The 111900-nt window shown below is 60.6% G+C and carries 110 protein-coding genes and 2 pseudogenes (2 of these 112 cut by a window edge); 63 read left to right on the forward strand and 49 right to left on the reverse strand.

All coding sequences use genetic code 11. From position 1 onward, the window contains the following. A protein-coding gene (gene tsaD / locus U5L73_RS14245) for a tRNA (adenosine(37)-N6)-threonylcarbamoyltransferase complex transferase subunit TsaD (protein WP_322562960.1) crosses the window boundary here: on the reverse strand, positions 1-893 show its 5' portion. 163 nt of this gene lie to the left of the window's left edge; 893 of the gene's 1056 nt are visible here — the first part of the coding sequence; the start codon lies at positions 891-893; its stop codon lies beyond the left edge, outside the window. A gap of 105 nt (positions 894-998) precedes the next feature. Between tsaD and U5L73_RS14250 the strand changes: the two genes are divergently transcribed. The 6 genes from U5L73_RS14250 to U5L73_RS14275 all read left to right on the forward strand — a co-directional run bounded on the left by U5L73_RS14250 (position 999) and on the right by U5L73_RS14275 (position 6995). Beyond that, positions 999-1646, forward strand: coding sequence for an ANTAR domain-containing response regulator (locus U5L73_RS14250; RefSeq protein ID WP_322563519.1), 648 nt, complete (start codon positions 999-1001; stop codon positions 1644-1646). Between the two features lie 358 nt (positions 1647-2004). Further along, entirely contained in the window at positions 2005-3249 is a 1245-nt protein-coding gene (locus U5L73_RS14255) for a CmpA/NrtA family ABC transporter substrate-binding protein (RefSeq protein WP_322562961.1), read from the forward strand. A gap of 12 nt (positions 3250-3261) precedes the next feature. Further along, positions 3262-4194: a nitrate ABC transporter permease gene (ntrB, locus tag U5L73_RS14260; RefSeq protein WP_322562962.1), complete on the forward strand. Its 933-nt coding sequence runs from the start codon at positions 3262-3264 to the stop codon at positions 4192-4194. Between the two features lie 11 nt (positions 4195-4205). Then, positions 4206-5024, forward strand: a complete 819-nt coding sequence (locus U5L73_RS14265) for an ABC transporter ATP-binding protein (protein WP_322563520.1) — start codon at positions 4206-4208, stop codon at positions 5022-5024. A gap of 246 nt (positions 5025-5270) precedes the next feature. Beyond that, the gene (locus U5L73_RS14270) at positions 5271-6485 is read left to right on the forward strand and encodes an MFS transporter (protein ID WP_322562963.1); all 1215 of its coding nucleotides are present in this window, start codon (positions 5271-5273) and stop codon (positions 6483-6485) included. A gap of 225 nt (positions 6486-6710) precedes the next feature. Continuing rightward, positions 6711-6995 (forward strand): GIY-YIG nuclease family protein, encoded by a 285-nt coding sequence (locus tag U5L73_RS14275; RefSeq protein ID WP_322562964.1) that lies wholly within the window; start codon positions 6711-6713, stop codon positions 6993-6995. A 286-nt stretch (positions 6996-7281) separates the two neighbouring features. Here U5L73_RS14275 and U5L73_RS14280 read toward each other — a convergent pair whose 3' ends face one another. Beyond that, entirely contained in the window at positions 7282-9036 is a 1755-nt protein-coding gene (locus U5L73_RS14280) for a bifunctional protein-serine/threonine kinase/phosphatase (RefSeq protein WP_322562965.1), read from the reverse strand. Between the two features lie 80 nt (positions 9037-9116). Further along, on the reverse strand, positions 9117-10406 hold the full coding sequence (locus U5L73_RS14285) for a type IV pili methyl-accepting chemotaxis transducer N-terminal domain-containing protein (protein WP_322562966.1): 1290 nt from the start codon (positions 10404-10406) through the stop codon (positions 9117-9119). A gap of 322 nt (positions 10407-10728) precedes the next feature. On the opposite strand from U5L73_RS14285, the gene nirB reads away from it, so the two are divergent. The 10 genes from nirB (at position 10729) to U5L73_RS14335 (ending at position 22056) form a co-directional block, all read left to right on the forward strand. Then, positions 10729-13170: a nitrite reductase large subunit NirB gene (gene nirB, locus U5L73_RS14290; RefSeq protein WP_322562967.1), complete on the forward strand. Its 2442-nt coding sequence runs from the start codon at positions 10729-10731 to the stop codon at positions 13168-13170. Between the two features lie 17 nt (positions 13171-13187). Then, positions 13188-13985: a type IV pili methyl-accepting chemotaxis transducer N-terminal domain-containing protein gene (locus U5L73_RS14295; protein ID WP_322562968.1), complete on the forward strand. Its 798-nt coding sequence runs from the start codon at positions 13188-13190 to the stop codon at positions 13983-13985. 75 nt (positions 13986-14060) lie between these two features. Further along, the gene (nirD, locus tag U5L73_RS14300; RefSeq protein WP_322562969.1) at positions 14061-14510 is read left to right on the forward strand and encodes a nitrite reductase small subunit NirD; all 450 of its coding nucleotides are present in this window, start codon (positions 14061-14063) and stop codon (positions 14508-14510) included. A gap of 13 nt (positions 14511-14523) precedes the next feature. Next, positions 14524-17343 (forward strand): molybdopterin-dependent oxidoreductase, encoded by a 2820-nt coding sequence (locus U5L73_RS14305; RefSeq protein WP_322562970.1) that lies wholly within the window; start codon positions 14524-14526, stop codon positions 17341-17343. 42 nt (positions 17344-17385) lie between these two features. Continuing rightward, entirely contained in the window at positions 17386-18291 is a 906-nt protein-coding gene (gene ybiB, locus U5L73_RS14310; RefSeq protein WP_322562971.1) for a DNA-binding protein YbiB, read from the forward strand. Further along, a complete protein-coding gene (gene cobA, locus U5L73_RS14315; RefSeq protein ID WP_322562972.1) occupies positions 18288-19097 on the forward strand; it encodes a uroporphyrinogen-III C-methyltransferase in 810 nt (269 codons plus the stop codon). The genes ybiB and cobA overlap by 4 nt, the downstream gene beginning before the upstream one ends. A 54-nt stretch (positions 19098-19151) precedes the next feature. Next, complete coding sequence (locus tag U5L73_RS14320) at positions 19152-19832, forward strand: methyl-accepting chemotaxis protein (RefSeq protein ID WP_322562973.1); 681 nt, start codon at positions 19152-19154, stop codon at positions 19830-19832. 59 nt (positions 19833-19891) lie between these two features. Then, positions 19892-21136 (forward strand): NAD(P)/FAD-dependent oxidoreductase, encoded by a 1245-nt coding sequence (locus tag U5L73_RS14325; RefSeq protein ID WP_322562974.1) that lies wholly within the window; start codon positions 19892-19894, stop codon positions 21134-21136. Positions 21137-21275: 139 nt separating this feature from the next. Continuing rightward, positions 21276-21488 carry a 30S ribosomal protein S21 gene (rpsU, locus tag U5L73_RS14330; protein ID WP_094477962.1) on the forward strand — a complete coding sequence of 71 codons (213 nt, stop codon included), beginning with the start codon at positions 21276-21278 and terminating at the stop codon, positions 21486-21488. Between the two features lie 121 nt (positions 21489-21609). Continuing rightward, entirely contained in the window at positions 21610-22056 is a 447-nt protein-coding gene (locus U5L73_RS14335) for a GatB/YqeY domain-containing protein (protein WP_313873613.1), read from the forward strand. On the opposite strand, the gene U5L73_RS14340 is transcribed toward U5L73_RS14335, so the two are convergent. The 3 genes from U5L73_RS14340 to pmbA all read right to left on the reverse strand — a co-directional run bounded on the left by U5L73_RS14340 (position 22053) and on the right by pmbA (position 24272). Further along, complete coding sequence (locus U5L73_RS14340; protein WP_322563521.1) at positions 22053-22460, reverse strand: DUF4399 domain-containing protein; 408 nt, start codon at positions 22458-22460, stop codon at positions 22053-22055. The two genes, U5L73_RS14335 and U5L73_RS14340, sit on opposite strands and share 4 nt — an antisense overlap. Further along, positions 22406-22738 (reverse strand): DUF4399 domain-containing protein, encoded by a 333-nt coding sequence (locus U5L73_RS14345; RefSeq protein WP_322562975.1) that lies wholly within the window; start codon positions 22736-22738, stop codon positions 22406-22408. Before U5L73_RS14345 ends, U5L73_RS14340 begins: the two co-directional genes overlap by 55 nt. 121 nt (positions 22739-22859) lie before the next feature. Beyond that, complete coding sequence (gene pmbA, locus U5L73_RS14350) at positions 22860-24272, reverse strand: metalloprotease PmbA (protein WP_322562976.1); 1413 nt, start codon at positions 24270-24272, stop codon at positions 22860-22862. 23 nt (positions 24273-24295) lie between these two features. On the opposite strand from pmbA, the gene yjgA reads away from it, so the two are divergent. Next, positions 24296-24952: a ribosome biogenesis factor YjgA gene (gene yjgA / locus U5L73_RS14355; protein ID WP_322562977.1), complete on the forward strand. Its 657-nt coding sequence runs from the start codon at positions 24296-24298 to the stop codon at positions 24950-24952. An 11-nt stretch (positions 24953-24963) separates the two neighbouring features. Further along, positions 24964-25542 (forward strand): molybdopterin adenylyltransferase, encoded by a 579-nt coding sequence (gene mog, locus U5L73_RS14360; RefSeq protein WP_322563522.1) that lies wholly within the window; start codon positions 24964-24966, stop codon positions 25540-25542. 91 nt (positions 25543-25633) lie between these two features. On the opposite strand, the gene cysE is transcribed toward mog, so the two are convergent. Then, positions 25634-26407 carry a serine O-acetyltransferase gene (gene cysE, locus U5L73_RS14365; RefSeq protein WP_322562978.1) on the reverse strand — a complete coding sequence of 258 codons (774 nt, stop codon included), beginning with the start codon at positions 26405-26407 and terminating at the stop codon, positions 25634-25636. Positions 26408-26416: 9 nt separating this feature from the next. Then, the gene (locus tag U5L73_RS14370; RefSeq protein WP_322562979.1) at positions 26417-27256 is read right to left on the reverse strand and encodes an RNA methyltransferase; all 840 of its coding nucleotides are present in this window, start codon (positions 27254-27256) and stop codon (positions 26417-26419) included. A gap of 132 nt (positions 27257-27388) precedes the next feature. Between U5L73_RS14370 and U5L73_RS14375 the strand changes: the two genes are divergently transcribed. Next, complete coding sequence (locus tag U5L73_RS14375) at positions 27389-28303, forward strand: inositol monophosphatase family protein (protein ID WP_322562980.1); 915 nt, start codon at positions 27389-27391, stop codon at positions 28301-28303. Here U5L73_RS14375 and U5L73_RS14380 read toward each other — a convergent pair. Next, entirely contained in the window at positions 28300-31239 is a 2940-nt protein-coding gene (locus U5L73_RS14380; protein ID WP_322562981.1) for an EAL domain-containing protein, read from the reverse strand. The genes U5L73_RS14375 and U5L73_RS14380 overlap by 4 nt on opposite strands. Continuing rightward, the gene (locus tag U5L73_RS14385) at positions 31239-34166 is read right to left on the reverse strand and encodes an EAL and GGDEF domain-containing protein (RefSeq protein ID WP_322562982.1); all 2928 of its coding nucleotides are present in this window, start codon (positions 34164-34166) and stop codon (positions 31239-31241) included. The genes U5L73_RS14380 and U5L73_RS14385 overlap by 1 nt, the downstream gene beginning before the upstream one ends. 145 nt (positions 34167-34311) lie before the next feature. Between U5L73_RS14385 and mutS the strand changes: the two genes are divergently transcribed. The 5 genes from mutS (at position 34312) to U5L73_RS14410 (ending at position 42395) form a co-directional block, all read left to right on the forward strand. Then, complete coding sequence (mutS, locus tag U5L73_RS14390; RefSeq protein WP_322563523.1) at positions 34312-36897, forward strand: DNA mismatch repair protein MutS; 2586 nt, start codon at positions 34312-34314, stop codon at positions 36895-36897. Between the two features lie 334 nt (positions 36898-37231). Further along, a complete protein-coding gene (locus tag U5L73_RS14395) occupies positions 37232-38059 on the forward strand; it encodes a proteasome-type protease (RefSeq protein WP_322562983.1) in 828 nt (275 codons plus the stop codon). A 10-nt stretch (positions 38060-38069) separates the two neighbouring features. Continuing rightward, positions 38070-38873: an alpha/beta hydrolase gene (locus U5L73_RS14400; protein WP_322562984.1), complete on the forward strand. Its 804-nt coding sequence runs from the start codon at positions 38070-38072 to the stop codon at positions 38871-38873. A 4-nt stretch (positions 38874-38877) separates the two neighbouring features. Continuing rightward, positions 38878-40674 (forward strand): sensor histidine kinase, encoded by a 1797-nt coding sequence (locus tag U5L73_RS14405; protein ID WP_322562985.1) that lies wholly within the window; start codon positions 38878-38880, stop codon positions 40672-40674. Next, complete coding sequence (locus U5L73_RS14410) at positions 40674-42395, forward strand: putative bifunctional diguanylate cyclase/phosphodiesterase (RefSeq protein ID WP_322562986.1); 1722 nt, start codon at positions 40674-40676, stop codon at positions 42393-42395. The genes U5L73_RS14405 and U5L73_RS14410 overlap by 1 nt, the downstream gene beginning before the upstream one ends. A gap of 52 nt (positions 42396-42447) precedes the next feature. On the opposite strand, the gene U5L73_RS14415 is transcribed toward U5L73_RS14410, so the two are convergent. The 5 genes from U5L73_RS14415 to U5L73_RS14435 form a co-directional block, all read right to left on the reverse strand. After that, positions 42448-43281, reverse strand: coding sequence for an undecaprenyl-diphosphate phosphatase (locus U5L73_RS14415; protein ID WP_322562987.1), 834 nt, complete (start codon positions 43279-43281; stop codon positions 42448-42450). 81 nt (positions 43282-43362) lie between these two features. Next, positions 43363-44598 carry an ABC transporter permease gene (locus U5L73_RS14420; RefSeq protein ID WP_322562988.1) on the reverse strand — a complete coding sequence of 412 codons (1236 nt, stop codon included), beginning with the start codon at positions 44596-44598 and terminating at the stop codon, positions 43363-43365. Further along, positions 44595-45287 carry an ABC transporter ATP-binding protein gene (locus U5L73_RS14425; RefSeq protein ID WP_322562989.1) on the reverse strand — a complete coding sequence of 231 codons (693 nt, stop codon included), beginning with the start codon at positions 45285-45287 and terminating at the stop codon, positions 44595-44597. Before U5L73_RS14425 ends, U5L73_RS14420 begins: the two co-directional genes overlap by 4 nt. Positions 45288-45297: 10 nt before the next feature. Next, on the reverse strand, positions 45298-45492 hold the full coding sequence (locus tag U5L73_RS14430; protein ID WP_322562990.1) for a hypothetical protein: 195 nt from the start codon (positions 45490-45492) through the stop codon (positions 45298-45300). Next, complete coding sequence (locus U5L73_RS14435) at positions 45431-46576, reverse strand: efflux RND transporter periplasmic adaptor subunit (protein WP_322562991.1); 1146 nt, start codon at positions 46574-46576, stop codon at positions 45431-45433. The genes U5L73_RS14430 and U5L73_RS14435 overlap by 62 nt, the downstream gene beginning before the upstream one ends. A 221-nt stretch (positions 46577-46797) precedes the next feature. Here U5L73_RS14435 and U5L73_RS14440 point away from each other — a divergent pair, with 221 nt between their 5' ends. From U5L73_RS14440 to U5L73_RS14470, 7 genes are all read left to right on the forward strand, one after another. Further along, the gene (locus tag U5L73_RS14440) at positions 46798-47211 is read left to right on the forward strand and encodes a DUF2306 domain-containing protein (protein ID WP_322562992.1); all 414 of its coding nucleotides are present in this window, start codon (positions 46798-46800) and stop codon (positions 47209-47211) included. 25 nt (positions 47212-47236) lie between these two features. Continuing rightward, on the forward strand, positions 47237-47533 hold the full coding sequence (locus U5L73_RS14445; RefSeq protein WP_322562993.1) for a 2TM domain-containing protein: 297 nt from the start codon (positions 47237-47239) through the stop codon (positions 47531-47533). Positions 47534-47566: 33 nt separating this feature from the next. Further along, on the forward strand, positions 47567-48625 hold the full coding sequence (locus tag U5L73_RS14450) for a sensor histidine kinase (RefSeq protein WP_322562994.1): 1059 nt from the start codon (positions 47567-47569) through the stop codon (positions 48623-48625). A 7-nt stretch (positions 48626-48632) separates the two neighbouring features. Continuing rightward, positions 48633-49496 carry a LytTR family DNA-binding domain-containing protein gene (locus U5L73_RS14455; protein ID WP_322562995.1) on the forward strand — a complete coding sequence of 288 codons (864 nt, stop codon included), beginning with the start codon at positions 48633-48635 and terminating at the stop codon, positions 49494-49496. Positions 49497-49594: 98 nt separating this feature from the next. After that, entirely contained in the window at positions 49595-50755 is a 1161-nt protein-coding gene (locus tag U5L73_RS14460) for a branched-chain amino acid ABC transporter substrate-binding protein (RefSeq protein ID WP_322562996.1), read from the forward strand. Between the two features lie 32 nt (positions 50756-50787). After that, entirely contained in the window at positions 50788-51378 is a 591-nt protein-coding gene (locus U5L73_RS14465) for a hypothetical protein (RefSeq protein ID WP_322562997.1), read from the forward strand. Between the two features lie 268 nt (positions 51379-51646). Then, positions 51647-52783 (forward strand): branched-chain amino acid ABC transporter substrate-binding protein, encoded by a 1137-nt coding sequence (locus U5L73_RS14470; protein ID WP_313880054.1) that lies wholly within the window; start codon positions 51647-51649, stop codon positions 52781-52783. A gap of 105 nt (positions 52784-52888) precedes the next feature. Here U5L73_RS14470 and U5L73_RS14475 read toward each other — a convergent pair whose 3' ends face one another. Further along, positions 52889-53980: a DUF2157 domain-containing protein gene (locus U5L73_RS14475; protein ID WP_322562998.1), complete on the reverse strand. Its 1092-nt coding sequence runs from the start codon at positions 53978-53980 to the stop codon at positions 52889-52891. A gap of 61 nt (positions 53981-54041) precedes the next feature. On the opposite strand from U5L73_RS14475, the gene U5L73_RS14480 reads away from it, so the two are divergent. Then, positions 54042-54980: a glutaminase gene (locus tag U5L73_RS14480; RefSeq protein WP_322562999.1), complete on the forward strand. Its 939-nt coding sequence runs from the start codon at positions 54042-54044 to the stop codon at positions 54978-54980. A 6-nt stretch (positions 54981-54986) separates the two neighbouring features. Here the strand turns inward: U5L73_RS14480 and U5L73_RS14485 are convergent, their stop codons facing one another. Next, on the reverse strand, positions 54987-55913 hold the full coding sequence (locus tag U5L73_RS14485; protein WP_322563000.1) for a GGDEF domain-containing protein: 927 nt from the start codon (positions 55911-55913) through the stop codon (positions 54987-54989). A 116-nt stretch (positions 55914-56029) separates the two neighbouring features. Between U5L73_RS14485 and U5L73_RS14490 the strand changes: the two genes are divergently transcribed. From U5L73_RS14490 to U5L73_RS14500, 3 genes are read left to right on the forward strand one after another with little or no spacing between them, the layout of a single operon-like run. Next, entirely contained in the window at positions 56030-57853 is a 1824-nt protein-coding gene (locus tag U5L73_RS14490) for a glutamine--tRNA ligase/YqeY domain fusion protein (protein ID WP_322563001.1), read from the forward strand. A gap of 35 nt (positions 57854-57888) precedes the next feature. Continuing rightward, the gene (locus U5L73_RS14495) at positions 57889-58944 is read left to right on the forward strand and encodes a DUF262 domain-containing protein (protein WP_322563002.1); all 1056 of its coding nucleotides are present in this window, start codon (positions 57889-57891) and stop codon (positions 58942-58944) included. Then, positions 58941-59639, forward strand: coding sequence for an MAE_28990/MAE_18760 family HEPN-like nuclease (locus tag U5L73_RS14500; RefSeq protein WP_322563003.1), 699 nt, complete (start codon positions 58941-58943; stop codon positions 59637-59639). Before U5L73_RS14495 ends, U5L73_RS14500 begins: the two co-directional genes overlap by 4 nt. A 312-nt stretch (positions 59640-59951) precedes the next feature. On the opposite strand, the gene U5L73_RS14505 is transcribed toward U5L73_RS14500, so the two are convergent. Then, positions 59952-60845 carry a competence protein CoiA family protein gene (locus U5L73_RS14505; protein ID WP_322563004.1) on the reverse strand — a complete coding sequence of 298 codons (894 nt, stop codon included), beginning with the start codon at positions 60843-60845 and terminating at the stop codon, positions 59952-59954. A gap of 96 nt (positions 60846-60941) precedes the next feature. Here U5L73_RS14505 and U5L73_RS14510 point away from each other — a divergent pair, with 96 nt between their 5' ends. The 5 genes from U5L73_RS14510 to U5L73_RS14535 all read left to right on the forward strand — a co-directional run bounded on the left by U5L73_RS14510 (position 60942) and on the right by U5L73_RS14535 (position 64369). Then, the gene (locus U5L73_RS14510) at positions 60942-61904 is read left to right on the forward strand and encodes a hypothetical protein (RefSeq protein WP_322563005.1); all 963 of its coding nucleotides are present in this window, start codon (positions 60942-60944) and stop codon (positions 61902-61904) included. Between the two features lie 101 nt (positions 61905-62005). Next, on the forward strand, positions 62006-62545 hold the full coding sequence (locus U5L73_RS14515) for a DUF924 family protein (RefSeq protein ID WP_322563006.1): 540 nt from the start codon (positions 62006-62008) through the stop codon (positions 62543-62545). A gap of 107 nt (positions 62546-62652) precedes the next feature. Beyond that, positions 62653-62943, forward strand: a complete 291-nt coding sequence (locus U5L73_RS14520) for a nucleotidyltransferase family protein (protein WP_322563007.1) — start codon at positions 62653-62655, stop codon at positions 62941-62943. Next, positions 62940-63287, forward strand: a complete 348-nt coding sequence (locus U5L73_RS14525) for a DUF86 domain-containing protein (RefSeq protein ID WP_322563008.1) — start codon at positions 62940-62942, stop codon at positions 63285-63287. The genes U5L73_RS14520 and U5L73_RS14525 overlap by 4 nt, the downstream gene beginning before the upstream one ends. Positions 63288-63496: 209 nt before the next feature. Then, positions 63497-64369: a DMT family transporter gene (locus tag U5L73_RS14535; protein WP_322563009.1), complete on the forward strand. Its 873-nt coding sequence runs from the start codon at positions 63497-63499 to the stop codon at positions 64367-64369. Position 64370: 1 nt separating this feature from the next. Here the strand turns inward: U5L73_RS14535 and U5L73_RS14540 are convergent, their stop codons facing one another. Together U5L73_RS14540 and U5L73_RS14545 are read right to left on the reverse strand one after the other, a co-directional pair. Further along, positions 64371-65951: a HAMP domain-containing sensor histidine kinase gene (locus tag U5L73_RS14540; RefSeq protein WP_322563010.1), complete on the reverse strand. Its 1581-nt coding sequence runs from the start codon at positions 65949-65951 to the stop codon at positions 64371-64373. Then, entirely contained in the window at positions 65948-66676 is a 729-nt protein-coding gene (locus tag U5L73_RS14545; protein WP_322563011.1) for a response regulator transcription factor, read from the reverse strand. Before U5L73_RS14545 ends, U5L73_RS14540 begins: the two co-directional genes overlap by 4 nt. 144 nt (positions 66677-66820) lie before the next feature. Between U5L73_RS14545 and U5L73_RS14550 the strand changes: the two genes are divergently transcribed. Beyond that, positions 66821-67426 (forward strand): sigma-70 family RNA polymerase sigma factor, encoded by a 606-nt coding sequence (locus U5L73_RS14550; protein WP_322563012.1) that lies wholly within the window; start codon positions 66821-66823, stop codon positions 67424-67426. 37 nt (positions 67427-67463) lie between these two features. On the opposite strand, the gene U5L73_RS14555 is transcribed toward U5L73_RS14550, so the two are convergent. Then, a complete protein-coding gene (locus U5L73_RS14555) occupies positions 67464-67994 on the reverse strand; it encodes a peroxiredoxin-like family protein (RefSeq protein ID WP_322563013.1) in 531 nt (176 codons plus the stop codon). A gap of 107 nt (positions 67995-68101) precedes the next feature. Between U5L73_RS14555 and U5L73_RS14560 the strand changes: the two genes are divergently transcribed. Further along, complete coding sequence (locus tag U5L73_RS14560) at positions 68102-68866, forward strand: AraC family transcriptional regulator (protein WP_322563014.1); 765 nt, start codon at positions 68102-68104, stop codon at positions 68864-68866. 52 nt (positions 68867-68918) lie between these two features. Beyond that, entirely contained in the window at positions 68919-69395 is a 477-nt protein-coding gene (locus U5L73_RS14565) for a YHS domain-containing (seleno)protein (RefSeq protein WP_322563015.1), read from the forward strand. 33 nt (positions 69396-69428) lie between these two features. Here U5L73_RS14565 and U5L73_RS14570 read toward each other — a convergent pair whose 3' ends face one another. From U5L73_RS14570 to U5L73_RS14580, 3 genes are all read right to left on the reverse strand, one after another. Then, positions 69429-70430: an NADP-dependent oxidoreductase gene (locus U5L73_RS14570; RefSeq protein WP_322563016.1), complete on the reverse strand. Its 1002-nt coding sequence runs from the start codon at positions 70428-70430 to the stop codon at positions 69429-69431. 36 nt (positions 70431-70466) lie between these two features. Further along, the gene (locus U5L73_RS14575; RefSeq protein ID WP_322563017.1) at positions 70467-71279 is read right to left on the reverse strand and encodes an oxidoreductase; all 813 of its coding nucleotides are present in this window, start codon (positions 71277-71279) and stop codon (positions 70467-70469) included. 113 nt (positions 71280-71392) lie between these two features. After that, positions 71393-71998 carry a TetR/AcrR family transcriptional regulator gene (locus U5L73_RS14580; protein ID WP_322563018.1) on the reverse strand — a complete coding sequence of 202 codons (606 nt, stop codon included), beginning with the start codon at positions 71996-71998 and terminating at the stop codon, positions 71393-71395. Between the two features lie 199 nt (positions 71999-72197). Between U5L73_RS14580 and U5L73_RS14585 the strand changes: the two genes are divergently transcribed. Then, positions 72198-73133, forward strand: coding sequence for a DUF6929 family protein (locus tag U5L73_RS14585; RefSeq protein ID WP_322563019.1), 936 nt, complete (start codon positions 72198-72200; stop codon positions 73131-73133). A 52-nt stretch (positions 73134-73185) separates the two neighbouring features. After that, positions 73186-73365 (forward strand): hypothetical protein, encoded by a 180-nt coding sequence (locus tag U5L73_RS14590; protein WP_322563545.1) that lies wholly within the window; start codon positions 73186-73188, stop codon positions 73363-73365. 9 nt (positions 73366-73374) lie between these two features. On the opposite strand, the gene U5L73_RS14595 is transcribed toward U5L73_RS14590, so the two are convergent. Continuing rightward, positions 73375-74181: an NYN domain-containing protein gene (locus U5L73_RS14595; protein ID WP_322563020.1), complete on the reverse strand. Its 807-nt coding sequence runs from the start codon at positions 74179-74181 to the stop codon at positions 73375-73377. Between the two features lie 103 nt (positions 74182-74284). Between U5L73_RS14595 and U5L73_RS14600 the strand changes: the two genes are divergently transcribed. Together U5L73_RS14600 and U5L73_RS14605 are read left to right on the forward strand one after the other, a co-directional pair. Further along, positions 74285-74944 carry a class I SAM-dependent methyltransferase gene (locus tag U5L73_RS14600; protein ID WP_322563021.1) on the forward strand — a complete coding sequence of 220 codons (660 nt, stop codon included), beginning with the start codon at positions 74285-74287 and terminating at the stop codon, positions 74942-74944. 37 nt (positions 74945-74981) lie between these two features. After that, positions 74982-75284 carry a hypothetical protein gene (locus U5L73_RS14605; RefSeq protein WP_322563022.1) on the forward strand — a complete coding sequence of 101 codons (303 nt, stop codon included), beginning with the start codon at positions 74982-74984 and terminating at the stop codon, positions 75282-75284. 20 nt (positions 75285-75304) lie between these two features. Here U5L73_RS14605 and U5L73_RS14610 read toward each other — a convergent pair whose 3' ends face one another. Further along, on the reverse strand, positions 75305-76432 hold the full coding sequence (locus U5L73_RS14610) for a GGDEF domain-containing protein (protein ID WP_322563023.1): 1128 nt from the start codon (positions 76430-76432) through the stop codon (positions 75305-75307). 181 nt (positions 76433-76613) lie between these two features. Here U5L73_RS14610 and udk point away from each other — a divergent pair, with 181 nt between their 5' ends. Both udk and msrA read left to right on the forward strand, forming a co-directional pair. Further along, positions 76614-77258 (forward strand): uridine kinase, encoded by a 645-nt coding sequence (gene udk / locus U5L73_RS14615; RefSeq protein ID WP_313873657.1) that lies wholly within the window; start codon positions 76614-76616, stop codon positions 77256-77258. A 50-nt stretch (positions 77259-77308) separates the two neighbouring features. Further along, positions 77309-78055, forward strand: coding sequence for a peptide-methionine (S)-S-oxide reductase MsrA (gene msrA / locus U5L73_RS14620; protein ID WP_322563024.1), 747 nt, complete (start codon positions 77309-77311; stop codon positions 78053-78055). A 21-nt stretch (positions 78056-78076) separates the two neighbouring features. Here msrA and U5L73_RS14625 read toward each other — a convergent pair whose 3' ends face one another. Further along, complete coding sequence (locus tag U5L73_RS14625) at positions 78077-79012, reverse strand: M14 family metallocarboxypeptidase (RefSeq protein ID WP_322563025.1); 936 nt, start codon at positions 79010-79012, stop codon at positions 78077-78079. A 185-nt stretch (positions 79013-79197) separates the two neighbouring features. Here U5L73_RS14625 and U5L73_RS14630 point away from each other — a divergent pair, with 185 nt between their 5' ends. From U5L73_RS14630 to U5L73_RS14640, 3 genes are all read left to right on the forward strand, one after another. Next, entirely contained in the window at positions 79198-79821 is a 624-nt protein-coding gene (locus U5L73_RS14630; RefSeq protein WP_322563026.1) for a glutathione S-transferase, read from the forward strand. 7 nt (positions 79822-79828) lie between these two features. After that, positions 79829-80389, forward strand: a complete 561-nt coding sequence (locus U5L73_RS14635; protein ID WP_322563027.1) for a hypothetical protein — start codon at positions 79829-79831, stop codon at positions 80387-80389. A gap of 87 nt (positions 80390-80476) precedes the next feature. Next, complete coding sequence (locus U5L73_RS14640) at positions 80477-81532, forward strand: alkene reductase (RefSeq protein ID WP_322563028.1); 1056 nt, start codon at positions 80477-80479, stop codon at positions 81530-81532. A 60-nt stretch (positions 81533-81592) separates the two neighbouring features. On the opposite strand, the gene U5L73_RS14645 is transcribed toward U5L73_RS14640, so the two are convergent. Then, positions 81593-81856 carry a hypothetical protein gene (locus U5L73_RS14645; protein WP_322563029.1) on the reverse strand — a complete coding sequence of 88 codons (264 nt, stop codon included), beginning with the start codon at positions 81854-81856 and terminating at the stop codon, positions 81593-81595. Between the two features lie 166 nt (positions 81857-82022). Here U5L73_RS14645 and trxC point away from each other — a divergent pair. From trxC to U5L73_RS14665, 4 genes and pseudogenes are all read left to right on the forward strand, one after another. Further along, positions 82023-82468, forward strand: a pseudogene (trxC, locus tag U5L73_RS14650) (thioredoxin TrxC). Between the two features lie 87 nt (positions 82469-82555). Further along, positions 82556-83293, forward strand: coding sequence for a transporter substrate-binding domain-containing protein (locus tag U5L73_RS14655; RefSeq protein ID WP_322563030.1), 738 nt, complete (start codon positions 82556-82558; stop codon positions 83291-83293). A 293-nt stretch (positions 83294-83586) separates the two neighbouring features. Continuing rightward, positions 83587-83835 (forward strand): hypothetical protein, encoded by a 249-nt coding sequence (locus tag U5L73_RS14660; protein WP_313873666.1) that lies wholly within the window; start codon positions 83587-83589, stop codon positions 83833-83835. 11 nt (positions 83836-83846) lie between these two features. Next, complete coding sequence (locus U5L73_RS14665; protein WP_322563031.1) at positions 83847-84476, forward strand: DUF938 domain-containing protein; 630 nt, start codon at positions 83847-83849, stop codon at positions 84474-84476. Here U5L73_RS14665 and U5L73_RS14670 read toward each other — a convergent pair. Next, positions 84473-85078, reverse strand: coding sequence for a 3'-5' exonuclease (locus U5L73_RS14670; protein ID WP_322563032.1), 606 nt, complete (start codon positions 85076-85078; stop codon positions 84473-84475). The genes U5L73_RS14665 and U5L73_RS14670 overlap by 4 nt on opposite strands. 87 nt (positions 85079-85165) lie before the next feature. Here U5L73_RS14670 and U5L73_RS14675 point away from each other — a divergent pair, with 87 nt between their 5' ends. Next, positions 85166-85492, forward strand: coding sequence for a DUF6172 family protein (locus tag U5L73_RS14675; RefSeq protein ID WP_322563033.1), 327 nt, complete (start codon positions 85166-85168; stop codon positions 85490-85492). Positions 85493-85702: 210 nt separating this feature from the next. Here the strand turns inward: U5L73_RS14675 and U5L73_RS14680 are convergent, their stop codons facing one another. Continuing rightward, complete coding sequence (locus U5L73_RS14680) at positions 85703-87265, reverse strand: sensor domain-containing diguanylate cyclase (protein WP_322563034.1); 1563 nt, start codon at positions 87263-87265, stop codon at positions 85703-85705. Between the two features lie 471 nt (positions 87266-87736). Between U5L73_RS14680 and U5L73_RS14685 the strand changes: the two genes are divergently transcribed. Next, the gene (locus U5L73_RS14685; protein ID WP_322563035.1) at positions 87737-88381 is read left to right on the forward strand and encodes a DsbC family protein; all 645 of its coding nucleotides are present in this window, start codon (positions 87737-87739) and stop codon (positions 88379-88381) included. 3 nt (positions 88382-88384) lie between these two features. On the opposite strand, the gene U5L73_RS14690 is transcribed toward U5L73_RS14685, so the two are convergent. Both U5L73_RS14690 and U5L73_RS14695 read right to left on the reverse strand, forming a co-directional pair. Next, on the reverse strand, positions 88385-89059 hold the full coding sequence (locus U5L73_RS14690) for a YitT family protein (protein WP_322563036.1): 675 nt from the start codon (positions 89057-89059) through the stop codon (positions 88385-88387). A gap of 73 nt (positions 89060-89132) precedes the next feature. Further along, the gene (locus U5L73_RS14695; RefSeq protein WP_322563037.1) at positions 89133-89972 is read right to left on the reverse strand and encodes a M90 family metallopeptidase; all 840 of its coding nucleotides are present in this window, start codon (positions 89970-89972) and stop codon (positions 89133-89135) included. A gap of 239 nt (positions 89973-90211) precedes the next feature. On the opposite strand from U5L73_RS14695, the gene U5L73_RS14700 reads away from it, so the two are divergent. Beyond that, positions 90212-91030 carry a hypothetical protein gene (locus U5L73_RS14700; RefSeq protein WP_322563038.1) on the forward strand — a complete coding sequence of 273 codons (819 nt, stop codon included), beginning with the start codon at positions 90212-90214 and terminating at the stop codon, positions 91028-91030. 22 nt (positions 91031-91052) lie between these two features. On the opposite strand, the gene U5L73_RS14705 is transcribed toward U5L73_RS14700, so the two are convergent. Together U5L73_RS14705 and ylqF are read right to left on the reverse strand one after the other, a co-directional pair. After that, on the reverse strand, positions 91053-91784 hold the full coding sequence (locus tag U5L73_RS14705; RefSeq protein ID WP_322563039.1) for an SOS response-associated peptidase: 732 nt from the start codon (positions 91782-91784) through the stop codon (positions 91053-91055). A 68-nt stretch (positions 91785-91852) separates the two neighbouring features. Continuing rightward, positions 91853-92866 carry a ribosome biogenesis GTPase YlqF gene (gene ylqF / locus U5L73_RS14710; RefSeq protein ID WP_322563040.1) on the reverse strand — a complete coding sequence of 338 codons (1014 nt, stop codon included), beginning with the start codon at positions 92864-92866 and terminating at the stop codon, positions 91853-91855. A gap of 169 nt (positions 92867-93035) precedes the next feature. On the opposite strand from ylqF, the gene U5L73_RS14715 reads away from it, so the two are divergent. Beyond that, on the forward strand, positions 93036-93608 hold the full coding sequence (locus tag U5L73_RS14715) for a hypothetical protein (protein WP_322563041.1): 573 nt from the start codon (positions 93036-93038) through the stop codon (positions 93606-93608). Here U5L73_RS14715 and gshA read toward each other — a convergent pair. Next, positions 93605-95146 (reverse strand): glutamate--cysteine ligase, encoded by a 1542-nt coding sequence (gene gshA, locus U5L73_RS14720; RefSeq protein ID WP_322563042.1) that lies wholly within the window; start codon positions 95144-95146, stop codon positions 93605-93607. The two genes, U5L73_RS14715 and gshA, sit on opposite strands and share 4 nt — an antisense overlap. 156 nt (positions 95147-95302) lie before the next feature. On the opposite strand from gshA, the gene U5L73_RS14725 reads away from it, so the two are divergent. Further along, complete coding sequence (locus tag U5L73_RS14725; protein WP_322563043.1) at positions 95303-96535, forward strand: diguanylate cyclase domain-containing protein; 1233 nt, start codon at positions 95303-95305, stop codon at positions 96533-96535. Between the two features lie 21 nt (positions 96536-96556). Here the strand turns inward: U5L73_RS14725 and U5L73_RS14730 are convergent, their stop codons facing one another. Beyond that, positions 96557-97468, reverse strand: a complete 912-nt coding sequence (locus U5L73_RS14730) for an SDR family oxidoreductase (protein ID WP_322563044.1) — start codon at positions 97466-97468, stop codon at positions 96557-96559. A 119-nt stretch (positions 97469-97587) separates the two neighbouring features. Between U5L73_RS14730 and U5L73_RS14735 the strand changes: the two genes are divergently transcribed. After that, complete coding sequence (locus U5L73_RS14735) at positions 97588-98442, forward strand: NUDIX hydrolase (RefSeq protein ID WP_322563045.1); 855 nt, start codon at positions 97588-97590, stop codon at positions 98440-98442. Here U5L73_RS14735 and U5L73_RS14740 read toward each other — a convergent pair. Further along, positions 98422-99378 (reverse strand): tRNA dihydrouridine synthase, encoded by a 957-nt coding sequence (locus tag U5L73_RS14740; RefSeq protein WP_322563524.1) that lies wholly within the window; start codon positions 99376-99378, stop codon positions 98422-98424. The two genes, U5L73_RS14735 and U5L73_RS14740, sit on opposite strands and share 21 nt — an antisense overlap. Positions 99379-99757: 379 nt before the next feature. Then, entirely contained in the window at positions 99758-100132 is a 375-nt protein-coding gene (locus tag U5L73_RS14745; protein ID WP_322563046.1) for a hypothetical protein, read from the reverse strand. 269 nt (positions 100133-100401) lie between these two features. On the opposite strand from U5L73_RS14745, the pseudogene U5L73_RS14750 reads away from it, so the two are divergent. After that, positions 100402-100893: pseudogene (locus U5L73_RS14750) on the forward strand (phage integrase N-terminal SAM-like domain-containing protein); the annotation flags it as partial. 180 nt (positions 100894-101073) lie between these two features. Here the strand turns inward: U5L73_RS14750 and ahpF are convergent. From ahpF to U5L73_RS14805, 11 genes are all read right to left on the reverse strand, one after another. Beyond that, the gene (gene ahpF / locus U5L73_RS14755) at positions 101074-102630 is read right to left on the reverse strand and encodes an alkyl hydroperoxide reductase subunit F (protein WP_322563047.1); all 1557 of its coding nucleotides are present in this window, start codon (positions 102628-102630) and stop codon (positions 101074-101076) included. Between the two features lie 166 nt (positions 102631-102796). Further along, on the reverse strand, positions 102797-103360 hold the full coding sequence (gene ahpC, locus U5L73_RS14760; RefSeq protein ID WP_322563048.1) for an alkyl hydroperoxide reductase subunit C: 564 nt from the start codon (positions 103358-103360) through the stop codon (positions 102797-102799). A gap of 193 nt (positions 103361-103553) precedes the next feature. Continuing rightward, a complete protein-coding gene (locus U5L73_RS14765; RefSeq protein ID WP_322563049.1) occupies positions 103554-104006 on the reverse strand; it encodes a DUF4864 domain-containing protein in 453 nt (150 codons plus the stop codon). Positions 104007-104203: 197 nt separating this feature from the next. Then, positions 104204-105715, reverse strand: a complete 1512-nt coding sequence (locus tag U5L73_RS14770) for a tripartite tricarboxylate transporter permease (protein ID WP_322560840.1) — start codon at positions 105713-105715, stop codon at positions 104204-104206. Positions 105716-105751: 36 nt separating this feature from the next. Then, on the reverse strand, positions 105752-106240 hold the full coding sequence (locus tag U5L73_RS14775) for a tripartite tricarboxylate transporter TctB family protein (protein ID WP_322563050.1): 489 nt from the start codon (positions 106238-106240) through the stop codon (positions 105752-105754). Positions 106241-106293: 53 nt separating this feature from the next. Next, positions 106294-108084, reverse strand: coding sequence for a GspE/PulE family protein (locus U5L73_RS14780; protein WP_322563051.1), 1791 nt, complete (start codon positions 108082-108084; stop codon positions 106294-106296). Further along, positions 108081-108839: a spermidine synthase gene (locus U5L73_RS14785; protein WP_322563052.1), complete on the reverse strand. Its 759-nt coding sequence runs from the start codon at positions 108837-108839 to the stop codon at positions 108081-108083. The genes U5L73_RS14780 and U5L73_RS14785 overlap by 4 nt, the downstream gene beginning before the upstream one ends. 6 nt (positions 108840-108845) lie before the next feature. Beyond that, positions 108846-109691, reverse strand: coding sequence for a TatD family hydrolase (locus U5L73_RS14790; RefSeq protein WP_322563525.1), 846 nt, complete (start codon positions 109689-109691; stop codon positions 108846-108848). Between the two features lie 16 nt (positions 109692-109707). After that, a complete protein-coding gene (locus U5L73_RS14795) occupies positions 109708-110916 on the reverse strand; it encodes an ABC transporter substrate-binding protein (protein ID WP_322563053.1) in 1209 nt (402 codons plus the stop codon). Positions 110917-111034: 118 nt separating this feature from the next. Continuing rightward, positions 111035-111703, reverse strand: coding sequence for a lipoprotein-releasing ABC transporter ATP-binding protein LolD (gene lolD / locus U5L73_RS14800; RefSeq protein ID WP_322563526.1), 669 nt, complete (start codon positions 111701-111703; stop codon positions 111035-111037). Positions 111704-111800: 97 nt separating this feature from the next. After that, positions 111801-111900, reverse strand: the 3' end of a protein-coding gene (locus U5L73_RS14805) for a lipoprotein-releasing ABC transporter permease subunit (RefSeq protein ID WP_322563054.1). 1157 nt of this gene lie beyond the right edge of the window; only the last 100 of its 1257 coding nucleotides appear in the window; its start codon lies beyond the right edge, outside the window; its stop codon occupies positions 111801-111803.

Consider the following 111900-nt stretch of genomic DNA (forward strand, 5'->3'; position numbering starts at 1 on the left):
GCGCACTCGGCATTGAGCTGCTCCCGTAATTTGCGGTTGCCCCCCACGCCGCCAGCCACCACCAGGCGCTTGAGACCGGTTTGCTTCAAGGCCGTGACCGACTTCTTCAGCAAAACATCCACAATCGCGGCCTGTGTGGATGCCGCCAGATCCGCCTGTTGCTGCGCAGGCAAAGCCTGAAAACTGGTAACGCCGCCGGCAGCCAACATGCGCTGGCTCTGCACCAGCACCGCGGTTTTGAGGCCGGCAAATGAAAAATTGAGGTTGCCGCTGTGCAACAAAGGGCGCGGCAAGGCATACGCCTTCGGGTCGCCCGACTCGGCCAATTTGGACAGCAAAGGCCCGCCGGGATAGGCCAACCCCATCAGCTTGGCAGATTTGTCAAAGGCCTCGCCCGCCGCGTCGTCGATGGTCTCGCCCAGCAGCTCGTAGCGCCCGACGCCGTCCACCCGCATCAGCTGGGTGTGCCCGCCGGAGACCAGCAAGGCCACAAACGGAAATTCAGGTGGATCTTCGCTCAAAAACGGCGACAGCAAATGCCCTTCCAGGTGGTGCACCCCCAGCACTGGCTTGCCGAGTGCCGCGCCCAATGCACACGCCACACCCGCTCCCACCAGCAGCGCACCGGCCAAACCGGGGCCACGGGTGTAGGCCACCACATCCACGTCTTGCAAATTGCGGCCACTGTCTGCCAACACCTGCCGGGTCAGAGGCAGCACGCGGCGGATGTGGTCGCGGCTGGCCAGCTCAGGCACCACACCACCAAAGGCTTGGTGCATCTCGATCTGGCTGTGCAAGGCGTGCGCCAGCAGCGTGGGCACGGCATCACCCTGCGACCGCACCATGGCCACACCTGTTTCATCACATGACGACTCAATCCCCAACACCAGCATGCTTGATTCCTTTAGAGGCGCCGAGTGTAGAGGATGCCCCTCCAACCGGGCCTCACCCAGCGCGATTCACAGACGATTGGCGCGAATCTTGCGTCCCACCAGTCCATGACAGAACCCTTGCGCATCGTTGTGATTACCTCAGACTTGGCGGTGCAAGACCCCGAAGACACCCATGCGCAAAACCAGGCCGACCGCTCACGCAGCCTGCGCATCGGGCTGCTGGAAAATGGCTTCAACCTGATTGCCTCCCTGCCGGCCGATGTGTTTTTGACCGAGCGGCTGGCGCAACTCCAGCCCGACATGGTTATTGTGGATGCCGAGAGTGACGCCCGCGACGCCCTCGAGCACGTGGTCATGGCCACCCGGGACGAGCGCCGCCCGATCGTGATGTTCACCAACGACCACGACAGCCGCACCGCCCGCGAGGCGGTGGCAGCCGGGGTATCGGCCTACATCGTGGCCGGCTTGCAGCCGGAGCGGATCCGCCCCATCCTCGATGTCGCCATGGCCCGCTTTGAACAAGAGCAGGCCTTGCGCCGCGAACTGGCCGACACCCGCAACGAGCTCCACGAACTCTCCAGCGCCCTGCAAGACCGCAAGGTCATCGACCGGGCCAAGGCCCTGTTGATGCAGCGCCAGTCCCTTTCCGAGGAGGCCGCTTACGCCAAGCTGCGCAAAACCGCGATGGACAAGAACCTAAAGATCGTCGAAGTCGCCCAGCGCATGCTGGACGTAGCCGACCTGCTGGGCTAAACCAAGGCACAAGGCCTGAAATGGTGCACTGCACACAAGCAGTGCATGCACACGCCACGACCCCACCCACCCAGCGGTTATGAATAAAAAGCGCACCTAGCGCCTAAATATATTGCGCAAGTAGCTCTCTTTTTTATAGCAAACGAGCACTTGAAACAGTTGGCACAGACATTGCTTTAATCCTTTCAAGACCGGCAACGGTCATGCAAACGCCCCGTCCAACGGCGGGCGGGGTGAATGCAAAAGGACAAAGGCGTCCCCACGGGTTCGATTGCGCTCAGCGCGTCGAACCCCGTGTGGACGCCTTTTTTGTTTTCTGCCTTTGTTTTGTGTGTTTAAACCTTCTGGAGCTACTGACATGACGGATCTTCTGAAAGCCAAACTCAGCCGCCGCGCTGTTCTGCAAACTGCTGCTGTAGGCGCCGCGGGCATCAGCCCTGCGCTGCGCTCCGTGGTGTACGCCGCAGGGTCTGACGCTCCTGAGAAAACCGAGGTCAAGATCGGCTTCATCCCCTTGACCGACTGCGCCAGCGTCGTCATGGCCGCAGAGCTGGGCTTTGACAAGAAGTACGGGGTCAAAATCATCCCTACCAAAGAGGCCTCTTGGGCGGGCGTTCGGGACAAGTTGGTGAACAGCGAACTCGACATGGCGCACGTTCTGTACGGCTTGATCTATGGCGTTCACCTCGGCACTGCAGGCCCCAAAAAGGACATGGCGGTATTGATGGCTTTGAACAACAACGGTCAGGCCATCAGTCTGTCCAAAGCACTGGCAGACAAGGGCGCCGTAGATGGCCCCTCACTCGCCAAATACATGGCCGCCAATCCACGGGAATACACATTTGCAGGCACCTTCCCGACCGGCACGCACGCCATGTGGATGCACTACTGGTTGGCCGCGGCGGGTATTAACCCACTGAGCGGTGCCAAGCTCATCACCGTGCCCCCACCCCAAATGGTGGCCAACATGCGGGTGGGCAATATGGACGGCTTCTGCGTGGGTGAGCCCTGGAACCACCGGGCCATCATGGATGGCATCGGCATCACCGCCAACACCACCCAGGACATCTGGAAAGACCACCCCGAGAAAGTACTCGGCACCACCGCAGAGTTCACCAAGAAATATCCCAACACCACCCGTGCGGTCATGATGGCCGTACTTGAAGCCAGCAAGTGGATTGACGCCGGGCTGCAAAACAAAATGAAGATGGCCGAAGTGGTGGCGCAAAAGGCCTACATCAACACCGGTGTCGATGCCATCAACCAGCGCATTCTGGGGCGCTACCAGAACGGCATGGGTAAGACTTGGGATGACCCTAACCACATGAAATTCTTCAACGACGGCGCCGTCAATTTCCCTTACCTGTCTGACGGCATGTGGTTCCTGACCCAGCACAAGCGTTGGGGCTTGCTCAAAGACCACCCCGACTACCTCAAGGTCGCCAAAGAGGTGAATCAGATCGACCTCTACAAGTCGGTCGCGTCCGCCATGAAGATTTCGGTACCCAAAGATCCGTTGCGCACCAGCAAGCTTTTTGACGGCGTGGTGTGGGACGGCAAAGACCCCAAAAAATACGCCGACGGTTTCAAGATCAAAGCATAAGGAAGCCTCACCATGGTCAGCGCCGTTTTTCATTCGCCGATAGCCACTGCCGACGACGGTACTGCTATCAAAACAGAAGCTGCCAGCGCAGATTCAATGGGCCACAAAGCCCTAAAGCCTGCAAAGGAAAGCGCACCGCTGCAGCCAGCGGCACCGGGCTTCGACTGGAGTGGCCTGCTGCTCAAAGTGCTGCCACCGTTCTTCGGTCTGGCACTCTTGATCGGCATCTGGGCGATGGTGAGCATCGGTACTGCCAGCTCCATCCCCAGCCCACTGGAGACCTGGAAGCAGGCCGTGGTGATCTTCAGCGATCCCTTCTACAGCAATGGCCCCAACGACCAGGGTGTGGGCTGGAACATCTTGTTCTCGCTGCAGCGTGTGGCGGTAGGTTTTGGCCTGGCCGCAGTGGTGGGCATTCCGGTGGGTTTCATGATCGGGCGGTTTGAGTTTTTGAGCCGCATGTTCAACCCGCTCATCAGCCTGCTGCGTCCGGTGTCGCCCCTGGCGTGGTTGCCGATTGGCCTCTTGGTGTTCAAGGGCGCCAACCCTGCTGCCATCTGGACCATCTTCATCTGCTCCATCTGGCCCATGATCATCAACACTGCGGTAGGCGTGCAGCGCGTGCCGCAGGACTACATGAACGTGGCCCGTGTACTCAACCTCAGCGAGTGGAAGATCGTCACCAAGATCCTCTTCCCCTCGGTGCTGCCCTACATGCTGACCGGTGTGCGCCTCGCAGTAGGCACAGCATGGCTGGTGATCGTGGCGGCAGAGATGCTGACCGGCGGCGTGGGCATCGGCTTCTGGGTGTGGGACGAGTGGAACAACCTTAACGTCAAGAACATCATCATCGCCATCTTCGTGATCGGCATCGTGGGCTTGCTGCTGGAGTACGCCCTCATCAAATTGGCCACCGCCTTTACCTTTGAGGAAGTGAAGTCATGAGCATCGAATCCATGAACTCCAAGTACATCGAAATCCAGGGCGTGGACCAGACCTTCAAGACCAAGAAGGGCCTGTTCCCCGCGCTGCGCAACATCAACCTCAACGTGGCCAAGGGCGATTTTGTGGCCCTCATCGGGCACAGCGGGTGCGGCAAGTCCACCCTGCTCAACCTGATTGCCGGCCTGACCATGCCGACCCAAGGCTCGCTGATTTGCGCCGGCCGCGAAATTGCCGGCCCCGGCCCGGAGCGTGCGGTGGTGTTCCAGAACCATTCGCTGCTGCCCTGGCTCACCTGCTTTGAGAACATTTACCTAGGCGTGGAGCGCGTGTTCGGCACCCGCAACCCCGGCGCCCCAGCTGAGACCAAAGCCCAGCTCAAAGCCCGCACCGATGCCGCACTGGCCTTGGTGGGCCTGACCGCCGCCGCCCAGAAGCGGCCTGGTGAGATCAGCGGCGGCATGAAGCAGCGCGTGGGCATTGCCCGTGCACTGGCCATGGAACCCAAAGTGCTGCTAATGGACGAGCCCTTTGGTGCGCTCGATGCGCTCACCCGCGCCAAACTGCAAGACGAATTGCTGGAAATCGTGGCCAAAACCCAGGCCACCGTGGTCATGGTGACCCACGACGTGGACGAAGCCGTGCTGCTGTCCGACAAGATCGTGATGATGATCAACGGCCCGGCCGCCACCATCGGCGAGGTGCTCAGCGTCAACCTGCCCCGCCCCCGCAACCGTGTGGCCTTGGCCGACAGCCCCGAGTACCTGGGCTACCGCAAGGCAGTGATCGACTTCCTGTATACCCGCCAGGCCCACGTCGAAAAAGCCGCCTAGGCACACGCTTCTGCACGACACCCAAGGGCGCCCTGCAAGGCGCCCTTTTTTTGTGCGTTGCATGCACTCATAACAGGCACAGTTCCTGCTTCACTTCAGTACGACCAACGAAGGTCTAACAGCATTGCGGTTGAACGGTGCCCTGCCCCTGTGGTTGCGCGCACCGCATGCCTGGCTCCCACATGGAGTCAGACGGGCGCCGCACGTCCTTTCCATTCCCCTGCCCCACCTCCACGGAGCCCACTCATGGCCGGATTTCGCCAATTTTTGAAAAGCGGACACACACCGACGTTGTTCGCCGCGTTTTTTTACTTGATGTTTTCGTTCGTCATCTGGGTGATGAACGGCGCGATGGCCCCTTTCATCAGCGAGCAGTTTCAGCTAACGGCCTCGCAAAAGGGCCTGCTGCTGTCCATCCCCATCGTGGCCGGCGCCATCATGCGCTTCCCGCTGGGGCTGCTGGCGCAGTACGTGGGCCGCAAGACCGCCACGATGGTGGAACTGGCGCTGATCACGCTGACCATGTCATTCGGCTACTTTTTTGTGCACACCTATGACGACCTGCTGAAAATGGCACTGTTGTTGGGCGTGGCAGGTGCCAGTTTCGGCGTAGCCATGTCCTTGGGGTCGGGCTGGTACCCGCCCAAGTACAAAGGGCTGGCCATGGGATTGGTAGGCGCCGGCAATGCGGGCACTGCGCTGGCGGCACTGCTAGCGCCACCATTGGCGCAAGCCTACGGCTGGCAGGCGGTCTACGGCTTTGCGGCCTTGGCCTCGCTGGTGCCCATGGCCGTGGTGCTGTTCATGGCCAAGGAGCCACCTGACCGTGACGAGCACGCCAGCATGCGCGAGCACCTGGCCTGCCTGATGGAAAGCGACGGCTGGGTGTTCAGCCTGATTTACGTCGTTACATTCGGCGGCTTCATCGGTATCGTCACTTTTCTTCCCACCTATTACTACGACCAATTCGGCGTGAGCAAGGTACAAGCCGGGCAACTCACCATGCTGGCCGCGCTGATGGGCGCAGTAGTGCGCGTGGCAGGCGGCTGGATCTCTGACCACTGGGGCGGTGTGAATACCCTGACCGTGGTGTTGGTAGTGGTTGCACTGGCCTTGGTAGGCGTGGGGCTGTCCTCAGGCTCACTGGTGATGACGACCCTGCTGCTGATCCTGTGCTTTGCCGCTTTAGGCGCAGGCAACGGCGCATTGTTCCAGCTGGTGCCCTTACGCTGGCCCACTTCTACTGCTGTGGCAGGGTCCATGATCGGCGAAATCGGCGCCCTGGGCGGCGGCACGATTCCGGCCATCATGGGCCAGTCCAAGCAACACCTGGGCAGCTTCCTGCCCGGCTTTGTGGTGTTGGCCGTTTTCTCGCTTTTGATGCTGGTGGTGATGCGCAAACTGCAAGTCCGCTGGACTCGCACGTGGGCAGAGAAAGGTGGACGGGCGCGGGTGAACTGAAGAAGCGCTCAAACCCACCAACCGTGGCGGGGTCAGGGACGACCCGCCGCGCATGATGGCCACGCGGGTGCCAATTGTTTTAACTGGCTGTTGTTCAATGCTCAGCAAACGGGGATGGCAGGCTGCTTTACAGCAGAAGCAGATTCACGATATTGATGCCCCGATACTCGCAAGGGGCCAACTTCAGAGGCTAAGGAAAAACTGGTTTGGAGTAGGCTCATTAACATGCAAGTCGTATATCGCATAACCTATCCCAACGGAAAGATTTATGTTGGGCAAGATCGAACTAACAGCAACAACTATTTCGGAAGCGCGTCCGACGAGTTGATCGCCCGCGATTTCACGTGGGAGCAACGCCAGACTTTCTCTGTAACAAGGGATATTCTCTGGGCGTCAGTTAACGCAACACGTGCCGAAGTGAATCGCATCGAGGTGGAGATGATTCGCCACTACCGCTCCAATGATCCCGCAGTGGGCTACAACCAATGGCCAACCTACAGCGCCCAATGACATAAGCGAATCACCAAATTTCTCGACGGCAATGTAGTGACTGTCAACATCAGGCTGACCGTAACTTTGGGCCAATAGCAGGCACGCATCAATGTCCGTTTTCGAGTGGCGAAATTAATGACGCGAACTTCCGTATTGTTTCGAATGTGTGATGTAACCGATGGCGATTGATCTACAGGTGCCAGCTCATAGCCGCCCCTGCGAAGATGAATCAAACAACGAGAGACCGCACCACTACGCTATCAAATCAATAGCTACTCACGCACATTTCGCGAGCGCCAGCGCCCTATTTCGGCAAAAAAAGCAGCCAGTACACCAACAGCAGATTGATCAACCCCAGCGTGCCGGTAGCAAGCTTCCAGACGAAGCTGGGGTCGCGTTGCATCAGTGGAGTGCCATGCAATGCCGTCAAAGGGCGCGAGGCGCCGCGCTCCAGGGCGAGCAGGAATTCTTCAGCCGTCTCAAAACGCTGGCGCTGGTCCAGCGCCACGGCTTTGAGCACCACGTGGTTCAGCCACATGGGCACCTCCGGGTTGTGACGGCTGGGCGAGGTGGGGTCGCGGTGGTAGCGGCCCACCTGATAGGGCAGCACCTCGCCGTAGGGCAGCTTGCCGGTGAGCAGCTGGTACAGCGTCACACCCAGCGCAAACAAGTCGCTTTGTGCAGTGGGTAGCTGTTCGTCGGCGGGGTCGCCAGACGCTTCTTGGCCCGCACCACGAAAGCCCCACTGCTCGGGGTTCACGTAGCTGGGGGTGCCTGCGTGCAGGGCGCGCATGGCAGCGGGTTCGCGCCCGCTCAGGGCCACGCCGAGGTCGAGCACCCGCAGCACACCGTCGTCGCCCAGGTGCAGGTTGGCGGGTTTGATGTCCCGGTGCACCACGCCCTGGCGGTGCAGGCGCGCCAGGGCCTTGAGCGCTTGCATGGTGTAGCCCAAGGCCTGCTCGGTACCCATTCGCGATTGGCGGTCCAGCAGTTGTTGCAATGTTTCCCCGCTGTGCCAGTCGTAGAGCACATAAAACGCCGAGCGCTCCCGCCCGTTGGGTAGCCGCGCGTGCACCGTCACCAGGTGGTCGGCCCCGCGCGACGACTGCATGCGCTCGGCCAACCACGCTTCGTGGGCCAGCATGACGCGTTCTTCCTGGTCATGGGCGCGTGCAGGGCTCAGGGTTTTGAAGGCATACAGGGTTTGCGTGGCCGGGTCGCGCATTTGGTAAAGCACGTTGATGCCACTGTCAGCCACCAAGTGGGTCATCACCAGCCCATCGAGCGTGTCGCCCACCTTCAGGCGCGCAGGGATCGGCAGGCTGTGCGCCACGCGGCTGGCGTCTGAAAGCGTAGGCTCCAGCAGGCCGCGCACCCGCACCACGATGGCGGATACGTTGTCATGACTCCCTTTGGCCAGCGCCTGCGCAACAAGCTTCTGGCTGGCTTCATGGGCGTCCGACATGGCGGCGTACTCGGGCAGGCGCTTGGTCGGCACCTCACCGTGCACCCCATCGGTAAGGAGGATGAACACATCGCCCACCTGCACATCGCCCTGCACATAGTCCACCACCAGATGGTCTTGCGCGCCCACGGAGCGCAGCAGTTGGTGTTTGAAGTCGGGGTGGTTGACCACGTGGTCTTGCGTCAACTGCGTGGCACGCCCGTCACGCACCAGGTAGCAACGGGTGTCGCCCACATGGGCCAGCGTGTAAGTGTGGCCGCGCAAGACCAGCGCGGTCAGGGTGGTCAGGCCCATGGCGGGCTGGCGGCGGCGGTTGATGCCGCACAGCCAGGCGTTCTGAGCGGCGATGATGCGGTCCAGCGCCACCGTGGTGTCCCAGGTTTCAGGCGTACCAAAGTAGTCCCGCACCAGGCTGGTGGCGGTGGTCTGCGCGGCTTCGCGCCCCATGCCGCCCGCGCTCACACCATCAGCAATCGCCACGATGGAGCCCATCTCCTCCTGCCCCGCCGAGGGCAGCAGGGCTGCGCAAAAGTCTTCATTCAGGGGTTTTCGGCCTGCTTGGGACGCAAAGCCGATGTCAATATCAAATGCCATGCACCACCTTAAGCAATATCAGTGCCCAAAACCGGCGCATCGCACCAAATACGTGCAAATTAGCCCACACCCCGCAGGGCTCAGCCCATCAACATTTGCATGCTGTGCTCATAGTGGACCGAGAGGCGGTCAAACAAGGCCTGCAAGGTATCACTGCCCTCGGCCAGGGCGGTGCGGTGCGCTGCCCGCCGCGCAAGGGTTTTGCGCTGGCATTCGCGCGCCGCGTCCAACATCTGCAACCACGCCACACCGGCGGCACCTAAGTCATCGTGGATAGCGGGGGTGCTGAGGGGAATGCTGTTGAGGTAGGTCAGTGCGGCTTCAAACTCCTGCTGGACAGCGCGCATCCCTTCGGTTGCCTTGCGACTGGCTTCCGTTTCGCCAGCCTCCAGCGAGGCCAGCAAAGCGAACTTGGCATAGCGCTGTGCCAACATGCGCTGGCGTCCGGCAAGGTTCAACACCTGCAGGGGCGCCCCCGTCCCCGCAGTCTCCAGGCTGCCCGTCAGGCGCTCGGCGCCCAGCAACAGGGCCTCGGTACCGTCTTCCACCGCGGCGGTATCTCCCTGTGCCAGGGCTGCTTTGAGATGGAGCCAGGTTTTGGCTACGTGCTCCAACAGATCGCCATAGGTGGGCGCAGAGAGGTTTTTGCGCAAGAGCGCAAAGTTACTGTCGACCCACTGCACCGAGGCCTCTAACAACGCAGCATGCGCGGCATCGGGCACACCGGCGGACTGCAACAGATGCAACTTGGCCAAGCGCTGCGACAGCATCCGGAGTTGGCCCGCGCGGTTCACGCTTTCGGCCGTCTGCGCAGACTGGATGATGTGCTGCGAGAGCTGCCCCATGCGTTGGTTGGTACTCATGGCGGCCGTGCGCAAGGTGCGGAAAGCATCGTCATCTGACAGGCTTTGCGTGCGCATCAAAATGCCCTTGGCCCGGTCTACGGCCTTGCGCTCTTCATATCGGATGGCCATGTCTTCCAACGCGCGCCGTTGCGCCTGGGCTTTGGTATGGCGTGCCTGAGCCAGATGAATCAGGGGGCGTAGGCGTGCGGCACCATAACCCTGCACTACGTACACATCCACCCCACTGTCAGTGGCCCGGGCGATGGCCGTGGCGTCGGCGTCCTGTGTGAAAAACACGGTTGGCACCGGCTGGGTTTTGTCCAGCATCTGGATGGTCTCAAACCACTCCGCAGTCGGGCGGGATACATCCAGTAGCACCACATCTGGTGCATGACGCACCACGGCTTGCACCAACTTGCCGCATGCATCGACCGCCGCGACCAGCGTGATCCCCGCCGCTGCCACGTCTTCAGCAAGGGTGGGAACAGTGGGCAGACGGCTGGTGCACAACAAGGCGGTGGTCATAGATACGGGGTAACAGCAAGAGAAAGCGAGTATTTCACCACGTTGCCATCCGCCGTATCGCTCCAGGCCCCATGCCTTCGAAAAAAGGCGCAAGCGATTGGCACATCTTTTGCATAAGCAGATGCGAGGCGCAACGACGCGTCCCATAGAGATGGCAACCCGCACCTTTTCTGCGCACAACGACGTCGCGCAGTGTCCTGTTGCCCACACCAGTGCGTTCTGGTGCGCTGCTGCTTGCAGCGCGGATCTCTCCTACCCCCATATTCGGTATGCAGCGTAGCTGCAACCCCCACCCAGTTCTTGTGTTCCAGGAGTCGTCACGATGAAAAAACTGAAATTGGCAATGATCGGCAACGGCATGGCCGGTGTGCGCACCATTGAAGAGCTGCTCAAGGTCGCACCGGACCTGTACGACATCACGGTCTTCGGGGCCGAGCCGCACCCCAACTACAACCGTATTTTGCTGAGCCCCGTGCTCGCCGGTGAGCAGACGCTGGACGAGATCGTGCTGAACTCGTTTGAGTGGTACACAGAAAACGGCATTACCCTGCATGCCGGTAAAAAGGTCACCGAGGTGGACCGCGTCAAGCGCGTGGTCAAGGCGTCGGACGGCACCGAGGCCGAATACGACCGCCTGCTGATCTGCACCGGCTCCAACCCTTTCATCCTGCCCGTGCCCGGCAAAGACCTGCAAGGTGTGATCGCCTACCGCGATATTGCTGACACCAACGCCATGATTGAGGCGGCCACCAAATACCAACACGCCGTCGTCATTGGCGGCGGATTGCTGGGCCTGGAAGCTGCCAACGGCCTGATGCTGCGTGGCATGCAAGTCACCGTGGTGCATGTGCAGACCACGCTAATGGAGCGCCAGCTCGACACCGTGGCCGGTGGCCTGCTGCAGAAGTCGCTCGAAGAGCGTGGCCTTAAGTTCCTGATGGGTGCCCAAACCCAGGAGCTGGTCGGTGGTGAAGATGGCCGCGTCAAGAGCATCAAGTTCAAAGACGGCACCGAGGAACCCGCCGACCTCGTGGTCATGGCCGTGGGCATTCGCCCCAACACCGAGCTGGCGCAAAGCATGCGCCTGCATGTGGACCGTGGCATTGTGGTCACCGACACTATGCAGACCGTGACCGACGCCCGCATCTACAGCGTGGGTGAATGCGCTGCCCACCGCGGCATTGCTTACGGCCTGGTCGCGCCCCTGTTTGAGCAGGCCAAAGTGGCGGCCAACCATCTGGCCGAATACGGCATCGGCCGCTACCAGGGCTCGCTGACCTCCACCAAACTCAAGGTCACCGGCATTGACCTGTTCTCTGCCGGCAACTTCACCGGTGGTGAAGGGTTTGAAGAGATCGTGATGAGCGACCCCTTTGGTGGCGTGTACAAAAAGTTGGTCATCAAGAACGACCAGCTGGTGGGCGCCTGCATGTACGGCGACACGGTGGACGGCAGCTGGTACTTCAAGCTGCTGCGCGAAGGCCGCAATGTAGCTGACATCCGCGACAAGCTGATGTTCGGTGAAGGCGGCGCCAACATTGGCGATGTGGGCCACCAGGGCCAGAACAAGGCTGCAGCCATGGCCGACAGCGACGAGGTCTGCGGCTGCAATGGTGTGACCAAAGGCACGATCTGCAAGGCCATCAAGGAGAAAGGCCTGTTCACCCTGGACGAGGTAAAAAAGCACACCAAAGCCAGCGCATCATGCGGCTCCTGCACGGGCCTGGTCGAGCAGATCATCATGTTCACCGCCGGTGGCGACTATTCGGCCACCCCCAAAAAGAAGGCCATGTGCAGCTGCACCGACCACAGCCACCAGGAAGTGCGCGACGCCATCTTCCAAGAAAAATACCTCACCATTGCCGCCGTGCAAAAAGGCATGGGCTGGAAGACACCCAACGGCTGCTCCAGCTGCCGCCCGGCGCTGAACTACTACCTGATCAGCAGCTGGCCCAAGCTGGCCAAGGACGATCCGCAAAGCCGCTTCATCAACGAGCGTAGCCACGCCAACATCCAGAAGGACGGCACCTACTCCGTGATCCCCCGCATGTGGGGTGGCGAGACCACGGCCGACGAGCTGCGCCGCATTGCCAACGCGGTAGACAAATACAACATCCCTACCGTAAAGGTCACCGGTGGCCAGCGTATCGATCTGCTGGGCGTGAAGAAGGAAGACCTGCAGGCCGTGTGGAATGACATCGGCATGCCCAGCGGCCACGCCTATGCCAAGGCCCTGCGCACCGTGAAGACCTGCGTCGGGTCAGAGTGGTGCCGTATGGGCACCCAGGACAGCACCCAGATGGGCAAAGACCTGGAACGCGCCCACTGGCGCATGTATGCCCCGCACAAGGTGAAGTACGCCGTCTCCGGCTGCCCGCGCAACTGTGCAGAGGCCGGTATCAAGGATGTGGGAATCATCGGCGTGGACAGCGGCTGGGAGATGTACATCGCCGGCAACGGCGGCATCAAGACCGAAGTGGCGCACTTCTTCGTCAAGCTCAAAACCGCAGAAGAAGTGCTGGAGTACACCGGCGCCTTCATGCAGCTCTACCGCAAAGAGGGCTGGTACCTGGAGCGCACGGTGCATTACGTGAGCCGTGTGGGCCTGGACTATGTGAAGAAACGCATCCTGGAAGATGCCGAGGGCCGCAAAGCCCTGAACGAAGAGCTGCTGTTCGCACTGGATGGTGAGCCCGACCCGTGGTTCGATTTCCAGGACGCACAGGTCGACACTCGCCAGTTCGCGCCGGTGGCTGTCGCCTGAGCATGGGAGTAACCGACATGCAACGCCGAAGCCTGATCACAGCCGCCGCTGCGAGTGCCCTGGCACTCACCCTGCCCGCCGCCAACGCGCAGGTGGCGGACCTGAGCGACGCCATCAACAAAGCCGGCCGGCAACGCATGCTGAGCCAGCGCATGGGCAAGGCCTGGCTGGCCATGCTGCTGAGCGTGGAAAAAACCAGCGCCCAGCTAGTGCTGGACAAGTCGATCACCCTGTTCGACCGGCAGCTGCTAGAGCTCAAAGCCTTTGCGCCCAACCCCGAGGTGCTGGCCACTTACACCAAGCTCGATAGCGCCTGGAGCGACTACAAAGCCCTGTTGATTGGCAAAGCACCAACCCGCGAGGCTGCGGCCGCCCTGCTGCAGCAAGACGCCAAGGTGCTCGCACTCGCCCACCAGGGCACCCAGCAGTACGAGGCGGCGCTGGCCAAGCCGGTGGGGAAACTGGTGAACGTGGCCGGGCGCCAGCGCATGTTGAGCCAGCGCATGGCCAAGTACTACCTGGCCACCACCTTGCCGGTGGATGCCGCGACCGCAGGCATGGAGCTCAACAGAGCGCGCAGCGAATTCACCGCTGCGATGCAGCTGCTCAAAAGCGCACCGGAAGCTACCTCGCGCATCAAAGATGAGCTGGCCCTCGGAGACGCCCAGTGGGTGTTTTTTGACAACGCCCTGCAGAACCTGCAACAGGGCGCGCAACGCCCACGCCCGATGGCCGATGTGTACCTGGCCAGCGAAAACCTGCTCACCGTGATGGACCGGGTGACCGGCCTGTATGCGGCTATCAAAACCTCATAAACACCAAATCAGCCTCTGGCGCACACAAAACGTGCGCCTATAGCTATCAAAACAATAGCATTCAGGAGAAACCGCATGACCGAATGGACCCGCATCTGCACCCTTGAAGACATCCCCGTGCTGGGCTCCCGCCGCGTGGAACGCAGCACCGGGCTCGATGTCGCCGTGTTTCGAAATAGCCAGGACGAAGTGTTTGCCCTGCTGGACCGCTGCCCGCACAAGGGCGGCCCGCTCTCCCAAGGCATTGTGTTCGGCACCAGCGTGGCCTGCCCGCTGCACAACTGGACCATCGGCCTTTGCGACGGCCAGGCCAGCGCGCCTGATGAAGGCTGCACACCCAAATTCAGCGTGAAGCTGGAAGAGGGCGTGGTGTACCTCAATGCAGCCGAGCTCCAGAATCACGGCACCGATTTGGTGCGCCCCATCGCGGGGCCGAAAAAAGGCCCCCACGCTCCGCCGCTGCGCGGGTCGCTGCCCCCCGAAGGGGCGCAGCCTTGCTTGGGGCGGCCCGGCGCGGCGGCTTGACGCTCGCATGACCATGGTCAAAGAAACCCGCTCCACCTGCCCCTACTGCGGTGTGGGCTGTGGCGTCATCATCCAGAGCTCGGGCAACCAGATCACCGGAGTCAAAGGCGATCCGCAGCACCCGGCCAACTTCGGGCGGCTGTGCTCCAAGGGCAGCACCCTGCACCTGACCGCCACCGCCGAAGCCACCCTGCAAACCCGCCTGCTGCAGCCCCTGCAGCGTATGCAACGAGGTGCCACGCCGGAGCCAGTGACGTGGGACAGCGCGCTGCACACCGCCACCACAAAATTTGCCCAAGTGATCCGCGACCATGGGCCGGACGCGGTGGGGTTTTACGTAAGTGGCCAGCTGCTGACCGAGGACTACTACGTCTTCAACAAACTGGCCAAGGGCCTGATTGGCACCAACAACATCGACACCAACTCCCGCCTGTGCATGAGCAGCGCGGTGGCGGGCTACAAAAAAACACTGGGCGCCGACTCCCCGCCCGCCAGCTACGAAGACCTCGGGCTCGCCAGCACCCTGTTCATCGCGGGCTCGAATGCAGCCTACGCCCACCCCATCCTGTTCCGCCGGATTGAAGACGCCAAGGCCGCCAACCCCGCGCTGAAAATCGTGGTGGTGGATGTGCGCCGCACCGACACCGCCGAGGCTGCAGACCTGTTCCTGCAGATCCAACCCGGCACCGATGTGATGCTGTTCAACGGCATGCTGCACCTCATGCTGTGGGAGGGCTGGACGAATGCGACCTATATTGCCGCCCACACCGAGGGCTTTGACGCCCTCAAGGCGCTGGTGCGCGACTGCACACCTGATGCGGTAGCCGCCGTCTGCGGCATCCGCAAGGCAGAGCTGTTGGAGGCCACGCGCCTGTTTGCGCAGTCCAGCGCCACCCTCAGCCTGTATTGCATGGGGCTGAACCAGTCCAGCGCGGGCACCGCTAAAAACACCGCCCTGATCAACCTGCACCTGGCCACCGGCCAGATCGGCAAGCCGGGCGCCGGCCCTTTCAGCCTGACCGGCCAACCCAACGCCATGGGCGGCCGCGAAGTGGGTGGCTTGGCCAATCTGCTCTCTGGTCATCGCGACTTGGCCAACCCCGCCCACCGCGCCGAAGTCGCCGCGCTCTGGGGTGTGCCCGCCGTGCCCGAGAAGCCCGGCAAAACCGCGATCGAAATGTTTCAGGCCGCGGCCGATGGCGAGATCAAGGCGCTGTGGATTGCCTGCACCAACCCGGCCCAGAGCCTGCCCGACCAGGCCACCGTGCGCCGCGCCTTGGAACGCGCCGAGTTCGTGGTCCTGCAAGAAGCCTTTGCCACCACCGCCACGGCCCGCTACGCCGACCTGCTGCTGCCCGCCACCACCTGGGGCGAAAAGGAAGGCACGGTCACCAACAGCGAGCGCCGCATCTCCCGAGTGCGCGCCGCAGTCGCGGCACCCGGGCCGCAAGATAACGGCCCGCGCCACGACTGGGCCATTGCGGTGAACTTTGCGCAGCGCTTGGAATCTGCACTGGGCCGCACGCCCGCCGTGCCCACCCTTTTCCCCTACCCCACACCCGAGTCGGTCTGGAACGAGCACCGCGAAAGCACCCACGGGCGCGACCTCGACATCAGCGGCATGAGCTACGCGCAACTGGAGGTGACTCCGCTGCAGTGGCCCATGCCCGAAGGCGCAGCCAGCGGCAAAGTGCGCTTGTATGAAGACGGCGTCTTTCCCACACCCACCGGACGCGCCCGCTTTGTAGCTGCACCCTACGCCCCGGTGGCAGAGCAACGCGAAGCGCGCTACCCCTTCGCCCTGACCACCGGCCGCCTGCGTGACCAGTGGCACGGCATGAGCCGCACCGGCACACTGGGCCGCTTGTTCGGCCACGTACGCGAGCCTGCCTTGCACATGCACCCGCAAGACATGGCGCGACGCTTGATTGCCGAGGGCGATCTGGTGCACATCACCAGCAAGCGCGGCTCCATCCTCGCGCCGGTGCAGGCCAGCACCGAAGTGGGCCTGAGCCAGGTGTTTCTGCCCATGCACTGGGGCGACGAATTCTTGAGCGGTCAGAGCAGCACCGGCGAGCGTTTGGGCGGCGTGAACGCGCTGACCAGCCCCGTGTTCTGCCCCGATTCCAAACAACCCGAGCTCAAACACGCTGCAGTCAAGGTGCTCAAAGCCGACATGCCCTGGAGCCTGGCAGCCCTGGCCTGGTTGCCCGCCGACCAAGTGCTGGCCCGCCGCACCGAGCTGCAAGCCTTGATGGCGCGCTTTGAGTTCGCCAGCTGCGTCCTCTTCGGCGACGATGCCGCTCTAAGTCAAGCCGGGCGCACCGGCGTCATGTTTCGGGCGGCAGGCAGTGCCCCGCCGGATGAGGCGCTGCTGGTGCAGATCGAAGCCCTCTTGGACCTGCAAGGGCCTGACGCCGTGCGCTACGCCGACCCCAAGCGCGGCCAGCGCCGTGTGGTGCGACTGCAGCGCAGCACGGTCAACGCCACACTGGAAGGCTTTTTGCTCAGCGGCGACACCCAAGCCCGTGACTGGATGGCGGCCCTGCTCCGCGAAGAGCAACCCGCCCAGAACTACGGCCGCGCCCTATTGGCTGGCGGCGCCCACCCCCCACTTCCGGTGCTCAGCAAAGGCAAAACCGTGTGCACCTGCTTGCAAGTGAGTGATATCGCCATCACCGACACACTGTCGCGCTGCACCGGCAGCGACGCCGAGCGCCTAGGCCAATTGCAAAAAACCCTGCAATGCGGCACCAATTGCGGCTCCTGCATTCCGCAGTTGCAGCGCATGGTCAAGGCGACGCCGATGGCGGCAGTGCCGGCAGGCGCATAAGGACATAGCTGAAAGTTATCAGGCTTCACCGACAATCGCGGCATGGCTATTGGCAACTACATCAAAGAAATCGGTCGCGGCAAAGACGGCGCACGTGCGCTCAACCGCGCGCAGGCAGCTGACCTGCTCGGCCAGGTGCTCGACGGCACCGTCACCGACCTGGAGGTGGGCGCCTTTTGCCTGGCCATGCGCATCAAGGGCGAAACCGCGGAAGAAATGGCCGGTTTTCTGGACGCCGTGCGCAACCGCATGGCCCTGCTCCCCGCCGGCGAAATGCCGGTGGTGGTCATTCCCAGCTACAACGGTGCACGCAAGCTGCCCCTGTTGACGCCGCTGCTGGCCCTGCTGCTGGCACGCGAAGGGCTGCCGGTGCTAATCCACGGCGCTCCTACCGAAGACAAGCGGGTTTTTGTATCAAAAGTGCTTACAGCGCTCGGTTTGTCTGCGCAAGCAGCTCCTAAAAGCATAGCAAACGGGAGTGTGACATTTGTGCCCACCGGGGCCCTGCTGCCTGGACTGCAGCGCCTGCTGGATGTTCGCCGCGTGGTAAACCTGCGCAACCCGGCCCACAGCCTGGTCAAGCTCATGAACCCGGTGGACGGCCCCGCCCTGCTGGTGAGCAGCTATACCCACCCCGAGTACGCGGTGTCGATGGCGGACACCTTCGCCCTGGTGCAAGCCAACGCCCTGCTGATCCGCGGCACCGAGGGCGAAGCCGTGGCCGATGCCCGCCGCACCCCCAAGATGCAAGCTTTTGTGGCCGGTAAGGCAACCGACCTGCAGGCCTACCAAGCCGGCTCGCTGACCGCGTTGCCGGAGTTGCCCACCGCGATCGATGCAGCCAGCACCGCAGCCTACATACAATCGGTGCTGAGCGGAGAGCGCCCGGTTCCTACCCCGATTGCAGAGCAAGTGGCGCACATCTTGCAGTTGCACCAAGCACTATGACAAACACCTTGAACTCGCCGGCCGCAGGCCATGTCACCCTTGTCGGCGCAGGCCCCGGCGACCCGGAGTTGCTCACCATCAAGGCCCTGAAAGCCATCCAGCAAGCCACCGTGCTACTGGTGGACGACCTGGTCAACGACGCCATCGTGGCCCATGCCAACCCGGCAGCCCGCATCGTCCATGTGGGCAAGCGCGGAGGCTGCAAGTCGACCCCCCAGTCATTCATCGAACGCCTGATGATCACCGCAGCCCTTGAGGGCGAAAACGTAGTCCGGCTCAAAGGTGGCGACCCCTTCATCTTTGGCCGCGGCGGCGAAGAGGTGGAACACCTTGAAGAAGCCGGCATACGCGTATCGGTGGTCAATGGGGTGACCGCCGGACTGGCGGCTGTGACCTCCCTCAATGTGCCGCTCACCCACCGCGAACATGCCCATGGCGTGGTGTTTGTCACCGGCCACGCCAAACCTGGCGACAGCGGCACCGACTGGCCCGCACTGGCCACGGCCGCCCGCCAGGCCAAACTGACGCTGGTGATCTACATGGGCGTGAGCGGTGCTGCCGATATCCAGGCCGGACTGCTTCGAGGCTTGGCAGCCAGCACGCCGGTAGCCGTCATTCAAAACGCCAGCCTGCCGCACCAGCGCCACGCAGTTGGCACATTGGGCGAGCTGCAGGACACCATCATTCGCGAACATTTGGCCAGCCCGAGCGTGATCGTGGTGGGCGATGTGATGAGCGGCTTATTGGCTGCTGCGCAAGCCGAGACCACTACCGGCGTCGCTGCCGGTGCACAACGCGCCCGCTGAAATCGGCACGCAACTTGCGGCGTTGTGGGCACCCTCACCACGCACCAGTTGCCCATGTCGCACCCCGCTACCACGCTTGCTCCTGCCGCTGCCCCCGCCCTGGGTGCCAACGCCCCTTTATCGGACCTCAACCTGGCAGCGCGCCAGCGCATGCTGTCACAGCGGGTCATCATGCAAGCCTTATTGGCATCCCACGGCGACACCACCCAACTGCAAGCCGCCCAAAAAACATTTCAGCTGTTTTGTGATAGCGAGGCCCAACTGCTGGCCACCCTCACCCACTACGAGCCGCTCAGTGCCCGCCAGTTGCGCGCGGTGTACGAAGGGCCGCAAGGCATCGGAGTCACGATAGAAACCTTCATCGACCGGATGCGCCGCACCCTCGACACCATCAGCCGCAAGGGTGATGCGCGCGCCCTCTTGGCCGACATGGTGACCGACAACGACACGGTGCTGAATGCGCTCAACAAAGCCACCAGCACCTTTGACGCGATTGCACAGGCCCAATCGGACAACCTGTTCAAAGAACTCACCGGAATCGTGTCGGACATCCACACCATCGCCCGGGAAGCCAAGATCGTGAGTTTCAATGCCCAAGTCATTGCAGCGCGTGCCGGCGACAAGGGGCGTGAGTTTGCGGTGGTGGCCAATGTGCTCTCCGGCATCAGCACCGAGGTCGACCGATTGACCCAAAAGGCCATCCATCTGGCAGATCGCAAGTCGCAGCACGCCTAGTGCAAAGGTCGTATCTCCGACCCCCCATAGACCCTTGCCGTCGCCTACACTGCGCGCCTATGCATAGTTTTGACGTGGTGATCGTGGGTGCCGGAGCTGCCGGTTTGTTTTGCGCCGGTGTGGCGGGCCAGCTCGGGCTGAAGGTTCTGGTGCTCGACCATAGCGAGAAAGTGGCCGAGAAAATTCGCATCTCCGGGGGCGGGCGCAGCAACTTCACCAACGTGGACGTGAGTGCGGCCAATTTCATCAGCGAGAACCCGCGCTTTGCCAAATCTGCCCTTTCACGCTACACACCCGCTGACTTTGTGGCGCTCGTCAAAAAACACGGCATCGCCTTCCACGAGAAACACAAGGGCCAGCTCTTTTGCGACCGCTCTGCCGAAGACCTGATTGCCATGCTGCTGGCCGAGTGCGCCGCAGGTGGTGTAGAGCGCTGGCAACCCTGCAGCGTCAAAAACATACGCTTCTCGGCCTCCAGCCCCCATGGAAAAAGCGCGAGTAGCTATGAAATTGATAGTGACCGTGGCACCATCCACTGCGCAGCGTTGGTGATTGCCACCGGCGGCTTGTCGATCCCCAAGATCGGCGCCACCGATTTCGGCTACCGGGTCGCCAAACAGTTCAACCTGCCGCTGATCACCCCGCGCCCGGCGCTGGTCCCACTCACTTTCGACGAAACCTCGTGGGCCCCGTTCGCTGAGTTGTCAGGCTTGTCGCTGCCGGTCGACATTGCCACCGGCAGCAAGAAAAGCAGTATGTCGTTCCGCGAAGATTTGCTCTTCACCCACCGCGGCCTGTCCGGCCCCGGGGTGCTGCAAATCTCCAGTTACTGGGCCGAGGGCACGCCGATCCGCCTCAACCTGGCGCCCACTGTGGACTTGGCACAACACCTCTCGCAGGCCAAAAGCAGCTCGCGCAAACGGGTGGCCAATGAGCTGGCAGGCTTGGTGCCGAGCCGCCTTGCCGATACTTGGGTAAACCAGGGCCCCGCTTGGGGGCAGGATTGGCAGCGCCCTGTGAATGAAGCCAGCGACAAGGCTTTGAACGCACTGGCCGAGCGGCTGTCCCGCTGGGAAATCACGCCCACCGGCACTGAGGGCTATCGCAAAGCCGAGGTCACCGCGGGCGGTGTAGACACCAAAGTGTTGTCCAGCCAGACCTTGGAGAGTCAACAGCCGGGCCTGTTTTTCATCGGAGAAGTGACCGATGTCACCGGCTGGTTAGGCGGATACAACTTCCAATGGGCGTGGGCCAGTGGTTTTGCGTGCGCGCACGGTTTGGCAGCGCGCCTGAAAGCGCTATAATCGCAGGCTCTTCTGGCAGAACCCCCATCGGCCAATACTAGTTAAGCAATAACAGATGGGGACATTTCGCTGATTCAGACGTGCAGGGCCCGATCTTCCCTCACGCCAACGAACAGCATATTTTGGAATTCATTACGTAATGACAACGATCCGTGTAAAAGAAAACGAGCCCTTTGACGTAGCACTGCGTCGCTTCAAGCGCACCATCGAAAAATTGGGTTTGCTGACAGACCTGCGCGCCCGCGAGTTCTACGAGAAGCCCACTGCCGAGCGTAAGCGCAAGAAGGCAGCTGCCGTGAAGCGTAACTACAAGCGCATCCGCAGCATGCAACTGCCCAAGAAGATGTACTAATCTTCGCGGCTTAGTCGCTCTCACGAGTCACACAGCCCACAAAAGCTCGCCTGGGGACGCTCCGGCGGGCTTTTTTCATTTTGAACTCTCCACTTTTGTTTCAACCTCAGGAAGCACCGCTATGTCCCTCAAAGACCAGATCACCGAAGACATGAAAACCGCCATGCGCGCCAAAGACAGCGAGCGCTTGGGCACCATCCGCCTGCTGCTGGCCGCCTTGAAACAAAAGGAAGTCGATGAGCGCGTGGAGCTGGACGACGCCATGGTGGTCGCCATCGTCGACAAACTGATCAAGCAACGCAAGGACTCGATTGAAGCCTTCGTGAAAGCGGAACGCCAAGAGCTGGCTGACAAAGAAGCGGCGGAAATGAAAGTGTTGCAAGCCTATTTGCCACAGCGCATGAGCGCTGACGAGGTGCTGGCGGAAGTCAAGGCCATCGTGGCAGAGCTGGGTGCCTCGGGCCCCGGCGACATGGGCAAGGTCATGGGTGCGGTCAAAACCAAATTGGCCGGCAAGGCCGAAATGGGCACCGTGTCCGCAGCCGTCAAGGCCGCACTGGCGGGCTAAGGCTTCACTTTGACAGTGGCCGTGACCGACCCTGTCAACACTTGCTGGGGGTTCAGGTTGTCGACGAAGTCCAGCTTGAGGGTGTAATCCCCGGCGGGCGGGGCCAACCATGCTTCGGTTTGCCCTTCCACAAAGTCCATTTCAGCCACCGCACCCGTCCTGCTGGTCATGGTGAGCTTGAAATGGCCCGTGTCTTTTTCCTGCTGTGCGGCATGGCCGACATTCAGCCCGAAAGCATGGAACTGCACCCGAAATGGCGGCTTCTGCTCGCCCTCAGACAGCATCAATGCCAACCCGGGCTTGACCAAAGACTTAGAGTCTACGGCGTTTTTCTTGGTGATCGTGACCTTCAACGGCTTGCTGTACACGAAATGGGGTAAGTGCTTGTCATCGGCCAACAGCATCCGCAAGGTGTAGGTCCTGGGGCCAGCGTGAGCACGGTTTCCATTTGGCCTTTGCCAAAGTGAATGTACTGCTCGTTAAAGGGGAGCGCCGCCTTGAAATCCAGTGGCAAATCGCGATTCACCAGCAAATGGTGGTTGCCGCTTTTGCCGCCAGTAGGCTTGGAGATCGGCGCCAGACCCCAGCCACCGGACAAGCCGAACTTCAAGACATAAGGCGTTTCAATCCTATCCCCGGATTTGAGGTTGGTGAAATACGCTTCTGCGTTCCCGGCAGGCATGGGCGCTTGCCACGGGTGGAGGGTGCGGGTGGTATTTGCTGGAATTTAGGACCATGCCAGCTGCCCGGCAAATACCGCGAGAGCCCCCACTCCGACTGCAAATCGCCGCATAAATTCTCTTTCAGCTACCCGCCACCTTCATGCGATTGAGCAGCACAGAACCCACTGTTTTGGCTCCGTAGTTGTAAGCGTCGGCGCCGACTGCCTCAATGCCTTTGAGCATGTCTTTCATGTTGCCGGCGATGGTGATTTCATGGACCGGATAAGCAATGCGACCATTCTCGACCCAGAAGCCACTAGCGCCGCGGCTGTAATCGCCCGTGACGTAGTTCACGCCTTGCCCCATCAACTCGGTGACAAACAGGCCGGTACCGAGCTTTTGCAGCATGGCATCGAGATCATCGCCCGCCTTGGTCAAGCGCGAGGTAAAGGTCAAATTGTGGGAGCCACCGGAGTTGCCAGTGGTGCGCATTCCCAGTTTGCGGGCGGAGTAGCTGCTTAAAAAGTAGCCCTGCACCCGGCCGGCTTCCACCACTTTACGGGGCTGCACACGCACACCCTCGTCGTCGAATGGGGAGCTGCCCTTGCCGCGCAACACAAACGGGTCTTCCTGAATGTCGATGTGCTTAGGCAGCACTTGCTTGCCCAAAGAGTCGAGCAAAAAGGTGCTCTTGCGGTAGAGGGCTCCACCGCTGACTGCTTGGACAAAAGCGCCCAACAAACCTGCTGCCAAAGGCGATTCAAACAGCACCGGGCACTCTACGGTGGCGATCTTGCGGGCCTTCAAGCGGCTCAATGCGCGCTCTGCCGCATAGCGCCCCACCGCTTGGGGCGATGCCAATTCGTCCGCAGAGCGCATGGAGCTAAACCACGCGTCGCGCTGCATGTCCTTGCCCTTGCCGGCAATTGGCGAGACGGAATACGAATGACGCGAGGAAGCATAGCCACCCCGGAATCCGCGGGTGTGGGCACTGAAAAAGTGCGACTGCTGCGCAGATACCGCCGCGCCTTCGCTATTGGTGATGCGCTTGCTCACACCCAGTGCGGCGGCTTCGCATTCCAGCGCGAGGGCAGCAGCCTGCTCACTGGTGACAGCCCATGGGAAAAACAAATCCAACTCGCGCTCGCGCTCGGAAACCGGCACGATATCGTCCGCATCGGGCAGGCTGGCAAACGGGTCTTCTGCCGTAAAACGGGCGATGTCGTAGGCGGCACGCACCGTCTGCTCAATCGCCGCATCCGAAAAATCAGAGGTGCTCGCGTTGCCCCGGCGGTTACCGAGGTAGACCGTGACGCCCAAAGACTTGTCCCGGTTGCGCTCCACATTTTCGAGTTCGCCATTGCGAACGGAAACGCTCAGGCCACAACCTTCCGACACCTCGGCCCCGGCATCGCTGGCACCCAGCTTTTTGGCGTGGGCCAACGCGGCATCCACGCGGGTTTCGAAAAAAGCGCGGGTGTAGGCGAAACCGCTATCAGCGGGTTTTACGGAGGGTGTGGAGGACTGGGGACGGGCGGAGGTGGGTTTCTTCATGGCGACGGATATGATACTTGGCTATGTCACGCAAACTAAAAAAGGGCTATTACGTCCGGGGCTTGTTCGTTGCCGAAGGCAGCGCACTCGATCTGGAGTACAAGCGCGAACTCAAGGGCACGGATGAACCGACCCGCACCGACCTCAAAAAAGAAAGCGACGCATTGCAAAAGCTGGGTGAAGACCTGCTGGACATGCGCGCCGAATTGATGATCAAACTAGAACTGCCCGACCGTTTGGTGGAAGGCGTGGCGGAAGCCAAACGCATCACCAACTTTGAGGGCAAACGCCGCCAGATGCAGTTCATCGGCAAGCTGATGCGCAAACTCGACCCGGCCAAATGGGACCAGATCCGCGCAGCGCTCGAAGAACAGCATATGCCGTCGGTTCAGGAAACCATAGTGCTCCATCAAGCCGAACAATGGCGCGACCGGTTGATTGCCGATGACGATGCCGTCGGCCAGTGGCTCAACCTGAGCCCCGACACCGACAGCCAGCAACTGCGGGCTCTGGTCCGCCAGGCTCGCAAAGACGCCAAACCCGAAAAACCCGGCGAAGCCATCCGCCACGGCCGCTCGCACCGCGAAATTTTCCAACTCGTGCGCGAGTCCTTGCTGGCCCACCAGGAAGCATCAAAGCAAGATGCGGCTGCCAAGGATGACCGGGGAGACGAGGATTGAACGGTAGCGCGATGGATGAGGTGCGCATCGGCTTGGTATCTATCAGCGACAGGGCCTCTGCTGGCGTCTATGAAGACAAGGGCATACCGGCGCTGCAAGACTGGATCAGCCGTGCAGTGCAGAACCCGGTGGTGTTTGAAACCCGCTTGATTGCCGACGACCAGCACACGATCGAGGACACCTTGATCGCACTGGTCGACGCACGCTGCGCCCTGGTGCTGACCACCGGCGGCACCGGCCCGGCCCTGCGGGACGTGACACCCGAAGCCACACTGGCAGTCGCACACAAGCAGATGCCGGGATTTGGCGAGCAAATGCGGGCTATCAGCCTGAACTTTGTGCCCACGGCCATTTTGTCGCGCCAGGTCGCCGTCATCCGCGACCAAACGCTCATCATCAACCTGCCCGGCCAACCCAAGGCGATTGCAGAAACCCTGGAAGGCGTGAAGGACGCCGAGGACAAGCAAGTGGTACCCGGCATCTTTGCGGCTGTGCCCTACTGCGTGGACTTGATCGGTGGCCCCTACATTGAAACCCTAGACACCGTCTGCAAGGCCTTCCGCCCCAAAAGCGCCATCCGGCGCGCGTGACCCCGCCAGAGACACCGCAGGTCTGGCTCCGCCAGCCTGCAGGTGTTGCCCCCTGCAAGGGGGAAGTGGCAAAGCCGCTCGGGGGTGTTTCTTATTTGCCGATTAGCTCGTTGATTTTCGCGGCCTCAAAGCACTCTTTACGGGCCGCGTCTTTGGGCACGCAGTCACTGTCAGCCAAGCGTGCAGAGAGTTGTTCCACGGCTTTCCACAGCATGGCAATCTGGTGGTCTTGGCCGGAGGCACTGTCCACCAGGCCGCGTAGGGCCTGGCTGACCGGATCGTCTTCCTGGGTGATGCCGTACGCCGTGAACTTGCGGTCAGGGGTGGTGACATCCGCACTCATGCCTTCTTTGCTGGGGATGATGCGGGCTGGAATGCCCACCGCCGTGGCCCCTGCTGGTACCGGCTTGATCACGACGGCATTGCTCCCGATCTTGGCGCCGTCCCCCACTTCAAAGCCGCCCAACACTTTGGCACCCGCGCTGACCACTACGTCCTTACCTAACGTCGGATGACGCTTGGCGCCTTTGTACAGACTGGTGCCTCCCAGGGTCACGCCTTGGTAAATCGTGCAGCCGTCTCCAATCTCGGCCGTCTCTCCGACTACTGTTCCCATAGCATGGTCAAAAAACACGCGTTCGCCGATCTTGGCGCCCGGGTGAATCTCAATACCTGTCAGGAAACGAGCGACGTGGGAGGTAAAGCGACCTAGCCATTTGAGACCATGGTTCCAGAACCAGTGCGCAGGGCGGTGTAACACCACAGCGTGCAGACCGGGGTAGCAGGTGACCACCTCCCAGGTGCTGCGGGCAGCGGGATCACGGTCGAGGATGCACTGGATGTCGGAGCGGATACGGGCAAACATAACGTCAGTCTATCCCTTCGAATCCAGCTCACCGACCAAGGCCTGCAAATCCGCGTTGTGAAGAGGCGATTGCGGGTTCTGCTGCAGGATCGCTTTGGAGATGCCGCGCAAAATATGAATTTCTTCCTGTGTAACCTGCGCCCGGTTGAACAGGGCATTGAGCCTAGGCATGAGCTTTTTGGGCGCAGCGGGATCCAGAAAACCCAGCTGCACCAGCGACTGCTCCAGATGCGTCAGCATGCCCGCCACCTGCGCTGCATCGGCCAAGTGTGACGGAGCGGCAGGAGACTGAACTCCAAAACCACCGAGGGCCAAGCGCCACTCATAGGCAATGACCTGCAGGGCCGCGCCGATATTGAGCGAGCCGAAGCTCGGATTGCTGGGAATGGACAAGCAGACATGGCAGCGGTAGACGTCTTCATTGCGCATGCCAAAGCGCTCAGAGCCGAACAGAAATCCAATGCCCTGCTGCCCCTGCCCTGCAGGTTCAGATGCCAAATCACTGCCTAGCGCAGGCGGAGTTTGCGCGAGTAGCTCCCTTTTTGATAGCAACTCGAAGTGCTCTCGCGGCGTTGTAGTGGGCGGTCCGAAGTCCCGCGGGGTCATGGCTGTGGCGCACAAATGGGTGATGCCATCCAGGGCCTCGTCCAGCGTTTCAACGATGCGGCACTTATCGAGCACATCCAAGGCGCCACTGGCGCGCTGAATGGTTTCTTCCCGGCGCAACACATTGGGCCACCGGGGCGCGACCAACACAAGATCGTCGAAACCCATCGTTTTGATGGCGCGGGCAGCGGCGCCCACATTGCCAGCGTGGCTGGTATTGATGAGGATAAATCGGGTATGCATGCAGACTGAATGAGGCCAAATTGCTGCAACCGCACAAAGATAGGGTGCGCAACCAAAGCCGAACCGTTAAAATGCGCTTATTGTCGCCGCCTGCATCGCCAAGCGGTCCTTCCAGTTCTTCCCCCACAATTTATGACGCTCAATCTGCACCCCATGGCCAACGTGGCCATCAAGGCCGCCCGCACCGCCGGTTCCATCATCAACCGCGCTGCGCTGGACATCGAATCCGTTCGCGTGTCCCAGAAAAAGGCCAACGACTTTGTGACCGAAGTGGACAAAGCTGCAGAGCAAGCGATCATAGAGACCCTGCTGACGGCCTACCCGGGCCACGGCATCTTGGCAGAAGAATCGGGCAGCGAGTTCGGCGCCCGCGACTCTGAATACGTCTGGATCATCGATCCGCTGGACGGCACCACCAACTTCATCCACGGCCTGCCGGTGTATTGCGTGAGCATTGCCCTAGCGGTGCGCGGCAAGGTCGAGCAAGCCGTGGTCTACGACCCTACCCGTAACGACCTGTTTACCGCCACCAAAGGCCGTGGCGCTTACCTGAACGACCGCCGCATCCGCGTCTCCAAGCGCACCCAGCTCAAAGAGTCTCTTGTTTCTACTGGCTTCCCCTTCCGCCAGGGCGACAACTTCAACCAGTACCTGCAAATGATGGGCGACGTGATGCAGCGTACTGCCGGCCTGCGCCGTCCCGGCGCTGCTGCGCTGGATCTGGCCTATGTGGCGGCCGGCTACACCGAAGGCTTCTTTGAGCTCGGCCTGCAACCTTGGGATGTGGCAGCCGGCTCTTTGCTGGTCACCGAAGCCGGTGGGCTGGTGGGCAACTTCACCGGTGAAGCCGATTTCTTGGAGCAGCACGAATGCCTGGCCGGCAACCCGCGCGTCTACGGTCAGCTGGTCAGCCTTTTGGGCAAGTACAGCAAGTTCGCCCCTGCCGGGGAAAAGGCGGCTCTGCGTCAGGCAGCCATTGAAGCCGACAACCCGGTCACCCCTGAGCCAGCAGCACCCGCAGGCGGCAGCGAAGACGCCCCCTTTTAATTGAACCGAAATTCGGCCACCGGCACCGGTCGGCCGAATAGGTAGCCCTGAAACAGGGTGCAGCCTTGGTCCAGCAGGAACTGGCGCTGTCCCTCGGTCTCCACGCCTTCGGCGACCACATCGAAACCGAGGCTTCGCCCCAAGGCGAGCACCGTACTGGCGATAGCGGCATCATTCACGTCAGTGAGCACATCCCGCACAAATGACTGGTCGATTTTGAGCTGCTGCAAGGGCAGCATCTTTAGATACGACAGCGACGAATAGCCGGTTCCAAAATCATCCAACGCAAAACGCACACCCAAGCTGCGCAGAGCGGCCATTTTCATGATGGCGTCTTGGGTGTCTGTGAGTAACAGGCTTTCAGTTAGCTCCAGTTTGAGTAATTTGGGGTCCGCTGCGTTTTTCAGGAGAGCCCCCTGCACCTGAGACACAAATTCAGCTTGGCGGAATTGGCGAGCGCTCACATTGACCGCTACGGTCAAGTGGGCGGTAACCGGGCTGCGTGACCACGCAGCCAACTGAGCGCATGCAGTTTGCAGCACCCATTCGCCCAAGGGAATGATGAGTCCAGTTTGCTCAGCCAAAGGCACAAACTGCATCGGGGACACCATGCCACGTACCGGATGCTGCCAACGTAGCAACGCTTCCGCACCCACCACCTTGCGATCTGTATTCACCACCGGTTGGTAATACAGCATCAGCTCGCCACGTTGGAGGCCCGCCCGCAGATCGGACTCCAGCTCAGTCCGCTCGGCCACCATCGACTGCATGGCGGGGTCAAAAAAGCGCAAAGTATTGCGCCCGGCGGATTTGGCTTCATACATGGCCAAGTCGGCCTGTTTCAGTAATTCGTCTACCGACTGCCGCAAGCCATGCACCAACACTACTCCGATACTGGGCGTGCTATGGTGAGCGCCACCCGCCAAGTCATAGGGGATATTGAGCTGCTGAAGGATTTTCCTGGCGACTAACTCGGCTTGGACCCCTGCATCGGCCAGCGAGCCCTCGAGGTCTTGCAAGAGCACCACAAACTCGTCTCCACCGAAACGGGCAACGGTGTCGGACTCCCGAACGCAGGCCTTCAACCGCTGTGACACAAGGCGCAATAGTCCATCGCCCACATCGTGACCCCGGGTGTCATTCAGGTCTTTGAAGTTATCCAGATCAATGAAAAGCAGCGCACCATACAAACGCCCCCGCGCACATGCGGCCACTGCATACTGCAAATGGTCCATCAGCAAGCGGCGGTTGGGTAAATCGGTGAGTACGTCATAGAACGCCAAGCGTTCGATTTTTTCTTCTGCTTCTTTGCGCTCGGAAATGTTGCGACCGATCCCGCGGTAGCCCTTGAACACCCCGTGAGAGTCAAAAATAGGGGCTCCGCTGGTGGATATCCAATAGGTGCGCCCCTGTTCGTCCTTGTCGCGCAACTCCAACTCACGAAATTCTTGCCGCCCATCCAGCACGGCCCGGTGCGCCGACCAATCGGCTTCACTCATATTCAGGGCACCGATTTCCCAACGGGTTTTTCCCAAGCTTTGGACGCCACTCTTGCCACCGCGTTCGCGCAGGGGTCCGACAAATCGGGTAAAGCGGTACTCGGTATCTTGCTCCCAGTACCAGTCGGAGGACAGCTCTGTCAGCGCACGGAAACGGGCTTCGCTCTCTTGCAGAATAGCCAAAGACGCTTTGTGTTCGGTGATGTCGGTAACCGAGCCATAGGCGTTGTACTTGCCATCAGACTCCTTATAGGTCGTGGCTTTGCCGAACAAAGTTCTTACCTGTCCGTCCATGCCGATGATGCGGAACTCCTGCGCCCACGTCATGCCATCCTTCGCCGCAGCATTCATCGACTTCAGTGTCTGCACGATGTCATCGGGATGGATCAGCCTGAACACACTCTGCGGCTCCGCACGGGCCTCTGCCGGTGTGACACCAAATATGGCGGTACAGGCATCACTCATGAACAAAAAGCGGCCGCTGTCGCGGGTGAACATCTCAAACTGAAAAACCACTTCCGGCAAACGACTGGTCAAACGCTGAATCACATCCAAACGCTGCTGCAACACCTGCTCGGCCAGCGCCTCTTCGGTGAAGTCCTGGACCACACCGAAGTCCACATAGCTTCCATCCTGACGGTGGTAGCGGTGCATGCGGCTGCGCCACCAGCGCACGTCTCCGTCGCGGCATGTCCAGCGAAACTCCGCCAACCTGCCATCCATGGCTTCGCGCGCTGCAAGGTAGCGCGCCCGGTCGTCCTTGTGCAGGCCGGCCTCCCACACCTCGGGGCTTATCCTTTCAGTCCATGGGATGCGTGCCATCTGAAACAACCCCCGGGACCAGCGCGGAATAGACTGGCCTTGGAGCACGATCCAATGGCCCGCTTGGGCCAGTTTTTCGGTTTCTTCGTACAGCTCCACCTGTCCGCGCAAATCGTCGTTAGCCTCCTGCAACGCGTGCTCGCCCTCGACCACCGCCTCTTGGGCCACACGTTGGGCAGTGATATCAATCAAATACGCCAGCAAAAACGACTCGCCTGCAATCTGCATGACCGAGCCACGCCACTCGAGCAACATGTCTTCGCCGCGGGCGTTGGTGAAATTGATTTCCACGCCCGAAAGAGCGGGGTCCTCCTCCAGTTCAGCCAGTGCGCGGTTTCTGGACTCGATATCCGGCCAGAACCCCAAGCTCAGTGAAGTACTTGAGGTCGCTTGCTCCCACGAGTAGCCCGTCAACCGCTGCCATTGGATATTGACATCCACAAACCGGCCATCTTCGACACTTTGCAAAGAAATGGCTGCAGGGCTTTGCAAAAACAGTGCCTGCAACATATCAAACTGGCGACGGTTTACCCGCTCAAGGGACGCATTGGCAGTGCGCAAGCTTTCCAGCTCGGCCAAAGAAGCAGGCTCGCTTCCGCTTGTGTTTTCAGGCATCACAACGGTCTCAGCTGCAATTGCTCAACCGGCACCGGGCGGCCGAATAAGAAACCCTGAAAAGCTTGGCACCCTGCAGCAAGCAGGAAGTCTCGCTGGCCTTCGGTTTCCACGCCTTCGGCCACCACCCCGAGGTCCATGCTTTTGGCGAGGCTCAAAATCGTACGCGCTATGGCGGCATCGTTCGGGTCGGTCAACACATCGCGAACAAATGACTGATCGATTTTCAATTGATCCAATGGAAGGCGCTTCAAATACGCAAGGGATGAATAGCCCGTGCCAAAGTCATCGAGTGAAAAGCTCACCCCGATCGACCGGAGTTCGCTCATCTTCAAAACCGCTTCTTCAAAATCAGTCAAGAGCAGGCTTTCAGTGAGTTCCAGCTTCAGGCGATACGGGTTCGCCCCGCTGGTCCGCAACAAATCAAGAATATGGGTCGAAAAATCGGGATGCCGGAACTGACGGGCGCTCACATTCACGGCCACGCTCAAACGCTGCGTGTGCGGAGCCGCACTCCACGCCACCAGCTGGGCACAGGCTGCCTCCAGCACCCATTGCCCCAGGGGGAGTATGAGCCCTGTCTGCTCTGCCAGTGGAATAAATTCACCCGGCGACACCATGCCCTTCGCGGGGTGCATCCACCGCACCAAGGCTTCGACGCCGGTGATCGCCCCGTTCGCAGTCACCACCGGTTGGTAGTACAGCACCAACTGCTCCTCCTGCAAAGCCTTGCGCAGGTCAACTTCCATCTCTGCACGGGCGGAGGCTGCCAGCTGCATGGCCGGATCGAAAAACCGCACGGTGTTGCGACCTGCATTTTTGGCCTGGTACATGGCCAAATCAGCCCGCTTGAGCAATTCCTCAATCCCTTCAGCATGTCCGCAAAACATGGCCACCCCAATGCTGGGCGAGCTGTGCATGTTGTGGTTGCCCAGCGCAAACTGCTTGTTCAGGGTGTGGAGCACTTTCTTGGCGACCGCTTCTGCCTCAGTAGCCGCAATCCCGGCATCGGTGTGCAGTTCTTCCAGCATGACTACGAACTCATCGCCACCGAGGCGAGCCACGGTATCCACACTGCGCACACACTCCTGCAAACGCTGGGCCACCTGCTTGAGCAACAAATCGCCCATGTGGTGGCCAAGGGTGTCGTTGAGTACCTTGAAATTGTCGAGGTCGATAAACAGCAACCCTCCGTGCTGGCCGCTGCGATGGCTGGACAACAAGGCCTGCCCGAGCCGGTCCAAGAGCATCCGACGGTTCGGCAAGCCTGTGAGCGCATCAAAAAAAGCGAGGCGCTCGATTTCAGACTCTGCGGCTTTTCTCGATGAAATGTCCCGCCCTGTGCCGCGATAGCCGCAAAACCGGCCCTGGCTGTCAAACACAGGGGCTCCGCTGATCGATATCCACATCAGCTGCCCGTTCGACAGCACACGTTGCATCTCGAAATCTTGAAAGGTTTGGCGGGCTTCCAGCGCTTTCATGTGGGCCCGCCACTGCGAAGGGGTGACCCCTTGCCCGCCGGAGTCCCATCGGGTGCGACCGATGGACGACTGCGGTGCCAAACGATCCGTATTTGCGCCGTTGCCATCAATGCGGGTGAAGCGCAACTCGGCGTCCTGCTCCCAGTACCAGTCGGAAGACAGACTGGAAAGGCTGCGAAACCGCTCTTCGCTCTCCTGGAGCTTTTCGAGGGCCAGTTTTTGCGACGTGATGTCGGTAATAGACCCGGTAAACAACACCGTGCCGTCTGCCAGTTTTTCAGGGATCGAGGTCCCCAACAACCAGCGCAGCGGCGCGCCGGGCACCTGCGCCCTGAACTCGCATTGCCAAGGCCGCATCGTCTGTGTCGCGTGCAGGGTGGTGTCAAGGACCTGATTCACATCCTGCGGGTGGATGCGCGACATCAAGCGCCGGGAATCCGTACGGGCTTGCTCCGCTGTAACACCGAAGAATTGCCGCACCGCATCGCTGACGAACGGAAAGCTGAACCGCCCATTCGGCAAACGCTGAAACTCAAACAACATGCCGGGCGCGCGGCTGGTGATTTTGTGAATGAAATCGAACTGCTTCTGGAGGCTGTCCCGTGCTTCTCGCTCATGGGTGAACTCTTGAACCACCCCGAAGTCAGCCAACACCCGTCCGTCCACCACTTGGCGGTGCATGCGTGAACGGGCCCACAGCGTCCGCCCTCCGGGGCCGGAAGATCGGAACTCCACCACTTCGCCGTCCATCCGATGGCGCGCTTGGTGCAACGCGGCCAAGTCTTCCGGGAAGACTCGGCTCCACAACATATCCATGGTGACAACCGCCTCCTGCTCCAAGCCCGCAATCTGGGCCAGACCGGGGGAGAGGTAGACCGTTTTGTCTCCGGGGTAGTTCACCCAATGACCCACTTGCGCCACCGACTCGGTGAGCTCATGCAGCTTGACCTGCCGGTTCATCGCTGTGTTGGCGTGGGCCAACGCCAGTTCACCTGACCTCAGCGCCTCACGGGCCAACAAGTCAGCGGTGACATCGCGCAGGTAAATCAGGATGTACGCATCACCCGCTTCCATTAGCATGGTCGCATTCAGGCGCACTACGCGTGGAGAGCCGTCTTTCATGACCAGGGACACGTCTACGTCCATCACCCGGCCGCCGGGCTTGAGATCGCCAAAAATGGATGTGCGCTGCTCAGGGTGCAGCCAATGCCCCAATGCCAGCGCGGTGCGCCCCACCACCTCCTCGCGCCGGTACCCGGTCATGGACTCCCATTCGCGATTCACCTGGACGATGGCACCATCGCGGACCCGTGTCAGCGCAATGGCCTCCGAGCTGGACTCAAAGATGATGTGAAACACACCCGCCCCCACACCGGCTGGCGGTGGATGGTCGGCAGCAGCCGAAGCATCGGGATCAAACGCTGAAGATTCCGGAGGAGGTTGCACTGTAGGCGATATCTTTGAGGTGTGACCTCCTTATGATAGGGCCTGAAGCGGGCTCGCGCCAAGCGCAGCACGCCCTCGCCTGACAACCTTTCCCCCTACTGTGACACGTCCCCCAGCCTCCGCTCCACTCGACCAGCACACCCCCATGATGCAGCAGTATCTGGGGCTCAAAGCCGACCATCCCGACACCCTGCTCTTTTACCGTATGGGTGACTTTTATGAGATGTTCTTCGACGATGCCGAAAAGGCCGCCCGGATTCTGGACATCACCGTCACCACCCGCGGCCAGTCCGCCGGGCAGCCGGTGGTCATGGCAGGCGTGCCCTTTCACTCGATGGAAGGGTACCTGGCCAAACTGATACGCCACGGCGAATCAGTCGCGATCTGCGAGCAAACCGGCGAGGTGGGTGCCACTAAAGGCCCGGTAGAGCGCAAGGTCGTACGCGTAGTCACGCCCGGCACGCTCACCGACGCCGAGCTGCTGTCCGAGAAAACCGAGTCCATGCTGATGGCCGTGCACCAAGGCCCGCGTAACCGCTGCGGCCTAGCGTGGTTGTCTGTGACCCAAGGCGTGGTGTTTCTGGCCGAATGCGCACCTGACGAAGTGCCCGACTGGGTGAGCCGCATCGCCCCCAGCGAGCTGGCCTATAGCGCGGGCTGCACCACCACCTTTGAAGACCGCATTAAGCGCCTGCGCCATGGCACGGCCGTCTACCTGACTGCCCGCCCTGAATGGCAATTCGACAGCGCCTTGGGCCAGCGCAAACTGCTGGACGCGCTGCAAGCTGCGAGCCTGACCAGCTGGAACGCGCAAGAGCTGGCCCTGGCCCATGCCGCAGCAGGGGCCTTGATTGGCTACGCCGAGCACACCCAAGGCCGTGCGCTCACCCACATTCACAGCGTGCAGGTGCAGCGCGACGACGCACTCATCGACCTGCCCGCCACCACCCGCCGCAACTTGGAGCTGGTGCAGACCCTGCGCGGCGAAGACAGCCCTACCCTGTTCAGCCTGCTCGACACCTGCATGACCGGCATGGGCAGCCGCCTGCTCAAACGCTGGCTGCTGGAGCCCCTGCGCGACCGTACCGAGGCGCAACACCGCCTGCTGGCGCTTGCCACCTTGCGGTCTAACTTATGGCAAACCCTGCGCAGCCAACTCAAAGGTTGTGCGGACGTAGAGCGCATCACCGCCCGCATCGCGCTGCGCCAAGTGCGCCCACGCGAGCTGGTGGCGCTGGTACAAACGCTACAAAAAACAGAGCTGCTCGCGCAACATTTACGGGCGCTAGAGGGCTATTTGGCACATATTTGCAGCCACCTGCAGCCACCGGCCGAGGCCATTGCCTTGCTGGGGCGTGCCATCGCACCAGAGCCCGCAGCGCTGGTGCGCGACGGTGGTGTGATCGCTGACGGTTTTGATACCGAGCTGGACGAGCTGCGAGCCATTCAGACCAACTGCGATGCCTTTTTGCTGGACCTCGAAGTCCGCGAAAAAGCCCGTACCGGCATTGCCAACTTGCGAGTGCAGTTCAACAAGGTGCACGGCTTCTACATCGAAGTCACCACCGCCCAAGTGGACAAAGTGCCCGAAGACTACCGCCGCCGCCAGACCCTCAAAAACGCAGAGCGCTTCATCACCCCTGAGCTCAAGGCCTTTGAAGACAAAGCCCTGAGCGCCCAAGAGCGCGCCCTGGCCCGCGAGAAGTGGTTGTTTGAACAGGTGCTGGACCAGTTGCAGGCCCACATCCCCGCACTCACCGCAGTAGCCCAGGCGCTTGCTGCGCTGGACACCTTGTGTGCCTTGACCGAACGTTCGCTCACGTTGGACTGGAACGCCCCGCAGTTTGTGACCGAGCCCTGCATCGACATCACCCAGGGCCGCCACCCCGTGGTCCAGGCGCGCTTGGCCGAACTGAGTGGACAGTCAGGGCCCTCCGGTAGCCGCAACTTCATTGCCAACGACACACGACTGGGCGTGAAGCAGCGCATGCAGATCATCACCGGTCCCAATATGGGCGGTAAATCGACCTACATGCGCCAGGTCGCGCTGATCGTGCTGCTTGCCAGCATCGGCAGCTACGTGCCCGCACAAACCTGTCGCCTGGGGCCCATCGACGCCATCCACACCCGCATCGGCGCGGCCGACGACTTGGCCAACGCCCAGTCCACCTTCATGCTGGAAATGACCGAGGCTGCGCAAATTTTGCACAGCGCCACGCCGCATAGCCTGGTGCTGATGGACGAAATCGGCCGGGGCACCAGCACTTTTGACGGCCTGGCCTTGGCCAGTGCAATTGCCGCCCAGCTGCACGACAAGACGCAGGCCTTCACCCTGTTTGCGACCCACTACTTCGAACTCACCGAGTTTCCGGCCACGCACCACGCGGCGCTGAACGTGCACGTGAGCGCTGCGGAGGCGGGGAGGGACATCGTGTTCTTGCACGCCATCGAACCCGGCCCGGCCAGCAAAAGCTACGGCGTACAAGTGGCGCGCCTGGCGGGCATGCCCGCCGCAGTGCTTAACCACGCCCGCCACACCCTGGACGCGCTGGAGGCCCAAGCCAGTGAATCGCAAGCCCAAGTGGATTTATTCGCAGCGCCCCCTGCTACAGAAATAGTAGCTGCCAGCGCAGTAGAGACGGCGCTCTCCGCCATAAATCCTGATGCAATGAGCCCCAGAGAAGCAATGGACGCGCTGTATCAGCTGAAAGCACTCGCTAACAAGGCTTAGCTCTTTCGCTCCCTTGGGGCGGGTATGGGGCATTCGGCTAGCGCTCATACGCCTTGCTTTTTGAAATCGCGCTAGCCGAATGCCCCATACCCGCTTTGGCGGCGTGACACGTCTAGCCGGAGAGGCAAAGCGTTTGCGCAGCGCCGCAGGCACGTCCCGCAAACCCATGTCCTTACCGGGCGGGGAAGCGGTGTGCGGGTTGGGGGCGATTTGGGAACCGAAGGTTCATGAGCCCCCGGCCCGTACACCGCCTCCCCTCCCGGCAAGGACTGCCCCGCAAAGTCCAACCGCCCCACCCCGATACACTCTAGGTTTTGCCCCAACCACCAGAAAAATGACCTACTGCGTCGCCATCAAACTCAACGCCGGCCTGGTGTTCCTCTCCGACTCCCGCACCAACGCCGGACTCGACCAAATCAGCACCTTCCGCAAAATGATCGTGTACGAGAAGCCCAATGACCGCTTCATGGTCTTGCTCTCGGCCGGCAACCTCAGCATCTCCCAGTCGGTGCGCGAGATTTTGCAGATCGAAAAGCTCAAGGACCACGAGGACGACGAAGGCATCACTATCTGGAACGCCAAGAGCATGTTCGATGCTGCCCGCGTGCTGGGTTCGGCTATCCGAAAAGTACAAGAGCGCGACGGCGCAGCCCTCAAGAATGCGGGCGTGGATTTCAACGTGTCGCTGATCTTCGGTGGTCAGATCCAGGGCGAAGCCATGCGCTTGTTCCAGGTCTACTCAGCCGGCAACTTCATCGAAGCCACGCCTGAGACGCCTTACTTTCAGGTGGGCGAATCCAAGTACGGTAAGCCGGTGCTGGACCGCGTGATCACCCCCGACACCCCGCTGGACGAAGCCGCCAAGTGCGCGCTGGTGTCCATGGACTCCACCCTCAAGTCCAACCTGTCCGTAGGCCTGCCGCTGGACATGGTGGTGTACGAGGCGAACACCTTTGCCACCGACAAAGTGGTGTGCATCGACGAAAACAACCCCTATTTCAAGATGCTGCACAACAACTGGGGCCAGAAGCTGCGCGAAGTGTTCGACAGCATTGAAGACCCGATGTGGAACGGCGGCCAGACCGATGTGCCCTTGCTGATACCCAGCACCCGCAGCCTGCCATTGAAGAAAATCACCACTCCTGACGAGAAATTGATTTAGTCTCACCCGCATGTCGACCATCGTTTTCTCTCACGCCAACAGTTTTCCCGCCACCACCTACAAAGTGCTTTTCAAAAGCCTGCGTGCCCGGGGCTACAGCGTCAAAGCCGTTGATAAATACGGCCATGATCCACGCTATCCGGTCAGCAACAATTGGCCAAATGTGGTGCAACAGTTGGTGGACTTTACAACCCCCATCGTCGAAAAAGCCGGCGAGCCGGTTTGGCTCGTAGGCCACTCCTTGGGGGGCTTCTTGAGTGTGATGGCAGCAGCGCGTCAACCCGGTCTGGCCAAAGGTGTAGTGCTGATCGACTCCCCCTTGGTGGGCGGCTGGCGCTCACGCGTGGTGGGTCTGGCCAAGACCGCCCAACTTGTGGGGTCGATATCTCCCGGCGCAGTGAGCCGCAAACGGCGCAACAGCTGGCCTGACCTCGATGCAGCCCTTGCGCATTTCCAGCACAAAAAGGCTTTTGCCCGCTGGGACCCGCAAGTCTTGATGGATTACGTACACGATTTCCCTGAAGACAGCGAAGGCAAACGCGTGCTAGCCTTCGACCGTGATGTAGAAACTGCTTTCTACAACACCTTGCCCGACAACCTGGATCGCTTGTTGGCCCGTCATCCGCTGAAATGCCCTGTGGCTTTCATCGGGGGAGACCAGTCCGCAGAGATGAAGCAAGTCGGCATGGATCTGACCAACAAAATCACCAAGGGACGGAACATGATGCTCGATGGCACCCATCTTTTCCCCATGGAAAAGCCTTTAGCGACTGCCGCGGCGCTAGAAGCTGCCCTGCGCAACCTCGGGGGCTAAGCAGATGACCATTCCGGCCTCCAAATTACTGGAATCGCTGGAAGCACAAATTGCCGCGCTGCGTGCGGAAAACGAATCCTTGCAACAGCAAGTGGTTGCCCAGCTCAGCGGGGCACGCCAGTGGATGATTCGACGCACCACAGAGATGCAGCAGGACAACGAAGAGCAAAAGCGGGCCGAGACCATGCAACGCGTGTTCTACCGGATTGCAGAGCGTGCAACCGCCGGCCTCTCGTTTCACGATTTCCTGCAAGTGGTGCACCAGCTGCTGCGCGAATTGATGTTTGCCGACAACTTCTATGTGGCCCTGCACAACCACGACCTTGGGGTGGTGGACTTTCCCTACTATGTCGACGAGCGGGATGGCGACGAAATGCAGCGCTACGGCGTGCCCTACAGAAAAGGCATGACCGAGTACCTGCTGGAACTTCAACAGCCCTTGCTGCTGGATGCAGCACGCTTTGCAGCGCTGCGGGAGGCGGGCCACATGGCAGACTCCAGCGGAGACTTGACCTTCGCTTCTTGGCTTGGCGTACCGATGCAGATTCACGGCCGGACCTCCGGTGTATTGGTCGTGCAGGCTTACAGCGACGACGTCATCTACAACGACGAGAATGTGAAAATTCTCGGGTTTTTCGCCAACCACGTGAGTGCTGCCATCGAGCGCTACCAGACGATTGAAGAGCTCCGCAAATCAGAAGCGCGCTACCGCTCTGTGATTGAAAACGTCGGGGTGGGTGTGGTCGTCGTGCAAAACGGTCACATGGTGTTTGTCAACCCGAGCATGGAGCGGATCGTGGGTCACACCACCGAGGCCCTGATGGCCATGCCCTTCACCGGCAGCATCCACCCGGACGACGTACCCGCCGTCGTCGAGCGGCATCAGCGACGCCTGCGGGGCGAGCCAGTGGAAGAGAGCTACAGCTTCCGCGTCATTACCGCCCGGGGCGAAGTGCGCACGCTGGACCTCTCTGCGGTATTGATTCAATGGGGCCAGCGGGATGCCACCTTGCTTTTTGTGGTTGATGTCACCGCACGGGTGCGCGCGGAGGCGGATCAACAACGGGCTTTGCAGCAGCAAATTGAACTGAACGACCTCAAGAGCCGGTTCATTTCAGTAGCGTCGCACGAATTCCGCACACCGTTGGCCACCATCCACGGCTCGGTGGAGTTGCTCAGCCACTACGAAGCCCGCATGAGCACGGAGCAAAAGCGACTCACCCTGCAGAAAATTGATGACGCGGTGGCGCGTATGGCGCACATGCTCGAAAACGTGTTGGTCATCGGCCAGTCGGAGGCCGGGCGTTTGCAATTCAAACCACAGGCCTCCGCGATTGCCAGCTTTTGCAGGAGCCTGGTGGACGAATTCCGCAGCACCATGCCGGATGCCTTTCAGAACATCCAGATGACACTGGACCTTCCAGACGAGGGCCTGCGGTTTGAGCTGGACGAAAGCCTGGTCCGCAATATTGTGGGAAACTTGCTGTCTAACGCGGTCAAGTACTCGCCCGAGGGTGGCGCAGTCACCCTGCGGGTAAAGCCGGTGCAAGCCACCCGGCTGCTGATCGAGGTGTCCGACCAGGGGATCGGCATACCACTGGCTGACCAGCCCAATTTGTTTGAGAGCTTTCACCGCGCCAGCAACGTCGGCAACATCGCCGGAACCGGCCTCGGTCTCTCGATTGTCCGGGACGCGGTGGAATGTCACCGCGGCACGATCAGTCTGCACAGCGCGGCGGGACAAGGCAGTTGCTTCACCGTGATGCTCGAAGCCCCACCAGCGGACACCGGGAATACGTGATGCACATCTTGATCGCGGAAGACGAACCCTCCCTGCGGGAAAACCTGCAGTGGATGCTCGAACTGGAAGGCTATGAGGTCACCGCCGCTGCGGACGGCCGGGAGGCTCTTGCTGCCGCCCTCACCCACCGCCCCGACCTGGTGCTGACCGACGTCATGATGCCTGAGCTCGACGGTTTCGGGCTCATCAAAGCCCTGCGCAGCCACCCCGCCACTGCCACCCTGCCGGTGATCATGCTCACCGCCCGTGCCGATCGCAGCGACACCCGCACCGGCATGAACCTCGGCGCGGACGACTACCTGACCAAACCCTGCCGTCGCGAAGAGCTACTGGCCGCCATCAGTGCCCGGCTGGAGCGCAGCCGAATTCAGCAACTGGCTGCGCAACGCCTGCAAACCGAGGCACAGAAGGCCATGCAAATCGACACCCTGACCGGACTCCCCGGCCGGGACTTGTTTGAAGAGCAACTCGACACTGCGGTGGGCACCTGCGAAACGGTGGCCTTAATCTGCTTCGGGCTGGATGGTTTTTCGAAGATCAACGAATCCCTGGGCACCGGCGTGGGGGATCTGGTCTTGCGCGAGGTCGGCAAACGGCTGCAGCAGTGCATCCGCGGTTCGGTGGCCAGCCACCCGCATGATGGGGTCGGCCGGCTGGGCGGAGATCAGTTCGCTGTGTGCGTTACCGGCTTGCCGGACGCCTGCTCCTTGGCGGGCTTTGCCACTGTGGCCTTAAGCGCTTTGGCGCAGCCCTACCGGGTATCAGGACACACCCTGTTCCTGACCGCCAGCGCCGGTGGCAGCACCTACCCGGCACAGGCTGATAGCGTGCACGCGCTGCTGCTCAATGCAGAGTCCGCACTCCACCACGCCAAACCGGACGGCCCGGGCATGTACGCCTACTTTGACAGCGCCATGAACCGGCGGGTCGCCCGCACTTTGCTGATTCACAACGAGCTCCACAGCGCCTTGCAGGCCGGCGACCTGGAGCTGTATTACCAGCCCCAGATCCGCATTGCGACCGGCAAGGTCGTGGGGTTCGAGGCGCTACTGCGCTGGAACCACGCAAGCCTGGGCGCGATACCGCCCAGCGAGTTCATCCCGATTGCAGAGCAAAGCGGCATCATCGTGCAGGTGGGCGAATGGGTGCTGCGCACCGCCGCAAAACAAGTTGCCGCCTGGCTCGCCCGGGGCCACCACGACTTCCGGATTGCAGTCAACATTTCTGCTCGGCAGTTTGTCGGCCAGAACCTACCGGAACTGGTAGGCCGGGTCCTGAACGAAACCGGCATTCCCCCCGCCTCGCTGGAACTGGAGGTGACCGAGAGCCTCGCTCTGCGCAATGTCGCGAATACGCTGGCCACGCTGCACGAGTGCAAAGCCCTGGGCGTACATCTGGCAATGGACGACTTCGGCACTGGTTACTCCAGCCTGTCGTACCTCAAGCGCTACCCGCTCGATACCCTCAAAATCGACCAGTCTTTTGTGCGCAACATCCCCCACGACTTGGGCGATGTGGCGATCACCCGGGCCATTGTGGCAATGGCACAGAGCTTCGAGTTGTCACTGGTGGCGGAAGGGGTGGAGACCCCCGAGCAATTCGCTTATCTGCGCGAGCTGGGGTGCGATGACGCCCAAGGCTATTTATTCAGCCCCGCGGTGCCGGCCGAGGCGGCCGAGCGCTTTTTTACCGAGCCGCAAAACACGGCGCTACCGACGTAAAAAAGGCCACTGCAGTGGCCTCTGGCAAACCTGGGGCTCAAGGCCCCAACCGTTACTCGGCCCAGACCACCAGCCCGCTCCAGGAGGTGAGCAGCACCACAATGCCGAACACAATCCGGTAATAGGCAAAGCCGACAAAGCTGTGGGTGGAGATGAATTTGAGCAACCAGCGCACGCACAACCACGCGCTGATGAATGAAAACACCAGCCCGACGCCGAACATCGGCACATCCGCCATCGACAACAGGCCACGCTCTTTGTAGAGGCTGTAGGCACCCGCGCCAATCAGGGTCGGAATCGCGAGGAAGAACGAAAAATCGGTAGCCGCCTTGCGCGACAAGCCCAGCAACATGCCGCCAATGATGGTGGCGCCGCTGCGGCTGGTGCCGGGCACCATGGCCAGGCACTGCACCAAGCCCACTTTCAGGGCGTCCAGCGGGCTCATGTCGTCCACGTTGTGCACCCGCACTGCGGTGCCGCCTGCGCTTTGGCGACGTTCCGCCCACAGAATGATGAAGCCGCCCACAATAAATGTGGTGGCCACCACCGCCGGCGTGAACAAATTCGCCTTGATGGCCTTGCCGAACAGCAAGCCCAGAATGACGGCAGGGAAGAAACCGATGAAAACATTCAGCGCAAAACGCTGGGCAGAGCGCTCTGCTGGCAGGGCGACGATGGTGTCGCGGATCTTTTGCCAGTACACCAGAATCACGGCAAAAATCGCACCGGTCTGGATCGCAATGTCAAACACCTTGGCTTTGGCATCCACAAAACCCAAGAGCGAGCCCGCAAGAATCAGGTGCCCGGTGCTCGAAATCGGCAAAAACTCGGTCAGCCCTTCCACCACGCCCATGATGGCGGCCTTGATCAACAACGTAATATCCAAAAAATCTCTCCCTGAAATACAAGCCAAATCGGCCTCTGGCGCTCATTTTATATGCGCGAGTAGCTCACATTTTTATAGCAACTACTCGTAGCGCAAGGCCTGGATTGGCAGCAGCTTGGCCGCACGGCGCGCCGGGTAGTAGCCAAAAAACACACCCACCATCGCCGAGAACCCCACTGCCAGCAAGACCGAGCCAGCACTCAAAGCCACCTGCCACCCTGCAAAGTGTCCCACACCCCAGGTGGCCAGTGCCCCGAACGCGACCCCGATAGCACCACCCAACAGGCTCAGCGTGACTGCCTCAATCAAGAACTGCGCCAGGATATCGCGCCCTCGCGCACCAACCGCCATGCGCAGCCCGATCTCACGGGTGCGCTCGGTCACACTGACCAGCATGATGTTCATGATGCCAATGCCGCCAATCAGCAAACTGATGCCCGCCACCGCGGCCAACAGCAGGGTCATGACGCGGCTGCTTTCTTCTTGGGCTTGCAAAATCTCGGTCAGGTTGCGCACCACAAACGGGTCTTCATTGCCTTCTTGCACCTTGAAGCGCTGGCGCAGCAGGTCTTTGATGCTGGCTTCTACCGCCTGCATGTCCTGCCCTTCACGCACCTTGACGCTGATAGCCCCGACCCGCTTGAGGCGGCTGGTTGCATCGCCACCCCAGATGCGATTGCGCAAGGTACCCAGCGGCACCATCACGATGTCGTCCTGATCCTGGCCCATGGAGTTTTGGCCCTTTGAGGCCAGCACCCCCACCACGGTCATCGGAATATTGCGCACCCGCACCACCTGATCAATCGGGTCTTGATCGCCAAAAAGCTCTCGGGCGACGGTGCTGCCGATCCAGGCCACTTTGGCCGAACCGGAGATTTCGCCGGGGTCAAACATGCGGCCTGCCGCGAGAGGCCAGTCGCGGGCCTCCAGGTATTCGTTGTTCACTCCCAGGATGCCAGAGCTCCAGTTGGTGTTGCCAAACACCAACTGCCCGCTGGTGCGCGAGGTAGGGGCAGCCACCTGCACCTCAGGGATTTCGAGGCCGATGGCTGCAGCGTCCTCCTCGGTCAAGCGCTGGCGCGTCTGCGCTCCCAGGCGCACTCCGGCCTGTGAAACTCCGCCGGGAAGCACCAGCATGATGTTGGAGCCCAGCCCCTTCATTTGCTCTTGCACCCGGTCGGTGGCGCCCCGGCCGACTGCAATCATGGTGATCACTGCCGCTACCCCGATGATGATGCCCAGCATGGTCAAAATGCTGCGCAAGGTATTGGCCGCGAGCGACCGCCATGCGCTGCGCAATGCCGCAAAGAAATTCATAGCGCGGCCCCCGCTTGCACCGTGTCTTCCACCATGCGGCCGTCCTTGAAGACCAACTTGCGGCGGGCCCAGGCGGCGATGTCGGGCTCGTGGGTTACCAGCACCACGGTCATGCCCTGGCGGTTGAGGTCGGTCAGCAGGCGCATGATGTCCTCGCTTGTTTCTGAGTCCAGCGCGCCGGTGGGTTCGTCGGCCAAGATGAGTTGCGGCCGGTTGACCAGCGCGCGCGCAATCGCCACCCGCTGCTGCTGCCCGCCCGACAACTCAGCCGGCGTGTGGTGGGCGCGCTCGCCCAAGCCCACGCGTTGCAAAGCCTGGAGGGCGCGGGCATGGCGCTCCGGTGCTTTGACGCCGGCGTACACCATCGGCAGCTCCACGTTTTCCAGCGCACTGGTGCGGGCCAGCAAGTTGAACTGCTGAAACACAAAGCCAATCCGCCGGTTGCGGATCGAGGCCAACGCATCCGGCGCCATGTCTTGCACGGCCTCGCCGGCCAGCAGGTAGCTACCGCTGCCCGGCTGGTCCAGGCAGCCCAAAATATTCATCAAGGTAGACTTGCCCGAGCCCGAGGTGCCCATGATGGCCACCATCTCACCCTCAGCAATGTCGAGCGACACCCCGCGCAGGGCGTGCACGGTCTGGTCGCCCATGGCGTAGGTCTTGGTCAGTTCGCGGGCCGCTATCAGCATGAGGCGGTCCTCAAAACGGCGAACGCGGACCGCTATTACCGGCCTTGGCAGAGGATGTGTTTTTGAGACCCGTGATCACCTCAGCACCCTCTGCCAGACCGGCAGAACCCTCGCCGCCTTCAAGCACCTCGGTAGTGCTGCCGTCACTCACGCCGATACGCACTGCCACCGCCTGCGGCTTGCCGTCGGCTGCGAGGGTGTACACACGGCCCCGACCCTGCCCGCGCCCGCCCGCCGGGCGCGTCCACGCCCTCGATACGCATGCGCAGTGCGGCGTTCGGCACCTTGAGCGCTTTGTCACGCTGGTCGGTGATGATGCGCACATTGGCCGTCATGCCGGGCAGCAATTTGCCGCCCTCGTTTTTGAAACCGACGATGGCCACATAGGTCACCACATTGGCCACATTGGTGGCTGCTTTGCGCACTTGGCGGATGCTGCCCTCGAAGGCCTGGCCGGGAAAGGCATCGACCGTAAAGCTGGCCTTCTGGCCGGTTTTGAGGCGGCCCACATCGCTTTCGTCAATCGCGGCTTCGACCTGCATGTCCGACAAGTTTTGGGCAATCACAAACAGCTCGGGCGCCTGCAGACTGCTGGCCACCGTTTGGCCCCGCTCAATGGTGCGCTTGATCACAATGCCGTTTACCGGCGAGGTAATGCGGGTGCGGGCCAAATCGATACGCGCCTGCGCCAAAGCCGATTCCCGCTGGGCCACATTGGCCTGCGCGGTCTTGACCTGCGCCTGGGCCACGCCCACCTGGGCTTGTACGCTCTTCATGGCTTCTAGGCTGGTATTCACCAGGGCGCGGGCCTTGTCGGCCTCGCTAGCGGCGATGAACTGCTGGTCTGCGAGGCTCTTTTTGCGGTCGGAGTCGCGGCGGGCCTCGTCCAGGTCGACCTGTGCGCGCGACACCTGGGTTTGCGCAGCGAGGGCATTGGCCTGCGCGGTGAGCACGGAGGCGCGGGCGGCATCCACATCAGCCTGGGCGCTGCGCACCCGGTATTCAAACGTCTCGGGGTCAATCTGGGCGATCAGCTGGCCGGCTTTGACTTCACTGTTGAAGTCCACCAGCACATCACGGATCTGGCCACTCACCTGGGTGCCCACACTCACCTGCGCCACAGGGCTGACGGCACCACTGGCTGCTACGGTGGCTTGCAGATTGCCACGACTCACTGTCGCTGTGCGGTACTCGACTTTGCCGCCATTTTGTTGCTGCACCCACCACCAGCCACCCGCTCCCAAGGCAGCCACCAGCGCCACGGTGGCGCCTATACGTTTTGTGTTCATGCCCTGATTCTAGAAAGCCGACATGGCAAGGCCATGTCAACCACCCAAAGGCCCTTGGCCGCCCCAGGCCGCCCCCCTTTGCAACTGGCCACTTTCCGTTTACCACTGACTCCGTGCCGCTGCATCTGGCGCCACCGGGGCTGCATTCCGTCGCAAAGCGGTAGGCAAGTGATGGCGCACGCGGCACAGTCACGCCATCGCCAGCTCACAACCCCGCCGCCATGCCACTTACACCCGTCATTGCTGTTCATTTGACCGCTGCACTCGCCGCACTGGTGATCGGGCCGCTGGCCATCTGGGCCCGACGGGGCGGCACACAGCGCACCCGTGTACACCGCGCAGCCGGCTACGCTTGGGTCACGATGATGCTGGCTACCGCCATCAGCGCCCTGTTTATCCGCGACTACCAGCTGCCCAACTGGGCCGGCTACACCTGGATCCACTTATTTGTGCCGGTCACGCTGGCGGGCCTGTTCGGTGCGTTCCGCGCACTGGTGCTTCACGATATTGCCCGCCACCGCAAGATCATGCAGGGCCTGTATGTCGGTGCCTGCCTGGGTGCGGGCGCCTTCACGTTGCTGCCCGAACGCTACCTCGGCCAGCTGGTCTGGGGCCAATGGTTCGGCCTTTTGTAGTTCACGCTACCTGGAGCCCATCCCCATGAACGCACTCACCGCCCTCTCCCCCGCCGACCTCGAGCGCCTGGCCCGCAAACGCGCGGGCGCCAAAATGGGGTGGTACATCCATGCCACGGTGTTTATCTTGGTCAATGCCGGGCTGACGCTGCTGGCAGCCCTGCAAGGTCTGCACTGGGCCGTGTTTCCTGCTGCGGGCTGGGCATTGAGCCTGGCGATTCACGGAGCGGTGGTGTTTGCACGCCCACAAGGGGCGAGCCTCTTTCAAAAGCTGTTAGTGCGTGAGCGCCAGGCACTCCAAGCACAGCGGGACCCTTGGTAAGTGCACTGCACTTGGCGGCATACTCACAGGACTATGCGTCCCCTGCTCTCTCTGGCTTTAGCCCTACGCGGCGTCAAGGTGTTGGCCCTCAACACCGTGATTGCGCTGGGCATCACGCTGTTTGACAACCACTCGTTCGGCCTCAATCTGGTGTATTCGCATTGCATCGGGATTTGCATCTGGTGCTACATCGAGGGGGCTAACTTCTTCTTGGTGGACAACTGGCAAAAGCATGTGTCCCGGCTGATCTTCATCGTGCCGGTGTCGGTGGTGCTGGGCTATGTGAGTGGTCACCTGCTGACGGATCTGATTTTGGGCACCACCTCGTTTCAATACTGGAAACAGACTCCCCGCATGGCGTGGGGCATGTTGTTTGTGAGCTTGGTGGCCGGCAGCACGATTTGCTGGGTGTTTGTGAGTCGGGAGCAACTCGCAGCCGAGCGGCAAAACCTCGAGATTGCCCGGCGCCAAGCCAGTGAGGCGCAGCTCAAGTTGCTCGAATCGCAGCTGGAGCCGCACATGCTGTTTAACACCCTGGCCAACCTGCGGGCGCTGATCAGCCTCGACCCGGCCCGGGCCCAGACCATGCTGGATCACATGATTGCTTACCTGCGGGCCACCCTCTCCGCCTCGCGCGCGCCTGCTGGGGGCGGCAGCCACACCCTGGCCGACGAGTTTGCCCGCTTGCACGACTACCTGGAGCTCATGGCCATCCGCATGGGACCCCGGCTGCAATTCAGCCTGGATTTGCCCGATGCATTGCGCGACCAGCCGGTGCCACCCCTGCTGCTGCAGCCGCTTGTGGAAAACAGCATCCAGCATGGCCTGGAGCCCAAGGTGGAGGGCGGCAGCATCCGCATTGCCGCCACCGCTGACCACGGGCGCCTGATCTTGCTGGTACAAGACACCGGCTTGGGCGCAGACCCGGCCCGCCTGCAGGGCCAGGCCGAGCCCTCACCCGGCCACGGCTTTGGCTTGCAACAGGTGCGCGAGCGGCTGGCCACCACCTTCGGCAGCGAAGGCGCTATGCTTTTGGTAGCAGCACCCGGAGGTGGAATCAGCGCTAGTGTCACTTTTCCCCTCAAATCCTGAGCCCCCCATGACCGTTGTGACCGCACTGATAGCTGAAGACGAACCCCTGCTGGCCATGGCCCTGCAGGCCGAGTTGGCCCGCGCCTGGCCCGCATTGCAGGTGCTGCGCACCGTGGGCGATGGAGCATCCGCAGTGCAGGCTGCGCTGGAGCTCGCACCACAGCTGCTGTTTTTTGACATCCGCATGCCCGGCCTGAGCGGGCTGGACGCCGCCCTCGAGCTGGCCGAACTCTGGCCCCCGACCCATGCGCCGCACCAGCCCTTCCCGGCGCTGGTGTTTGTGACCGCCTACGACCAATATGCGGTGCAGGCCTTTGAGGCCCAGGCGGTGGACTACCTGCTCAAGCCGGTGCAAGCCGCGCGCTTGCAAAAAACTGTGTCAAAACTGCAGCAGGCACTCATAAAACCTGCGCATACCGCTCCTGGAACAATAGCAAATCCAGTGATTGACGCCACCCTGGAAGCCACACTGCACCAACTACGCGGCCTGCTGGAGCACAGCGGCCGGGTCACCGGAAGCGGCCTGGGCACCGCGCCGGCCCTGCCCCGCCTGCAGGTGCTGCAGATTAGCGTGGGGCCGCAGATTCACATGGTCACGGTGAGCGAGGTGCTGGTGTTCGAGGCGGCCGACAAGTACCTGCGGGTCCTGACTGCTGACCGCGAATACTTGCTGCGCACCCCCCTTAAAGACCTGCTCCCCCAGCTCGACCCGGACGAGTTTTGGCAGATCCACCGCGGCACCGTGGTGCGCGCCAGCGCGATCGCCGTCGTGCACCGCGACGAGGCGGGCAAACTCGCGCTCACCCTGCGCGAGCGCCATGACAAACTACTGGTCAGCCGCCTCTACGCCCACCGCTTCAAAGCCATGTAGTGGGCAGCTTCTACTTGGGGTAAACGAGCCCTCTGTGGCATGGGTGTTGCTGGGTATAGCTCCCTACAATGCCCCATCGATTCCCCAGGACCCCTTCCATGCCATTGAAACTCTCGCGTCGCAGCACACTGCGCCTGCTTTCCGCGTCCGCTGTAGCCTCATCCGGGCTGTTGGCGGGCTGCGATTCCACGCCCGCGGTTATCAAAATCGGGGTGGCCCAACCCTTGAGCGGCAACCTCGCAGCACTCGGCCAAGATTTGCTCAACGGTGTGAACCTCGCGGCAGAAGAAATCAACAAGGAAGGCTACAAGGTCAATGGCAAGACCGTGACCTTTGAGATCGTGGCTGTCGACGACAAGGCCAACGCCGAAACCGGCAAGGCCGTTGCTCAGCAACTCGTAGACGCCGGTGTGGTCGCAGTGATCGGCCACTTGAACTCGGGCGTGAGCATCGCCGCAGCGCCCATTTATGCAGGCCGCAACATTGCCCAGTTGGCCATCTCCACCAATCCCAAATTCACCCAGCTCGGCTTGAACACCACCTTCCGCCTGGTGGCTAACGACACGCTGCAGGCCAAGGCCATTGGCAGCTACTCGGCGTCGCAAATTGCCGGTACCCGCTACGCCTTGCAAGACGACAGCACCACCTACGGCAAAGAGCTGGCCGAGGGAGCCGAGGTTCAGCTCAAACTCGCTAAAAAAGAAATCGTGCTCAAACAAAGCTTTGACGACAAGACGGTCGATTTCGACGCCTTCGCCGCCAAGCTCAAGGCAGAAAACGTGCAGGTGCTGGTCACCACCGTGAGCGACTTCCAGGTCGTGGCCCTGATTGAAGCCCTGAAGAAAATCGATTACACCGGCATCACCATCCTAGGTGCAGACACTGCAAAAACGCCCGACATGCTCAAGGGCGGCGGCGGCATGAAGGGCTTGTTTGTGACCTCGCCCATTTTGGAAGCCCGCGAATTCACCGCCGGGGCCGCCTTCCTCGACAAGTACCGCGCCAAGTTCAAAAAAGACCCGGCCTACGCAGGTCACTACACCTACGACGCAATGCATGTGCTGGCCGCAGCCATCCGCCGTGCCGAATCCAGCAAAGCTGCCGACATTACCGCGATGCTCAAAAAGCTCGATGGCTATGCCCCGGTAACCGGCTCCATGAAATGGGATGACAAAGGCGAGCAGCGCTACGGCGTGATCGGGGTTTACAGTGGCAAAGGCGGGCTCTGGGAATCCCAGATGCGCTCTGACAACTGGTAAGCCCCACCGCAAAGAACACTGAGGAGAACACCATGACTTTGCGCTACACCACCGTTCCCAACAGCTTGCCCGAGAGCAAGATGCGCATGTACCCCACCAAGGTCATCAACATCATCGGGGGGCCGGGTAGCGACAAGTCGCTGTTCTCCGCAGCCATCATTCTGTTTCTCAACCTCCACCACAAAACGGTGGAGACCATTCCCGACTACGCCAAGTCACTGGTCTGGCAACAAAACTTTGAGGTGCTGAAAAACCAGTACTTCATTGCCCAGCGCCAATTCGAAATGCTCAACCTGCTCGACGGGCAGGTGCAGTTCCTAATCACCGAGTGCTCACTCCCCCAAGTGCTGTATTACAACGAGCACTACCCAGAAAACATTTGCGACGTGGGCAAGACCCGCGCACAAATTCTGGAGTGGTACCACCAGCACAACAACATCAACATCCTGGTGGAGCGCGGCGACAAAAAATACGTGCACACCGGTCGCTTCCAAGATGAAGACCAGGCCCGCGAGGTGGACCGCGGGCTGCGCACCACGCTGCTGACCGAAGGCATTCACTTCACCGCACTGCCGGCCGATGTGGACGCCATCAACGCCTTTGCCAAAACGCTACTGGACTAAACCTGCTTAGGGTTCCCACCCTAAAGATGACAGGCCGGCCACTCATCTCAAACACGCACCAAAACCGTGCCTTTGTACAGCGCAAGCACCAAAGCCAACCTCGCCTCAGAGGGGAAATCCCTGTTTTGGGAGCAAATCAATTCATGCTCCATTAGAGATTTAAATACTAGTACCATATCAGTACAAGCCTGATGCTCACCTTTCAAGACTTGCGCTAATGTTCGCCCCGGTGAGAAATTTATTCACACTTTTTTAATTTGGAGTTTTTATGAAGTTGAAAATTGTTGCAGCCGCAGCCATCGCCTTGACCACTGGTATGGCTTTCGCACAAAACGCGGTTGTCACTATCGCTCACGTTGGCCCTACAAGCGGCGCGATCGCCCACTTGGGTAAGGACAACGAAAACGGCGCCAAGTTGGCCGTTGAAGAACTCAACGCAGCTGGCGTGACCATCGGCGGTAAAAAAGTAACTCTGCGTTTGATGACTGAAGACGACGCAGCGGATCCGAAGCAAGGTACCGCAGTTGCCCAGAAGCTGGCTGATGCCAAGGTTTCCGGCGTGGTCGGTCACTTGAACTCCGGCACCACCATCCCTGCTTCCAGCATCTACTCTGACGCTGGCATCCCCCAAGTTTCTCCTTCTGCTACCAACCCCAAGTACACACGCCAAGGCTTCAAGACAGCTTTCCGTTTGGTGGCTGACGACGCACAACTGGGCGGCACACTGGGCCGTTACGCTGTGAAAGAACTGAAGGGCAAGTCCATCGCCGTGATCGACGACCGTACTGCTTACGGCCAAGGCGTTGCACAAGAGTTCAGCAAGGCTGTTGAAGCTGCTGGCGGCACCGTGGTTGCTAAAGAATTCACGACCGACAAGGCCACTGACTTCTCCGCTATCCTGACCACCATCAAGGGCAAGAAAGCTGACGTCGTGTTCTTCGGCGGTATGGACGCTGTTGCAGGCCCCATGCTGCGTCAAATGAAGTCCTTGGGCATCAACGCCAAGTTCATGGGCGGCGACGGCATCTGCTCCACCGAATTGGTGAAGTTGGGTGGCGACGCGATTGCTGACAACCAAGTCTACTGCGCGGAAGCCGGTGGCGTGGAAGGCCAGCAAAAGGTTGGCATGGACGCATTCAAGACCAAGTTCAAGGCCAAGTTCGGTACAGACGTTCAGGTGTACGCACCCTACGTGTACGACGGCGTGAACCTGATGGTTGCCGCCATGGTCAAGGCCGGTTCTTCCGACCCAGCCAAGTACCTGCCCGTGTTGGCAGCTACTAAGGACTACAAGGGCGTGACAGGCAACATCTCCTTTGACAACAAAGGCGACATCTTGAATGGCGCTTTGACACTGAAGACCGTCAAGGGCGGCAAGCTGTCTGAAATCGCTGTGATCCGCTAATCACGGACCTGTTTCATGGCAACGCGAGTTGCCATGCACAGCAAAAAGCGCACTGCATGCAGTGCGCTTTTTTTATGTGCGCCACATTCATGTGGCATTTAACTCTCAGGTGCGGGGTTGCAACCCTTGCGGTACAAAGCGGCTTAAACGTGCAGCGATGGTGCTTTCATGGCGCTGCCACCACACACCCAGCGCCACCAGGCCCAAGCCCAACACAGTGAGTGCAAACGGAAACATGAAACTATCCCGAAACACCTCGTGCGAGAGGTGGCCCAAGTACAGCATCACCCCGAGGGCGCCATACACCGTGAAAACACGCCGCCCGATGGCCGCCCCCACCAGCACCATGGCTACATTCAGCGCGCAGTAACCCAGCTTGGCCAGCTCGGAGCCCGAGTCGTTGAGGCTCAGGCCGCACCAGAACATGGTGGTGCCAAAAATATAGAGCCAAAACGCAAAATCCTGCCGCCACTCGGCCGTTTGGGACAAACGGGTCCGCACATCCACCCACAGGGCCACCGCCACTGTGCCGATGCCAAACACCAGCGACATATCGCGCATGAACTCCCACTCCCAGCGATGGTCCAAGAGCAGCATGTTGGCCACATCCATGCTCAGGTACCACAGCGTGAGTGCCAGCGGCATCACCATAAAAGGCAACCGGTAACGCCACAACATCACCACACCGGCTGCCAGGGTGGCCATCTCCAGGGTGATCCAACGCCAGTCAATCCGCGTGTGATAGCTGGCCAACGAGTCCGGCCCGCCCGGCGGCCACCAGCCCATCAAGTGCTGTGCCCCCCAAACAATCAGCGGCACCAAAAACACCGCCAAGGTAGCCATCAACCCGGCCGGCACCGGCAGGCTGCGCGCCTTGAAATAATCTGCCACCTCCAGCGCAGCAAACAGGTACAGGGCACCCAGCACCATCAGCGCGGTCGGGCCCATTTGCTGGAAGCCCAGGGTCATGAACAGCGTCATGGCGCCGATGGCCAGCAAACCGCCAAAGTAATACAGCACATTCACAAAGCTGAACCCCGGCCCCGCAGCCACCGGCTGCACGCCATGGCGCCAGCGCTGCCACAAGGCTTGGGCCTGCGTCTCGGTGATCACGCCGTCGCGGGCAGCCTCGGTCAAATCTTGCAAGCGCAGCGCAACCGGCAAATCAGCCGTGTCTGTGTCGTCTTTGATGTGCATTGCGCATCCCCCCTGTGGTTGGCCTGCATATGTACCACAAGGCCACTCCTAGAATGAAACCATGCACACCCTCACCACCGCCCTGGCCCAAATCAACACCGAAGCCCGCGCCCTGTTCGGCCAAGGCAAGGTGGCCGACTACATTCCCGCGCTGGCCCAAGTGCCGCCCCGGCAGTTTGGTATGGCGGTGGCGCTGGTAGACGGCAGCACCTGCTCGGTAGGCGATGCGCACACCCCGTTCTCGCTGCAAAGCATTACCAAGCTGTTTACTTTTGTGCTGGCGCTCAAGGCCATTGGCGAAGACCTGTGGAGGCGCGTGGGCCGCGAGCCCTCGGGCGCGGCATTTAACTCGATGGTGCAGCTCGAAACCGAACACGGCATTCCGCGCAACCCGTTTATCAATGCCGGTGCGCTAGTCATTACCGACATCCTCACCACCCGCTACGCCCACCTCGACTACGCACTCTTGGGCGCCCTGCGCCGCCTGACCGACGACCCCGACCTGAGCTGGAACGCGGCTGTAGCCAAGAGCGAGCGCGACACGGCCCACCGCAACATGGCCATGGCCTACTTTATGAAAAGCTATGGCAACTTTGCCAACCCGCCCGAGCTGGTGCTGGACAACTACTGCCGCCAATGCGCCACCGAGATGAACTGCACCCAGCTCGCCCAGGCCACCATGTTTCTGGCCAACGCCGGCCGCGACCTCGGCCGCGATGGCCGGCCGGACGAACAGTTTTTAAGCGCCGACGAAGCCCGCCGCGTCAACGCCCTGCTGCTCACCTGCGGCGCCTACGACGCCGCTGGCGACTTTGCCTACCGCATCGGCCTGCCAGTCAAAACCGGGGTGGGCGGCGGCATTGTAGCCATTGCCCCCGGCGTGGGCACCGTGGCGGTGTGGGCGCCCGAGCTGGACGCCAAAGGCAACTCGGTGCTGGGCGCCTTTGCGCTGGAGCGACTGGTGCAGCTCACCGGCTGGAACCAGCGGGCCACGGCCTAAAGGCCCTCAGGCCCACATCAGCCGGTCGCGGCCAGCGCCCTTGGCGGCGTATAGGGCGCGGTCGGCGTTGCGCATGTTTTCGATACTGCTCAGGGCCGGGTCCAGCATAGTCAGGCCCGCAGAGCACGTGTGGTGAAAGCGCGGCACCTCCGGCAGCGGCGACGACTCACGCACAACCCCCAAAATAGCTTGCACCTTGGCTACGGTATCAGAGGGTGTGGCTTGCGGGAAGAGCAGCAAAAACTCCTCACCCCCGATGCGGCCAAACCCATCATTGCGCCCCAGCGAACGCACTACCAAGCGGGCAAACCGCTGCAACACCTCGTCCCCCGCGTTGTGGCCATAGGTGTCGTTGATCTTTTTGAAGTAGTCCAGGTCCAGCAGCACCAAGCCACAGGCCTGCTGGTTGCTGCGCAACTGGCTCAAGCGCAAATCAAGCTGCTCCAGCACATGGGCGCGGCTGCTCACGCCGGTCAGCGCATCGACCTGGGCTGCGCGCAAGGCACCGCCGCGCGCTTGGCGCAACGAGCGGTCGTTAGCGCGCAGGGCGGTTATGTCAAAGCCCACACTCAGCATCCAACCCCGGTCGTCCATGGTCTCGGTGATGTACATCCAGCGGCCGCTGTACAAATCGGCCTCAAAGGTGCGAAACGGTAGCTTGCCCCGCCGCGCCTTGGCAGACATGAGCCACGCCTCGATGTCGTCGGTCTGAATTGCCGCGCCCACCTTTGTGGCAAAGCTTTGGCGCATCATGTCGGGCCACGAAATGGGCACATCCCGCGCCATGGCAAAGTCAATGCAATGCGAGGGGTTCGCATAGCGCACCACGTCTTGCGGGTCATACAACACCACATGCAAGGGCGACTGCTCGTACAGGCGCGCCAAGTCTTCGGCGAAATAAGCGCTCACAGCAATTCCGGTGGAATCAGTCATCAAATTCTGAAAATTGTAAAAAATGCAACAAATACATAGTACCGGAGTCTTCTGACACAAGCCCGTCAGGCGCCCTCGCAGGGCGAGACGCAAGATGCGGCGTCTAAAATCTGCGAATGAGCACCCCCACCCCCGCGAACACAGCGACAGACACCGTCAAGCCCAGCAACTTTTTGCGCCAGATCATCGAATCTGACCTCGAAAAAGGCACCTACGCCCAACGCCGCTGGGCCGGCACCCCCGGCGACGCCGCGCACCACGCCAAAGGCGAGCCCGACCCCGCCAAAATCCGCACCCGCTTTCCGCCCGAGCCCAATGGCTACCTGCACGTAGGCCACGCCAAGAGCATCTGCATCAACTTCGGCTTGGCGCGCGACTACGGTGGCGTGTGCCACCTGCGCTTTGACGACACCAACCCCGAAAAAGAAGACACCGAATACGTCAACAGCATCATCGATGCGGTGAAGTGGCTGGGCTTTGACTGGAACGGCAGCCAGGGCGACTACAGCGTGGCCCCCTACCAGGCCAGCGACTACTTTGACTTTATGTACCGCGCCGCCGAGGCGCTGATTGAAGCCGGCCACGCCTATGTGGACGAGCAAACGCCCGAGCAAATGCGCGTGAACCGTGGCGACTTCGGCAAGCCCGGTGTGGACAGCCCTTTCCGCAGCCGCACGCTTGCCGAGAACCTGGCCCGCTTTCGCGAAATGCGCGATGGCAAGCATGAAGATGGCAGCATGGTGCTGCGCGCCAAGATCGACATGGCCAGCCCCAACATCAACATGCGCGACCCGGCCATCTACCGCATCCGCCGTGCCACGCACCACAACACGGGTGACACCTGGTGCATTTACCCGATGTACACCTTTGCGCACCCGATTGAGGACGCACTGGAGCAAATCACCCACAGCATCTGCACGCTGGAGTTTGAAGACCAGCGCCCGTTTTACGACTGGCTGATGGACCGCCTGTGCGAGAGCGGCCTGCTGGCCGCCCCCGCGCCCAAGCAATATGAATTTGCCCGCCTGAACCTCACCTACGTGATTACCAGCAAACGCAAGCTGGCCGCGCTGGTGAATGAAGGCAAAGTCAGCGGCTGGGACGACCCGCGCATGCCCACCATCGTCGGCCTGCGCCGCCGTGGCTACACGCCCGCCGCCATCCAACTGTTTGCCGAACGCATTGGCGTGACCAAGAGCGACAGCTGGATCGACTACAGCACCTTGGAAGGCTGCCTGCGCGAAGACCTGGAAAACACCGCCCACCGCGGCATGGCCGTGCTGAACCCCGTGAAGCTGGTGCTGACCAACTGGGGCGAGGTGTTTGCCGCACAAGGTGGCGACGCCTATCTGGACGCATGCAGCATGCCCGCCCTGCCCCACCCGCCCGAAGGCACCGAATCACCGGTACGCCACTTCACCATCGGCAAAGAGGTGTGGATCGAGCGCGAAGACTTTGAAGAAGTGCCCCCCAAGGGCTACAAGCGCCTCTTCCCCGGCAACAAAGTGCGCCTGAAGGGCGGCCATGTGATTGAGTGCACCGGCTGCACCAAAGACGCCAATGGCGTCATCACCGAAGTGCTGGCCACCGTGGTGCCCGACACCAAGAGCGGCACCCCCGGCGCCGACCTGGTGAAGGTGAAAGCCGCCATCACCTGGGTGGGCGTGGCTGACGGCGTGCGCGCCGAAGTGCGCATGTACGACCGCCTGTTCAGCGACGCCCAGCCCGACGCGGGCGGCAAAGACTTCCTGGAGAGCCTGAACCCCAACAGCCTGAAGGTGGTCACGGCCATCGTGGAGCCATCACTGGCCAACGCGCAGCCCGACCAGAAGTTCCAGTTTGAACGGCATGGGTACTTTGTGGCGGATCGCGTGGACCACAAGGCGGACAAGCCGGTGTTTAACTTGGCTGTGGGGTTGAAGGATTCTTGGGGAAAGTAACCCTTACTTAGTCGATTCACAAAGAGAACAATTCGATGATCAATTTTGCTGAATTCCAGGACCAGCTACAAGCTGAAAGACGAACAGTTTCCTTTGATAGCTATGACATAACGGTTCGGCAACTTGTGGACATGTTCTCTGATGCTGAATTAGATATCTATCCCGACTATCAACGCCAATTTCTTTGGGAAGAAGAACGTCAGTCGCAATTAATTGAATCTGTATTCCTGGGGATACCAATTCCAAGCATCTACATGGCGACCAATGCTGATGCAACTTGGGACGTAGTGGATGGAGTTCAGAGGCTTTGCACTTTGATCAATTACTGTGGCCAAGACAAGGATCGCGAAAGAATTAGAAAAATAGTGCCGCTAAAACTTGTCGGCTTGGAAAAGCTGAGCGAGTTGAATGAATCTTCATTTAGTGAACTACCCAAATCTATTCAACTACATTTTCTAACGCGCCCAATCAAAGTAACAGTTTTAAACGACAAGAGCGACAATGATGTTCGCTTTGATTTGTTTGAGCGCCTAAATACCGGTGGGGTATCACTTACTCAACAAGAGATCAGGAATTGCATTTTTCAAGGCAAGTTCAATGAATTCCTCAAGCAGCAAGCAAACAAACCACTAGTTAAGGCAGTTGTCAAACTTAAAACAAGTGACGAATCCAATGGGACAGCAGAAGAATTCATCCTTCGCTTCTTTGCTTTTCTCGATAACTATTCTGATTTCGACCACAGCGTAAAACACTTCCTAAATGACTACATGAAGAGCCTGATAGATACAGGACCAAGCAAGAATGCGCGCTCGCTGTTTATGGACACATTTACTCTACTAAAAGAATGTTTACCAACTGGTATCGTCAGAGGTAATAGGTCCATCACCCCTGTTAACCTATACGAGGCTATCGCAGTTGGCACCGCTTTGGCTATCCGCGAACTAGGCGGTACCGACGAGTTGAGGAAGGAAATCTTTCCAACGTTATTAGAAGACAAAAAACTTCGAAGATTTACCACTGGCGCTACGAACAGTAGGAAAATGGTAGTTGGAAGAATTGAATACGTTCGCAATGCCTTGCTAGAAACATGAGCCATGGTTCTGTAAGTAGTTCGATTGACGAACGCTTTCAACAAGTAAGAGATTTTCTCTCCCTAATTAAAGCTAGGGAAGGAACAGAGCAGCCCAGTACCTCTAGCGATACAAAAACGCTTCGAGGGTTGTTTTATGTTCACCTTTACTCTGCTTTCGAATTTTCGATAAACCATTCAATTCAGAATACGCTGCAACTAGCGGCCCAGAAAAAAGTTAAGTTGAATGAACTAGAGTCTCGATTTTTAACAGTCGGTTTAAATCATTTATTTCAAGCATACCCAACGATTAAATCCGACAAAAGATGGAAAAAGCGAATCGAAATTTTCGACTCGATAAGCTCAGATAAGACATCCGAAATAAATAACACCTTATTCGGTGAATATTTGCAAAACATCTGGACCAATACGCTTATTGACGTGTGTACTTGTATTTGCCTTCCAGCATCCGTTCTACCCAGCCCGCGAGAACGTCAATATATTGATGAATTGGTCGATACAAGAAACAAAGTTGCGCACGGACGCGAAAGTGCACACAATGTAGGCGAAAGAACCAATGGTATCGAACTTGAAACTCGATTTAACATCATCAAGGATGTGACCGATCGTGTTGTTAATGCTCAAGTTGATTTGATAGAAAATTCAGAATTCGTTATACCCGAATCAAGATCAAGTTATCAAACCACACACATATAAACAAATTAATTTAAATCTATTTTGCCTTAAATTGCATTCGAATTTTTGAATATCAATCCTTTAGCCATCCTCCACTTCTAGTTCGAAGAGCTAGCCCTTAAGCAGCACTTCGCCAAAGATGCTGCCTTGTGGACGAAGCCATAGGCGCCCGCTTCGGCGCCATTCTGGAGGCTCCGGCGCAGTGTGAGCTATTTGGATGGCGCACCACGTCAGAGGGGGGCTGGAGGAGGTGTTGGTGCTGGACCAGTTCTCGCGCAATGTCTCCCGCAACACCACCCGAGCCCCTGTAGATTGCGGGTGACAAGGCTCGATTCAGCTGGACTTAGGCCCCATAGTTATCTGCATCGTCCGCGCCTTTTGCTCTAAGTCACGCCTCACGATATTTGCTGCCCAGCGCGGCACATTCCAAGTTTTGTATTGCATGTTGTAGCGGGCCCCATGTGGCTTGCAGACCGACTTGATGAGTGAAACCAAGTCCGGGTCGAATTTGACGCATTTGACGGCGATATCTCCACTTTTGAATTGACGGATAGACACCCATCGTCCAGAGAAGAATATTTTCTCTTCGGGTAAGTATTGTTTTGGTGCTGGCTGTATGGGCAAATTACTATCTGCTAACTCAACTGGCAGCTCCACCGGCCAGATCCATTTTTTCCTATCCACTGCGCCAATAATCATCTCTTTGACCAGCACTGGATCGAACTCTTCGGGAGTGAATGCGCTCAAGTCTATTTCCAGTGTCGGTAGTTTCAGTTGTGCCAGTTCTGCAGCTTTCAATATGTCGCAGAATGATGAATAGGCAATCTCCACAGCGACCTGCAAACCATCTGTAGTCACCAACAATATGTCAGGACGTAGATTGCCGATGGCATATTCCTCAACCACAGGCCCCAGTGCTTGCAATATGGCCTTATCAGCCTCGACGCTCCAGCCAAAATATTGGGCTACAGGTGGCGTAACCGGCGCAACGAGCCCACGCGCTTCCACGATTAGCTGTTTGGCATAGCGGTGTAGAAGCGATTCGTGATTTGATTCACATGGCTCTGAGTTTGATGCGTGGGAGAAGTGGTGTTGCCTCACTTCGCCCTGCCTAGCCACAAGTGGTTCATTGCACACTACGCAGCGGCACTGGCAGGCGCTGCCGCGAGCAACCTCCCTCACGTGCACTAGTTGATTAAACTCGTTAAAAGCAAATTGATTTGACATGAGAGCGCTCCAGTAAAAAAGTTGGGGAGGTCTTTCCGGGTGGCAGGCGGCGCAACCAGCCACAAACCACCTTCATACCGGTTCAGGGAGGGTTGAATGAGAGAGTTGGTGCAATGTTTTATTGCTTGGTTGACGGAAGAACCCGTTGCGAGCAATGCCTGGAGGATTTTGGATGCCTTGGCTCAAGAGACCTTGAAACGGGCAGACAGCCCCAACGCTGAGCAGCGCGAATTTGATGTGGCCGAATTAGCAGAGATTTGTCGTCCCGGGGAATATTTGGATTACGAAGATGCAAAGAAATGGTTTACGAGAGCCAAGCCCCAACAGTTTCTTCAGGTACGAAAAAAATACATTCAAGAGTACTTCTTAAAGCAAGGTCATTCCTATTTTTTGATGCTCGAATGTCGGGCATCCACTGGCAGACATAAGACCATGTGGTATCTAAAGCCATATGTAATTGAAAACTCAAAAGAACTCGAAGTCGTCACCGCCAGCGACGAGTCTCATCAGATTGAATATTCGGTGACTGCTCCCGGAGAAATCAAACTAAGTTGGTTCGGGAAAATAATTATGGGATCAGGTGCATTTAAATCTCGGTCATGGCGTGGAGGTTTATGGGCACTTGGCTTGGTAACTTCGGTCATCGCACTAATATCCTGCGGCCTTCTCATCTTTCAGATGCAGAAAGTAAATCGCCCACTTCAAACTAATGACCTTGCAGTTTTCTTTCTCTTAACATTCTTAATTTTGGTTATTTGGCGACACCAAATCAGACCACTTCTGTGGCTTGTTGAGGACAGAGTCGGTTTCGCCAGTGATACGCTGATTAAGCTGAGTGAAGACCCAGCTCACCTCGACTTGGTAAAGGACGGCGACCACCGTTACTTCCGTTTAGTCAGATATTCAGCCGTCTGCCCGATTTGCGCTGCCGCAATCGAGCTAAGGTTTGGGCAAGGTAGCCAACACCGTCGCATATTTGGCTGCTGTACTGAAGTGCCGCAGGAGCACGTTTTTACGTTTGACCGCGTGACGAAAGTCGGCCAAAGATACATCCGATAGATCATGTGTTGTTGCTACACATTTCGTAGCTTCTTGCGCACGTTTCACGGGCGCTAGGAACCGATTTGTCACACAAACAGAGCCTTCATATACTGATGACCATGCAACCCCAATCCATCCTCCACTTCTGGTTCACGGAACTAACCCCCAAGCAACACTTCGCCAAAGACGCTGCCTTGGACGAAGCCATTCGCACCCGTTTCGGCGCCATGCTGGAGGCTGCGGCGCGGTGTGAGCTGTTTGCCTGGCGCGCCACGCCCGAGGGGCGGCTGGCGGAGGTGTTGGTGCTGGACCAGTTCTCGCGCAATGTGTACCGCGACACCCCCCGCGCCTTTGCGCAGGATGCGCTGGCCCTGGTGCTTGCGCAAGAGCTGGTGGCCAGTGGGCAGGACCGCAGCCTGCCCCTGGCGCAGCGCAGCTTTGCCTACATGCCCTACATGCACAGCGAGTCCGCGCTGGTGCACGCGCAAGCGGCGCTGCTGTTTGACCAGCCGGGCATGGAAGACACCCTGCGCTTTGAGCTGCGCCACAAAGCCATCATCGACCGCTTCGGCCGTTACCCCCACCGCAACGGCATCCTGGGCCGCACCTCCACGCCCGAGGAGCTGGCTTTCTTGAGCGAACCGGGGTCTTCGTTCTAGGTTTGCGGCAGGCGACTTGCTACGCTTTTGGTAGCTGCTTACGCATATTCCACGTGGGCTAGATGTCAATTTGACACATAAATAGCCTGCTCCGGTAAACTGCCCCCATGCGCCCCTCTCAAGCCCTTAGCCAACACCGCGATGCCGTCTGCCTTGCCGCAGCACGCTATCGCGTGGCGAACCCCAGGGTGTTTGGCTCTGCCATGCGCGGGGATGACCGCGATGGCAGCGACCTGGATCTGTTGGTAGACACCTTGCCTGGAACCACGCTGTTCGATCTGGGCGGCCTGCAAGACGAGTTGCAAGAGTTGCTTGGCGTGTCTGTCGATGTACTCACCCTCCAAGACCTGCCTGCCAAGTTCCGCGACATAGTCGCCCAGGAGGCCCGGCCTGTATGACAGTGAACCGTCTGGCTGACTATGTGGACCATATGCGGCAAGCGATTGCCGATGCGCAATCGTTCACGGAGGGCATGGCTCAGGCCGACTTCATGCAAGACAAGCGCACACAGCAAGCGGTGGTGATGAGCCTGATCGTTCTCGGTGAAGCGGCGACCAAGGTGATGGATCAGCATCCTGCTTTTGTAGAGCAGCACAAGCAAATCCCTTGGCGCAGCATGCGGGGCATGCGCAACCGCATTGCCCATGGCTACTTAGACATCAACCTTGAAGTGGTGTGGGACACGGTTCAGACTGCTCTTCCTGAGTTGAAGCGTCAACTTGAAGCATTGCCCCCGGCTTAATCACTGCCCGACCGCAACGCCATCCTGGGCCGCACCTCCACCCTCGAGGAGCTGGCTTATCTGAGCGAACCGGGGTCTTCGTTCTAAGTTTGCAGCAGTAGGTTTGGGGCAATGGGCTTGCTACGCTTTTAGTAGCTACTTGCGCATATTCCACGAGGGCTAGAGGCCAATGTCATACATAAATCGCCCCACGCGTACACTGCTTGGCAATGAGTTCTCTTTTCAACCTATCTCTACTCGCGCTGGCCATGCTGGCCTTTGCGGGCAACTCGCTGTTGTGCCGCGTGGCGCTCAAGGGTGGCGCTATCGATGCGGCCAGCTTCACCACGGTGCGGCTGGTGTCTGGTGCCATCACGCTGGCGGTTTTGGTGTGGCTGCAGCGCAAGCCTGGCCCACAGGCAGAGCGCACGAGGCGGCTGCCGGGCGATGGCTGGTCGGCACTGGCGCTGTTTGTGTATGCGGCGGGGTTTTCGTGGGCCTACCTCAGCATGTCGGCGGCCACGGGGGCGCTGCTGCTGTTTGGGGCGGTGCAGGCCACGATGATTGCCTGGGGCCTCGCCCGCGGTGAGCGCTTGAGCCTGCAGCAGCTGGCGGGTTTTGCGTTGGCAGTGGCGGGCTTGGTGGTGCTGATGCTGCCGGGTGTGGCAGCGCCGGGCCTGGCGGGCTCGGCGGCCATGTTGGGTGCCGGTGTGGCGTGGGGCGCTTATTCGCTCTTGGGGCGCCGCCACGCGGCCAAGGGTGGCACAGACCCTACGGCGGTTACGGCGGGCAACTTCATCCGCACGGTGCCGATGGCGCTGGCGCTCAGTGCGGTGGCGCTGCCGCAGTTGCACATCACCACCAGCGGCCTGCTGTATGCGGTGGCCTCGGGCGCGCTGACATCGGGTGTGGGCTACGCGGTGTGGTACCGGGTGCTGCCCACACTGCAAGCCACCCACGCCGCCACAGTGCAGCTCAGTGTGCCGGTGATTGCAGCGGTGGGCGGGGTGCTGCTGTTGGGCGAGGCGGCTACCGTGCCCATGGCGCTGTCGGGCGCCGCTATCTTGGGTGGCATTGGCCTGGTGCTTTGGAAAAAAGCCTAGGCTAAACCTGCGCCCCTGCGGCATGCAGGTCGCTACAAACCGGCAACACCAGCGAAACAGTGGTACCCCCGGGCTGGCTGCTGTGGACTTCAGCGCGGCCGGCGTGAAGCTCGGTAATGCGTTTCACAATGGCTAGCCCCAAGCCTTTGCCGCCCTCACCGGTTGCAGGCGCCACGTTGGCTTTGTTTTGGTAGTAGCGCTCAAACAGTTGGGGCAGATCGGCCTGGGCTATGCCGGGTCCGGTGTCGCGCACTTGCAGCGCGACCCACTCAGCGCCCTGACGCTGTGCGGCCAAGGTGATGGTGTCGCCGGTGCGGCAAAACTTGAGCGCGTTGTCCAGCAAGTTAGACAACGCACGCTCGATCAACTCCACATCCACCGCAGCGCAAGGCGGGTCGGCCAGGTCGGTGGGCAACACGGCAAGCACCATGCCTTGCTGCTGGGCACGTGGCCCGAAGCGAAGTGCGATGTCGTCCAGCAGCTCGCCCAAGTCCATGACTTGGGGCTTGAGTTGAAACGCGGGCTCGTCGAGATGCGCCAAGTCGCCCATGGACTGCACCAGGCGCGCCGCGTTGCGGGTGTTGCGCAGGGCGGTTTGCACTAAGGGCAGGTCTGCGCTGTGCTGGGCTTGCTGCGCCCAGCGGGTTTCCAGGGTCTCCAGGCAGGCCGCGGTGGCGGTGAGCGGTGAGCGCAGGTCGTGCGACAGGTTGCTCACGGCCTCGCGGCGGAAGTGGTCCAGCCGGGCCAACAGGCTCCACTGCGCGCGCAGTGCGAGCAGCATGGCGCGAATGCCGTTGTGCAATTGACCCAGCTCGTCTTTGCTGGTGGCAGCGGCGCCCCACAGGTCGTCGGGCAGTGGCGGGGGCGCGTTGGGCTGGCCCTCTTGGGCAGTAGCGGGCGGCATGATGGGCAAGCCATGTTGGGTGACATGGGCGAGCGCAGTGGTAATGCGGGCCAACGGGCGCGTTACATGGCTGATAACCCACACCGCCATCAGCGTGCCCAGCCCCACCACCATGAAGATGAGCACCACAGTAGGCAGTGCAAACGTGCTTTGCAGCGCCATCCAGTTGCTGGGCGTGAGCAAAGGCTTGTCGCACACGACATACAAATAGCCATCGGGGGCAGCGTGCTGCCCAATAGAGTTGCGATACAGGGCGCGAGCCGCCACGATGGTGGCTGCGGCGCCGCTCTCGGGGTTGTCGCCCATGACATAGGGCATGGGCTTGGTGCCAGCCGCCTCTTGCACCGGACCTAACGCGACTTTCACCCCATGGGTGGAGGCGTCTTCTGTGGACGATGCCTTGACGGTGCCTTGGCTGTCGAGCAGGTAAATCTGGGTGCCCGGCTCAAAAAGAACCAGGTTGCCTAAAAAGCCGTCAAAGTTTTCTTGATACCGGTCTTGCATGGCGAACATGTCGCTGTGCTTGGCCACGACCCGATCCAGAAAAACACTGGCGCGGTAGTAGGCGCTTTCGTGCTCAAACTGCTTGAACGCCAAGCCCACCACCACCAGCACCCCCAGCACCGTAAAGAGGCCCGTGAGCAGGATGGTGAGCGCAATCTTGAAGCGAACGGTCATGCCGTGTGGTGCAACGGGATGTCGCGCATTTTGTAGCCCGCGCCACGCACCGTCAGGATGTATTCGGGGCGCAGCGGGTCGTGCTCTAGCTTGGCGCGCAGGCGGTTGATGTGGGTGGTGACGGTGTGTTCGTAGCCGTCATGGCTGTAGCCCCACACGGCGTTGAGCAACTCCGAGCGGGAAAACACCCGCCCCGGGTGCTGGGTGAAATACAGCAGCAAGTCAAACTCCAGCGCGGTGAAGTTGAGCCCCTGCCCGCGCAGCACGGCTTGGCGTTTGCTGGGCACGATATGCAACGCGCCATTGCGCAGGGTTTCGCCGCCATGGGTCTGCGCGCCTTGTGCCTGGCGCATCAGGTCAGAGCGCCGCAACAGCGCTTTGACTCGGGCCAGCAACTCGGCCAGCGAGAAGGGCTTGGTCAGGTAGTCATCAGCGCCCAGCTCCAGCCCTAGCACGCGGTCCAGCTCAGTGGATTTGGCGGTGAGCATGAGGATGGGGGTGCTGTTGCCGCGTGCGCGCAGGGTTTTGCACAGCTCTAGCCCGTCGAGCCCGGGCATCATCCAATCCAAGATCAAGAGGTCGTGCGCTTGATCGGTTTCTGCGTGCAGCGCGGCGCGCCCGTCAGCCACGCTGGATACAGCGTAGCCCGCGCTTTGCAGGTTCATGACCAGCACATCGCGAATATCGGTTTGGTCCTCGGCCACGAGGATTCTTTTGCTGTCCATAGCGCCTATGGTCGCGTGAGCGGGCAGATTCTTACGCATTTGTTATCTGGCTGTGATATTTCGGGAGCGAGGTGTGAGCTTGGGCACGCACAATCTATCCATGGCCTGAGCATCCCCCGACAGGCCCACCAGGAGCCCGCCATGATGACCGCACCCTTATTGCCCACCGGATCACACCCTTCCATTGCCACGTTTGCCGCCGCTTCGCTGGCTGTGCAACCTATCTTGGGCCAGGAAGACGTGTCTTTGGGCTGGGCCGACTTGGTGCCGCACCGCGAGTACCTGGTGCGCTACGCCCGACGCCAGTTGCGCGACGCCACCCAGGCCGAAGACGTGGTGCACGACGTGTTTGAGGCCGTCATGTCGGGCCATGCGCGCTTTGCCGGTCGCAGTGCCCTGCGCAGTTGGCTCACCGCCGTGCTGAAACACAAGGTGGTGGATTTGATTCGCACCAGTGCCCGCTGCGACACCACGCTGGACGCAGAGACCGACGGCGAAGGCGATAGCGAAGCGGGCCACAGCACCCACCTGGAGTGCCCGCGCCCCCGCCCTGACGAAGTCGCCGAGCAACGCGAACGCCTGCGCCACACGCTTGGCCGCATTGCTACCCTGCCGCGCACACTGCAAGACATTGTGCAGCTGCGTTTGCTGGGAGACGCCAGCTCTGAAGAAGTGTGCGAACGCCTGCAAATATCTGCCAACTGCCTGTTTGTGGGCTTGCACCGCGCGCGCAAGCAGCTGATGTGCTAAGCGACCTGGCGTGGTGGACACGCCGGGTCTTTGGGGCTCACACCGGGCCGGTGAACTCCCCGCGCGCGGGGTAGTCTTTCGCCAGCGCGAAGTCGATGGCACCGATCAGGTCTTGGAACTGCGGGCGCGCAAACGGCATGGTTTGCACCGCGCCGTAGTACAGCGTGCCGTCAGGGCGCACCATAAAAACCCCGGGTTCCGAGAACAGGGCGGGCTCTTCAATGCCGATGGATGTTTTGCCACGCGAGGTGCTGATGTAGAGGCCCCACTCGCGCGCGGCCTTGAGGCTCAAGCCGTAGCCAAACTTGACGCTCTGGGCGTTGACCTTGGTGGCCATTTGCTGAGCGCGGTCTGCGTCGTCGCTGCTGATCGCCACGACCTGCACACCCCGGCTCGCAAATTCAGGCATGAGGCGCTCGAGTTCCAGCAAATATTTGGCGCACACGGGGCAGTGCAGCCCACGGTAAAACACCAGCAGGTCAAAGTTGTCGCCCGGGTTGGCACCCAGTACAAAACGGCCGCCAGTGGTCAGCGCCACGTTCAGGGCGGGTACGGGAAAACGGGGCATGAGGGACTGTGATCGCATGGGGCTTCTTTCTAATCGGTCGAGTAAAGCAGGCATTCTGTAGTACCCAAGCAAACAAAGGTTCACTACTGATTGCATTTCGTTCAGACATGCCCACCACCTGCTTGCCCACTAACACCCAGCTGGACCGACTCAGTGCCCTGTTGCAGGCTGCCGCACCACGCGTAGAGCTGGGGGCACCCCATGCGCAACGCCAAGGGCAGCCCAACTGTTTGTCGATTGGTCTGTTGGCATCGGAAGACTCCCACACGCCCCACAGCTTAGTGGTTGCACAGGCTGACGGTCGCGAAGCCGTGGACACGCCGAGTGCTAGCTTGCGAATTCATTTGGACGGCCCCGGCGCCCCCATGTTGTTGCGCGAGTTTGCACAGGCGATCGTGATTCCACTGCGCGGGGCAGACGACGCCCTAGCTTTGGCGGTGCAACTGCTGTATGACGAACTGGTAGCACCGCGCTGCGGGCAGTCCGCCATGGTGGCGAGTGCAGGCAACATGCTGTTTATTGGGCTGTTGCGCCACTTGGTGGCCCAACCGCACACACGCCAAGGTTTGTTTGCGGGCTTGAGCGATCCGCGCATTGCACTTGCGCTGGTAGCCATGCATGAGCAGCCCAGCACCGGCTGGGTGCTGGAGTCATTAGCTGAGCGGGCGGGCATGTCGCGCACCGCTTTTGCCACCCGATTCAAAGACGCCATGGGCACCACGCCGGACAAATACCTGACGCAGCTCCGCTTGCTGATCGCCCAGCGAGCGGTGCAGTCAGGCAGTGGGCTGAAAGGTGCAGCCCGCGCATCGGGCTACAAAGATGCGTCTGCACTCTCGCGGGCGCTAGGGCGGGTGCGCAGCGGTTTGTAAGATTTTGGCGGCTCGCCAGACCAAGAGGCATTACCTCTACAGCCAAATGACGATGCCCAATCTATTTATCCGCTGCGCCGCCCTGCTGCTGGCCGCTTTCTCCACCTTGAGCCATGCCACCGAGCCAGTGAGCACTGGCTGGATGAGTGGGGCCGCTATCGGCGGCAAAGACACCGTGTCGTATTACTCGCCCGAGGCCAAAGCCAGCCACCAAGTGGCCGAGGGCAGCAGCACCTTTACTGTGCAGTACTTGGGGGTGCCGTGGCGCTTTGCCTCCAAGGCCAGCGCCGACAAGTTTGCCGCCAACCCAGCGGCCTATGCGCCGCAGTACAACGGGCACTGCTCCAACGGCTTGTCGTTGGGCGAGGGCTTGATACCCACCAGCGGCGCAGTGTGGGAGTTTTTTGACAACAAACTGCACTTGTTTTACGCCGAGCGCGGCCGCCAGCGCTGGCTCAATGGCGACTGGAAAGCCTATCGCCAGCAGGCTGACAAAGCGTGGCAAGAGATCGTCGCAGCCAAGCGCTAGGGGTGCGGGCATCGGGGCTTTGCGCGCGCACCATCATTGAACGCCGACAACCAGCTTGCCCTTGGCGCGCCCTGACTCCACATAGGCCATGGCCTCGTTGGTGGCCTCGAACGGAAACACCTTGTCCACCACAGGCAGGATGGTGCCCGCTTCAATCAAGCGCGTGATCTCGGCCAACTGGCTGCCGCTGGCGCGCATGAAGAGGAAGGAGAAGTCGACACCCAGTGCTCGCGCCCTGCGGCGCACACCGGCGCTGAGCATGCGGATGACCAGCTTGACCAGCGCAGGCGCTTTGATCTGCTGGCCAAACGCAGGGTCGGCGGGCCCGGAGATGGAGACGAGCTTGCCGCCCCGCTTAAGCACGTGCATGGATTTTTCCAGGGCCTTGCTGTCCTGGCTGTGCAAGACCACGTCGTAGTCGCGCAGCACGTCTTCAAAATCATGTGTCTTGTAGTCAATGACCACATCCGCGCCCAGGCGCTTCACCAAGGGCACGTTGGTCGTGCTGGTGGTGGTGGCGACGGTGGCGCCCAGGTGCTTGGCCAGCTGGATGGCGAAGGTGCCCACGCCGCCCGAGCCGGCCTGGATGAAGACCTTTTGCCCTTTCTTGAGCTGGGCCACTTCGACCAGCGCCTGCCATGCGGTCAGGCCCACCAACGGAATGGAGGCGGCCTCTTGCATCGACAGGCCCTCGGGCTTGTGAGCCAGCGAGGCCTCTTTGACAGGGACAAACTCGGCAAAGGTGCCGATGCGGAAATCATCGACCCGCGCATAGACGGCGTCGCCCGCCTTGAACTGCCGCACGCGGGGGCCCACCTTCACCACCACACCCGCCACATCGTGCCCCAGCACCAGCGGCATGCGGTACGGCAGGATGAGCTTGAACTCACCGTCGCGGATCTTGGAGTCCAGCAGGTTGACGCCCGCAGCGTGGACCTGCACCAATACCTCGTCGTCGCGCAGCTCCGGGGTTGGCATGTCGGTCAGGCGCAGGGCGCTCTTTTTTCCATAGCCGTTAAGTACAAATGCTTTCATGGTGAATCCGTGTGTGACTGAGCGTGCGGTGTTTGCTTAGGCGTGAAGGCGCAGGTCTTTGCGCACACCGGCGTCGAGCACGCTGGCGGGGGCAAAGCGGCGCAGCAGTTGCATGCGCTTGGCCAGGCCGGGGGTGTAGTGCAGCTTGGGGGTGGTGGCTTGGGCTGCTTTCACAATCGTCTCGGCCACCACCTCGGGGCCATCAGCGGTGACCAGCACTTCCTTCACCCGCTTTTCGATGCCGATGCAAATGGCGCGGTACGCGTCCAGAGGTGCGTCGGCTTGCAGCAGGTTCGCGTCAAACGGTGTGTTGATATAGGCCGGCTCCACCACCGACACGCGGATGCCCAGCGTGCGCAGCTCATGGTCCAGCGCCTCGGAGTAGCCGGCCACAGCGTGCTTGGTGGCGGAGTACAGCGCCATGTAGGGCATGGGCAAAAAGCCCAGCACCGAGCCGAGGTTGATGATGCGGCCGCTGCCCTGCGCACGCATGTGCGGCACCACGGCGCGCGTCATGCGCACGATGCCGAAGAAGTTGGTGTCAAAAATGGCGCGTGCCTGGTCCAGCGAGCTCTCTTCGGCCACCGCAGGCGCAACGCCAAAGCCCGCGTTGTTGACCAGCAGGTCGATGCGGCCTTCGAGCTTCATCAGTTGCTGCACGGCGGCGTCCACCGAATCGTCGCTGGTGACATCGAGGGGCAGTATCGCAAACGCCCCGCCTTTGGCTTTGCCGCCACGGCGGCTGGTGCCATACACCTGATAGCCGGCCTGCGCGAGCTGCTGCGCGGTGGCTTCGCCAATGCCGGAGGAGGCGCCGGTAACCAGCGCGATTTTTTTCTTGAGAGCCATGGTGTTCTTCCTTGAGTGTGTAGGTGTGGTGAGTGGGTTGAATTTGATTTCACATGACGATCGTCATATGTATTGGCGAAAAAAAAGGTGTTCATGGCGGTGCCGTGTATCTATCAGACGGTTGTGGAGAGCAGGTGCTGGAGCGCGGCCTCGCGCAGGCTGTCGGACAGCGCGGGCTCGTCCACCGCGCGGGCCAGCAGCAAGGCGCCGACCATGGTGGCTACGGTTACCAATGCGCGTTCGTGCGCTGCGGGTTGGCCCCAGTTGGGCGACTGCCGGGCGGCAAGGTCCACCATGGCCTTGATGTGCCGGGTGATCACCCGGCGCACGTCAGCCGCCTGGCGCGATGTCTCGGACCCCAGCGCGGCCAAGGGGCAGCCTACCTCGGTGTTGCCCATGTGCTCTTTGGACAAATAGGCGCGCAGCATGGCCTCTAACGATTGGTCTGCGGGCACGCCGCTCACCACCTCAACCACGGCCGCTGCTGATTCGGCGCAGGCCTGGCCCGCGGCTTCGGCCAGCATGGCCTCGCGGGATTCAAAGTGGGCATAAAACGCGCCGTGCGTGAGGCCCGCTTCTTTCATGATGTCTGCCACGCCAGTGCCGTCGTAGCCACTGCGGCGGATGGCCCGCGCCGCTACCGACACGATGCGGGCGTGGGTTTCTTCCTTGGCGGCAGCTCTGGCGTTGAGTTTTTCATTTCGCATGACGCGCATCATATTACTTTTGAAGTATCTCGTCCAGGAGCGTGTCATTCCGCACGGATCACCAGCACGCGGCGGGGCCTGGGTGCCGAGGAAGCTTTGGAGCTCTAGCGCACCGAATTTGCTATATTTTTCATAGCTAGTTACACATATTGCACCAGCGCCAACGCCATATTTGTCATCAATTTAGCAGGTGGGCAATCTATACTGCCGCATGGCCCAAGCCCACCCTACCCTTACCCCCCAGCTGCTGCGCCAGCTGACGTTAAACCCCGCAGACCACCCGCGTGGTGTGGCGCACTTGAGTGCGGCCAGCGGCTTGGTGCAACTGGGCGACCAGCTGTATGTGGTGGCAGACGACGAGGTGCACCTGGGCGTGTATGACCGCCGCGCCATGGACGCACCCGGCACACTGCTGCGCTTGCTGGGTGGCGACCTGCCAGAGGACAAGGGCGCGCGCAAAAAAACCAAGCCCGACCTCGAAAGCCTGACCCACCTGCCGCCCCTGCCCGGCTACCCGCACGGGGCATTGCTGGCCTTGGGCTCGGGCTCCAAGCGGCGGCGCGAAACCGGTGTGCTACTGGCGCTGAGCGCACACGGCGCACCCACAGGGGCACCACGCACCGTCGACTTGGCACCGCTGTACGCGCCCTTGCATGCTCGCTTTGCCGACCTGAACATTGAAGGCGCTTTCTTGCTGGGCAACGAGCTGCTCTTGCTGCAGCGGGGCAACAAGGGCAACGCCCTGAGCGCCTGCATTCGCTACGAGTGGAACCAAATGGCCCCATGGCTGCTAGGCGAACAAACCACACCACCCAGCCCTCACGCCGTGCAAGCTATGGACTTGGGCGAAGTGGATGGTGTACCCCTGAGCCTGACCGATGGCACGCCCCTGCAAGGCGGCGCCTGGGCCTTTTGCGCCGTCGCCGAAAGCACCGATGACAGTTACCACGACGGCGCCTGCATGGGCTCCGCCATTGGCATCGTCGCGCCCGATGGGCAAGTGAAGCTGCAACTGCTGGCAGGCGCCCCCAAGGTGGAGGGCATTGCCGCCCAAGCCACTGATGGTGGCTGGTTGATCACCCTGGTGACCGACCCCGACGAGCCCAGCACCCCCGCGCAGATGCTGCAAACGCAACTGGCGCTGTAAACATCCACCAGTCACTCGCCCCACGGCCCGACGCAAACACTACGGTGAGTATGTGATTGGGCCGCACAAAGCCGGCATCCAGGCCAACCGCTTCGCCCAGCAATACGGCCTGCGCCTGCTGCCCGACCTGTTTGAAGGCTTCAACCCCATGAGCTGCGACGACGCGGTGGACAAAGAAATAGAAGTCGCCATAGACCTGCAATCCGCCGGGTTCGGGGTTTGGCAGGCTTAGGGGGCTGCCTCAGTTTTCAGCGACTTTGGCGCTTACATACCTGCGGCGAACATGCAGATGCACGTTTGTCGAGCCCTCGCCCATTGGGACTTCTTTGATTTCTAAATATTCCTGCTTACGCATGAGCTTGCCAAGCTGAGCAAATCCATAGTTTCTAGGATCAAAAGACGGGTTGTTTTTGCCCATCTGACTACCCACTGGACCCAAAGGAGCCCATCCGTCATCCCGAGCGACTGCATCAATCGCCGTCAAAATCATTGGGCGCAATTCAGGCAACTGCGCTACTTCTGCTACCAGCTTCGCAGGCACTCCGGCAGGAGCTGCTTCGACCTTCGGCTCGTCAGGTTTAACGCGCAAAATTTCTGTGTAGATGAACTTGTCGCACGCAGCCACAAAGGGTTCAGGCGTCTTGCGTTCGCCAAAGCCATAAACCACTTTGCCCTCCTCGCGAATACGGGTAGCCAAGCGCGTGAAGTCGCTTTCGCTGCTGACCAAGCAAAAGCCGTCCACGGTGTCGTCGTGCAGCACGTCCATGGCGTCGATGATCAAAGATGCGTCAGTTGAGTTTTTGCCGCTGGTGTAGCTGAACTGCTGTATCGGCTGGATGGCCATTTTGTGCAACACCTCTTTCCAGCCCTTAAGGTTGGTGGTTGTCCAGTCGCCATAGGCGCGCTTAATTGTGGCGGTACCGTAGCGCGACACTTCAGCCAACAGCTCCTGGATGACGGACGCCTGCGCGTTGTCCGCATCAATGAGCACGGCAAGTTTTTGATTGGTGTTGGTAGCCATCGTCTTTCTCCCTATGTTTTGCGCCATCGTACTACGTGGTCCAATGCAGAATCTCGAGCTATTAACGAGGTATTTGCTACGCTTTTAGCGGCTGCTAGCGCATATTCCATGGGCGCCAGGTGTCTATTTCATGCCTAACTACGCCCTCCTCGCTACACTGCAAGCCATGCAACCCAACTGGTATGAGCGGCACATTTTGCCCACGGCGCTGGACATGGCTTGTGGCATGCCCATGATCGGGCGCATGCGCCAGCAGGTGGTGCCGCGTGCGCAGGGGCGCGTGCTGGAGGTGGGCATTGGCACAGGGCTGAACATGCGCTACTACGACAAGGCCCGCGTCACCCGAATCACCGGCCTGGACCCTGCCCTGCAGATGCACCCGCTGGCGCAGGAGCGCATTGCGAATGCGGGCTTGCAGGTGGATTTGATCGGGCTCTCCGCAGAGCAGATTCCGTTGCCCGATGCCAGCTTTGACACGGTGCTCATCACCTACACGCTGTGCACCATTCCCGACCCGCACGCCGCCCTGCTGGAGATGCGCCGCGTGTTGGCACCCACAGGAAAGCTGCTGTATTGCGAGCACGGGCGCGCGCCCGAAGCCTCGGTGCAGCGCTGGCAAGCGCGCTTGCAACCGCTGTGGGGCAAGGTGGCAGGTGGCTGCCATTTGGGGCGCGATGTACCCGCCTTGCTGCAGGCTGCCGGCTTTGCGCTGCCCGACCTGCAAACCCGCTACGTCACTGGCCCACGGCCCTTCACGTTTCATTTCTGGGGCGAGGCGCTGCCCGCATAGCTGCAGGGGCTGCGCGTTTTGAGATACAAACAGCGCCATGCCCCACACGCCTCCACAGTCACCCGATTTCACGCCCACCTTTGCGCTGGTACCGCCCGGCCCTGTGCCCGGGCCTTTGCAGTTGCTGCCGGTGAATGCCGACGTGCTGGCCGTGCACACGGCCGATGGCGCGCATGTGGGGTCGCTCAAAAAAATTGGCGCGGTCTGGAAATTCAAGGCCATGGGCTACGACGCAGCCGGCGGCATGGAGCCCGGTGGGGGCCCACTCACGGACCAGCACAACATGCAGTTCACCGCGCCTGATGCCGCCGAGGTGCGCGCGCGGCTGCTGGCCGGCTAAACCGGGGGTGCGGCTGGGCTTCAGCTCCTGACCCGATTGCGCCCACCGCGCTTGGCTAAGTAGAGAGCAGCGTCCGCGGCAGCCATCAGCCTATCGGTGGTTTGCCCGGCGGTGTAAGTGGCCACACCGATGGACACAGTAACCGGTAGCGGAGGGGTGGTGCTCAGCGGTTCGGCCTCTACCGCCAAGCGCAGGCGCTCGGCCACCTCGAGAGCAATCAGCAGGTTGGTGAGCGGCAGCACGATCAAAAACTCTTCTCCACCATAGCGGGTACACACATCGCCTTGGCGCAACCCCTCGCGCACGCGCTGTGCAAAGGAGCGCAGCGCATCGTCGCCGACCAAATGGCCGTGCACGTCGTTGATTTTTTTAAAGTAATCAATGTCGAGCATCAAGATAGAAAAGGGCTGCCCCGTGCTGACTGAAAACTCCAGCTGCTGGGCCAGCAGCGCGTCGAGCGCGCGGCGGTTGCCCTGCCCGGTGAGCGCGTCGGTGGCGGCATCGGTACGCACCTTGGTCAGCAAGCCGCGCAGTTGCTGGGCAAGCGCCGCGTTGGACAATTGCAGGGCAATGCCCTCTTGCACGCGCTTGGCAATGCGGCTGGAGTGATAGAACATGAGCACCTGAAACACGCTGAACGCCACGATCAGGTCTACGCTGTATTGTTGGGTGGCGTACCGCGCCAGCCCTAGCACCGAGATGCTCCACATCAGCCCGCTTTGCAGGTAGTAGCCGCGGATGTAAGGCACATACACCTGCGCGTTGACGGCGCTCACCCCGCACAACAGCGCCACCATGATGGCGTCCAACAGCACATCGTGCCCTGCCAGCAACCAGCCCAGCAGGCCCCACGCAATGCCGTCCAGCGCCGCCATGACTCGCAGGCGCAGGCCGTGGGTCTGCTGGTCGCATCCGTCTTTGAGGGCGCGGTCGATCGAGAGCAAACCCATCATCCACACCACAAAGAAGAGCACCAGCCAAAGCAGCAGGTTTTTGTCAGGCACACGCCCCCATGCCATCCAAGAGGCCACAAACCAGCCGGCTGGCGTGGTGTGCAGGGTTTGGCGAAACGACGCCACCCACAAGGCAAAGCCGGTTTGGTTGACCACCAAACGGTCGCTGACCGATAGATCGGGAAGGGGCTGCATGGGCGGGGTGGGTGTGGGTTTGCGGCTATTCGGGGTGCAGCTTCTGGATTCCATTCTACGGAGGCGTTTGCAAAACAACCATCCTTTTCGGATGTAACCGATTACGGCGAGGGCCTGTTGGGCCAAACTGGGCCGGGCTCGTAAAATAGCGCGCTTTGTCGTCCGGAATTCCTAAAAAATCATGCCCCAAAAATCTAATAACAAACCTTTCGTGATCGGCGTTGCCGGGGGCAGTGGCAGCGGCAAGTCCACCGTGACGCGGGAGGTGTTGGCCTCTATCGGGCCGGGCATGGCGTCTGTGGTCTACCAGGACGACTATTACTGCGACCAGACCCACCTGGCGCCCGAAGAGCGGGTCAAAACCAATTACGACCACCCCGACGCCTTCGACTGGCCCCTGATGGTGCAGCACATGCAGGCCTTGCGCCGCGGCGAGGCCATCGACATGCCCACCTATGATTTTGTGACCCACAACCGCGCGCCTAGCACTGTGGTGGTGAACCCGGCACCGGTGATCGTGATTGAGGGCTTGTTTGCGCTGTTCGACCCCGAGCTGCGCAAGATGATGTCGCTGAAAATTTTTGTGGATACCGCAGCCGATGTGCGCTTTATCCGCCGACTGCAGCGCGACATCACCGAGCGCGGCCGCAGCACCGAAAGCGTGATTGCGCAGTATCTGGAAACCGTGCGCCCTATGCACAAGCAGTTCATAGAGCCCACCAAGCGGCATGCCCACGTGATCCTGCCCCACGGCGCCAATGACCCGGCGGTAGACATCATTACCACCAAGGTCAAAACCCTGATCCGCGATTTGGACCGGGGCTAATCCTTATCCTCTGGTGCCCGACCTGCCTGATCCACGATAAGTCTTGCACCATGAAACCCAGCCCCACACGCCGCTCCCGCCCTCCGTTTTTTTCATCGGTGGGCAAAGATGCACTCTTGTTGCTGGCAGTGGTGCTGGTCTTGGGCTTGGTGTATGCCACCTCTCCCTCCAAGGCGGACGAAGGGGTGGCCTTGCCAGCACCCTCGGCCGAAGTGGTAGCAGCGGTCGGTGATACCACCGCAGCTACCGACACAGCGGTGTTTGCCGGTGGGTGTTTTTGGGGGGTACAGGCGGTGTTTCAGCATACCCAAGGGGTACTGAATGCGGTGTCTGGTTATGCGGGCGGCAGCGCACAAGATGCCACTTACGACCGCGTGAGTGGCGGACGCACCCAACATGCCGAGGTGGTGCAAGTGCAGTTTGACCCGCGGCAGATCAGCTATGCGCAGTTGCTGCAGATTTTCTTTTCGGTGGCACACGACCCGACCCAGCTCAACGCACAGTACCCGGATGTGGGCCCTCAGTACCGCTCGGCCATTTTTTATGCTGCGCCCCATCACAAGCTGGCAGCGGAGCGCTACATCGCGCAACTCGGTGAGGCCAAGGTGTTTGAGGCACCTATCGTCACACAGCTGGAGCCGCTACAGGCGTTTTACCCGGCGGAGGCCTATCACCAGAATTACGCCACCCTGCACCCGGAGTCGAACTACATCGCCCGGTTTGACCGCCCCAAGTTAGACAACCTGCAGGCCTTGCTGCCCACGGTGTACCGAGCGCAGCCGGCACTGGTTCCTTGACAAGACCGCTGCGCGGTTCCCTCAGACCCCGGCCAACACGAAGCGCAGAGCGGCGTTAACCGCCTCTACCTGCGCGGCAATGCATTGCTCGGGGGTGGCGCGGGGGCTGTCGGGGTAAACCTCAGTGATGCTGGTGTAGCGCGCACCGGTGATGGCGGTGCACAAGCCCCAATCGCGCACCGGGTACTCGATGACCCCGGGAGCGGCCAATGGTGTCCCGATCAGGCAGCCCTGCGAATCGGCGGGGGCGATGTGTGTCACCTGCTCTACCGCTTGCACAATCGCTTGTTGAAAAGCGGGCTGGGGGTTGGCGCTGTCGTCCACCAGGTAGAACCCATCGGGAATCGTGCCCGGCTCAAAGGGCTTGCCGTCGCGCGCAGCGACGGCGGGGCGGTACTCGCTCTCGTCGGTGTCGGTGGTTTCGTGCAAATCGATGTGCGCGGCAAACTGTCCGTGTAACGGGGCTACCAGCGCCATCAATGCGGCGCTCTCCTGAGCGGGGCTGCTTGCACGGAAGCTGCGGTTGGGGTCCAGCGCATCAAAGTTCCAGCGCTGGATACGCTCATAGGCCCATGGACTCACGCAGGGCGCGACCAGCAGGTTCACCCGGCCGGCAAAGGCTGCGGCGTGGTCTGCGGCAAAGCGCAGCGCGCCATGCACACCACTGGTCTCGTAACCATGTACCCCACCGGTGACCAGTACGGTAGGCAGAGCACTACTCCAACTGCGGCTGAGCAGGGCCATTAGGGGGAAACGCTCTTCACCCTGCGCGGCATCGGCGCACACCACTTCGCCATAACACTCCAGATCCCACCGGTTGCGCAGCAGGTCAACGTCAGCCAACACGTCGTCGGCATAGCTGCGCTGGCGCACCTGGCGAGCGCGCCACTGTTGTACCTCGGCAGAGCCCCAAGGTTGGCCGGGGGTACCCAAGGGATAGAAATGGGGGAGGGTCATGTAGATGCTTTGGCAATAGAACTTGTTTGCTACGATTTTAATAGCTACTAGCGCACGTTATTAGAGCGCCAGAGGGCTTTTTGATGCCCTAGCCGAGAGTGGGCGTGCGGTCTGCATAGAATGCCCCGTGCGCTGCACTGCCAGTGTGCAGCCCCCTAATTTTTACCCCCTACAAGGACACCACCATGCCCCAACTGAAACTCAGCTACTTTGATATGCACGGTGGCCGCGCCGAACCGGTGCGCCTGGCCCTGCACATCGGTGGTGTAGCGTTCGAAGACCATCGCTTTGCCTTCCCTGAGTTTGCAGAGGTCCGCAAAGCCACCCCGTTTGGCCAAGTGCCCACACTGGATGTGGACGGCACCCGGTTCACCCAAAGCGATGCGCTCTTGCGCTATGCGGGCAAGCTCGCCGGCCTGTACCCCACTGACCCACTGCAGGCGTTGTACTGCGACGAGGTGACCTACGTGGTGGAAGAAGCCGGCGCCAAAATGGGCCCCACCTTCCGCATGAGCGGTGAGGAGCAAAAAGCAGCGCGCCTGGCTTTGGTCAATGGCTCTATGCCGGTGTACTTGGGCTGGTTGCAGCAGCGCCTGCAAGCCCAAGGCGGCGAGTATTTTTCCGATGGTCGCCTGACTGTAGCGGACCTGAAAGTGTTCATCGACGTGCGCGCGCTCAACTCGGGCCGCTTTGACCATGTCCCCACCGATTTGGTGGAACGCGTGGCCCCAGCGCTGAACGCACACATGCAGCGCATAGGTGAGACACCGGCCATCAAGACCTATTACGCGCAGTTTGCAGCCAAGTGAGCGCCGCATGCAGTTGATTGAGCGGCTCATGCCGCACTACCAGTTCAGCGAGAAACACCGCTTGCTCACCCGGGCCAACCCTGCCGACCTATTGGACGCGGTACTGCAACCCGGCGTCGGCGAGGACCCATGGGCACGCCGGTTCATCCAGCTGCGCGAGTTGCCTGACCGGTTGCGGGGTGCCTTGGGTGGCAGTAGCCGCTTGCAAAACCAGCCCCCTTTCGGGATAGACAACTTCACACTTCTCGGCCGCGATGGCGATGCCGAGATCGCCCTGGGCCTGACAGGCCGGTTTTGGCAGGCCGACTACGGTCAGTTGCCAGTGGCTGGTGCCGACGGGTTTGCGTCATTTGCCAAGCCCGGCTGTGCCAAGCTGCTGCTGAACTTCAGCACGCAAGCCGATGCCAGCGGCGGCACCTGGCTGCTGACCGAGACGCGGGTGTGGTGCACCGACCGTGCGGCCCTGCTGCGGTTCACCCCCTATTGGTACCTGATACGGCCGGTCAGTGGTTTGATACGCAAGCGCCTGTTGACGCGGGTGAGCGCGGCTGCCAGCGCGATTGCCTAACCTAAAAACCAGTAACCCCACGAGGGCCCGCTTATTGGTGCAGTGCCACACTCGCGCCCCTCGTTGTTACGTTTACAGGTTTAGAACATGCTTTTCTCCCCCCTCCAAGTCGGCGCGCTCACACTGCCCAACCGCTTCGTTTTGGCACCCTTGACACGCACCCGCGCGGGCATGGAGCACCTGCCCAATGATTTGATGGCCGAGTACTACGCCCAGCGCGCCAGCGGTGGCCTGCTGATCACCGAGTGCACCATGGTGACTGAGGGAACTTCTGCCTTTGTGGCCGAACCCGGTGTGTACTCCGAGGCGCAAATCGCCGGCTGGAAGAAAACTACGGACGCGGTGCACGCCGAGGGCGGCCGGATCTTCATGCAAATTTGGCACGCAGGTCGCGCAGCCCACCCCGGCATCAATAACGGTGCGCGCACCGTCTCCAGCAGCGCACTGGCTATTGAGGGCGAGATCCACACCCCAGAAGGCAAAGTACCCCACGTGGCGCCCCACGCGCTGACTGTGGAAGAGATCAAAGAAATCGTGGCCGCTTTTGCCCAAGGCGCCAAAAACGCGATGGCCGCAGGTTTTGATGGCGTGGAAGTGCATGGCGCCAACGGCTACCTGATCGACCAGTTCTTGCGCGACGGCTGCAACCATCGCACCGACGCGTATGGCGGCTCGGTAGAGAACCGTGCACGTTTCTTGTTCGAAGTGCTGACTGCAGTGAGCGATGCCATCGGCTCCGACCGCGTGGGTGTGCGCCTGTCGCCCCTGAACAGCTTCAACAGCATGATTGACAGCGACCCCGTGGGCCTGACAACCTTCTTAGCGGACAAGCTCAACAGCTTCAAGCTGGCTTACCTGCACATGATGCGTGCAGATTTCTTCGGCGTACAAAAGGCCGACGTCATGTCGGTGGCGCGCGCGAACTACAAGGGCGTGCTGATCGGCAATATGGGCTACAGCGCTGAAGAGGCTGAGCAAGCGATCAAAGACGGGAAGCTGGATGCAGTGGCTTTCGGCAATGCCTACATTGCCAACCCGGACCTGCCGGAGCGCGTGAAAGCGGGTGCCGCGTTGAACACGCCTGACAGCAGCACCTACTACACGCCCGGTGCCAAGGGCTACACCGATTACCCCACGATGTAAGGGGAACCCCGCGCCCCACCCGGCCAGCACAGCCGGGGTGGACGCGTGGGCCGCGAAGGCTTACAGGCCTTCGTGGCGGTCTGCGGCGGCAAACAGGTCGAGGGCAAAGTCGGGGTCCGACTTCTGGATGCTGGCCGCAAAAGTGCGCAGCTCTTCAGCCTGTTCCAGGCGGGTCTGGCCTGCACCGGATGTGCGGCCAATAGCGGCTTGGCTCAGAGCCACCACCAGGTTTTTGCCGGCTACCCACAGCGCCTGCAAGGAGGCGCCCACCGTGGGTTGTGCATCGCGGGGCAGAGAAATGCTGTGAAGAGTCGTGCTGGCCATGGTGGGCTCCTTTAAGTAAAAACAATTGATGTTGCACCGCAGTATAGGGTTAACCCTAGACTTGATGCAAGGGTTAACCCTAGTACCCGTTGTTTCTTAGGGCGAAACGCCTAGGCCCTGCGCCTCGGGTGCTTGAGTTTGAGCAGGGTGCCGCCAGTTAGCCTGCATGACAGAAGCACTCCATATCGTTTGCCCCCACTGCCACACCACCAACCGGGTGAAGGCAGACCACATGTCCAATGCGCCCGACTGTGGCAGCTGCAAGGCGCCGCTGTTTACCGGCAAGCCGACGGACCTGAACCACCGCTCTCTTTTGACAAACATTTGCACCGCAGCCACATCCCGCTGCTGGTGGACTTTTGGGCGCCGTGGTGCGGGCCTTGCCGGCAGATGGCGCCCGCCTACGCCGCTGCTGCCCGCCAGTTGGAGCCGCACATCCGGGTGGCCAAAGTGGATACCGAGGCCGAGCAGTCGCTGGGTGCCCGATTCCAGATCCGCAGCATTCCCACCCTTGCGCTCTTTGTGAACGGCCGCGAAGTCGCCCGCCAACCAGGGGCCATGGGGCAGGCCGATATCGTGCGCTGGGTGCAAATGCACTTGCCGGTGAAATAGCCCGCAACGCCGGCAAGGCTGTGTATAGTGGCCGATATGGGCTCTACACTTTGTCCCGGCGGAAGAACCTGTTGGCTGCGCATTGCAGTGAGCGCAGCTTTGGCCATGGGTGCAAGCCTCAGCCATGCAGTGTGCTCGCGGGCCATCATCGTGCCGGCTGCGCCCACGGGGTTCAATGTCAAGGTAACTGACGACGGGGTATCCGGCGTCTACCCCGACTGGCTGCGAGAGGTCAGCCGCAAAGCTGGCTGTCAGCTCCAGTTTCCGGTGGTACCACGTGCCCGTGCAGACTCCATGACGTTTGTCTCCCAGCAAGCAGACGTGTTAACCCCGGCCTCCCAAAACCAAGAGCGCGACCAGAAGGCGCAGTTTGTTCACTTGGTGAACCTCACGCCCAGTGTCATTACGCTCAGCAATGCACCCTCACCCCCCAAAGACCTTCGCTTGCTCACAGAGCGGTCCAAACTGCGTGCAGCACTGGTCCGCGGCTACAGCTGGGGCGATGAGTACGATGCCCTGGTGCAGAAGCTCATCGATAGCAACCGGGTGGACTTCGTCAATGATTTGGCGACCGTAGGCCGCATGTTGCGTGCGGGTCGGGTGGACTTCACCATATTGCCGCCCACTCTGCTGTACTCAGCTCTGCAAGCCACGCCAGATGCATTGACGGGTGGCGAATTTCGTTTCAGCACAGTCGTGGGGCTACCCAAATCCCGGGTAGGCGCCTACCTCTCACGCCAAACGCTGTCCCAAGCCGACCTGGACCTCCTCAGTAGCACCATGATCAAAAGCGCGCGTGACGGCAGTTTGCGCGCTGATTTTTGAAAAGTACTACCCGATAGAAGTGGTCGCCGCAGACATTGTGAACAATTAATTAATAAAAAAACTTACCCCAAGCGTCTGTGGGCTCTTGTGTGGATAAGCGTGTTCACAAGCCGCAGAACCCGCGTCACCATTGGCTTTGACAAGCATGCCCAAAAATGAGGCAGTCTGTGATGCCTTGTTTTTAAAGGCAAAAAGGTGTGGTAAGTGGTGCCGGCTGTCCAGCCCGTGAGGCCACAGAACCTGCGATGAGGTAACCTCGCCGCCTCACTGAACGACACCACCAAGGATTTTTTATGAAAAAACTCAACGTCACCATCAAGCTGGAAATGTCGGTACCCGATGACTGGGCGCTGGTAGAAACCTCTGAAGGCACCCCGGTGCTGAGCTTGCCCAACGGCCAGTTCCTGGACATCGCCATTGAGCCTTTGTTTGCAGCCGATCCTGAAGACACTTGGAGCAGCACCGAAAGCGAAGACGAACTCAATGACATTCTCGACATGGTCGAGAGCGAAGAAGTCAGCTACGAATTTGTGACCCACTAAGCGATTGCTCTATGGCGCAACCCGACCACAGCCCGTCTGCCGAGCGCAACAAGCACCCGATTTTGGAGGTGCTGCAAGCCCTGCTGCCTGCCAGCGGCAGGGCGCTGGAGATTGCCTCAGGCACAGGGCAACATGTGGTGTGGTTTGCGCAGCACCTGCCGCAGTGGACTTGGCAGCCCACCGAGGTGCACCGCGGTGCGCTCTACAACATCGAGGTGCGCGCCACCGAGGCGGATTTAGCCAACATCGCGCTAGCCCGGCAACTGGATGTGTGCCGCGAACCCTGGTTTGCAACCGTTGCGGACTGGGCGGGCCCGTATGACCTCGTGCTGTGCATCAATATGATCCACATTGCGCCCTGGGCCTCGTGTGGCGCCTTGATGCGAGGTGCCTCTGCCTGTTTGGCACCCGGCGGTGTACTGGTGACCTATGGCCCGTACTTTGAGGCCGGAGTTACCCCCACGCCCAGCAACCTTGAATTCGACGCCAGCCTGCGGGCGCATGACCCGAGCTTTGGAATTCGTCAGCTAGCAGACGTGGAGGCTGAAGCCGCCAGCGCAGGCCTGTACCTGCAAGCCCGCCATGCCTTACCTGCAAATAATCTGCTCTTGGTGTGGACCCGCCGAGGCGATGGCGCCTAAAGGCCTAAGGCGTTAAAAACGCGAATTGCGGCGTAGGCGTCGTTGGCCGCGTAGATGATTTGCGATTCACTCAAACGCGGTGCCGCCCAGTTACTGGTAGCGGCTTTTTTGCTTTTGATAAAGCGTTGCGCAAACAACACCGCTACTGCGCCTTTCACCCCCATGTCTTTGCGATAGCCCCGGGCGCGAAACACCTCGTTGAGTTCCAGCACACCTTGGGGCTCTACACCCAACTTGTGCAGAATTCGCTTGCGATCGTCCCCCAAGCCGAACCCGGCTTTGGCAATACCCGGCAGGGCCATCAGCTCTGCCGCTACCGCGCGACACTCCGGGTCTTGCAACTGAAACACCCACGCCCGCTCGGGGGTTGAGAGTTGCAGTACGTGGGGTCCATCAGAGGCCTCGCCCACCTTGAACGTAGGCTTGGACTCGGTATCAAAGCCCCACGCCCGCGCTTGACGCAAAGCAGCCATCGCGGCACGGGCTTGTGTACCTTCGTATACGAGTTTGATGCGGTCCAAGCCCAAGCGGTCGAACTCGGGGAGCAGTGCAATAGCGTCTTTATCGGGAGTGGCGTGCTGTTCGCGGGGGTTTTGTTGCATGGGGCGTATCATCGCCCACCTGCCACTGGTTGACCTCACAGTTTTGCCCGCAGCCCACAGAGCGGCGCGGCGCACAAGGATTTCCCCATGAAAAAGACATTTCCCCTCCACGTTGAAGGCAAGCACCCCGATCGCCTATTGGACGCCACCAAACACGAGATCCGCAAATACATGAAGCGCGAACGCAACCGGGCGCTGCCCGAGGGCGTAGATTTTTGGGACTTTGATTGCCGCTTTGGCGCTACCGAGCAAAACGCCGTAGTGGCCCATCCGGCCGAGTTGATCGGCCTGATCGACGCGGCTGCCAAAGAAGGTGGCACCCAGTTCTATATCGAAATTTTGGCCAAGCACGGAGTACGCAAGCCGCGCGACCCATCGGCAGGCGCCACGATTGCCAACTTTTTGGAAGAGTAAGGCCGGGGCTAGCACACTCAGCGAGCCGATTCACCGCGCGCGGGGCAAATAAAGTTGAAAAAAACTTACCCCTGTCGCCTGTGGGTTGCTGTGTGGATAAGCGTGTTCACAAGCCGCAAAATCCGCACCAGGCTTAGCTTTCAACACGACGCCTAAAAAATAGGCAGTCTCACAACCCCGTTTTTTACGGGGTTTTTTTATGCTAGAGCGCTACTGCGCCTTGGCGGTGCGGGTCTGCCCCTTGCCCGCAGACTTGGCGGCGTACATGGCACTGTCCGCTGCCAGCATGAGGGTTTTCAAATCCGAGCCGTGGTTGGGGTACATGGCCAAGCCAATGCTCACACCCAGGGGCACACTCACCCCGTAATACGGCTGGCACAGGACATGCACCAGGCGGTCGGCCGTCTGCAGGGCATCCGCTTGGCTCACCCCATCGAGCAACACAATGAACTCATCCCCCCCGATGCGGGCCGCGACATCGGACGCCCGGATGGTGTAACCGATGCGCTGCGCCACAGTTTTGAGCACCTCGTCACCAATCGAGTGACCCAAGGTGTCGTTGACCTTTTTGAAGCCATCGAGGTCCATGGCCAAAAGCGCCAACTCACTGTGGTGCCGCATGGCGCTCAAAATGCTGCGCTGCGCGAGCTCGTCAAACAGCAAACGGTTGGGGAGCTCGGTCAGTGCATCGTGCTGAGCGAAAAACTTGACTTTGCGCATGGCATCCGCCGCCTGCAGCATGGCGGTGCCCACAGCTTGGGCCTCTTGCAACTCAAGGCTGGGCGGGCTCACATCTTCCCCGCGCCCGAGTGCGAGCGCCGCGTCATTGAGCTGCTGAACCGATGACATGACCTTGGCCCCTGCCCGCCGCGCCAGCCAAAACCCCAGCCCCAAGGCCAGCACCAAGCCAAACAACACTTGAGCGAGCTGGGCAAACAGGTCGTCATACAGGCTGCGCTGCGGTGCTGCAGCCACCACCGTCCAGCCCCAGCGGTCTGAGGTGCTGAACCCGGTGAATGCCGGCACATTGTCTTTGGTCACCGACTCCAAAAAGCCGGATGAATTGCCGTCGATTGCCTGCTGCACTCTGAGCCCGACCGGCTGGCCAATGAATTTCAAGGGGTCACGCGAGCGGCCCACGATCGTGCGGCTCCGGTCCAGCACCGCGATGAGCCAGCCGTTCGGTAACGGGCGCTGGGCAATAAGGCGATTGATGTAATCTGGCGTCAGGCCCATGTTCAGGCTGTATATGACCCTGTCATTGACCACGACCGGCACCCCGATTGCCATGATGTGCGCTTGCGTGGTTACGCCCTTGAAAAGATCAGTGAGCACCGTCTCGCGCTGGGCAAACACCTGCTGAAGCTGAGCCGGCGTGCCAGTTTTTGGCAAGACTGCACCGTAGGGGAACAAAGTGTTGAGCGCTTGCAGGCCGTTGGCGTCCGTCAACACATAGTTGAGCGCCATGTCGGGTGCCAGGATGTTGTTGGTAGCGTGATGATGAAAGCCCTTGAGATCCCCTCGCGCCAACTCAGGCGCAGTGGCCATCACCTTGAGGCCGGACTCGATGGCAGCGAGCTCCCGCTCGATCTCCGCCTGAATCGCACGCGCCAAGAGCACGGTCTGTTGCTCAAACCCCTCCCGTTGCAACCGGTAGTTGCTGTAAGCCAACCAAGCGCAAATCAGCACCGTGGGCAGCACACTGAAGATGACCAGCATCCGCAGCGCACGCCGCAATGACACACTGCGCAGCACACGTATCCGGTTTGGCATGAAATGGCCGTCCCGCGTTGTAGTTAATCGTTTTCCTCTGTGTGCACTATGGCAGAGGACGCATGTCAGAACAACTACAAGGAAAAAAACTTACCCCATTACCGTGTGGGCCACGCTGTGGATAACCCTAGGCACAAGCCGCCAAATCCGCGCCAGCATTGGGCTGCAACACGATGCCTATTTTTTAGGCAATTTCAAATTTCGCGAATAAGAAAAAACGGCGTTTTGTCAATGAGGGAAAGTTTTGTGTTAGCACTTGCGGTGAATCGGTGTAGACGTGAAAAGCAACGCCCTGGAAGCCAGAATTACCCCTCAAAACTGTGCGCCACTCTGTGGATAACTTTGTTTACAACCGACAAAACCCGCACAAACAGGGGCTTTGGCACCGTTGCCTGTAAAGTAGTCACTGCGGGAACCAATGCCGCTTTTCACGACTCTACACGCGCTAAAACTTTTACACGCTGCAACAACATGACCATCAAGTCCCTCTCGTCTTCTGCCCTCGCTTCGCCTTCACTGCCCCAGCGCAGCCGCCTGCACCTGCTGGCACTGCCCGCCTTGTTGGGCTTGGGCGGTCTGGCCGGTTGTGGCGACAAGAAAGACGAGACGGCAGCGCCCGCTGCCAAATCCACGGCACTGAGCCCTGCGCAGGCCTACGACAAGATTGCAGCAGAGGGCAAAGGCTTTACCGTGGGCGCGCTCATGGCGGCCAACCCAGCTTATGTGCTGTTTGACCCCCAGTGCCCGCATTGCGGCCATTTGTGGACAGCGTCGCAAGCGTTGCTGCCCAAGGCCAAGTTTGTGTGGATTCCGGTGTCGTTTATCAACGGCAAAAGCGCTCCGCAGGGCGCTGCAATATTGACCGCCGCCAACCCCGCCGAGTTCATGGCCGCGCACGAGGCCTCACTGCTCGCCGGCAGTGGCGGCACCCCATTGCCAGCGTCAGTACCACCGGAGGTAGAAGCCATCATCAAAGCCAACACGGTGTTGTTCAATGACCTAGCTGCCGAATCGGTGCCCTACATGGTGGCCAAGAATGTCAAAACCGGCCAAGTGGTCGCCAACGCGGGGGCCCTGCAAACGGCAGCATTGGCTGAGTTTTTGGGCGTGAACTAAAGGCTAAAGCACCGCGTAGCGGCCCGGGCGGTGGTTGACCGCAATAAACAGGTTCATCACCACTGCGGCCAACACCAAATAGGCGACCCGCACCGGGTCAACCACGGTGAGTGCCAGCGGCACGATGGTGCAGTCCATGCCCATTTGCACCATGCCGGCCCGCCAGCCCCGTGAACGCTGTAGGTACAGCGACACAATCGTGGCGCCTCCCAGACTGGCCCGGTGTCGCGCTAGAAACAAGCACCCCGAACCCAACAGCAGGCCACCCAGCACGGCCGCATAAGCGGGGTGGAGCCGCTCGATGGCAAACAAGCGCGGCGACCACTCAGCCATGGCAGACAAAAAACTGATGGCCACAAAGGTTTTGATGGTGAACTCGCGGCCCATGCGCTGCCAGGCGAACCAGTAAAACGGCAGGTTGATCAAAAAGAACAGTTTGCCCAGGCTAACGCCGGTCGCATAGTGCAGCACAAATGCCGCACCCGCCGTGCCGCCGGTCAGCAACCCGGCCTGGCCGAACAAAATCAGCGCAAGGCTCACGAACAAGGTGCCGGTAAAGATGGCCTGCGCATCCTCAAACCAAGTGTGCTGCTGCACTGCCCCCTGCAATGCGGAGGGCAGCTCAACCGGCCCGCGCAGGGGCTTTTCGGGGGCTTTGGGGGGTGTGGACGTCGACATAGGCTTCGCGGAGCAAGCATTGTGCCGTGCCGGCCCGAGGGCATGTTGACACGCTGCTTACCAGGCCTACCGCTTACCAGCTGGAGGGATCCACCTTGAAGTAACCCTGCAACTCGCGGTAGAGCGCGGCGTCGTAGCTGCGCAAGGCCGCACCTTGCTCAAAAAAAGCTTCGGTAGCGACCGAGAAAAACTCCGCAGGGTCTTGCGCGCCATAGTGGTCCAGCAGCACCTGCTCGTGCATGAAGGCCTCGCCTTGCAGGCGCTGGAAGGCGGCGGTGAACACTGCCTTCCAGCGGGCGGGGTGGTGATCCGCATCACCGGGCAGTGGCAATGGTGCGCCGATCGCCTGGCCGTTTTCCTGGTCGAGTTGATGGGCGAATTCGTGGATGACGACGTTGCGGCCATCGTGCGCATCGGCAGCGCCTTGGAGCACGTCTTGCCACGACAGAATGACCTGCCCTTCCGACCAGCTTTCGCCGGCCAAAGAGCGCTGCTCGGCGTGCTGCACACCCGCCGCATCGGTGTGCTTGCGCTGCACGACAAAGGCAGCGGGGTACAGCAATATCTGGCGCACTCCGGCAAAGTAGTCCGCCGGCAGCCCCCGAGTGCGGTTGAGCAGAAGCAGGCAGGCATTGGCGGCGACCACGACCCGCATTTCTTCAGTTACCTGCAAACCATCGCAACCGATAAAGGTTTTTTCGGCCACAAAGACCTGAATATGCTTTTTGAGCTGCAACTGCAGGTCTGCCGGCAAACGGGCAAACAAAGGAACGCGCTTGCGCAGATGTTTGCGCCACCCGGGCGGGAACGGTTGCTGCTGCAAGCGCTCGCGCCGCCAGCGCGTCCAGCGCGGATACCCCAGCAGCCCGATCAGCAGCAACAAGGCTGCAAAGCAAAAAATCAAAAAGGCCACAAGGTCTCCGTCAGCGGCGTTGCACCAGCGAGATAACTGGCGCCTGTCACCACTTTTTCAAGCACAGATGTCGGTGCGCAGCATGGGCACTTGGCTTTTTTGATCTGTGTCATTTTCGGGCGCTACACTATTCTTCAAATACAAGGAGCGTAGAGATGCTGCGACTCTGCAAAACACTAGCCGTCGTTGGCCTATCACTTACCGTGTGGCTGCAGCCTGCAGCTGGGGCGACATCGCCCATGCAATATATCTACCCGCCCCCCGAGAGCGGCTCCGATGTGCGCATGCATTTTTACTGGGATGTATTGCAGCTCGCCCTGGAAGAAACACGCCCCAAATGGGGACCATTCCAGATGCAGCCAGCTCCCAAAGTCATGACGCCTGCGCGCGCAGAAATGCAGCTGAGCAACAGCCAAGACATTTCCGTCATGGCGCGCACCACCAGCCAAGAACGCGAGCGCAAGCTATTGCCCATCCGCTTGCCCCTAGACAAGGGCCTGACCGGCTACCGCCTGTTTTTGATCAAGGAGGCGAATCAGTCCGCTTTCAGCGGCATTCGCAGCACCAGCGAGTTGCGGCAGTTCACCATCGGGCAGGCCGCGAACTGGATCGATGTGGACATCTTGCGCTACGCCGGCCTCGAGGTGGTCACCGCCCCGACGTATGAGAGCCTGTTCCCCATGTTGAGCGCGGGGCGGTATGACCTGTTTTCGCGCGGCGTGAACGAAATCAGCGCAGAGTTGGCCGCCAACATCGGCAGCTACCCCGACCTCGCGGTAGAAAGAAAGCTGCTGCTCTACTACCCCCTGCCCCGATACTTTTTCTTCACCCGCTCGCCCGAAGGTGAAAAGCTGGCCCAGCGGGTCGAGGAAGGATTGAAGCTGTTGATGCGCAATGGCAAGTTCCAAAAGCGCTATCTGCTCTTCAAGAAAAGCATTCTCGCGGACCTGAGTCTCTCGGGCCGGCGGGTGATCCGCATCGCCAACCCCACGCTCTCGCCCGAGACGCCTTTGGCAGACAAAGAGTTGTGGGACACGTTAGAGACCGAGCTCCGCTGAGCCCGGCCACAGCCTCCAGCGCCTAAAACAAAGACAAGTTTTCTGGTGGAGGGGTCTGGGGTTTAGCGTTGCGCGCAGCCGCAGGCGCCGCACGCGGCACTGGGGCCGGCTCAGCGTGCATCTGCTCGGCGGGAAAGCGCGTCATGAACGCCATCGCCTGCTGCGGGCTGGCGTGCAGCCAATCGGCGTAATGCTCGGGTGGCACGATCACCGGCATGCGCTTTTCATCCCCGGGGCGGTGCATTCGCCCCATCACCGGATGGCCATCCGCATTGACCGTGAGCAAGGTAAAGCTGTCGGCCTGCTCACCGCTGGCTTTGTCGGTCCAACGCTCCCACAGGCCGGCTACCGCAAACGGCGCTTGGTCGTGCATGGCAATCCGCCAGCGGGTTGCCCGACCGCCCTGCATGGCAGCGTCTTCCCAGCAGGGTTCAAAAAAGCATTCCATCGGCACCAGCGCCCACTGGCGGGCTGCCCAGGCGTGGCGAAAACTGGGCTTGATCGCCACTGTTTCACTGCGGGCGTTATAAGTGCCCCGGGCCAACTCACGGGCGTGGCGGGCGTCTTTGCTCCAGGGAGGCACCAGCCCGAACTGCGCCAGCTGCATCGCTGCCCCACCGGAGCTGCGCACCACCACCGGGGCGTTATAGCTGGGGAAGGTTTCTGCCGGCCAGCCGGGGGCAGCCGGTGCCACTGTGCCCAAGCGCTTGTCTAAAAAGTCAGTCCGGGCGGAGGGAATGAAGTTAGTACACATCGAGTAGTTGCTATAGAAATCATAGCTACTAGCGCAGGTATATCGTGCGCCACATGCCTATTTGACTCTTATTCGACCTCAGGCTCTGGCGCAGCACCTTGGCCGGCGGCGGCCTCCCGCTCGTCGCTATGGCGGGGCTGTGCCGGGCGCTTGACCTTCTTGAGGCGGATGAGGCGGGCCATCTCGATGGCGTCTTTTTTCATCTGGCGCTCGGCATCAATCTGCTTGCCCTCGGCCAGCCACTGGGCAAACTGCTCGGGCGTCTCCAGGGTGATGCGGCCCAGCACCGCACTGCGGAAATCGTGGATCACGATCTCGGCGGCTTTGTTCAGGTTGATGCGCCCGCCCGATTGCAAAGCCCCCCGCTTGCGGCCGATGGCGTCCAACAGCTGCTCGTCGGTTTGCCCGGCCACACCGGTGAGCTTGTAGCGCGCCTCCAGCGTGCCGGCGTAATGCTGGCGCAGGTAGTCCAGCAGTTCGAGGGCGACTTCTTCCTCATCGAAGGCGTTTTTGCCGATGGCACCGCTGGCCGCCAGGTTGTAGCCGCTCTTGGCCACGATGATGCGTGGCCACAGTACGCCGGGGGTGTCGTAGAGGTAGAAGTCGTCCGCAATGGTGATGCGCTGTTCGATCTTGGTCACCCCAGCTTCGTCGCCGGTTTTGGCGGCGCGCTTGCCCTTGAGGGTGTTGATCAGCGTGGACTTGCCCACGTTGGGAATGCCGCAAATCAGCACCCGCATGGGCTTGGCCATGCCACCCCGGTTGGGGGCCAACTCATGGCAAGCTGCCACCAGCGCCTTGGCGGGGGTGGTCATACTGGCATCCAGCGGGAGTGCGCGCACGCCAGGCATGGCGTTGTAGTGCGCCAGCCAGAGCGCGGTGCGCTCGGGGTCCGCCAGGTCTTGTTTGTTGAGCACTTTGAGCGCGGGCTTGATCGCCGTCAGCTCGGCCAACATGGGGTTGGCACTCGACCCGGGCAAGCGGGAGTCCAGCAGTTCAATCACCACATCGATCTCTTTGATGCGCTCTTGAATCGCCTTGCGGGTCAGGTGCATATGCCCCGGGAACCACTGAATTGCCATGCCGTGTGTCTTTCTGCCTGTCGCTAAACCCTGCATTGTCCCGTATGTGGCCCGCGCTTGCCGCCTAGGCGCGCGCCCCTAGGAAAGAGGCCCGATTTAAGGTGCCTTCACTAGGGGGGATCTTGAGAATCAGCGAAACCTTTATTGCATCTACTTTTCAGGAGCCGCCATGCGCACCACGACCCTCACTCTCGCCACCAACGACCTGATCACCACCTACGGCAACACCGCCAAGAACGTGATTAATGCTTACCGCGTAGGCAATGCCCGCGCTGCCAACTACGTGGAAAAAACCTGGTCTGCCGCTGTGCAAAAAGCTGGCAAGCGCATCAGCGGTGAAGTTCGCCGCAACGCGCTCAACGCCCAGAAAAAGCTCACCGGCTACTACGTGCAAGGCGTGACCTTTACCACCGACGGTGCAGACGCTGCGGTAGACAAAGCCGTTGAGCTGGCCGGCAAGAGTTTGGAACAAGTGGCAGTGAACGCGACCCGTTTTGAGCAAACCACCGGTCTGAGCACACTGGGCACCGTGGCCAACGCCGCAGTGCCTGCCGTGGTGGCTGTGAACAAAGTAGCCGCCAAGCTGGAAGCCAAAAGCGGTGACCTGGCCATTCGCCTGGCCGGCTCGAAAGTCAAAGCCATGGCTGCAGGCGCCAAGCGCGTGGTGAAAAAGGCAGTGCGCAAGGCCGCCCCCCGCGTGCGCAAAGCCGCTGCTGCTGCAGAAGCAGCAGTCGCGGTTTAAGCAGCTGCCGTGCTGCGGCGCCCCGCCAGCAAGCGATGGGGTGCCAAAAACTCTTTGAGGTAGACATCAAACGGCATGGTGTCTGCCGCCTCGATGGCCCGTTGGTCGCTCCACGACACTGCGGACTCTTGCTCAAAAAGAGCCTGCTGCTCGACAGACAAGGCCTGCGCCAGCATGGCATCCCGCGTGCGGTTGCTCTGCGCCAGCACAAAGGCTGCGAACGAACCGCCATGGTCTTTTTGCATCGCTTGCAGCACCCGGGCCGATGGCAAGGTATCAGGCTGATCGAGCCCTACCGCCGCAGCCCTCAAAGCCTCGGTGTACAGGGTATTGCCGTGGGCCGCGTCTAGCGCTTGGGCGAAGGGCTGCATCTGGGCCAAGAGGTCGCGCCCCCAATCCACCAGCGTCACCGGCTGTCCGTCGCGCTGCAATAGCAAACCAGGTTGGCGGCCTCGCTCGGCCACGTCTTGTTGGTTGCGCGCCAGCGCTGTGATTTCGGCGGGCGAATCGTCCGGGCTGGCGGTGCCCAGGCTGTGCAACAAAAACACATCAATGAAGCGCATGGTGCTGCTGTTAATGCCCACCAACTCAAAAGGATCGAGATCCATCAGCCGCACTTCCACATATTCGACGCCGCGCTCGCGCAGCGCATGCAGTGGTCGCTCGCCCGGAAACGTGACCCGCTTGGGGCGGATAGTGCCGTAGAACTCGTTTTCAATTTGCAGCAGGCTGGTCGCCAACTGGCGGTAGGCTCCGTCGGGGCCCTGCACACCAATAGCCTCGTAGGCCGGGTAGGCTTGGGTTAACGCGCCCTGCAAAGAGTGGCCGTAGCCCTCCAGGCTGTTGTAGCTCACCGCGAGCGACGATTGCGCATCGCTCTGGTAGCCCAACCGCCCCATGCGCAGCGAAGTGGCATAGGGCAAATACATAGTGCCCGCGCTCAAGGGCTGTAACTGGTGCTGGCGGCCCGCCACAAAGGTAGAGCACACCGCCGGCGAGGCGCCGAACAGATACAGCAGCAAAAACGCATGGCGGCGGAAATTGCGGATCAGCCCGAAATACGCTTCGCTGGACACATCCGGCATCGACCAGTTGTAGTGAATGCCCGAGATGGTTTGCATGCGCCGGCCATAGCGGTTGCCCAAGCCCATGCGGTACACGGTTTTGGAGCGGCCCACATTCGAGCTGCCGTATTGGCCGAGCGGAATCGCGTCGTCATCCGGCAAACAACACGGCATGCTCGATACCCACAGCCGCTCTTCGCCCATGCTCTGCAGGGTAAAGCGCTGCACATCGGTGAGCTCTTGCAGGCAGTCTTCAGGCTGGGCGTGTACACCGGTGATCAGCTCCACCTGGGACTCACTGAAGTCGGTGGTGATGTGCGGATGCGTCAGGGCCGAGCCCATGGCCGTGGGGTGCGGCGTCATTGCCAAACTGCCGCTGGGCAGCGCACGCAGGCTTTCTTTTTCCAGCCCGCGGCGGATCCCGCGGAGCCGTTCGGGAGTCAGGGCGCTGAAGGCCTCTTGTGTGTTATCCATGACCAAAGGCCCTTCAGAAATCAAACGGGGGGCAAAGGTACCACAGGCGCATGAAACGTGCAGAGCAGCGGTTTCCCCCGGCATGAGGCCCTAGGCAGCGTTGTTTCGGGCCATTTCAAGGCTTTGCGCTTTGGCACAAACATGAATAATGGCGCTATGGGTGTCACCGAAATCATCATCTGGTCATGCTTGCTTGGGGGCCTGCTGACCTTGAGCTGCGGGGCCGTAGGCGAAATCTTGAGCGACAACAACCCGGGCGCCTGGCGCGCCTTGTCTTATGTGCTCGTGCTCGGTGGCTCCGGCGTGGTCGGCAGCGGGCTGCCTTTGGCCTTGTTCCCCGACCTCTCACCCCAGACGCTGCAAACGGTGCAGAGCATCATCAGCCCCCTCAGTGGTGCGCTGGTGCTGTGGTACTTGGGGGGCTGGCTCGGTGTGGCGCTGGTCGACCGCATGCTCTATGTCACTATCAACTGGGGCGCTGCAGCCATGGTGACTGTGGCCGCCCTGCAGGCGCTCATTGGCCTGGGCCTTATCAGCACCGGCAGCCTTAACCCCTTGTGGATTTCTGCAGTGGTGTGCACCACTGGCGTCTTGTTTGCGCTGCATGCCAGTGTGCGGGCCTACCGGCTGGGCGACGACCTGGCCCGCTGGATGGCGGTGGCGTGCGGCTTTCTGGCGGTGATGGTGGTCGGGCTCTACACCTGCGCGCTGTGGCCTACAGCTGTTCCGGTCGGTGGCAAAGCCGTGATTGCACTATGCGCGCTGATTCACTTTTTGATGGGCATCCGCTTGTCCATGCGGCGCAACCAGGCCAACAGCCGGCTCAAGCGGCGCGCCAGCGACACCATAGGTTTTGACCGAGCCACGGGCCTGGCCACCGGCTCGGTACTGCTTACCAAGGTGGACGATGCCCTATGGCGGGCTGAGCGCGCGGGCGTGAGCTGTTCCGTGGTGGCGCTGCATTTGCGGAATTTGTATTCCATGAGCGAGTCGGCCGGGCACGCCATTGACCAGCAAATACTGACCGCTGTGGCAGCCCGCGTGCGCAGGGCGGTGGGTTTCCGATATCTGGTGGGCCTGTACCACCCTCGCTGCTTTGTGATGGTGATAACCCATGCCAACCGGCCCCAAGAAGTAGACCGCATGGTGTTCAGGCTGAAGGCACTGGTGTCCAGCCGCCTACTGCTAAGTGATCCGCAAGCGGGCGGGCACCACTTTCAGTCGGTGTTTGGCTTGGGCGTTTCGCACTGGGTGCCCGGTAGCGCATCCGCGCAACAGGTGCTCGACGACACCGAGCAGCGCGCCTTGGCCCAGGCACAAGCAGAGTCTGCGCGCGAGGCTGCGTCCACCGGCTCTGCAACCTTAACCGCCGCCAGCCCGCTGGGCTAGGGCCAGCGGACTGGCCGGCCGTTAACCGGTCAAGTGTGACAAAGCGCGAGTCACTTCCTGGCTACCCTGGGCAGCACCACTCTCAGGCACCATATCGCCCGCCCGGTTCAACACCTGGCGCAGGTTGGCGGCCAGGGTTTCTGGCGCTTGCGCATCCAGCCCGATCCACGCGCCTTGGGTGAGCGTGATGTGCGCGGCCTCCACACTGCCGGCACCAGCACACAGCGTAGTGCGGGTGGGCGCGTCCTCAGACACCAGAACCAGCATGGCCGGCACCACGGCTTCGGGCTTGAGGGCTTCCAGCACTTGCGGCGGCATCAGGCCCTCGGTCATGCGGGTGGCGGCGGTAGGGGCCAGGCTGTTGACGTGGATGTTGTTCTTGGCCCCTTCCAGCGCCAGGGTTTGCATCAACCCCACCAGCGCCAGCTTGGCAGCGCCGTAGTTGCTCTGGCCGAAGTTGCCGTACAGGCCGGAGCTGGAGGTGGTCATGAGAATGCGGCCGTATTTCTGCTCGTTCATGTGCGGCCACACGGCTTTACAGCAATGCACTGCGCCCATGAGGTGCACGTCCACCACGGTGCGGAAATCGGCAATCTCCATTTTGGCGAAGCTCTTGTCGCGCAGGATGCCGGCGTTGTTCACCAGAATGTCCACCCGGCCCCAGGCATCCACGGCCTGCTGCACCATGGCCTGCACCGCCTCAAAGTCGGTAACCGATGCACCGTTGGCGATAGCTTCGCCACCCGCCGCGCGGATCTCGGCCACCACCGACTCGGCGGCAGAGAGCGAGCCACCCGAGCCATCGCGCGCGCCGCCCAGGTCGTTCACCACCACTTTGGCGCCACGTGCGGCCAGGGCCAATGCGTGTTGGCGACCCAAGCCGCCGCCTGCGCCCGTTACGATGGCCACGCGGCCGGTGAAATCTAATGCCATGCTGTGTCTCCTCAAATGGTTGGGTCAGGCTAAGGGCAACTCCGTAGGCCCGTAGTCAGCTGCTGGTACTTTAATTCAAGCAGTTGCTCACCAAAAAACAAAACAGAAAAGACAGTCCCATGCAAGACACGCTCGAACCCACCTCCGGCGCTGCGCGCGACGCATCTACAGTGGTGCTGCTGCGCGACACACTCGATGGCCTTGAGGTTTTTTTGATGAAGCGCAGCGGCCTCTCAGACACCTTTGGCGAAGCCTATGTGTTCCCCGGCGGCAAGCTGGACGCGCACGACAGCAGCCCGGCCGCGCTGGCCGCCCTGAATGAACGCGCCACCGCACTGGCCCACCGATTGGGTGAACCCAAGTTGCCCCACGACACCGCCGCCGCTTTGTATGTAGCGGCCCTGCGCGAGTTGTTTGAAGAAGCGGGCGTGCTCTTGAGCGCGTCCACCCACCGGCCAGCCGGTGTATCGCCCGCCGATTGGCAGGCATGGCTGGCCGCACCCGCTGCCAGCCTGGATGCGACGGCCCTGGTACCCTGGAGCCGCTGGATTACCCCCCGCATGGCTGCACTGAGTAAAAAGCGGTTCGACACCCGCTTCTTTTTGGCCATGGCGCCCAGCAACCAGATCGCCAGCCACGACAACCACGAAACCACCGCCAGCATTTGGCTAAAGCCGGTAGAAGCCCTGCAACGCTACTACCGCCAAGAGATTGAAATGGCGCCGCCCCAGATCATGAGCCTGGGACACCTGGCCCGCTACGCCACTGCGGCTGACGCCATCCGGGCAGCGCAGGCGCAACTGCCCCCATGCGTGCTCCCCGAGAATTTTGAAGAAGACGGCACCACCGTGCTCAGCTACCCCGGCGACCCGCGCCACTCGGTGCCAACACGCGCCCTGCCCGGCCCCACCCGCATGCTGGTGCGCAACAAACGCTTTGTGCCACCCGGCGGGCTAGAGAGTTTGTGGAATTGAGCGGCGTATCCACGCATCCACATCGCTGGGCTTGACCAGCGTGCGCATGTCGTCAAACGCGACTTGAGCTTCGGGGTAGTGGCGGCGCAGCAGGTTGAGCCACTGCTTGACGCGGCCGGCTTGCTGCTTTTGCTCCAGTCGGGTGCTGGCTACTTGCCAGAAGGCGTGCATGAGCGGGCCCAGGTCTTGCCACGTCCAGTCCTCACCCGGCTGGGCCATGCTGTCAGGCGCAGTGCCCATGGCCGCCAGAATGCTGCGGGCCAGCGCCGGGCGGGCCACGATACCGCGGCCCAGCATCAGCGTGTGGCAGCCGCTTTGCGCTACCGCAGCTTGGGCGTCTTGCACGTTCCAGATTTCGCCATTCACCACCACCGGCACTTGGACCGCGCCCCGCACATCAGCTACGCGGTCCCAGTAGGCGGGCGGGCGGTAGCCCTGGGCCTTAGTGCGGGCGTGCACCACGATCTCGGCCGCACCACCGGCCTCAAGCGCGCGGGCGCAGTCCAGGGCCAAACTATCGTCGTTGTAGCCCAGGCGCATCTTGGCAGTTACAGGAATGTGGCTCGGCACCGCCGCACGCACGGCAGCCACGATGGTGTAAAGAATTTCGGGGTCTTGCAGCAGCGTGGCACCACCGCCATGGCGGTTCACCACCTTGGCCGGGCAGCCGAAGTTCAGGTCGATGCCGGGCGAACCCATCTCAGCCAGCCGCGCGGCGTTCTCTGCCATGCAGGGTGCATCCGACCCCAGCAGCTGCGGCCACACCGGCACACCTGCATAGGTGCGCGCGCCGAACTCCAGCTCGGGCACGGTGCGAAGGAGCGCCTTTTCGGACATCAGCGAGTGCGTGATGCGGATGAACTCCGACACGCACTTCTCCACCCCGCCCACACGGGTCAGGATGTCGCGCAACACAAAGTCGAGAAGCCCCTCCATGGGGGCGAGGTAGATACGTACGGGCACGGGAATAGGGAGATGCGACTCTGGGGGAATGAGGGGCGCATTGTGACCGCATTCCGATATCCGGCCTGCGCGTGGTGCTGGTCATCATTGGCAGGCACTACGGCTTCAATCAGGTTCCAGTGCGCTGCATCGGACAACTGAACACCACCTCTTCGACGGATGTGCAATGAGTGGGCGCTGCGATGCTGAGGGCCGGCAGCGGCAAGAACAAAGCGGTTAATGAGGATCGGATTACTTAAGTGCGAGTTGAGCCGGCACCGACAACGTAGCGCCAGGTCCGTACGGCAGAGGATAGGCAACACTGCCGCGCGGGCCTGGTGCCACGCTGTCAAGGCTCCGCTTGAATAGGAGGTTAGACCGCAGCGTGGCGTGCATAGATGCTGCCAAAGGTATTGATGCAAACGACATTGCTCATCGGCACGAATAGGTGGCCGTCCGCTTTGTCTGATGTCGCACGCGGCTTGCCTTCTGGCACCCCCATCCAAAGCGGGATGTCAGTGAGGTAAAAGACAACGCCTTCTGAAGTGACGCGAGAGATGGACAGTGCTTCTTCAACTTGGGAAAGAAAGGAGAGAACTGGCGGTGTTTCGCGAAGCTGAATCTCGATGACGCCGATGTCGTAGACCTGCTTCCAAGTCTCTGCCCGTGACAAACCGCTCCGCTGCAGCCACTGGATTGTGGGCAATGCGTCGTCGGATTCCGGAGAAAAGTAAACCTTTATCGTCATGGTGCTGTCAAAGGGCAAAACGGTAGATGAGCGTGAGCGGTCTGGTACGGGATGCGTTGCCCCTGCGGCTCACCATGAGCGCCTCTCTGCGCTTTGTTTAAGTGCTTGATTTATAACTGACTTTGAGGTCTTGGCAGAGGATACCCAGCGACCAAAATGCGGACAAAGCTTGCAAACTTGCCTATGAACGACGGTCGTTGCCGTTGAACAAGTCTGGGATGACGCTCGATAACGCAAAATTTATCAGCGTATGGAGCAATACTGTTTATGTGAACAGTACTAAAAGTCCGACAAAGACGTCACTGCAGCAGCATCCGCCCCTACGCGCTGCCCGCCTGCTAGACCAAGTGCGCGAGCGGCTGCGGTACATGCACTACAGCCTGCGCACCGAGCAAACCTATGTCTACGGGATACGCTGGTTTATCCGCTACAGCGGCCTTCGCCATCCCAAAGACATGGGGCGCCCGTAAGTTGAGGCGTTTCTGACCATGCTGGCAACGGAGCGCAAGGTTGCTGCATCTACCCATCGACAGGCACTTAGCGCCTTGCTCTATTTGTAAAAGGGAGTGCTCGCACAGGAGCTGCCATGGCTACAGGAAATAGGCAGACCGACGACATCCAAACGGATTCCAAGTGTCTTGACACGAAAAGAAGTTCAGCGAGTGTTGGCGTTAACACCCTCCGTTGAGGGATTATTGGCTCGCTTGCTGTGCGGCACAGGGATGCGCCTCATGGCAGGACTTAGCCTTCGCGTCAAAGACCGGTATCCCTGCACACCTTGCGCCACAGCTTCGCCACCCACCTGCTACCAGCGGGCACCGCCAGCCCGCTAGACACCCTGCTGTCGACGCAATAGACACTTGCTACAAAATTCATAGCTGCTCGCGCAATAAAAAAAAGGGCCGCAGCCCTCTTTTACTTGTAACACCAGCTCAAAAAGCTCAGTGTCGGATCAAGTGATCAAACGCACTCAGCGCGGCCTTGGAGCCTTCGCTGGCGGCGATCACGATTTGCTTGTAGGGCACGGTGGTGCAGTCGCCAGCAGCAAACACGCCGGGCACGTTGGTGTGGCCCTTGGCGTCCACCACGATTTCGCCGAACTTGCTGAGGTCCACCACACCCTTCAGGAACTCGGTGTTGGGCACCAGGCCAATTTGCACAAACACGCCTTCCAATACGACGTGGTGCTCCGTGCCGGTGGCGCGGTCAATGAACTTCAAGCCGTTCACTTTGCCATCTGCGCCGGTGATCTCAGAGGTTTGGGCATTGGTGTGCACGGCCACATTCGGCAAGCTCAGCAGCTTTTTAACCAACACGGCGTCGGCTTTCAACTGGTCGGCAAACTCGATCACGGTAACAAACTTCACCACGCCGGCCAAGTCGATAGCGGCTTCAATGCCGGAGTTACCACCGCCAATCACCGCCACGTCTTTGCCCTTGAACAGGGGGCCGTCGCAGTGCGGGCAGTAGGCCACACCTTTGTTTTTGTACTCGGCCTCTCCAGGTACGTTCACATTGCGCCAGCGGGCACCGGTGGACAAGATCACCGTCTTGGCCTTGAGCGTGCCGCCGTTGGCCAGCACCACCTCGGTCAAGCCACCGGCTTCTGCGGCGGGCACGATTTTGTCAGCGCGCTGCAGGTTCATGATGTCCACGCCGTACGAGCGGGTCTGGGCTTCCAAGGCGGCAGCGAACTTGGGGCCGTCGGTTTCTTGCACCGAGGGGTAGTTCTCAATGGCCATGGTGTCGTTGGTCTGGCCGCCAAAGCGCTCGGCTGCCACACCCACGCGGATGCCTTTGCGGGCGGCGTACACCGCAGCTGCCGCACCTGCGGGGCCACCGCCGACGATGAGCACGTCAAACGCTTCTTTGGCACTCAACTTGGCGGCGTCTTTGTCGGCCGCGCCAGTGTCGAGCTTGGCCACAATTTCTTCCACCAGCATGCGGCCGTTGCCGAACAACGCGCCATTCAGGTAGACGCTGGGCACGGCCATGATTTCGCGGGCGTTGATTTCGTCTTGGAAGGCGCCGCCTTCGATCACCGTGGTTTTGACCTTGGGGTTCAGGATAGCCATGAGGCTCAGGGCCTGGACCACGTCTGGGCAGTTGTGGCAGGTTAAGGACATATAGACCTCGAAGTTGAAGTCGCCGTCCAAGCCCTTGATCTGGTCGATCACTTCTTGCTCGACCTTGGGCGGGTGGCCACCGGTCCACAGCAGGGCCAGCACCAGCGAGGTGAATTCGTGGCCCAGGGGCAAACCGGCAAAGCGCAGGCTGGTGTCAGTGCCAGCGCACTTGAGGCTGAAAGAGGGTTTGCGGGCATCGGTGCCGTTAAACGCCACGGTAATTTTGTCGGTGCGCAAACTCTGGATGGTTTGCAGCAAGTCGCGCATTTGCGCGGAGTTGTCGTCATCACCCAGGGACGCCACCATCTCGATCGGCAGCGTGACGCGCTCCAGGTAAGCGCCGAGTTGGGATTTGAGGGTGTCGTCTAACATGGTGATTCCTTGTTTGCTATCTATTTAGTAGCTGTCAGCGCACATTGTGTGTGGGCTACAGCCGTATTTTGGGTAAAAAAAAAGCCGGACGGCCTGCTGCACACGCAGCAGGACGCTGTCCGGCTGGTGGGCGGCTTGCGCCGCCCTACCGACGGGAGCCGGTGATTTAGATCTTGCCGACCAGGTCGATGGAAGGAGCGATGGTCTTGGAACCTTCGTTCCACTTGGCTGGGCACACTTGGCCTGGGTTAGCAGCGGTGTACTGAGCAGCCTTCAGCTTACGCAGGGTTTCTTTCACGTCGCGAGCGATTTCGTTGGAATGCACTTCCATGGTCTTGATCTGACCTTCGGGGTTGATGATGAAGGTGCCGCGCAGGGACATGCCGTCTTCATCGATGTGCACGCCGAAACCGCGGCTCAACACGTGGGTGGGATCGCCGATCAGGGGGAACTTGGCCTTGCCCACTGCGGGGGAGGTTTCGTGCCACACCTTGTGTGCGAAATGGGAGTCGGTGGTCACGATGTAGACCTCAGCACCGGCCTTCTGGAATTCAGCGTAGTTGTCAGCTGCGTCTTCCACTTCGGTGGGGCAGTTGAAGGTGAATGCTGCGGGCATGAAAATGAAGACGTTCCACTTGCCCTTCAGGGTTTCGTTGGACACGGTCACGAACTTGCCGTTGTGGAAGGCTTCGTTCTTAAAAGGAACGATGGTGGAGTTAATCAAAGACATGGGGTTTTCCTCTTGAATTGGTTGTTCGATAAGTGAACGGAGTGAATCTTAGGGCCTGTTTGCGATGTTCAGGGTTGATTGATCCAATCAAGCAGATTGGCAAAACCTATAACGGAGCATTCAAGCCCCAACCGTTATCGCCCAAAGACATGACGCTGATGTGAATGGCCAGCCACCAAGCTGGCCCGGGCCCTTAAACGAAAGTGCCCTGCTCGCCCTGGATATGGCAACCGCTGATCAACCACTCTTTGTTTTTCTGGAGTTCGAGGGTGTAAGCCACCATCCAGCTCACGCCGTTTTCGTCGGTCAGGCGCACTTTCACTAGAGCTTCTTTGCCGATGATGGTGGGCTTCAAGAACGCAGCACTGGCGTGGCGGTAGACGACGCTGTATTGCCCCTTTACCAGCACCATGAAGTTCTGCGCATTGCCCGACATCGCTTTGATACCTGGGGATGCCAGCCGGAAAGCCTGCTCTGCGTCATCGGCCGCAAAAGCGTCGAACTGCTTTTGGATCACGGCAATCACCGCGGCTTCGCTTTTGGCGCCCTGCGCCTGAGCCGTGCCGGCAGCGAACACTGCAAAAAGCCCCATCAGGGCCGCAGCACGAAACACAGACTGAAAGAACCGGGTAGCGCTGGAGACCATAAAACCCCCTGACAGGAAGGATGCCGGAAACCAGTGTACTCAGTCTATGCCAACGACCTGTAGCCATACGGCTATCCCGACCGCTTATCCCAGTGAAACGTTAAGGAACTCGCCGGACCAGACACGGCCACTCCGAATCGCGCGCACAAAAAAAGGCTCCCGAAGGTGCCTTTTTTGTGCGCGCGATTCGAAGGACCTCAATCCTCCACAAACGCCTCTTCCCGCTTAGCCTTGATGGAAGGCAGCATCACCACCACCAGCAATGCCAGCGCCGCGACCAACAGGCTCGCTGAGATTGGACGTGTCACAAACACACTCCAGTCGCCACGGGAGAGCAGCAGCGCCCGGCGCAAGTACTCCTCCATCATCGGCCCCAGAATAAAGCCCAGCAGCAGTGGAGCTGGTTCAGTACCCAGTTTGATAAAGATGTAGCCAATGATGCCGAACAGGCCCACCATCCAGATATCCCAGGTGTTGTTGTTGGTCGAATACACCCCGATCGCACAGAACAGCACGATGGAGGGGAACAACCAGCGGTAAGGCACGGACAAGAGCTTGATCCAGACGCCGATGAGTGGCAGGTTCAGGATCACCAGCATCAGGTTGCCGATCCACATGGAGGCAATCAGACCCCAGAAGAGTTCTGGGTTAGCTGTCATCACCTGCGGGCCGGGCTGGATGTTGTGGATCGTCATCGCACCCACCATCAAGGCCATCACCGCATTCGGCGGGATACCCAGTGTCAGCAGGGGGATGAACGAGGTTTGGCTACCAGCGTTGTTCGCCGCTTCAGGCGCTGCCACTCCGCGGATGTTGCCCTTGCCGAAGGCTACTTCACCGGGCTGGAGCTTGGTCTTCTTCTCAATCGTGTAGGCCGCAAAGGCTGCCATAACCGCACCCCCGCCGGGCAGGATACCCAGCAAGGAGCCCAAGGCGGTACCGCGCAGAACAGCGGGCACCATGCGCTGGAAGTCTTGTTTGGTGGGCAAGAGGCCGGAGACAGAAGCCGTAAAGATCTCCCGCTCACTGGAGCTCTTGGACAGGTTGCTGATGATCTCGCCGTAGCCGAAGACACCCATGGCGATCACGATGAAGCCGATACCGTCGGTGAGCTCAGGGATATCAAAGCTGTAACGGGCCACACCGGAGTTCACGTCGGTGCCGATCATGCCCAGCAAGAGACCCAAGAGAATCATGGCCAGCGCTTTGAGCAAAGAGCCCGAGGCCAGCACCACTGCACCAATCAGACCCAGGATCATGAGGCTGAAGTATTCGGCCGGGCCGAACTTGAAGGCCACCTCAGTCAGGGGGCCTGCAAAGGCCGCCAGGATCAGGGTGCCTACGCAACCGGCAAAGAAAGAACCCAAGCCCGCTGCAGCGAGTGCAGGACCAGCTCTGCCGTTACGGGCCATCTGGTAACCGTCAATCACGGTCACCACCGAAGACGACTCCCCGGGCAGGTTCACCAGGATGGCGGTCGTTGATCCGCCGTACTGGGCGCCGTAGTAAATACCGGCCAGCATGATCAGTGCGGATACCGGTGGGAGTGCATAGGTGGCAGGCAAGAGCATGGCGATGGTCGCCAAGGGGCCGATGCCGGGCAAGACGCCGATCAAGGTGCCCAGCAAACAGCCGATGAAGGCGTAAATCAGATTCTGGCCGGTGAAGGCCACGCCAAAGCCGAGGGCGAGGTTGTCAAAGAGTTCCATGGTGTGTGCAGTTCCTGTCGATGGTTCAGTCGTGGCTCAGGCGGTGAAGTAAGCAGGCCAGACCGGGAACTGCAGCTTGAGGAGAACGATGAAGGCGACGTAGCTCAAGAGAGCCAAGATGGTGGCCAGAATGGCGACTTCCTTGAACTTGTGTTCATCGCCTGCGTGGCTGGCGATGTAGGTGAGCAGGTAGATACCGACGATCAGGCCCAGGGGTTTCAAGCCGATGACTGGCAGGCCGCCGATGCAGGCGCCGAACACCAAGTTGGCGCTGATGATGAAGAACAGGGGCTTCCAGGCGAATTTGCCGATCTTGTCGCCGTCTTCGGTTTCCACCACCATAGAGGTGAAGGTGACTGCGATGCCGATGATGGCAAGAAGCACACCGAGTACGAGGGGGAAGTAGCCGGGGCCCATGCGGGCACCGGTACCGATGGTGTAGTTGCCAGCGCCGAAGGCAAACGCCCCTCCCACTGCGATGAACATGAGTCCCGAGAAAAAGTCTTTTTGGCTTTTTATATTCACTGTCTGTCTCCGAGTTAAACCAGCGGGCGATTTTGCCCTCAATTCACAACGCGTCAGCCGCTCAGCGGCGGGGTAGCGGACATCACCTCTTCCATGACGGTGGCGCCCTCCGATACACGCAGTGCCCCTGCCAAACGCAGCGGTCGCATTCCATCGGTAATGGCTTGGCGGCGCAGAGCATCAATGCCCGGCTCGCCGCTGACCCGCGATTTGAACCCTTCTGTGACCACAAGCAATTCGTACAAACCCATGCGGCCCATGTAGCCAGTCATGCGGCAGTCCACACAGCCCACCGCCTTGTAAGGCTTGTAGCCTCCGTTGATTTGCCAAGGCTTGACCATTTCGCCCAAGGCTTCGCGTGTGGCCTCTTCGTCGCGCACCTTGCATTGCTTGCACAAAATGCGAACTAGGCGCTGAGCCAACACACCGAGCAAAGTGGCGTTGATCAGATAGGCGGGAATGCCCAGCTCCATCAGCCGCGTGACCGCGGAGGGCGCATCGTTGGTGTGCAGGGTAGAAAACACTAAGTGGCCCGTGAGGGCGGCCTGCACTGCCATCTCGGCGGTCTCTAGGTCACGGATTTCGCCGACCATGATGATGTCGGGGTCCTGGCGCATGAGCGCGCGCAGCCCTTGCGGAAAGCCAAAGTCCAGCTGCGGCTGCACCTGGGTTTGGTTGAAAGACGGCTCGATCATTTCGATCGGGTCTTCCACCGTGCTGACATTCACCTCTTCTGTGGCGACACGTTTGAGAGTGGAATACAAGGTGGTGGTCTTGCCGGAGCCCGTGGGCCCGGTCACCAAGATGATGCCGTGCGGCCGCTTAACCAACTGCTCCCAACGCGTGGCGTCGTGGCTGCTGAAGCCCAAGGCATCGAGGTCTTTGACCGCGTTGTCGGGGTCAAAAATGCGCATCACCATCTTCTCGCCAAAAGCAGTCGGCAAGGTGGAGATACGCATTTCAATTTCGTCCCCGCGTGGGTTGCGGGTTTTGATGCGGCCATCCTGCGGGCGGCGCTTCTCGATCACGTCCATGCGGCCCAGCAGCTTGATGCGGGCCGTCATGGCGTTGAGCACGCCCATGGGCATCTGGTAGACCGGGTGCAACACCCCATCGATACGAAAGCGGATCACGCCCTGCTCGCGCCGCGGCTCCAGGTGGATGTCACTGGCACGCTGGTCGAAGGCGTATTGCCACAACCAGTCCACCACTTGCACCACACCTTGGTCGTTGGCATCGAGTTGCTTGTTGCTTTTGCCGAGTTCGACCAGCTGCTCAAAACTGGCTCCATTGTTGGAGCCTGCCTTACTCGCAGCCCGCACGCTTTTGGCCAATGCATAAAACTCGGCGGTGTAACGGGTGATTTCTTGCGGGCTGGCCACCACACGCTTGACGCTACGCCGGCTCTGGCGCTCGACCTCAGCCACCCAATCGGTGATAAACGGCTCGGAGGTAGCCACCGTGATCTCGCTGGGGGTCACCACCACGGGCAAAATTTTATGCCGCTCGGCATAGGCGGCCCCCATCGCATCGGCCACCTTGCCCACATCGACCTTGAGCGGGTCGATACGCAGGTAGTCCAATGCCGCACGCAGCGAGAGCCATTGGGTGAGCATCTCGATGTCGAGCGGCTTTTGGTCCGAGGCCCTGCGCATGGAGACTGCTGCCAAGCGCACCAGCGGGTGCTGCGAACTCTCAGCCTGCGAGCAGCGGGCGATGGTGCGCACTGCCTCTTCTTCTGCGATCACTTTGTCTTGCTTGAGCCACTCCACCAGCAAGCGCCAGTCCAAGGGGCCGTTGTAAGAAGCCGTAGCGAGGCTGGCTTTTTTGGGGCTAGGGCTCATGTCTTCACCGGCTTGAACACGCGGACCCACTTGTCAGCAGGCAGGCCCCACTCGCTTTGGATGAACTCGGCGCGCTCCTGCATCAGAGCGCGCTTAGGGCGGCTGGGGGTGCGCTGGGCCATGACCACGGTGTTGCCCTCGCGGGTTGCCTTGAAGGCCCAAATAGCGTCTTCACCAAAAGCCTCGGCAATTTTGTCGACGCTGTTGTCAAAGCTCGATGAGCGGCCAAATAGGTTGACGGTCATGCAGCCCTCTTCGCTGAGCGTCGCGCGGCAGTCGGCATAAAACGCGGCGCTGTCGAGCACGGGGGCAGCGGCCTCCTCGTCATACAAATCGACCTGCAGCGCATCCACCGCACCCAGCCATTTTTCTTGTTTGATTTCTTCTGCGGCGTCAGCCAGCACCACTTGCATGCGGCTGTTGTCTGCCGGCAGTTTGAACCAGCCGCGGCAGGCGTGCAGCACCTGCGGGTTGAGCTCGATGGCGGTGGTTTTCATCTTGAGCTCTTTGTGGCAGAACTTGGTCAGCGAGCCTGCGCCCAGCCCGAGCTGCAGTGCCTGGCGCTTTTTGACGGTCTGGGGGTCTACAAAGAACAGCCACGCCATCATGCGCTGGATGTACTCGTGCACCAGTACGGTGGGTGCGTCTACCAGCATGGAGCCTTGTATCCATTCGCTGCCCAAGTGCAGGTGACGGATGGGGCCTTCTTCGGAGAAATTAACTTCGGGGAATGTGATCGGTGCTTTTCGTGCCATGGGGATTTATACCAGCAGCGCCCCTAGCTTCGGCAGGGCCATCAGACTGTTACTTAACGCGGCCTGCGCCAGTGTTTCAAGGGGAATGCCACGCAGCTCGGCAATGCACTGCGCGATGCGCGGCAACTCGGCAGGCGCGTTACGACCCTGCGGCACACCGGTTGCGCGCTGCTCGGCGGTGGTGTAGAGCCAGTGCGGCTGGATGTCGGGGGCATCGGTCTCGAGCACTAGCGCGTCCAGGGGCAAGGTGCGAGCCAGGTGGCGCAACTGCAAAGCCCGCTCATAGGTGACCGCGCCCCCAAACCCGAGTTTGAAACCCAGCTTGATGAACTCCGCCGCCTGCACCTCGCTGCCATTGAACGCATGGGCAATGCCCTGCCACCGCCCTTGCGGGCCGGCCACCTCGCGCAGGTGCTTGAGCAGCCGGTCTGAGGACTTGCGCACATGCAGCACCACAGGCAAACCGTGTGCGCGGGACAGCTTGAGCTGCTGGCGGTAGACCACCTCTTGCCGCTCGCGCAAAGGGCTCTTGCACAGAGCGGGGACAAAGTAGTCGAGCCCGATCTCCCCCACAGCCACCAGCCGCGGGTCGGCAGCGTTGGCGCTGAGTGCTTCGTCCAGGGCGACCAGATCGGTGTCGCTGGCACCCGCGACATACAAGGGGTGGATACCCAAACAATAGCTGTCACCACCGTGGTGCGCCAGCAGGCGCACGGTGTCAAAGTTGCTGCGCTCTACCGCCGGAATCACACAATGTGCGACACCCGCTTGGCGCGCACTCTCGCGCACGGCGCTGCGATCCGCATCGAACTCGGGCGCATCGAGGTGGACATGGGTGTCTACCCAGCGCATGGCGATTTCAGAAGACTCATTGCTTGCGTTGTACAAAAAGGTTGCGAGTGCGGTCTTCAGGGTAGGCAAAAGTCACCGCCCCATTTTTGACCAAGCCCATCACCAGCATATTGCTAGTGATGGCGTCTTTGTCGTCCTTGCTGAAAGGGCGCTCGTGGGTCGCGGTCACCCCGTAGTAGACCCGGGGCAGATTTTCCAGCGCGTTTTTCACCGAGGGGCCCGATAGATCACCATTGCGGATCGAGAGGATGGCGTAGGTCAGCAAATACACCGTGTCATAGGCCTGCGCCGCAGCCATGGGCACGGCAATCTTGCGGGTGCCGTATTTGCGGTTGTAAGCGGTCAGAAAAGAGATGCGACGCTCGTTGCTGGGCTCAGCAATAAAGGTTTGGGCCATGAGTGCGCCTTCGGCCGCGTCTTTTGCGCCGTCCAAAAAGAACGGAAAGGACAAAGGCCATGCACCCACCTGCGGCACAGCCCATTTCAGGGCCTGGCGGCCTTTGGCGATGACCGCGTTTTCGGGGCCGACCGTGTAGCTGAACACCACATTGGCACCGGCGGCCTGGGCGGCCTTGAGCTCGGGTTGCAGGTCTTTCACACCGGTGTCAAAGCGCCCTACGTACACCGGCTGCAGTTGTTTGGCGGCCAGCGCTTTGGTGACGTCCGCCAGACCGCCCTCGCCGTAAGCGGTTTTGTCGGCCAGGATAGCCACCTTGGTCCAGCCTCGCGCCACGATGTCGTTCACCACAAACGGTGCCTGGATGGCATCCCGGGCGGAGGTGCGAAAAATATAGCTCTCTGCTGCGGGGTACTTGGCGGTAATCGGAGTGCCTGTCGCGCAGGGCACGATCAGCGGCGAGCGGGCTTGTTGAAACACGTCCAGCGCCTTCATGGCCACACCGGTATTGCAAAAGCCGATAGTGCCAACGACAACGTCTTGCACCAGCTCCTGCGAGTGCTGCAAGCCCACCTCGGGGTTGGCGGTGTCGTCTTTGATCACAAACTCAATCGGTCGCCCGAGGTAGCCACCGGCGGCGTTGATTTCATCCAGCGCCAGCTTGGCCCCGTTGAGCATGGGGTTTCCAAAATCTGAGGACGGCCCACTGAAAGGGCCAATCAAGCCGATGCGCAAAGGCTTGGGCGTTTGCGCGTGCGCGCCCGGCAGACAAGCAAGCGCAATCACGCCAAGGCAGATTAGTGCCTGCAGTTTCCAACGTTGTTTCATGGTGTTCCCCGACTAAGGTGGCGGCAGCTTAGGGGGCAGGCCGGTAAACGCCAATCGGCGTCTACCCTCGGCACCGCCACACGGCGCCCCATCCGTCAGGAAATTGCAAGCGTGGGTGTCAGTCGACCAAGCGACCCGACACCAAACGCAACTGGCGGCTGCAGCGCGCGGCCAGCGTGGCGTCGTGGGTGACCAGCACAAAGGCGGTACCCTGCTCCCGCGCGAGCTGCAGCATCAGCTCAAACACGCCGTCAGCGGTGCTACGGTCGAGGTTGCCGGTGGGCTCGTCGGCGAGCACGCAGTCGGGCCGGGTGACCAGCGCACGCGCAATCGCGACCCGCTGGCGCTCGCCGCCCGAGAGCTCGGCAGGCCGGTGATTCAAGCGGTGCTCCAAGCCGACAAGCGCTAGCATTTTAGTAGCAGTATGCGCAGCCTCTACGGGGGCTACACGTCGAATTGTCAATGGCATTGCCACATTATCCAGCGCACTGAACTCGGGCAAGAGGTGGTGAAACTGGTACACAAACCCGAGATGCTGGTTGCGCAAGCGGCCTTGTGCGGCCGGGGTGAGTTCGACCAGGCTTTGCCCCAGCAAATGCACGCCGCCATTGGTGGGCGCATCGAGTCCGCCCATAAGGTGCAGCAAGGTGCTCTTACCGGAACCGGAGGCCCCCACAATCGCCAGCGTCTCGCCGCGGTGCACCTGCAGGTCCACCCCGTGCAGCACGGTGACATCGAGCCGGCCTTCCTGAAACCGCTTGGTCAGGCCACGCGCTTGCAGCACCAGCTCGCCCAGCGGAGCGGCTGGCTTGGGTGAGCCTGCCAAATCGGCCACCTGCTGGTACTGCGCTGCGGCAAGCGCCTGTTCTACGGATGACATCGGGTTACTCATAGCGCAAGGCCTCCGCAGGGTTCACCCGGCTGGCGCGCCAGCTCGGGTAGAGGGTGGCCACAAACGCCATCAAAAGCGAGATCACCGTGATC

This window comes from Rhodoferax sp. (genome assembly GCF_034520025.1).
GTDB lineage: Bacteria > Pseudomonadota > Gammaproteobacteria > Burkholderiales > Burkholderiaceae_C > Allorhodoferax.

Bases quoted from the DNA above. Each gene is read 5' to 3' on its own strand.
- U5L73_RS14635 (WP_322563027.1), top strand. From the start codon at position 79,829: ATGCAGTTGATTGAGCGGCTCATGCCGCACTACCAGTTCAGCGAGAAA.
- U5L73_RS14600 (WP_322563021.1), top strand. From the start codon at position 74,285: ATGCCTAACTACGCCCTCCTCGCTACACTGCAAGCCATGCAACCCAAC.
- U5L73_RS14605 (WP_322563022.1), top strand. From the start codon at position 74,982: ATGCCCCACACGCCTCCACAGTCACCCGATTTCACGCCCACCTTTGCG.
- U5L73_RS14730 (WP_322563044.1), bottom strand. From the start codon at position 97,468: ATGGCATTAGATTTCACCGGCCGCGTGGCCATCGTAACGGGCGCAGGC.
- U5L73_RS14345 (WP_322562975.1), bottom strand. From the start codon at position 22,738: ATGCCTGCCGGGAACGCAGAAGCGTATTTCACCAACCTCAAATCCGGG.
- U5L73_RS14295 (WP_322562968.1), top strand. From the start codon at position 13,188: ATGCAACGCCGAAGCCTGATCACAGCCGCCGCTGCGAGTGCCCTGGCA.
- U5L73_RS14320 (WP_322562973.1), top strand. From the start codon at position 19,152: ATGTCGCACCCCGCTACCACGCTTGCTCCTGCCGCTGCCCCCGCCCTG.
- U5L73_RS14735 (WP_322563045.1), top strand. From the start codon at position 97,588: ATGCAAGACACGCTCGAACCCACCTCCGGCGCTGCGCGCGACGCATCT.
- U5L73_RS14525 (WP_322563008.1), top strand. From the start codon at position 62,940: ATGACAGTGAACCGTCTGGCTGACTATGTGGACCATATGCGGCAAGCG.
- U5L73_RS14485 (WP_322563000.1), bottom strand. From the start codon at position 55,913: ATGACTGATTCCACCGGAATTGCTGTGAGCGCTTATTTCGCCGAAGAC.
- U5L73_RS14375 (WP_322562980.1), top strand. From the start codon at position 27,389: ATGACGCTCAATCTGCACCCCATGGCCAACGTGGCCATCAAGGCCGCC.
- U5L73_RS14740 (WP_322563524.1), bottom strand. From the start codon at position 99,378: ATGGAGGGGCTTCTCGACTTTGTGTTGCGCGACATCCTGACCCGTGTG.
- U5L73_RS14700 (WP_322563038.1), top strand. From the start codon at position 90,212: ATGCAATATATCTACCCGCCCCCCGAGAGCGGCTCCGATGTGCGCATG.
- ybiB (WP_322562971.1), top strand. From the start codon at position 17,386: ATGGCTATTGGCAACTACATCAAAGAAATCGGTCGCGGCAAAGACGGC.
- U5L73_RS14380 (WP_322562981.1), bottom strand. From the start codon at position 31,239: ATGCCTGAAAACACAAGCGGAAGCGAGCCTGCTTCTTTGGCCGAGCTG.
- U5L73_RS14420 (WP_322562988.1), bottom strand. From the start codon at position 44,598: ATGAATTTCTTTGCGGCATTGCGCAGCGCATGGCGGTCGCTCGCGGCC.
- U5L73_RS14675 (WP_322563033.1), top strand. From the start codon at position 85,166: ATGAAAAAGACATTTCCCCTCCACGTTGAAGGCAAGCACCCCGATCGC.
- U5L73_RS14545 (WP_322563011.1), bottom strand. From the start codon at position 66,676: ATGGACAGCAAAAGAATCCTCGTGGCCGAGGACCAAACCGATATTCGC.
- U5L73_RS14470 (WP_313880054.1), top strand. From the start codon at position 51,647: ATGAAGTTGAAAATTGTTGCAGCCGCAGCCATCGCCTTGACCACTGGT.
- U5L73_RS14595 (WP_322563020.1), bottom strand. From the start codon at position 74,181: ATGGCGCAAAACATAGGGAGAAAGACGATGGCTACCAACACCAATCAA.
- U5L73_RS14335 (WP_313873613.1), top strand. From the start codon at position 21,610: ATGTCCCTCAAAGACCAGATCACCGAAGACATGAAAACCGCCATGCGC.
- U5L73_RS14370 (WP_322562979.1), bottom strand. From the start codon at position 27,256: ATGCATACCCGATTTATCCTCATCAATACCAGCCACGCTGGCAATGTG.
- U5L73_RS14665 (WP_322563031.1), top strand. From the start codon at position 83,847: ATGGCGCAACCCGACCACAGCCCGTCTGCCGAGCGCAACAAGCACCCG.
- U5L73_RS14795 (WP_322563053.1), bottom strand. From the start codon at position 110,916: ATGAAACAACGTTGGAAACTGCAGGCACTAATCTGCCTTGGCGTGATT.
- U5L73_RS14275 (WP_322562964.1), top strand. From the start codon at position 6,711: ATGCAAGTCGTATATCGCATAACCTATCCCAACGGAAAGATTTATGTT.
- U5L73_RS14765 (WP_322563049.1), bottom strand. From the start codon at position 104,006: ATGGTCTCCAGCGCTACCCGGTTCTTTCAGTCTGTGTTTCGTGCTGCG.
- U5L73_RS14745 (WP_322563046.1), bottom strand. From the start codon at position 100,132: ATGACGATAAAGGTTTACTTTTCTCCGGAATCCGACGACGCATTGCCC.
- U5L73_RS14575 (WP_322563017.1), bottom strand. From the start codon at position 71,279: ATGGCTCTCAAGAAAAAAATCGCGCTGGTTACCGGCGCCTCCTCCGGC.
- U5L73_RS14560 (WP_322563014.1), top strand. From the start codon at position 68,102: ATGCCCACCACCTGCTTGCCCACTAACACCCAGCTGGACCGACTCAGT.
- ahpC (WP_322563048.1), bottom strand. From the start codon at position 103,360: ATGTCTTTGATTAACTCCACCATCGTTCCTTTTAAGAACGAAGCCTTC.
- yjgA (WP_322562977.1), top strand. From the start codon at position 24,296: ATGTCACGCAAACTAAAAAAGGGCTATTACGTCCGGGGCTTGTTCGTT.
- U5L73_RS14410 (WP_322562986.1), top strand. From the start codon at position 40,674: ATGCACATCTTGATCGCGGAAGACGAACCCTCCCTGCGGGAAAACCTG.
- U5L73_RS14405 (WP_322562985.1), top strand. From the start codon at position 38,878: ATGACCATTCCGGCCTCCAAATTACTGGAATCGCTGGAAGCACAAATT.
- mutS (WP_322563523.1), top strand. From the start codon at position 34,312: ATGATGCAGCAGTATCTGGGGCTCAAAGCCGACCATCCCGACACCCTG.
- U5L73_RS14455 (WP_322562995.1), top strand. From the start codon at position 48,633: ATGACCGTTGTGACCGCACTGATAGCTGAAGACGAACCCCTGCTGGCC.
- U5L73_RS14570 (WP_322563016.1), bottom strand. From the start codon at position 70,430: ATGAAAGCATTTGTACTTAACGGCTATGGAAAAAAGAGCGCCCTGCGC.
- U5L73_RS14715 (WP_322563041.1), top strand. From the start codon at position 93,036: ATGCGCACCACGACCCTCACTCTCGCCACCAACGACCTGATCACCACC.
- U5L73_RS14475 (WP_322562998.1), bottom strand. From the start codon at position 53,980: ATGCACATCAAAGACGACACAGACACGGCTGATTTGCCGGTTGCGCTG.
- U5L73_RS14625 (WP_322563025.1), bottom strand. From the start codon at position 79,012: ATGACCCTCCCCCATTTCTATCCCTTGGGTACCCCCGGCCAACCTTGG.
- U5L73_RS14550 (WP_322563012.1), top strand. From the start codon at position 66,821: ATGACCGCACCCTTATTGCCCACCGGATCACACCCTTCCATTGCCACG.
- U5L73_RS14565 (WP_322563015.1), top strand. From the start codon at position 68,919: ATGCCCAATCTATTTATCCGCTGCGCCGCCCTGCTGCTGGCCGCTTTC.
- U5L73_RS14270 (WP_322562963.1), top strand. From the start codon at position 5,271: ATGGCCGGATTTCGCCAATTTTTGAAAAGCGGACACACACCGACGTTG.
- U5L73_RS14340 (WP_322563521.1), bottom strand. From the start codon at position 22,460: ATGCTGTTGGCCGATGACAAGCACTTACCCCATTTCGTGTACAGCAAG.
- nirD (WP_322562969.1), top strand. From the start codon at position 14,061: ATGACCGAATGGACCCGCATCTGCACCCTTGAAGACATCCCCGTGCTG.
- U5L73_RS14265 (WP_322563520.1), top strand. From the start codon at position 4,206: ATGAACTCCAAGTACATCGAAATCCAGGGCGTGGACCAGACCTTCAAG.
- pmbA (WP_322562976.1), bottom strand. From the start codon at position 24,272: ATGAAGAAACCCACCTCCGCCCGTCCCCAGTCCTCCACACCCTCCGTA.
- msrA (WP_322563024.1), top strand. From the start codon at position 77,309: ATGAAACCCAGCCCCACACGCCGCTCCCGCCCTCCGTTTTTTTCATCG.
- U5L73_RS14610 (WP_322563023.1), bottom strand. From the start codon at position 76,432: ATGCAGCCCCTTCCCGATCTATCGGTCAGCGACCGTTTGGTGGTCAAC.
- U5L73_RS14255 (WP_322562961.1), top strand. From the start codon at position 2,005: ATGACGGATCTTCTGAAAGCCAAACTCAGCCGCCGCGCTGTTCTGCAA.
- U5L73_RS14305 (WP_322562970.1), top strand. From the start codon at position 14,524: ATGGTCAAAGAAACCCGCTCCACCTGCCCCTACTGCGGTGTGGGCTGT.
- U5L73_RS14555 (WP_322563013.1), bottom strand. From the start codon at position 67,994: ATGCCCCGTTTTCCCGTACCCGCCCTGAACGTGGCGCTGACCACTGGC.
- U5L73_RS14785 (WP_322563052.1), bottom strand. From the start codon at position 108,839: ATGGCACGAAAAGCACCGATCACATTCCCCGAAGTTAATTTCTCCGAA.
- U5L73_RS14505 (WP_322563004.1), bottom strand. From the start codon at position 60,845: ATGTCAAATCAATTTGCTTTTAACGAGTTTAATCAACTAGTGCACGTG.
- cysE (WP_322562978.1), bottom strand. From the start codon at position 26,407: ATGTTTGCCCGTATCCGCTCCGACATCCAGTGCATCCTCGACCGTGAT.
- U5L73_RS14690 (WP_322563036.1), bottom strand. From the start codon at position 89,059: ATGTCGACGTCCACACCCCCCAAAGCCCCCGAAAAGCCCCTGCGCGGG.
- U5L73_RS14780 (WP_322563051.1), bottom strand. From the start codon at position 108,084: ATGAGCCCTAGCCCCAAAAAAGCCAGCCTCGCTACGGCTTCTTACAAC.
- U5L73_RS14540 (WP_322563010.1), bottom strand. From the start codon at position 65,951: ATGACCGTTCGCTTCAAGATTGCGCTCACCATCCTGCTCACGGGCCTC.
- U5L73_RS14640 (WP_322563028.1), top strand. From the start codon at position 80,477: ATGCTTTTCTCCCCCCTCCAAGTCGGCGCGCTCACACTGCCCAACCGC.
- U5L73_RS14680 (WP_322563034.1), bottom strand. From the start codon at position 87,265: ATGCCAAACCGGATACGTGTGCTGCGCAGTGTGTCATTGCGGCGTGCG.
- U5L73_RS14705 (WP_322563039.1), bottom strand. From the start codon at position 91,784: ATGTGTACTAACTTCATTCCCTCCGCCCGGACTGACTTTTTAGACAAG.
- U5L73_RS14460 (WP_322562996.1), top strand. From the start codon at position 49,595: ATGCCATTGAAACTCTCGCGTCGCAGCACACTGCGCCTGCTTTCCGCG.
- U5L73_RS14495 (WP_322563002.1), top strand. From the start codon at position 57,889: ATGATCAATTTTGCTGAATTCCAGGACCAGCTACAAGCTGAAAGACGA.
- U5L73_RS14645 (WP_322563029.1), bottom strand. From the start codon at position 81,856: ATGGCCAGCACGACTCTTCACAGCATTTCTCTGCCCCGCGATGCACAA.
- udk (WP_313873657.1), top strand. From the start codon at position 76,614: ATGCCCCAAAAATCTAATAACAAACCTTTCGTGATCGGCGTTGCCGGG.
- U5L73_RS14580 (WP_322563018.1), bottom strand. From the start codon at position 71,998: ATGATGCGCGTCATGCGAAATGAAAAACTCAACGCCAGAGCTGCCGCC.
- cobA (WP_322562972.1), top strand. From the start codon at position 18,288: ATGACAAACACCTTGAACTCGCCGGCCGCAGGCCATGTCACCCTTGTC.
- U5L73_RS14515 (WP_322563006.1), top strand. From the start codon at position 62,006: ATGCAACCCCAATCCATCCTCCACTTCTGGTTCACGGAACTAACCCCC.
- U5L73_RS14520 (WP_322563007.1), top strand. From the start codon at position 62,653: ATGCGCCCCTCTCAAGCCCTTAGCCAACACCGCGATGCCGTCTGCCTT.
- U5L73_RS14400 (WP_322562984.1), top strand. From the start codon at position 38,070: ATGTCGACCATCGTTTTCTCTCACGCCAACAGTTTTCCCGCCACCACC.
- U5L73_RS14685 (WP_322563035.1), top strand. From the start codon at position 87,737: ATGACCATCAAGTCCCTCTCGTCTTCTGCCCTCGCTTCGCCTTCACTG.
- U5L73_RS14465 (WP_322562997.1), top strand. From the start codon at position 50,788: ATGACTTTGCGCTACACCACCGTTCCCAACAGCTTGCCCGAGAGCAAG.
- U5L73_RS14395 (WP_322562983.1), top strand. From the start codon at position 37,232: ATGACCTACTGCGTCGCCATCAAACTCAACGCCGGCCTGGTGTTCCTC.
- U5L73_RS14250 (WP_322563519.1), top strand. From the start codon at position 999: ATGACAGAACCCTTGCGCATCGTTGTGATTACCTCAGACTTGGCGGTG.
- ahpF (WP_322563047.1), bottom strand. From the start codon at position 102,630: ATGTTAGACGACACCCTCAAATCCCAACTCGGCGCTTACCTGGAGCGC.
- U5L73_RS14445 (WP_322562993.1), top strand. From the start codon at position 47,237: ATGAACGCACTCACCGCCCTCTCCCCCGCCGACCTCGAGCGCCTGGCC.
- U5L73_RS14535 (WP_322563009.1), top strand. From the start codon at position 63,497: ATGAGTTCTCTTTTCAACCTATCTCTACTCGCGCTGGCCATGCTGGCC.
- U5L73_RS14435 (WP_322562991.1), bottom strand. From the start codon at position 46,576: ATGAACACAAAACGTATAGGCGCCACCGTGGCGCTGGTGGCTGCCTTG.
- U5L73_RS14280 (WP_322562965.1), bottom strand. From the start codon at position 9,036: ATGGCATTTGATATTGACATCGGCTTTGCGTCCCAAGCAGGCCGAAAA.
- U5L73_RS14660 (WP_313873666.1), top strand. From the start codon at position 83,587: ATGAAAAAACTCAACGTCACCATCAAGCTGGAAATGTCGGTACCCGAT.
- U5L73_RS14285 (WP_322562966.1), bottom strand. From the start codon at position 10,406: ATGACCACCGCCTTGTTGTGCACCAGCCGTCTGCCCACTGTTCCCACC.
- U5L73_RS14480 (WP_322562999.1), top strand. From the start codon at position 54,042: ATGCACACCCTCACCACCGCCCTGGCCCAAATCAACACCGAAGCCCGC.
- U5L73_RS14630 (WP_322563026.1), top strand. From the start codon at position 79,198: ATGCCCCAACTGAAACTCAGCTACTTTGATATGCACGGTGGCCGCGCC.
- ylqF (WP_322563040.1), bottom strand. From the start codon at position 92,866: ATGGCAATTCAGTGGTTCCCGGGGCATATGCACCTGACCCGCAAGGCG.
- nirB (WP_322562967.1), top strand. From the start codon at position 10,729: ATGAAAAAACTGAAATTGGCAATGATCGGCAACGGCATGGCCGGTGTG.
- U5L73_RS14500 (WP_322563003.1), top strand. From the start codon at position 58,941: ATGAGCCATGGTTCTGTAAGTAGTTCGATTGACGAACGCTTTCAACAA.
- U5L73_RS14490 (WP_322563001.1), top strand. From the start codon at position 56,030: ATGAGCACCCCCACCCCCGCGAACACAGCGACAGACACCGTCAAGCCC.
- U5L73_RS14440 (WP_322562992.1), top strand. From the start codon at position 46,798: ATGCCACTTACACCCGTCATTGCTGTTCATTTGACCGCTGCACTCGCC.
- U5L73_RS14770 (WP_322560840.1), bottom strand. From the start codon at position 105,715: ATGGAACTCTTTGACAACCTCGCCCTCGGCTTTGGCGTGGCCTTCACC.
- U5L73_RS14325 (WP_322562974.1), top strand. From the start codon at position 19,892: ATGCATAGTTTTGACGTGGTGATCGTGGGTGCCGGAGCTGCCGGTTTG.
- U5L73_RS14725 (WP_322563043.1), top strand. From the start codon at position 95,303: ATGGGTGTCACCGAAATCATCATCTGGTCATGCTTGCTTGGGGGCCTG.
- ntrB (WP_322562962.1), top strand. From the start codon at position 3,262: ATGGTCAGCGCCGTTTTTCATTCGCCGATAGCCACTGCCGACGACGGT.
- U5L73_RS14585 (WP_322563019.1), top strand. From the start codon at position 72,198: ATGGCCCAAGCCCACCCTACCCTTACCCCCCAGCTGCTGCGCCAGCTG.
- mog (WP_322563522.1), top strand. From the start codon at position 24,964: ATGGATGAGGTGCGCATCGGCTTGGTATCTATCAGCGACAGGGCCTCT.
- U5L73_RS14510 (WP_322563005.1), top strand. From the start codon at position 60,942: ATGAGAGAGTTGGTGCAATGTTTTATTGCTTGGTTGACGGAAGAACCC.
- gshA (WP_322563042.1), bottom strand. From the start codon at position 95,146: ATGGATAACACACAAGAGGCCTTCAGCGCCCTGACTCCCGAACGGCTC.
- U5L73_RS14425 (WP_322562989.1), bottom strand. From the start codon at position 45,287: ATGCTGATAGCGGCCCGCGAACTGACCAAGACCTACGCCATGGGCGAC.
- U5L73_RS14790 (WP_322563525.1), bottom strand. From the start codon at position 109,691: ATGCGCTGGGTAGACACCCATGTCCACCTCGATGCGCCCGAGTTCGAT.
- rpsU (WP_094477962.1), top strand. From the start codon at position 21,276: ATGACAACGATCCGTGTAAAAGAAAACGAGCCCTTTGACGTAGCACTG.
- U5L73_RS14450 (WP_322562994.1), top strand. From the start codon at position 47,567: ATGCGTCCCCTGCTCTCTCTGGCTTTAGCCCTACGCGGCGTCAAGGTG.
- U5L73_RS14670 (WP_322563032.1), bottom strand. From the start codon at position 85,078: ATGCAACAAAACCCCCGCGAACAGCACGCCACTCCCGATAAAGACGCT.